Source organism: Roseobacter sp. (assembly GCF_039970775.1).
Taxonomy (GTDB): Bacteria; Pseudomonadota; Alphaproteobacteria; order Rhodobacterales; family Rhodobacteraceae; genus Roseobacter.
In genome coordinates this window covers 1-112,080 of sequence record NZ_JBDVLG010000027.1, presented here as the reverse complement: position 1 = coordinate 112,080, position 112,080 = coordinate 1, and the positions used below count along the sequence as shown (strand labels likewise).

Genomic DNA, 112,080 nt, shown 5'->3' with positions numbered 1-112,080 from the left:
GGCAGACAGCATCTGATCCACCACACCGCGCAACAATTGTGTGCGCCCACGGCTGGCATAAAAACTGCCCGGCAGCTGGCTGGTTTGCAGCAAAAACTGCCGAAAATCACGGTAGGCGTCGTGGTCGGGGCGCGCGGGGTTGGCAAAGAACGCAGCCAGCGGTTGGTCCGAAATCAGGCCGGGTTTATTATAAATGGCGGTGCCAAATGGCCTGAGCGGAATTCCGCGCCACAGAGCTTGTTGGCCTGCGGTGGAATTCACCGTGGTGGCGCTTCGGGCCTCGGCCAGAATGCCTGCCAATTTGCCGCCGCGCAAATAATGGACGCGATCGGCGGTGCCTGCTGCGCGCGCCAGCCGCCGGATGTCGCGCCGCACCGGAGTGCGCCCGTCTTCCAACGGGTGCGCTTTGAACACCAGATGGTGGTGGGCCGGGGCACCTTTGGCAAACTGGGTGATCACCAGATCCAGAAATGCGGTTTGGGTGTCAAAGGGGCTGTGGGCCTGAAAGGCGCTATCGTGATCCAGTTGCAACAGCGCCAGATGATAGGGGAACCCGCCCCGTTTGATTCGGTAGGTGGCAGCCCGGCGTTCTGCGGCCTGCAACGGCATGAAAACGAGCCGTCGCAAATAAAGCCGGAATTCCTGCGCCACGCCGAGGGCACGATGAGGTTGAAATTGCCGATACCGTTGGTTCAGCAGCATCACAAAGCCATGATACAGCGCGCCGTAAAACACATGGTGTCGCATGTCGCCCCAATGGCACGGTGGAATGGCGGCGTCGGTGGTGGCATCGGCTTGTGCGGCGCGGATTGTGGTCAGCGGCATGTCCATCAGGGGCGAATGTCCGTTGGAGCCATCGCGTTCGTAGGTCACCCAGTAGGGACGCAGATAGCCTTCCTCAAAGACATGTATGCGGATGTTGCGTGCCCGCGCCTGCATGATGGCCGCCGCATGCATCCAGCGTGTGTCGCCGTAAAGGACGATATCGGTGATGGATTTTTCATCAAGAACCGCTGTTAGTGTCGCTTCCCAGCTGTCTTGCGGGGCACGGTACGCGATATAGGTGCGCCGGTTGGGCCAAAATATACGGTCGCCCATGTTGAACCCGATGCGCCAGACCGCAGCGCCGGTGTTTTGCAGCTTTTGCCCCAATTGGTAGAAAAACGGCCCGTGCGGTCCTTGTAAAAACAAAAAGGTGCGGTCGGAGCCCTGGGCACGGTTTTTGGTCAAGTTTGTTTTCCGTTTTGTCCTGCCACCCACGGAAACTATGTCAGCTTCTATAAGGTCGGGCAAGCGCTGGGGCTTGTCAGCCCTGTGCAGGGCGGCTACCTCGGGTGAGACACAAGACAGATGGGGGCTTTTATGTTCACGGGCATCATCACGGATATCGGCACGATCACTGCGCTGACCCAAGAGGGCGATTTGCGGGTGCGTATCCAAACCACATATGACACGGGCCGCATCGACATGGGGGCGTCTATTGCATCAGACGGGGTATGTCTGACGGTGGTTGATCTGGGCACCGATTGGTACGAGGTGCAGGTCAGCGCTGAGACCGTCAGCAAGACCAGCCTTGGCCGCTGGGCCGTCGGCAAGCGCGTCAATCTCGAACGCGCCTTGCGTGTGGGCGACGAATTGGGCGGGCATATTGTGTCGGGCCATGTGGACGGCGTGGCGCAGGTGGTATCGGTGACGCAGGAGGGCGACAGCACCCGCGTATTGCTGAACGCGCCGGCTGATTTGGCGCGGTTCATTGCGCCCAAAGGGTCTGTGGCGCTGAATGGCACGTCTTTGACGGTCAATGAGGTCGATGGCACCCATTTTGGGATCAACTTTATCCCCCACACCAAAGACGTCACCACATGGGGCGATGTTGCCGTGGGCGACGACGTTAACCTCGAGATTGATACCTTGGCCCGTTACGTCGCGCGTTTGGCGGAAATGCAGGGCAGCTGACCGCCCCATACGGCTGGTCAAGGCCGCGGCGCTGCGATATGAGCCAGCCAGACCGCAATGGAAGGCACGCGCGCCATGACTTTTGAAACCCCCGGACCGATTGAAACGGATCTGCATGGTAAGATCGCCCCGATTGAGGCGATCATCGACGATGCCCGTGCGGGCCGTATGTTTATACTCGTGGATCATGAAGACCGCGAAAACGAAGGTGATCTGGTGATCCCGGCGCAGTTTGCCGATGCAGATGCGGTGAATTTCATGGCCACCCACGGGCGCGGCCTGATTTGCATGCCTCTGACGGCCGAACGTGTGGATGCCCTGGCGTTGCCGATGATGGCGGTGAACAATTCATCCCGGCACGAAACCGCGTTTACCGTGTCAATCGAGGCCCGCGAGGGCGTCAGTACCGGGATTTCGGCCGCCGACCGCGCCTTGACGGTGGCCGTGGCCATTGATGAGACCAAAGGGCAGGCGGATATCGCCACCCCCGGTCACGTGTTCCCACTGCGGGCGCGGCGCGGTGGTGTGTTGGTGCGCGCAGGCCATACCGAAGCCGCCGTGGATATCAGCCGTTTGGCTGGGCTGCATCCGTCGGGGGTGATCTGCGAGATCATGAAGCCCGATGGCGAAATGGCGCGGTTGCCGGACCTGATTAGTTTTGCCGCCGAACACGACCTGAAGATCGGCACGATCAGCGACCTGATCGCCTACCGCCTGAAACACGACAACCTGTTGCGGTTGCGCGATGAGCGCACGGTCACATCGGCCTATGGCGGCGATTGGGTGATGCGTGTGTTCGCCGACGAGATCACCGGTACAGACCACGTGATGCTTAGCAAGGGCGATCTGACGACCGACGCGCCGGTTTTGGTGCGTACCCATGCCCTGAACGCGTTAGAAGACGTGCTGGGTCTGGGCCCCAGCCCCGCCGACGAACTGCCCCGCGCGATGCAGATCATCGCCGAAGAGGGGCGCGGCGCGGTGCTGTTGTTCCGTGAACCACACCCCAAACTGCGGCTGGATGGGGATGATGACGATGGCCCGCGCACGATCAAACGCACAGGCGTCGGTGCCCAGATCATGTCGGCCTTGGGGCTCAGCGAGCTGATCTTGCTGACCGACAGCCCGCAAACGAAATACTTAGGACTTGATGCCTATAACCTGAAGATCGTGGGCACTCGCCCGATCACCAAGGAGTAACCGATGGCTGCCAACGAAAACCATTACGTCCTGCCGCGCCCGGATTTCGATAAACCGGTGAAGGTGCTGATTGTCGTGGCCCCTTACTACAAGGACATCGCCGATAATCTGGTGGCCGGCGCCAAGGCCGAAATCGAAGCCGCAGGCGGTACGTGGGATCTGGTCGAGATGCCCGGCGCGTTAGAGGTGCCCACAGCCATCAGCATCGCAGACCGGCGCAGCAATTTTGACGGCTACGTGGCGTTGGGATGTGTGATCCGGGGCGAGACCACGCATTATGACACGGTCTGCAATGACAGCAGCCGGGCGTTGCAATTGCTGGGGTTGCAGGGCTTGTGCATCGGCAATGGTATACTAACGGTTGAAAACCGCGCCCAAGCCGAGGCGCGTGCCGATGTGGGTGGGCAAAACAAGGGTGGCGGTGCTGCTGCGGCGGCCTTGCATCTGGTGGCGATGGCCCGTAAGTGGGCGACCCAATCCAAGGGCATCGGGTTCAAGCCAGCAGGGCAGGATATCCAGATCGCCGGTTCCAACGACGGGTCCCATACCGCATGACATCGCTGCACAGCAACCGATCTGGCAATCAACGCCGGAAAATGAAATCCGCCGCCCGGCTTTATGCCGTACAGGCGTTGTTTCAGATGGAACATTCGTCGCAGACCGTTGAGGTCGTGCGCGCTGAGTTCTTAGATCATAGATTTGGTGCGATCTATGATGGCGAAGAGATGCAAGAGGGCGATATCGAACTTTTTGCCGCCGTGTTGGATGGCGTGGTGACGCTTCAAGCGCCTATCGACCAAATGACCGACCGTGGTTTGGTCGCCAAATGGCCATTGGGCCGTATTGACCCAACGTTGCGCGCATTGTTTCGTGCCGCTGGGGCGGAGTTGCACGCCAAGAACGCGCCTCCCAAAGTTGTGATCACCGAATATGTCGATGTGGCCCGCGCGTTTTTCCCTGATGGGAAAGAACCCAAGTTCGTGAATGCGGTGCTGGATCACATGGCGCGCGAGGCTCAGCCCGAAGCGTTTTAACCACCCTCAGGGGGATGCAAAGCAGGTCGTGATGCCACGCGTTGTCAGGTTATACATCAAAAGCGCCATGATCGGTTTTGCCGTGGCTGCCGTGTTTGTCGCATTAATTCTGTGGCTTAACGTGGCGAACTTGGGGCATTTGGTGTCGACGTCTGACGTGGCCGTTCTGGCCGTCACGGTGTTTTGGGTGCTAAATGGGATCGTCTTTTCGGGTGTTCAATTTGCCTGGGCCATCACGGCAGTCGCTGTCAAAAATGACGCAAATCCGGGGTCAGGCGACGGCCCATGCCAAGGTGTTCCCGCGAGGGTTGCGACAAACGATCACAACCGCGCCTGTTAACGCTAATAACCCGGATTTACCTCTGGACATCTGAACTCCAAGTGCCATCTTTGGTACAAAGGAGTTTGATAATGTTTGACAATATCCTGCGTATGATCCGCGCCCTGTTTGCACAGCCTCAGCGTGAAGAGCTGCTCATCCCGGTACGTGTCGAGACCAAACGCGCGCTTTACAAGCGCCGCTGATTTTTCCAAAAACTGCTGATCTGCTGCATGTGGGTGACGGGCCCGCTGCAGCCGTTTGGTTTTATATTCCCGAGGACCTGTATGTACAGGTGGGCGCCAGATAAAAAGGCCAGGGCCAAGACAGAGCCAGCTCCCTCGGATTTGCTTAAGGCCACTGGAATGTAACCAGTCACGAGAAGAGCAGAACCCGTCCCCACACCACTTAGTCCCCGCACCGCTCTACGACAAGGGCATTGCACGCGCCGTGGCAAGTTTATTCTTGAACCGCGTTCTCGATATGTTCATGTTTGGGGCATGGCACATGACAACTTGCAAAATTTCCAACCGGGTCAGATGTTGGCACGCGGGGCTGCGCGACTTTTGACAAGCCATGGATTTGTGAGTGTCGAAGAGTTGGTGCCAACCCGTGGCTTGCGGGTTGATCTGATGGCGTTGGGCCCGAAAGGTGAGATTTGGATCGTGGAATGCAAATCTGGCCGGGCTGATTTTCAATCAGATCACAAATGGGAAGGCTATCTGGATTGGTGCGACCGGTTCTTTTGGGCGGTCGACGCGGATTTCCCAACCGAACTGTTACCGGATGACACGGGGTTGATCATCGCAGATGCCTATAGCGCAGAGATTATTCGCGCAGGGCCTGAACACAAATTGGCTGCCGCGCGGCGCAAAACGATGACCCATAAATTGGCCACCACCGCCGCACGCCGTCTGCAGGCGCTTCGCGACCCTGAAATGACTGCTAGCGGTTGGTCATAGTGCGGGCACGTTTGGCGGCGGCCATGATTTCTTCGGCGATTTCATCAGCATCATCGGGCGAAAAATCCATAGGGATTTCGACGCTGCCTGATTCGATGTAAATGCGCACCATACCGGCGTCGGTGGGGCCGATCTGAAGGTTCGCTTCGATCTCGCGTTCGGTGTCGATGCCCATTGCTCGTCTCCTGCTTGAAGTGCGGGCATCGCTAGCCCGGCAGGGCTTGAAAAGCAAGTCGCCATGCGGTTTCGTGGGGAAATGCAAGAAAATACTGTGATCAGGCCGTTCACCCCGGCAGACCGTGATTGGTTGGCCCACCAACATGATGCGGTCTACGCCCAAGCCGAGGGGTTTGACGCGTCGTTTGGGCTGCTGGTGAGTGAAATTCTTGATGCGTTCATTGCAGGGCATGATGACACCGCCGAACGCGGATGGATCGCAGAGGAAAACGGCCAACGTTTGGGGTCGATTTTCTGCGTGCGGCTTGATGATACCACGGCCAAGCTGCGGCTGTTCTTGCTGGTGCCCGGCGCGCGTGGTCGGGGGCTGGGCAAACGTTTGTTGGCGACCTGCATGGGGTTTGCGCAGGCGCGTGGGTATCAGGGCATGCAACTTTGGACCCACGAGAGCCATAAGGCCGCCTGCGCGCTTTACAAAGCGACTGGGTGGCAGTTGGTCAGTTCAAAGCCTGTACACAGTTTTGGGCAAAATTTGATTGAGCAGAGCTGGATCTTCCGTTTTTAACCCCCTTGCAATCTTCAAACCGGGCAGATAAATCGAATGCAGTGCCGCCTTAGCTCAGTAGGTTAGAGCGCCTGATTGTGGATCAGGAGGTCCCCCGTTCAAGCCGGGGAGGTGGTACCACCAACACCCCTAATTTGTAAGATCGTGTATAGGCATGCGTAGATGATGCCGCTATTTTGTGCAGTTGGGGTCGCAGGGCAATTCAATTCTAGGGCGAATTGACATCAGCTGTGATTGGTTAACCGTTCATTTACCAATCAGTCCCCAATGTCTGGGGATGAAATATGTTTGGGCAATAATGGTGCGCAGCGCACTGGATGACACACACGCACGCCGAGGTTATGCGTTGGCGGGAAGCATGCGGGAGGCGTTGGAAATGGCCAATGATCCCAATGCGGTGGCGGTTCCGCAAACCCATAAAATATGGCCGGGCAACCCAGGTGAGACGTTTTTCTGGCGGTGACGGCTATGTGGCGTGCGAAGGCACTGCGCGAGGCTTCATGCCGGGTGTTCCCCCGTCGCGCGTGTCATAAAACCGCGCTCAGCAACAATGGCAGCGTCAGCACCGACAGCAACGTCGACACCACCACCAAACCGGCGACGGCCTGTGCATCGGTGCCGTATTTCTCTGCGATCATGTAGCTGGTGACGGCTGCGGGTGCTGCGAGCTGTAGCACCAAGATGCCAAACGCCACGTTTGACAGGTCAAACCACACCCCCAACGACCATGCGATGCTGACGCATAGCACAGTTTTCACCACCGCCAGCCACAGCGACCGTCCGATGTTTTGCGGTGTCAGCCGCGCAACGGCCACGCCCAGCGTGATCAACATCAACGGGATCGCCATTTGACCCAACAGCGACAACGTGTTTGTCACAATCAACGGCGGCATCCAGCCTTGCCATAAAAACAACGCGCCTAGTAACGTGGCGCCCACCATCGGTTCTTTGAACATGGTCAGCGGTGAATTGCTGCGCGTGACGATCCAAACCCCCACCGTAAACGCATAAACAGCCGATACCGCAAAGACCACGACGGCATAGCCCAAGCCTTCATCACCGTAGGCAAACACCGCCAGCGGCAGGCCGATGTTGCCGGTGTTGCCCATGAACACAGGGGTCACATATGTGCGCGTATCCAGCTTGGACAGGCGGATAAATACCCATGACGCGATCGACGCCAAAACATAGCCAGACAGGGCTGCAAGGCTGATCTGCGACAGCGATTGCGCGGGAATTTCGGTCTGGACCAACGCCACAAAGATCAGTGCAGGTACGGCCAAGGTCATGCTGAGGCGGGTGGCAAATTGGATGCTGTAGTCCAACCCCATTTTGACCCAGATAAACCCGATAGACGCCATCAAAAACACGGGCATGGTGATTTCGATGACTTTTAGCGCAATATCCACGGGCAGGCCTTTTGGTTGGGGCAAGACGCGCATGAAATGACTGCGCGGTAATGGGTTGGGGGGGTTATTCGACGGTGATGGTTTGGCGCAGTTGGCCTGTCACACGGTCATAGATCACGATGGTGCCGGCGTCGGTGACGACCGCGTACCAATCGGGCCCTTGGGTGAAACTGATGGCCCGCGCACCGCCCGGCAGGACAATTGTATCAGGTAAATCGGGGGGGGGCGCATTGAAACGCATGACAATCAGCACGATGATCAATATGACACCACCAATCATCGTGGCGGTTAGCACCGTCACCAATCGACGTAAAAACCGCAGGTTGGCTGGCTCTTGTGCTGGACCTTCCGGGTGAATTTCAGGGTTTTCCATGCCGCTCCGCCAAATCTGCTTTACCATCGACGACACACCGCCGCCCCGCCTTGATAAGGCGCTTGCGCGCGATGTGCCAGTGGAGGCGGCGTTGTCGCGCACACGCTTGTCCCGGCTTATCACGGCGGGGGCTGTCACGGTGGACGGCGTGGTGCAACACGATCCTAAGGCGCGCATCGCTGCGGGGGCCGCCGTGATCATCGAGATCGAAGAGGCCCAAGAAAGCCACATTTTGCCCGAAGACATCCCGCTGGACGTGGTGTTTGAAGACGCCGACCTGATTGTGGTGAATAAACCCGCGGGCATGGTGGTGCATCCCGCTCCGGGGTCGCCATCGGGCACGTTGGTCAATGCGCTGCTGGCGCATTGCGGCGATGATCTGTCAGGGGTTGGTGGGATGAAGCGCCCCGGCATTGTGCATCGGATCGACAAAGACACGTCGGGGTTGCTGGTTGTGGCAAAATCGGACGCGGCGCATCACGGTTTGGCGGCGCAATTTGAGGCCCACACCGCCGAACGTTATTATCAGGCGCTGGTTTACGGTGTGCCAGATGGCAATGACCCACGGTTGCGCGGTGTCAAAGGTGCCAGTTTTGAGGCCGGGAATATCCTAAAGCTGACGACCCAACTGGCGCGCCACAAAACCGACAGACAACGCCAAGCGGTGCTGTTTCACGGCGGGCGGCATGCGGTGACACGTGCCCGGACGATTGAGCGGTTTGGCCAGCCGGAGGTGTTGGCGCTGATGGAATGTTGGCTGGAAACTGGGCGCACGCATCAGATCCGGGTGCATTTGGCGCATGCGGGCCACGGTTTGGTGGGCGATCCGACCTATGGCGGGAAACGCAAATTGCCGGTGAAAGCGTTGAATGCATCGGCGGCTGAAGCGATAAAAGCGTTCCCTCGGCAGGCTTTACATGCGGCGGTTTTGGGGTTTGAGCACCCAATTTCGGGTGTGGCCATGCGGTTTGAAGCGCCGCTTCCGCAGGATATCGTAGACCTTTTGGCGATTGCGCGGCTGCCTTTGTCATAAACAGCACCTTAGCGTGACTGCACCGTCATGTGAGGTATTAACGATGGCGCTTTGTGTCAGGGTTTCGTTAATCGAGGGGCGATATAGATGGCGTTAACAATTTCGGGGCGTCCGACTTGAACCGATCAGTTTAGCACCTACATATATGTTAAGCCCGTAAACATTGGGAGGCTACAATGGCGAATTACGCAAATCTGCCGGCACCAACGCCGGAAGGCGGTCTGAACCGCTACATGCAGGAAATCCGGAAATTCCCACTGCTGGAACCGGAAGAAGAATACATGTTGGCAAAGGCTTGGGTCGAAAAAGAAGACACAGCCGCAGCCCACCGGATGGTCACATCGCACCTGCGTTTGGCCGCTAAAATCGCCATGGGGTACCGGGGCTACGGATTGCCGCAAGCGGAGGTTATTTCCGAAGCCAACGTAGGTTTGATGCAGGCGGTCAAACGGTTTGACCCCGAGAAGGGCTTTCGCCTTGCGACCTACGCCATGTGGTGGATCCGGGCGTCTATTCAGGAATACATCTTGCGTAGTTGGTCCTTGGTCAAGCTGGGCACGACATCGGGCCAAAAGAAACTGTTTTTCAACCTGCGCAAAGCCAAAAACCGCATCGGCGCCCTGGAAGAAGGCGATTTGCGCCCTGAAAACGTCGCACGCATCGCGACGGATCTTGGGGTCACCGAAGCGGAGGTGGTTTCGATGAACCGCCGTATGTCAGGGGGCGATGCGTCTTTGAATGCGACCGTTGGGTCAGACACCGAAGGGGCCATGCAGTGGCAAGATTGGCTGGAAGACGAGGACGCGGATCAGGCCAGCGATTATGAGGCCCGCAACGAGCTTGAGGCGCGCCGCGAATTGTTGAGCGAAGCGATGAGCGTCCTAAATGACCGTGAAAAAGATATTCTGACGCAGCGCCGGTTGTCGGATAAAACCATCACGCTTGAAGATCTGAGCACCGCATATGACGTCAGCCGCGAACGCATTCGTCAGATCGAAGTGCGCGCGTTTGAAAAGCTGCAAAAGAAAATGCGCGATTTGGCCAAAGAAAAAGGCATGATGTCGACCGCTTGATTAGGTCATCATGATCACTATCGCCCCGCCCGATCGTATCTGGCGGGGTTTTTTGTTTTATGCGGCGTGTAGCAGCCCGTGTAGATCGAAAGCGGGAATTGGTGTAAACTGTTGCTGGTTGGGATGGCATGCACGTTTAGGTGTGTCGGCGCCCGCGTGGAATTAGCCACGTAAAATGGTCGCCTGATGGTTGTTATCCTGCGTGGGTATTTTACGCCCTGTCGCGTGCTGGTTTGATGGCCGCGGTTTTGCAAGACATTGATTTAGGAGATTAAAATGAAATACAGTCCATTTTTTGCTATCCTTATGGTCGCCGGGGTTGCCGCCTATGGTGCGGCTATTGGTTTTGGTAGCATGCCATTTCAGACCGGTTTGGCCGAACGCGTCGGGACGCAGCTTATGGCGTTGACGTTCTTTGCCTTGCTGATCGAACGTGCGGTCGAAGTCATTGTGAATAACAAATTTCTGAGCCGGGAATTGGAGGTTGCGGCGCCCGTGGTCAAACGCAAGAGACAGTTCAAGATGCTGCAATCGGCGTTGGAACTCGAGCTGCAGCAGCCTGTCCCTGCGATGGTGGATCAAGACGCTTTGGCCACGGCGAGCGCGGCCAAGAATGACACAATCAAGGACCTGAGGCAGCAAATCAGCATGGCTAAGAAAAGCAAGATCACGGCTGATCAAGCTGCAATGCCTCTGCGGGAAACGCTGGGGAGCGAAAAGGCGGCGTTTGCAGCCACAACTGCCACCATACTTGGGGGTATGGTGGCGTTGACCGGTACGACCGTTCTGTCAGAGTTCGTCGTGATGCCTCAAACAGTGTCCAGCGGTAAATTCTTTGGGGTGTTCGACCAACTGCAACTTTTTGCAGCGGTCGATATTTTGTTTACGGCCCTCATTTTAGCGGGCGGTTCCGATGGAATACACCAGATCGTTAAGGGATTTCTTTCTGCCAAATCAGATTTGGCATTGAGCTAACGCACCTGGTCTAGTCTTCCATCGCTTCCAGTTCATCGATGAACCCTGAGATCATGCTAAGACCTTTGTCCCAAAACGCAGGGTCCGAGGCATCCAGACCGAAGGGGGCCAAAAGTTCTTTGTGATGTTTGGAGCCACCAGCCTTGAGCATGTCGAAGTATTTCTCTTCGAACCCGTCGTCGCCCTCGGCGTAAACCGCATAGAGCGCGTTCACCAACCCATCGCCAAAGGCGTAGGCGTAGACATAAAACGGCGAATGCACAAAGTGCGGAATATAGGCCCAGAAGGTCTCGTAGCCGTCCATGAATTCAAACGCAGGCCCTAGGCTTTCGGCCTGTACGGACATCCAAAGGTCGTTGATGTCTTCGGGGGTTAATTCGCCGCTGCGCCGGGCCGCATGCAGTTTGCATTCAAAATCGTAAAACGCGATTTGCCGCACGACGGTGTTGATCATGTCTTCGACCTTGCCGGCCAACATCACCTTGCGCTGCGCTTTGTCTTTGGCCCCGTCGAGCATCTTGCGGAAGGTCAACATTTCGCCAAACACGCTGGCCGTTTCGGCGAGCGTCAGCGGCGTGGATGACAACATCTCGCCCTGTTCGGCGGCCAGAACCTGATGCACACCGTGACCCAATTCGTGCGCCAAGGTCATGACATCACGGGGTTTTCCCAGATAGTTCAGCATCACATAAGGGTGCACGTTGGTGACGGTTGGGTGGGCAAACGCCCCCGGTGCTTTGCCCGGTTTCACGCCTGCATCTATCCAACCCTTGCTGAAAAACGGCGCGGCGATCTCGCCCATGCGCGGGTCAAATGCGGTATAGGCATCCATCACGGTTTTTTCGGCGTCGGCCCAGTTGACGACGCGGGTGTCTTCCATCGGCAGGGGGGCGTTGCGGTCCCAGACCTGCATTTTATCAAGGCCCAACCATTTGCGTTTAAGCTCGTAATACCGGTGGCTGAGTTTCGGGTAGGCCTTGACCACCGCGTTGCGCAGGGCCTCGACGACCTCGGGTTCGACCTGATTGCTCAGGTGGCGCCCTAGTTGTGCGGTCTCCATGCCGCGCCAGCGATCAACGATCTCCTTTTCCTTGGCCTGCGTGTTGTGCACGCGCGCAAAGGTCTTGATGTTGTCGCCAAACACATCGGCCAATTCGCGGGCACCGGCCTCGCGTTTGGCACGGTCCGGATCTGTCAGTAGGTTTAGCGTGCCTTCAATGTTCAGCGGCTCGCCGTCGACCTCAAATTCGAGACCTGCGATGGTTTCGTCAAACAGCCGTTCCCACGCGTCACCCACAACACCCAGATCATGCAGGAATTTTTCCAACTCATCGCTAAGCTGGTACGGTTTCATCGCGCGAATACGGTCGAAGACGGGTTTATACCGTGCCAGATCACCATTCTGCGCATAAAGCCCATCCAGATGGTCATCAGCCAACCGGTTGATTTCGAGTGTGAAAAACACCAAAGGCGTAGTGAAATTGGTGATCTTTTCCTGCAGGTCGGCCATGAACTTGGCCCTGCCCGCATCGGTCGTTTGTTGATAATACCGTAGCCCCGCAAAGGACATGATGCGCCCTGCGACTTGGTTGATCTTTTCGTTGCGCAGCACGCAGTCCAGAAATCCCGGCGCGTCGAGCCCGGCCAAATTACCGTCGTAATCGGTGGCAAAGCTGGCGCAGGCTTGTTCCAACCAATCCAGATCGCGCTTGAGCTCCATGGCATCTTCACCGGTGTAAAGATCGCTTAGATCCCATTCGGGCAGATTGCCAAGCGGGGCGGCGCTGCCGGTTGCATTTGCATCGCGAACGGGAAAGGGAAGCTGGAACATCAAGGGACCTCATCTGTGTTTCATTACACTTAGGGTGTGGCGGGCCGGTGAACAAGCGCGCGCGTGTGTGTCAGGCTTTGACGACCCGTAAAAGCTGTGCCACCCCCGCGCCGGGTTAGCCATAAATCCTCAGCATATCGTTTAAATCAGCCAACGTATTGGCCTCTTGCAGGGGTTTGTCCTGCCGCCAACGGGACATGCGCGGAAACCGCAGCGCCACGCCCGATTTGTGGCGGGGGCTGGCCTGAATGCCCTCAAACGCGATCTCAAACACATGATGCGGCGTGACCTGCCGCACGGGGCCAAACCGTTGCAGGGTATTCTTGCGCACCCATTTGGTGATTTCGCCAAATTCGGCGTCCGTCAGGCCGGAATAGGCCTTGGTGAAGGGCACCAGATCATTGCCATTCCAGACCGCAAAGGTGAAATCAGTGAACAGATTGGCACGCCGCCCGTGCCCTGATTGCGCGTAAATCATCACCGCGTCGATGGTCAGCGGGTCTAGTTTCCACTTCCACCAATCGCCCTTTTTGCGGCCGATCCGGTAGGGGCTGTCGGCGCGTTTTATCATGACACCTTCGGCGTTTTCATCACGGGAACCCCTGCGCAATTCGGCCAGCTCTTCCCAGCCGTCGATGTCCAGTTGCGGCGACAGACGTACGGGGGCGTCGGGGGGCAACTGAGCGCAAGCTTGCTCGAGCAACGCGCGCCGCTGCACAAAGGGGCGGTCGCGGATATCGGTGCCGCCCCATTCCAGCAGATCATAGGCATGCAGCACCACGGGGGCCTCGGTGCGCAGTTTTTTGGGCACGGTCTTGCGTCCAATCCGTTTTTGCAACGCATTAAAGTTATCCGGTTTCTGGCTGTTGGCCTGCCACACCAGCAGTTCCCCATCCAATACCGTGCCGGGGGGCAACATATCTACGGTACGGGCCAATTCGGGAAACCGGTCGGTCATCAATTCTTCGCCCCGTGACCAGACAAAATACTGCCCATCGCGCAAAATAAGTTGGCCGCGAATGCCGTCCCATTTCCATTCTGCGCGCCATTCACTTGGAGGGCCAAGCAAGTGCGGGCCGTCGTCCAACGCATGCGCCAGATAAAACGGATAGGGCCGCGATGCATCGGTGGATACGTCTTCTGCTTCGATCAAATCGGCCCATTCAGTGGTATCGGGGTGCCAATTCCCCATCAACCGGTGGGCCAGTTCTGTTTCGGGTTTGCCCGTAGACTTGGCCAATGCGCGGGTCATGAGCTTTTGGCTCACACCCATGCGAAACCCGCCTGTGATCAACTTGTTGAACACAAACCGCTCGGTGCCGCCTAGGTGGGACCATGCGGCTAAAACCGCCGTTTTTCGGGCGGTTTCGTCTAGGTCGGTCAGGCCGCGCAGGTGATCTATCCAGTGGCTGAGGGTGCCGTCGGTCTGGGTGCTGACGGGTGGCAAAACCAATGCGATGGTTTCGGCCAGATCCCCGACAATTGAATAGCTTTCCTCAAAAAGCCACAGTGGAATGCCCGCCTGTTCTGCCGCCCATTCGCGCAGTTTGGTGGTTGTGACCGCGCGTTTGGGCCTGCGCCCTGAAAACAACGCGATGGTCCACATGCGGTCTGCGTCAGTGGCCGCGCCAAAATAATCCGCCAGCGCGGTGACCTTGACGGTCGTTTTTGTGCTTTGGTCGATGGTGTTGAACAGCTGTGCGAACTGCTTCATGCGGGCGTCTTCGCATCAAGGGTTTCGCCTTCGAATTCGGTGGGTACGGGCTGTGCGTTCCATCCGTTTTCTGATAAATAGCGTGCGAAAACATCGGTATAACCATGGGTGACATAGATATTTTCGGCGCCTGTCGCTTTGACGGCGTCGAGCAACCCGTCCCAATCGGCGTGGTCCGATATGACAAACCCGCGGTCACCTGCGCGCCGCCTGCGCACCCCGCGCAACTGCATCCATCCGCTGGCAAATGCGGTGTCCTGCGCGCCGAATTTCTTGGCCCAAGCACTGCCCAAAGCCGAGGGCGGTGTCAGCACCAACGCACCTTTATGCGCCTTTGGGTCCAGATCAGCGGTGGCGCGCAGCGTGTCGGGCAGGGCGATGCCTTGTGCGCGCAAGACGGTATTGGTGGCCTCAACGGCGCTGTGGGTCAAAATCGGGCCGATCTGTGGATCCAACAGGCTCAGCAACCGTTGTGCTTTGCCCAATGCATAGGCCCCCAAAAACGCGGTTTTGCCCGCCGCCGCACACTCTGCCCACCAAGCGTTGATGCCATGTGCGACACTTGCCTGGGGTTGCCAGCGAAAGACCGGCAAGCCAAAGGTCGATTCGGTGATGAAATGGTGACAACGCTGCGGTTCAAAAGGTTCTGACAGGCCGTCGGGTTCGGTTTTGTAGTCGCCCGAGGCAACCCAAACCTCGCCTGCGACCTCAACTCTGATCTGCGCCGATCCCGGCACATGCCCCGCCGGATGAAACGACACCGTCGCGCCGCCAATGGTCAGCGGAGCGTTAAAATCAACGCCCTGCGCGGTGATATTGCCCAAGCGGTGGCGCATAACCGGCAGTGCGGCATGGGTGGCCAGATACGTGCCATGGCCCGCGCGCGCGTGGTCGGCGTGACCATGCGTGATCAACGCGCGGGGCACTGGGCGCCACGGATCGATATAAAAATCGCCCGCTGCGCAATAAATGCCGCGCTCGGTGAATGTCAGGACAGAGCTCATACCGTCCTATCTAGGCGTGCTGCGCGGTTTGCCCAGACCTTAGCCGTGCCCGCCGCTCAGAAATAAAGTGGCCATCTGGTCAAACAAGGGGTCCGCAACCGCGGGGCTTTCCATCAGGACCTCGTGTTCGCCACCTTCAACCATTTCCAAGGTGCTGCGTTTCCAACTGTCCATACGGGTGTGGATCGCGGGCACATCGACGATACGTTCGTTGGTGCCCAAAAACGTGATGCATGGCAGGTTGGGGGATGGGCGGCTGGCCAGATGCCGGGTTTCCAAAAGTCCCTCGCGCAGCCAGACGTAGCTGGGCCCGCCCAACAATAGATCTGGGTGCGTTTCCAACTGCTTGCGCATCATATCAAACTGGGCCGGGTCGCGGGTCAGCAGGTTGTCATCGAACCCATTGGTCAGCACGTGGTGGCCAATGTTGGTGCCCGGCGGCAACTGGTGGCCTTGGCCGATTTGCGGCATCACGTGGCTCAGGGCCCAGGCGAGGGGGCGCAGATGCGGCGCCAGGCGAATGCCCCACATGGGCGCGCTAAATACGGTGGCCTGAACGGTTAACCCTTCCATCGCGGCACGCAGGCCAATTGCACCGCCCATCGAATGAGCCAGCAAAAAGAACGGGCGCGGCATATCAAGGGTCCGCGCGGCACGGACCAACGCGTCTACGTCTTTTTGGAAATCGGGGAAATGATCCACATGCCCGACACGCGGATCGTCTAGCATGCGGTCCGATAGGCCCTGACCACGCCAGTCAATCGCCATGCTGGCGAATCCCCTCTGCGCCAAGGCGGCGGCGCAGAGGTCGTATTTTTCGATGAACTCGGTGCGGCCCGGAAAAATCAGCACGGTGCCTTTGGCGGCGGGCGTGTTCCACACACCCAACCGTACGCGTAGGCCATCAGAGGTGTGCACCCAATGGGCGGCCCCGTTGGTGTTGCCGAATGCGACGTCGGTGTGAAATGGCGCGGGCGTCAGGTTCATCAGGACAGAGCGGCCGCCAGTTGCATCGCCATCCCCATATCTCCGTCTACGCTGAGTTTGCCTGTCATAAAGGCGCTGGTGGGGTTGGTGTCGCCTTCCAGAATGGACCGGAACGTGTCTGCATCTGCCGATAGCGTGACATCTGCGGTCTCGTCAGCGGCGCGCGCGCCATCGCTATCCATCATGATGCATCCCTCATCCGCGATGTCGAATTTCGCGGTGCCGCCAAAATCGGCCCCTGCCAGTTTTTCGTTCAACGCGGTCACAGCCTGGGTCACAATATCACTCATCTTCACGCCCTTTTGGGTTCATGGCACCATTGGGGTCTGGAAATGCCCGGGCTGCCTGTTACATTCATATACGTTATGTCTATGAAACTCTATTATCTCAAACATATCGTTACGGCATTTTTCGGTGTTGTGATGCTATCGGGGAACGCAAGCGCGCAGCAGGTCGAAGAGACGTTGCTGCAACAGTTGCGTGATGCCCCCGCACAAGAGGCCGCACGGCTGGACCGCGAACTGGCCCTGATCTGGGACAATTCGGGCTCTGCGGCGATGGATCTGTTGTTGGAACGGGGGCGCGATGCCCTCGAGGACGATGAGATGGGCAAAGCCATCGATCATCTGACCGCGCTGACGGATCACGCCCCACAGTTCGCAGAAGGGTGGCACGCCCGCGCCACGGCGTTTTACCGGGTGGGGATGTATGGCCCCGCATTGGATGACCTTGAGCGGGCGCTGGCGTTAAACCCCAACAACTACAATGCAATTTTTGGTCTGGGCGTGATGTTGCAAGAATTCGGCGACCTTGCGCGCGCCGCAGATGCCTTTGACCGGGTTCTGACCTTGCATCCCAATCACGAGAACGCGAAAACCGCGCAAGAGCAGCTCAAGCAGCGCGGCATTGGTCGCACGCTCTGATCCGGGTAGACAAAGGAAAATGCCGTGACAGGTGACAGGCGTGTCGTGGCCGTTCTGGGCCCGACCAATACAGGCAAAACCACCTACGCAATCGAACGCATGTTGGGGCACCGGACGGGGGTTATCGGGCTGCCGCTGCGGTTGCTTGCCCGCGAGGTCTACGACCGGGTTGTGGCCGCGCGGGGTCCGTCGGTGGTGGCGCTGGTGACGGGCGAAGAGCGTATCGTGCCGCCGCGTGCGCAATATTGGATCTGCACGGTCGAGGCGATGCCCGACGGTATGGGCTGTGATTTTCTGGCGGTGGATGAGATCCAGCTATGTGCAGACCCCGAACGCGGGCATGTGTTCACCGACCGTTTGATGCGCGCACGCGGATTGCAGGAAACGTTGTTTCTGGGGGCTGATACCATGCGCGGGGCCATTCGGGCGTTGGTGCCGGATGCGCAATTCGTACAACGGGATAGAATGTCCGAATTGACCTACATAGGTCCGAAAAAGATAAGCCGCATGAAGCCGCGCAGTGCAATAGTCGGGTTTTCGGTTGAGAATGTATATGCAATCGCGGAGCTTATTCGCCGCCAAAAGGGCGGTGCGGCGGTGGTGATGGGGGCGCTTAGCCCGCGCACCCGCAACGCCCAAGTCGACATGTATCAAAACGGCGAGGTAGATTATCTGGTCGCCACTGACGCCATTGGCATGGGGTTGAACCTCGATGTCGATCACGTTGCGTTTTCAGCGCTCAGCAAATTTGACGGGCGGCGCATGCGCCCCTTGGCCCCCAACGAGCTGGCGCAGATTGCCGGGCGCGCCGGGCGAGGCATGAAAAACGGCACCTTCGGTGTGACAGGCGAGGCACCATCGCTGGATGATGGTGTGGCCGACGCGATCACATCGCATCGGTTTACGCCGCTCAAGAAACTCAATTGGCGCAACCACGCGCTGCAATTTGGATCCATCGACCGGCTGATTTCGACGCTTGAGGTCGCGCCCAACGATGAGGTTTTGGTCAAGGCGCGCGAGGCCGACGATCTGGGTGCGCTAAAGGCCCTGTCGCAAGACGCTGAAATCACCGCGCGGTGCAGCGATGGGCCTTCGGTGCGTCTGTTGTGGGATGTTTGCCGAATCCCTGATTTTCGGGGTATCAGTCATGCAGAACACGCCAGTCTGCTGGAAGCGATCTTCACCCACTTGCATCAACGCGGTGGCATCCCCGATAGTTGGCTGGCGCAACGCATAAAACGAATTGACCGAACCGATGGTGATATTGATGCGTTGTCTAAGAGATTGGCGTTTATCCGCACATGGACCTATGTCGCGCAACGCAAAGGCTGGACCAGTGACGAAAGTCATTGGCGAGACGAGGCCCGTTCTGTAGAAGACCGATTGTCAGATGCGCTGCACGAGCGTTTGACCCAGAGATTTGTAGACCGGCGCACATCCGTGCTTTTGCGCCGGCTCGGCCAGAAGGAAGCCATGGTGGCAGATGTATCGAATACCGGTGACGTGACCGTCGAAGGTGAATTTGTAGGGCGGCTGGAAGGGTTCCGGTTTAGCCAAGACAAGGGTGCCAGTGGCGCCGAGGCAAAGACAATCAAGGCGGCGTCGTTACAGGCGCTTGGCCCGCAGTTTCACCTGCGCGCAGACCGTTTTTACAACGCGCCCGACACTGAGATCGATTTCACCGAACAGGGTGGTTTGATCTGGGGCAAGGACGCCGTGGGCAAATTGGTGGCGGGGGCGGATGCGCTCAAGCCGCAGGTTGAGGTGTTCGTCGATGACGTTGCCGGGCCCGATGTGGCGCAAAAAGTCCAACGACGCTTGCAACATTTCATTGATCGCAAGGTTGCGGCCCTGTTTGAGCCGCTGCTGATGCTGAGCCGTGACGAGACCCTGACGGGGTTGGCCCGCGGGTTCGCGTTTCAGATGGTTGAAGGGTTGGGCGTGTTGCCACGTGCGGCTGTGGCGGATGACGTCAAAGCGCTGGATCAAGACGCGCGGGGCGCGCTGCGCAAGCACGGCATCCGGTTTGGACAGTTCACGATCTTCATGCCGCTGGTGCTGAAACCTGCGCCGACGCGGTTGCGGTTGGTGTTGTGGTCCTTGGTGAAAGGCATTGATGTCTTTCCCGAAGCCCCGCCCCCCGGATTGGTGACGATCCCCGCAGATACTGGTGCGCCTGAGGGTGCTGATACGATGTCAGGCTACCGCATCGCGGGCGACCGGGCGATTCGCATCGATATGTTGGAACGTTTGGCGGATATGCTGCGTGGCGAAAATTCACGCGCTGGGTTTGAGGCCACAGCTGACATGTTGTCGATCACCGGGATGACGTTGGATCAATTCGCGGATCTGATGCAGGGCTTGGGTTACACTGCCGAAAAAGCCGAACGGGCAAAGGTTAAACCCGCAGAGGCAGCGCCTGCTGAGACGCCCGCGCCAGATGCCGAAGCGGCAGCAGTCGAAGTGGCAGCAGCCGAGCCGACGTCTGCCGAAACAACAACGGCCGAATCAGCGCCTACGGACGCAGCACCGGTCAGTGACGCAGTTGCTGAGGCCCCGTCGACGCCCCAACAGGATGCGCCAGAAGCGGAGATGGAGGTGTTTTATACCTTCAAGTGGGGGCGGCCTGCACGTCCACCACGCCCCCAAGGCGGCGACCGGCCCAAAGGCAAGGGCAAACCAGCCGGCAAAGGCAAACGGGGTGGCCCGCGTGGCGACAAAGACAAGGGCGCACAGCGATTCTCGGCCCGTCCGCCCAAACCCGAGAAGAAGATCGACCCCGATAACCCGTTTGCCGCGGCACTTATGGGGCTGAAGGACAACAAGTGATTGGCTGATAAACTCCGCCTCGACAAATGGCTCTGGCATGCGCGGTTTTTCAAAACCCGCACACTGGCGGCTGCGCGTGTCGGGGCGGGGGATGTGCGGTTCAATGGTGCGCGGACCGAAAAGCGCAGCCAAATGGTGGGCCCGGATGACGTTTTGACCTTTGCGCAGGGTGATCAGATTCGGGTGATCCGTATTGATGCCATCGGCCAACGGCGTGGTCCGGCATCTGAGGCGCAGGAATTGTATACCGATTTGTCCCCACCAGAGCCGAAAACCCGAAAATCTGCTCCGGAAAACCCGGCATTTGAGGGAAAAGGTCGCCCGACAAAGCGCGATAGGCGTATGCTTGATCTTTCTAAGGCGCGCTCTCTTGAATGATCGGACCCTGTGAATTAGCTACGGCGGAGTGAAATTGGGAAGCGTGCCACTATGACCTACGTCGTGACTGACAATTGCATCGGCTGTAAATTTACCGACTGCGTAGAAGTCTGTCCTGTTGATTGTTTTTATGAAGGGGAGAACACGCTTGTGATCCACCCGGATGAATGCATCGATTGTGGCGTTTGCGAACCTGAATGCCCCGCCGATGCCATCCGTCCGGACACAGAGCCGGACATGGAAAAGTGGGTTGAGTTCAATCGCAAATATTCCGAAACATGGCCGGTGATCATCACCAAGAAAGACCCGCTTCCTGATGCAGAAGCGCGTGATGGTGAGACTGGGAAGCTCGAAAAATACTTCTCTGAGGCCCCCGGCGAGGGCGGATAAGCGACAATATCGGCCCGATTCGGCGGTGATTTCGTAGATTTGCGCAAGCTAAGCGGTTCGTACCATGAGATTATTTACCAATTGACGTAGGGTCCGCTTTTTTGTGGGCCCTTTTTGTGTTATGGTGCCGTTACAAATGGATGACGGGACCACTCATAGCCGTACGCCTGTCTAGGGCGGCGGCGCCTGAAAAATCGGATTGATACACTTGGATGCGCGGCTGAAACGCCAACGCTCTGGGTGGTTTTGACTGTCGAATACCAGAGCGTGAGTGCCTGGTTTGCAAGGAATACTGAATGACCAAATCGAAGAAACTGGATTTTCGCCCGAACGAATTCGTTGTTTATCCAGCGCATGGCGTGGGGCAGATCCTCTCTGTCGAAGAGCAAGAGGTGGCGGGTATTTCGCTGGAATTATTCGTGATTTCGTTCGAAAAAGACAAAATGACGCTGCGGGTTCCGACCCATAAGGCCACCGAAATCGGCATGCGGGCGCTGAGCTCACCTGATGTGATCGGCCACGCGATGAAGACGCTCAAGGGCAAGGCCAAGGTCAAGCGGGCGATGTGGTCCCGCCGGGCGCAGGAATACGAGCAAAAGATCAACTCCGGTGATCTGATCGCCATTGCCGAGGTGGTGCGCGATTTGCACCGCACGGATGATCAACGCGAACAAAGCTATTCGGAACGCCAGCTGTATGAGGCAGCACTTGAACGGCTAACGCGCGAAGTGGCCGCAGTGGATGGCGGAGACGAGCTGGCAGCCGCCAAGCAAGTCGGAGACGTTCTGGAAAGCCGCGTCGCCGCCTGATCGCGTTTGAATGCCTATATAAACCGCGCCCATAATAGGCGCGGTTTTTTCATGCCATATGTGATATAAGCACTGCCAGAACAGTAAGTTCGCACAGTTGTTGTGTCGCACCCAACACGTCGCCAGTTTGCCCGGTGATCTTGCGTACCGCAAGCGCCCCCATAAGCGCAGAGACCACGACGACAGCCACCACTGCCGGCAATGCCACGCCCCCCACACAAAGCCCCGCAAGGCTAGCGGCCAGGGCAAACCCAATAGCGACGGGCACAGCACCCGGCCGCCCGACGCTATGCGACAGCCCATCGGTGCGCGCATGTGGCAGGCCCGCCATCAGACAGGGCATACCGGCGCGCGACAGGGCTGCGGCTGCGATCACCGGCACCACACCTGACGGCAGCAACGCGGCATAGGCCATCCACCGCAGCCCTGACACAACCAGCAAGGCCAAGACGCCATAGGTGCCGATGTGGCTGTCTTTCATGATCTCTAACCGGCGCTGCACTGTGAAGCCGCCCCAAAACCCATCCGCGGTGTCCGCCAGCCCGTCTTCGTGCATGGCGCCTGTGATGACCATCCCAGCGCCGAGCATCACCCCCGCCGCGAAGCCGGACGGCACCCCCAGCCCCATGGCCGCCGCCCCAATGGCCGCGACGATGCACCCGATGATCGCCCCCGCGATAGGGTACGCCCAAACCGCGCGGCTGCCATTCTCAAAGGCCGCGGTCGGTAAATGTGGCATCGGCAACCGGCTGAGCAATGTCAGGGCAAGCAGGATGTCGAGACACCAGTGGGGGGCGCTGTTGATTTTCATGGGATTTGGTCGTTCGTGGCTTGTGGGTGTGTGCTCATTGGGTAATCAGGTGGGAGGGATGTTACAACCGAGGGGTTCCAATGACAGCAGCTTTTTCAGACATGGGTGGCGTTCGGGTGCTTTTGGCGTCCCAGCCTGCGCAGGATGCAGTGGCGGTGTCGGCGGCCAAGGCGCGCAATGAGCAATTGACCAAACCGCCGGGAGCCTTGGGGCGTTTGGAAGATCTGGCCATTTGGTATGCGGGGTGGCGTGGCACCGATAGGCCCGCGATTTGCGCCCCCCAAGTGATTGTTTTTGCCGGAAACCATGGTGTGGCAGCGCAGGGCGTTTCGGCCTTTCCACCAGAGGTAACCGAACAGATGGTGCTGAATTTTCAGCAGGGTGGCGCCGCGATCAACCAATTGGCGCGCACGTTTGGTGCAAAACTTGACGTGCATGCGTTGTCGTTGGACCGCCCCACCGCTGATTTCACGCAAAGCCCCGCGATGTCCGAGGCCGACTTTATCGAAGCCCTGCACGCAGGTTGGGCCGCCGTGGATGACAGCACAGACGTGTTGATTACGGGCGAAATGGGCATCGGCAACACGACATCGGCCGCGGCACTGGCCTGTGCGCTTTTGGGCGGGGAGGCCGCAGATTGGACTGGGCGCGGCACCGGGGTGGATGACGCGGGCCTCGCGACCAAGACGCGGGTTGTGGCGCAGGGCGTCGCGATGCATGGCGGGCAGGGCGATGGGCTGGATATGTTGCGCCGCCTTGGCGGGCGCGAAATGGCCGCGATGGCGGGTGCGATGATCCGCGCGCGGCAGTTGCGTATCCCGGTGATGTTGGATGGGTTCATCTGCACGGCGGCTGCGCTGGCGTTGGCCAAGACCCAACCGGGCGCGCTGGATCATTGTATGGCGGGGCATCTTAGCGCCGAAGGAGCGCATGGCCGGGTGCTGGAGGCAATCGACAAGGCGCCTTTGGTGTCGCTGGGGTTGCGACTGGGCGAAGCGTCGGGTGCGGCGCTGTCTTTGGGCGTGCTGCAGGGGGCGGTGGCCTGCCTAAGCGGTATGGCAACCTTTGCCGAGGCAGGCGTGTCGGGCAGCTAAGTGCTGTGCCGTCACGGGGTGTCGCGGCTCAGGAACGCGGTTTCCAGCTCTTTTTGCAGCTCTTTGGCGCGCGCCACGTAGGGTTCGTTCTGGCTGGTGGGGATCGCCGGATCCCATAATTGGGCCAGCTCGCGTACGGATTGTCTGTCGTGGTTGTAAAACAGCCGCTCTGCTTCTGAGGCCTCGTATTCGCTCAACCCCATGTTTTCCAAAACGTAACGCCCGGCCCGCAACGAGCTGTCGAACATCTCGCGGACGATGTCATTCGCCCCGGCTTGGTACAGGCGGTAGACTTGGGTGCGATCCCGCGCGCGGGCCACAATATGCAAATTGGGGCGCAATTTGCGCGCATAGGTCACCAGCTTGACGGCGGCGTCTGGGTCATCCAGCGCCACCACCAGAACGCGGGCGTCGGCCAGACCAGCAGCGCGCAAAATATCAGGCCGGGTTGGGTCCCCTAAAAACCCCTTGAACCCAAAGCGCCGCATCACGGCGATGGTTTCCATGTTGTGATCCAGAACAACGGCGTTAAACCCATTGGCCTGCACCAACCGGTTTACGATCTGCCCAAACCGCCCGATACCGGCGATGATCACGGGGGCTTCGATGTCGATTTCGTCATCGGGGTGGTGTTCGCGGGTGTCAGGCGCGCGTTTGGACAAAATATCGTAAATGATGAACAGCAACGGCGTGATCAACATCGAGATCGAGATCACCAGCAGCAGCGTTTCGGCGACCTCGCGGGGGATGACCCCTTGCACGACGGAAAAGGACACCAGCACAAAACCAAACTCGCCCGCCTGTGCCAGCGCCAGCGTAAAGAGCCAATGGTCACGGCCCTTGAGCTTGAACGCCCGCCCAAGTGTATAAAGCACCGCCCCCTTGAGCAGGATCACCAACAGCGCCATGGCGGTGATGTTGAGCGCATTGTCAAACAGCAACGTAAAGTTGATGCCCGCGCCGACGGTGATAAAGAACAGCCCCAGCAGCAGGCCTTTGAACGGTTCGAGGTCGGTTTCCAGTTCGTGCCGGAATTCGGAACTGGCCAGAACCACGCCCGCTAAAAACGCCCCCAGCGCCGGGGACAGGCCCACCAAGGTCATCAGGGACGAGATCCCCACCACAATCAAAAGTGCCAACGCGGTGTACATTTCGCGCAAGCGGGCCGAATGGATATAGCGAAACAGCGGCCGCGTCAGAAATATGCCCGCGAAGATCACCGCGCCGATGGCCGCGACAGTCACCAAGGTGACACCCCAGGCCGGCAGCCCTTCGACCAACGATAGGGAATGATGTGCGGTATCGCTGGCGTCTTCGCCGCTGCGCAAAATAGAGCCATCACCGGCCAATTGCGCGGGCATGGTAACGACCAGCAGTGGCAAAAACGCCAAGATCGGAATGACAGCAATGTCCTGCGTCAACAGCACCGAAAACACCGACCGCCCGCCACCGGTTTGCATCAGGCCCTTTTCAGACAGCGTTTGCAGTACAATCGCGGTGGAGCTCAGCGACAGTGCCAGCCCGATGGCAAATGCCACGCCCCACGGCTGGTGGTAGGCCATCGCAACGCCCATAATCGCCAGTGTGCTAAGGACGATTTGCAACCCGCCCAAGCCGATCAACCTGTGCCGCATGTCCCATAACGCGTGGGGTTCGAGTTCTAGGCCGATCAGAAACAGCATCATGACAACGCCGAATTCCGCAAAATGTTGCAGGTCTTCGGTTTCGGACCCGACCAACCCCAACAGCGGACCAATGATAATGCCCGCCGCCAGATACCCCAGCACAGACCCAAGCCCCAAGCGCGATGCGAAGGGCACCGCGATCACCGCAGCGGCCAGATAAATGGAGGCCTGAAACAGGAAGCTTTCCATAGGGGGGTGGTCTCCTTGGGGCGGTCAGGTGGGCAGGGGCCCGTCGGTTTTAAGTTGGTCCATCACAATCTGGCTGTGCACGCGCGACACCGCAGGGTGGGGCAGCAGAACGTCGTGGATCAGTGTATTCAGGGCGGGCAGGTCACTGCAGTAAACCCTTAGTAGATAGTCCGCATCGCCGGTCATTGTCCATGCGCCGGTGATCTCTGGGCGGGTATCAACGAGGCGCGCAAAACTGGCGGAATGGTCGGGCCCGTGGATGCCCAGATGGACCTGCACGAACGCCTGCACATGCAACCCAAGCCGCCGGGGATCCAGCCGCGCGACGTAGGCTTGGATGTGGCCGTCTGCCTCTAGGCGCTGACGGCGACGCCCGGCCTGACTGGGTGACAGGTTGAGCAGGTCTCCCAATTGTTGGGCGGTCAGATGTGCATCGCGTTGCAAGGCCCGCAACAGGCGTAGGTCGATATCATCCAGCATGGCGCGTCTTTTTTAATGTTTGCGATATATATGTGCGGAATATCTGCATGAAATGCGAGGCAATTCCACATAATTGCGCAACTTTGACGCATGGCATGCTGTAGGGTTTATCATAGGGTCGCGACGCGTGGCCGTTCTAACCGATCGGAGATCACCATGGGTCCTTTCCCGCATGACGCCCCAAAATCCACCATCACGCCCGACAATCCCGCAGGCACCGATGGGTTTGAGTTTGTTGAATTTGCGCACCCTGACCCGCAGGCGCTGCGCGATCTGTTTGGCCGGATGGGCTATGTGCATGTGGCCAACCACAAAAGCAAACAGGTCGAACTGTGGCAGCAGGGGGACATCACCTATATTTTGAACGCAGAGCCAAACAGCTTTGGCGCGCGGTTTGTCGGCACCCACGGGCCATGCGCGCCGTCCATGGGGTGGCGGGTTGTCGATGCGCAGGTTGCGTTTGACCATGCGGTGTCATGCGGGGCCGAACCCTATGAGGGCGCAGATAAGGTGTTGGATGTGCCCGCGATCATGGGGATCGGCGGGTCATTGTTGTATTTCGTCGATCAATATTACGACATCAGCCCCTACAACGCAGAATATGATTGGATTGCGCAGTCCAAGCCCGAAGGCGTGGGGTTTTATTACCTCGATCACCTGACCCACAATGTGCACAAGGGGAATATGGACCTGTGGTTTCGGTTCTATGGGGATCTGTTCAATTTCCGCGAAATCCGGTTTTTTGATATCGCGGGCAAACATTCGGGGTTGTTGAGCCGCGCGTTGACGTCCCCGTGCGGGCGCATCCGCATCCCGATCAACGAAGACCGTGGCGAAACCGGGCAGATCGTGTCGTATCTGAAGAAATATAACGGCGAAGGGATCCAGCATATCGCCGTGGGATCCAATGATATCTACGATACAACCGACGAAATCGCCGCGCGCGGTCTGACCTTTATGCCCGGCCCGCCCGAAACCTATTACGCGCTGAGCCATGGCCGAGTTGTCGGGCATTCTGAACCTATCGACCGGATGAAAACCCACGGTATCCTGATCGACGGCGAGGGCGTTGTGGACGGCGGGGAAACGAAAATCCTGTTGCAGATTTTCTCAAAAACAGTGATTGGGCCGATTTTCTTTGAGTTCATTCAACGCAAAGGCGATGACGGTTTTGGCGAGGGAAACTTCAAGGCGCTCTTTGAGAGTATCGAACAAGAGCAGATCAACACCGGCGAGCTACGTATTGAATAACGCGGCTGCGCGTGTGGTTAGCCGCGGGGCATTTTCAGCACGATGTTCCGGCCGCGTCTTTGATAGCGCAGTTCTGCCTCGCCGATAGCTGAAACGCGGCCGCCGTCGATGCGGTCTCCGACTTGCACCTTTTTGTACCGACCGTTCGTGAGGCGCACCAATGCGCGGCGGGCCGATGAACTGCCATAAACGCCGATCAGGTTCACTTGGCGCAGGTTGATGGCATTGCGCAATGTGGCTTCGCGGGTCACAGAGGCGTTTGTCGGTATGTTTGGGGCGACTGCGACAGGTGCGGGGGCGACGGCTGCAGCGCCAATCGCTGCGGCCGAGGCGGCAGTTTTCTGCGCACGGGCAACGATTTGCCCAAAGTTACTGGGGCGCGCATCCGGACGCATGGACGCGGCCAACGCGAGCTTGGTGTTGCTTGTTGTGATCGACTGCGCGGCAGGGCTTACCAGTGGCGCAAGGCCCCCATTGGCGGCGCTGGCTGCTTGGGCAGCTTGCGCGGGCCGGACAGGGGGGCGTTGCTCTGTCTGCTCATCATCAGTCAATTCCTCTGACGGAGCAGGCGTTGCATCCGCAATCAGCGTCAAGGGTCGGGGTTTTGGGCGAAAATCAGCATAATCTGTCTGAATGGGGTTCAGTTTTTCTTCGACACCAACGCGGTCGGGAAACGCGGCGGGGCGGACCGGCGGCGCGCCTGTAAAGATCTTTACTCCATCGGGGTTAAGTGTGCCCTGCGCTGTCGGTATCACCAAGCCGCGGTGGTCCAGTGTGAATTTCTTATCCGTCGATATTTGCGCGCCCGGAAGACCATACGCGACGTCGCGCGGCAGGGCGGCAAAATCGGGTAAGGCCACGGCGTCAAATTCTGGTTCGATCGGGTCGACACTGGTGACGTAAATATCTTCGATATCGACCAACGGCGGTGGGTTGGGCACGTCGGGCGCCTGGGGCCAGATGCCCGTGACGGCATAGTTTGCACGTAAACCGTTCAACACCGCCGCAGATTTCGTTTCGTCCGACAGTGGAGTGCGCAGCGCATCCAAAACGGCGGCGTCTTCGTCGCTCAGGTTGGCCTGCTGCGAGGCGCCATTCAGCAAAGTCGCGGGCTTTTCGAGCGGCGGTGACACATCAATCGCGATGATGTCAGCGGGGTGCGATGGCGCGCGCCCGGTCCATGCGCTGACGGTGTCTTGTATCCGCCCAAACGACAATGTCCCGATGCCTGCGAGCACCACAACCAGCACCCCGGTCAAAGCGATGGGCGCGCGGGGCTGTTGCGCCTGCGCGGCGTTTCGGGCGCGTGCGCCAAAGACGGTCATGCGGTCGGCTTCTATTTGGCGGGCGCGTTTGCCGCCTGCCGATACCTGCGGTTGTCTGTGCTCGAATGGCTCGGCGTCTTCGGCGAACCCGCCTAATGCCGGGACAGGCTGTGCGTCGATCTCATAGGTGACGTCGGGCCGGGCGCGGCGGCTGGAAAACGCACCGGGCGGCGGGGTGACTTCACGGCGAGGCAGATCAGGGTCCGTGACGCCAACGTGGGACGGATCTGCCGGCTGGATACGCGCCAAAGCATCAGCCACCGCCTCGCGTGATGTCTGGCGCTGGGCGCGCGCAGATCTGAAGTTGAGCGCAGAAGGCGCCTGAGCCGTTGGGGGGGTATCCACCGGCGGGGCGCTGGCTGCTGGAGCGGGCCGCTGGGGCCGGGCAACGGGGCGGTCGACCACAATCCCGACGGTGTCAGGTTCAATCGTCTGGCCCGCATTCAGCAAGGCGCGAGTGCTGCGCGCAGGGCCAAAATAGGGCTCGCCGAAATGTGCGGCAATCTCTGGGGTGGCGACAAAACTGACCGGGTGGAACCCGTGTTCTGTGGCAAAAGTTTCGGCCTCTTCCAGCGTTTCCAGCGCCACGGCAGCAACGATGGTTTCATCGCCATGCGCGGTCACATCAAACGCAAGATCTTCGACCTCGTATGGCGTCGCACCAACCAACGCTTCGCGTCCGGCATCGCGCCTGTCGGCAAGGCTCATCCCCGGTGTATCCACGCGAATATAACGGATCTGCGCATTGGGGATCACGACTTTGCTGCGCATCCCTTCGGGGGCCATCGTCATGCCGGCCTTTCGCAAGGCGACCAATTGGGCGGTTAAATCCAGTGCATCAGGCGAAACATCGCCCACGATACGCCAGCCCTGCGTCACGCGGTGCAGCAGGCGAATACGCTCCGATGAGAGTGACAGCGCGAAGTTTGGTTTCATGTCGCGGGTTTCCCAGTCATGATAAGTCTCGCACGATTGGTTCCTTTGGTATGGTATCATACATCAGGTCTTTGCCGAGGAAAAGTGAAGGCTCAGTTAACCATGTGCTGGAAATGGTCTTGGCGCGCAGATGGCCGATAAATCAGGAGAAAACTGTTGCATAAAATACTGAAACTTGCGCTTGCGCTGACGATGATCGCGGGCTTGGCTGTGGCGCAAGACACGCGCGGCATCACCACCACGGGGGTTGGCAGTGTCGATTCTCTCCCTGATATGGCGACGATCCGTCTGGGGGTGACCCACCAAGCCGCAGATGCCGCGCGCGCGATGGCGGCGACCTCTGAGGGGGTGCGCGCCGTGCTGGACCGGTTGCAGGCCGCAGGGGTTGCACCGCGTGACATGCAAACCGACCAACTGGCGCTGCAACCCGTGTGGTCAAATTCTAATACCGTGCCCCGGCAGATCACCGGATTTCAGGCGCGCAATACCTTGACCGTGCGCGTGCGCGACATGAATGCGTTGGGCGGGGTCTTGGATCTGGTGGTGCAAGGCGGGGCGAATACGTTTAGCGGGCTGTCGTTTGGGTTGCAGGACCCCAAACCCGCGCAGGATGCCGCGCGCGCTGCCGCTGTGGAGGATGCAATAGACCGCGCCCGCCAATTGGCCGATGCTGCGGGGGTATCGTTGGGGCCGGTTCAATCAATCAGCGAACACGGCGGTGGTGCGCGCCCGCAAATGATGGAAATGACCGCCCGATCCGTGAGCGACATCCCCGTGGCGGCAGGGGAATTGACGGTTTCTGCGCAGGTTACCATCGTGTTTGCTATCGTAGAATAAACCAGAGTACTGGCAAGATCCGGGCGCACCCCATAGATGCGCCCGGATTTGACGTTAGTTGCAGGCCTTGGCCAAGGCTTGGTCCAGATCGGCGATCAGATCATCGGCGTTTTCGGTCCCGATGGAAATGCGCACGACGTTCGGGCCCGCCCCTGCGGCCTCTTGTTGTTCGGCGGTTAACTGCCGGTGCGTGGTCGAGGCCGAGTGGATCACCAAGCTGCGGGTGTCGCCCAAATTGGCCACATGGCTAAAGATCTCTAGCGCGTTCACCAGTTTCACGCACGAATCGTACCCGCCTTTGATCGCAAAGGTGAACAAGCCGCCCGCGCCCTTGGGGCAGATTTTGGCGACCCGGCCGTGGTAGGGCGATGATTTCAGCCCCGCGTAGGTCACGTAGTCCACGCGCGGGTCCTTTTCCAACCAACCCGCCACGGTTTCGGCGTTTTCGACATGCCGTTCCATGCGTAGGCTAAGCGTTTCGGTGCCCATCAACGTGTAATGCGCCGCTTGCGGGTTCATCGTCATGCCCAGATCGCGTAGGCCGATGGCGATGGAATGAAAGGTGAAGGCCAGCGGGCCAAAGGTCTCGTGGAATTTTAGCCCGTGGTAGGCGGGTTCTGGTGCGCTGAGCGAGGGGAATTTGTCATTCGCGGACCAGTCGAATTTGCCCGAATCGACCACACAGCCGCCAGTGACGGTGCCGTTGCCTGTCAGGTATTTGGTCGTGGAATGCACCACCAGCGTAGCGCCATGTTCGATGGGGCGACAAAGGTACGGCGTGGCCGAGGTGTTATCCACGATCAGCGGAATGCCGGCCGTATCGGAAATGGCCGAGATCGCATCAAGGTCGGTGATATAGCCGCCCGGATTGGCGATCGCCTCGCAGAAGACCGCGCGCGTGTCATCGTTGATGGCGGCCTTGACCGCATCCAGATCGTCGAAATCAACAAAGGTGCATTCCCAGCCGAACCGCTTGATCGTGTGGGAAAACTGCGTGACGGTGCCACCATAAAGCCGGGTGGAGGCGACGATATTTTTGCCCGGTCCCATCAAGGGAAACAGCGCCATGATCTGTGCCGCATGCCCAGACGAACAGCACGCCGCCCCCACGCCGCCCTCAAGTGTCGCAATGCGTTCTTGTAGCACGGCAATGGTGGGGTTGGTCAGGCGCGAATAGATGTAGCCGACCTCTTGCAGATTAAACAACGCCGCGGCGTGATCTGCATCGCGAAACACATATGCCGTGGTTTGGTAAATCGGCGTTTGTCGCGCGCCTGTGGCGGGGTCGGGCCGGGCGCCTGCGTGGATTTGCAGGGTGTCGAAACCATAATCGGGGCCGTCTGTCATGGGTGTCCTCCTCCGTTTGTTTTATGGAGGCTATGGTTAGGCCAAGGTCCATAGTCACACAAGTGTGAGGCGCTAGCGCATCCAAAACCCGTTGGCTTTGATCTGATTGCGGATGGCTTGTTCGCGGGGGGGCAAATGCGCCTGATCAAACAAGGCGCGCACCTTGGCACCGCGCCCCTGATACACCATGCGTTTGATCGGGTTGTGCGCCTTGAGTATTTTTTTCAGTTTGTTGGGGGCTGCGACCTCTTCCAGCACCGCGATCACACGGTCGCTTTCGCGGGCATATAGCAGCGGGAAATGGCGGTAATGACAGCTGATATCACCATCCAGCAATCCGGGGGGCAGGGTGTCGCGCCCGCCGCCCAAATCATGGATCACCAAGGGCAGTGCGATTTGGTCCAACCACGGGTCCAACGATTGGGTGCACAGGGCTTGGGGCGGCTTGTCCCGGATCGCTAGCGCATAGTCGAGAAACAGCGCGCCAAAGTGACGCGGGCAGGCGTGAAAGAAGTACCCTGCATTGAAATAGAGGTAGCGTTTCCAGTATTCGTCGGGTTGGTTCAGGTCGAGCGAGCTTTCGAAATCGAGGCCGAATTTATCGTATAGCGACCGCCAGATACCGGTGTAGCCGGGACCGTAAAGTGCAGGTTTGGGCCAGCTGCCTTCGCGCCGCAGTGACGCCGAGGGGCGTTCAAAATCAAAGGGAACTGTGTTCAGGTCTCCGGTGATCAATGTGTCAGTGTCAAAAAACACAAACGGTTTGCCGCGCGGCAGAGCCATCAGCATTTCGATTTTGTTGCCATAGGGGTAATCCGCCCCGAAATATTTGCTTTCAAAGGGAATGACGCGCGCGCCGAGCGTTTCCAACATGTCGCGCGCCGCCTCATCTGAAATGCGCGGATTACGGGGCCACAGTGGGCCGGGTTGGGGTTCGGCGATCAACAGCTCACCCATAAAATCGGGGCTATTGGCACGTAAGGACGCGGCAAACAGCAGTGCTTCATAGGTCAACCGGCCGTGCTGCGCGACGATCACGACGTTAAAGTCAGGAGGGGCAATGGGCGCCGTTTGGGTCATGTGCATCCGTTTGTGCAGGCTGTTTGCACCACCTTAAGGCGAAGCAGTGTAGGACAAAAGAGGGTTCGCGATGCAAAGTCGCGCATGGCAGGGCGCGCAAACTTTTACGGTACCCTGCCCTCAAGGTTTTTCTGTCTGCGCGGCAAGTTTGTTGGGCTTGGAAACATCACGTGCCAAGCGCCTAAATTTCATGACCTTCCGCGTCATAAAAATAAACGAAACTAAATTGTTGGATATAATGGTGGGTGATCCTGGAATCGATGACTTCTCGAATTCAAGGGCCATTATTTTATAAATATTACAATTCCTTAGTTGGTATTCGCGGGTGTCTCCTTTTACTTTTTTGTCGAATATTCAGCGTAAAAGACTGACAAAACTACGAACAGAATGAGCGATTATGCAGAACTAGTTCGACAACAATAGGCTCCAATGGAATAGTCAAGCTACACCTCACACCAGCTTAGTAAGCCATTCAGATAAACACGACTTCGAATGAACGCTTGGGATCATAAGGGAAGAGAACTTCCCGTTTATGTTCAAACTTAACTAGATCACGATTTTCTGTTGCCTGGGTACTTACAACAGCAGGTGGTCCTTCAAGTTGCCGACGCCTGCGTCAACTACAGGTGTTGAAATCCTCAATACAGCGAGGGGCTTGCTTGCTGTTGGATGACGTTAACGATGGCCGCATCGGTGACGCTATCTGGGAAGCAACACAGGCATTGGAAGCAAACTTCGACGACCTGTTCTGTGATCATGTGCTGGAGGACTCGTTTTTGCATAATGCAGACATCGAGAGTGCGCTTTTCTTGGAGGTCATTGGAAGTTTAGCCCTCTTCGGACACGATCTCCAAGATCAACCTGATCACAAATACGGAGGTGAACTTCTGTCACAGGTGGGCGCGTCTGTGAGTACCAGCTGCGATACTGAAGCATTCGCCGAATTGAGATAGTCTGATAGAACGTGCCGAACATGTCCGCATTTCTGACCTCGGTCGAGTTGAAAGCAGGGAGAATTTTATAGAAGTACCTCCCAGCGCACTGGCATCAACTTCTAGGGGGCCGGGAATAATCTTCTCGTTTCAAGGTGATCTTGCTCGCCACAAGGTTTCAATCAAGGAAGGAAAATTACAGCTAACTAGGCTCGACTCGAAAGTTGCAGAGGTAAGCGAGAAACAGCAGGAACTGTTCTAGGCACGTCGGTGGAGGGGCAATCTTCCAAGTCTGAGGAGCTAGGTTTTAGGGGGCGATGATAGGCCCTCTGATCGTGATTCACCTTCGACAAGGTGACGTGCATCCAATCCGCGCAAGATTGGTCAATGGGATGGTTCCAAGGCAGGGGCAGCAATGAAATGCTCCCTTCATGGTCGCGCTGAAAGCGTCTCACTGAAGGTGTCTCCATGACATGGTGGTGATCGAACGGCTAAAGGTTCTTCTGGCTCTGAAATGGGTTCAATACCCTGAAAGAGCCAACAGCCGGAGGGATGCAACGGGAACGCGCAGCGGGTTATGGCCGATTATTCTGACGTTTGTCGAATTCGGTTTTGGCTCGCACCCTTTGCAACTCGCCTGTGGACAACTCACAAAAGACCTTGAACCGGACGGCCAAACGGATTCCGATAGGGAAAGGGCAAAATTGCTGGTCAAAATGATAAAGATGGGGGTGCCCCGGATCAGAGCTGACTGATCTCCAAGGCCCCAGAAAGGTAGCGCACATGCAAACAAAACAACACCTAGTGCCCGATAAGGGCTGCTCGGCGCTGATTTATTGCCGGGTGTCAGACCGGAAGCAAAAAACGGACGGACATGACCTAGAGAGTCAGGAGCATCGCTGCCGTCAATATGCCGAAGAGCGCGGTTATAGCGTTGAGATGGTCTTCACTGATGATGTTACGGGCGGGGGCGATTTCATGAAGCGCCCGGCCATGCGTGCGCTGCTTGCCTATCTGGCCGCCGAGGCCGATCAGAACTATGTCGTGATCTTTGATGATCTGAAACGTCTTGCGCGTGACACCAAGTTCCACTGGACCTTGCGAAAAAAACTGGATGCTTTTGACGCCATTGTGGAGTCTCCGAACTTCAAGTTCGATGATACGCCAGAAGGCCGTTTTGTTGAGACCATGTTTGCCGCGCAAGGCCAGTTGGAGCGCGAGCAGAACAGCCGTCAGGTTGTCCAGAAAATGACCGCCCGTTTGGAGAAAGGCTACTATGTCTTCCATCCGCCGATTGGTTATTGCTACGAGAAAGACAAGGCTCACGGTAAGCTTCTGGTGCGTGATGAGCCTGTGGCGTCCATTATTGCCGAGGCCCTGGAGGGTATGCCAGCGGCAGGTTTGGCTCTCAAGTCGAGGTGAAACGCTTTCTGGAATCCAAACCTGAGTTCCCCAAGAGCGGCACCAGCGGCTATGTGCATCCTAGCAAGGTCAAGGACATGCTGTTGAAGCCGATTTATGCGGGGCATGTCGAAGCGCCTGCGTGGAACGTGTCGTCGCGCAAAGGACACCATGAGCCTTTGATCAGTTTTGCTGCGCATCAGCGTATTCAGGAAATCCTGAGCGGTGCGGTGTATGCGCCTGCGCGCAAGGATATCAACGAAGACTTCCCGCTGCGTGGCTTTGTGCTGTGCGATGATTGCGAGCAGCCGATGACCTCGTGCTGGTCGAAAGGACGCAACAAGCACTATCCATACTATCTCTGCGACACCCCGGACTGCGCATCAAAGCGCAAGTCCATTCGGCGTGCTGACATTGAAGATGGCGCTGAGGTGATCTTGCGCAACCTACAACCCGCCAAGCATCTTCTTGGTCTGGCCAAAGCCATGTTCGCAAGAGCATGGGACATGCGCTTGTCTGAGGCTCATCGCTCCAAGGATGCGCTGCATGCGCAAATCAGCAGTATTGATAGCCAGATTGAAAAGCTTCTGGACCGGGTCGTTGATTCTGGCGGCGCTACAGTCGTCAAAGCCTGTGAAACGCGGATAGATAAGCTTGAGCGTCAGAAGTTTGTATTGGTTGAACAGGCGGAACAAACCCTGCCTCCGAAGGGGCACCATAACGAATTTATCGAACCGGTGTTTGAATGTCTGGCAAGCCCTTGTTATATAAACGAAAAAAGATCCATTGCGCTCAAGCGAACAGTGCTGAAACTGGTGTTTGCTGAGCCTTTGAGGTATAACCAAAAAGAAGGCTATCGAACCGCGAAAAACACCTTTCCGTTCATGGTGTTAGGAGATATTTCAACCCCAAAGTGCGAGATGGTGGGCGACCCTGGAATCGAACCAGGCGTGCGTCTCCGCGAGGGAGTTACAGTCCCCTGCCACACCTTGCGGCCTGTCGCCCACTTCGCTTGTGCATTGCACCCGCGATGAAGGCGTGATTACAAGCGGTGCCCAGAGCCGTCAAGGCACAATCAGCACCTTTTCGATGTGCGAACCACAGGACCGGATTCCATGAAAAAACCTAAATGGGTCGTGCAGAAAGAGCAGGACAAGAAAATGCAAGGCCGCGAGACCGTTTGGCTATTTGGTTTGCACGCTGTGCGCGATGCGTTGATGAACCCGCACCGCGAGAAATTGCGGCTAATTGTAACACTGAACGCGCAAAACAAGCTCGCAGATGCGATAGAGGCCAGCGAGGTGAAACCTGAGGTTGTAGAGCCGCGCAAATTTGCCGCTCCGCTTGATCCGGGGTCTGTTCATCAGGGGGCGGTGTTGGAGGTCAAACCGCTAGAATGGGGGCGGCTAGAAGACGTCTGCATCGGACCCGCCGCGCCGCGTGTGGTTTTATTGGACCGGGTCACCGACCCGCACAACGTTGGTGCGATTCTGCGGTCTGCCGAGGTTTTAGGCGCGTCCGCTGTGGTGGGCACGCGCCACCATTCCGCACCCGAAACCGGTGCGTTGGCCAAAACCGCCAGCGGCGCCTTGGAACGCCAGCCCTATATTCGGGTGCGCAATTTATCGGATGCGATCATTGAATTGCAAAAGATGGGGTATTTGGTGCTGGGGCTGGATGGGGACGCGACGCAAACCATTGAACAGGCGGTCGACGGCAAACGGGACCGTGCGGTGGCGTTGGTTTTGGGCGCCGAAGGTCCGGGGCTGCGTGCTAAGACAAAAGACACCGTAGATGCGCTGGTTCGAATCGACGCAGCGGGCGGGTTTGGGTCGCTCAACGTCTCGAATGCGGCCGCAATCGCATTATATGCAAGTAAAGCACCAACATAACGGCACGGGAGACGCGGCGTGGGCCTGACAACCAAAATTGCGACATGCTGCTATTGTGGCGCGCGGGCGGCGCTGGTGCTGGGACGTGACCGGCACGAGCTGGTCTGTTCGAGCTGCGGTGCGCCCCTGCACGAGCTAAAACGCCTGCCGCAGGAGCATCCGGGCAAAACCGAACTGGTGCGCCCGTCGGCAGTGCGCAAAACCCGCAAACAGGCGCGTCCGCACAGGCCTTCAAAATCGCAAAAACGGCGCAAACCACCGAAAAAGCGCAAAGGTCTGATGCGGCATCTGTTTGAGGAAGCCTTTGATGTCATCGAAGACATTTTTGATTAGCCGTTCGCATGTTTTCAACACGAAAATTAACGCTTCGTTCACAGATTTGAGAGACCTTATGGATACGCACTTTCGAGTGCCTATCTTATGTCATGTTGAAGGGCTCGGAACGCCTTTCGATTTCATGACTGTCCCTCGTTCCGTACCTTTTTGCGCCCTTTGCTTTATGCATAGGGCGCTTTTTTTATCGCATAGGTCAGGATAGGGTTGGAGCATGACATATTCGGACCCTTTCGTGAAAGATATTCTATCTCGCACACGGCGCATTGCGGTTGTGGGCGTGTCGATGAACCCAGTGCGACCCAGCTATTTTGTCGCGCGGTATCTATCATTGCGGGGGTATCAGGTGGTTCCGGTGAACCCCGGCCATGCAGGGCAGATGTTGTTTGGCCAAACTGTGCAGGCGTCACTGCGAGATATAGATCAAGACGTTGATATGGTGGATATTTTTCGCCGGTCTGATGCCGTACCGGCTATCGTGGATGAGGCGTTGGACTGTTTCCCCGACCTTCAGACGATCTGGATGCAAATCGGTGTGACCCATGCCAAGGCAGCCGCAAAAGCACAGGCCCGTGGCGTGACCGTGGTGCAAGATCGGTGCCCCAAGATCGAATACCAGCGTCTGTTTGGAGAACTGCGCATGGGCGGCTTTGCCACCGGTGTCATCTCCTCCAAATTGTAGGGGTTTGGCAGGCGGGATCGAAACGGGGTTCGGGTGTGTAAAAGGTGGGGGCAACGACCCCATGCGCGTCGCGTGGACGTTGCCCTGCGCGGGGCAGGGCCAAAAGCTGCCCGCGCGCAGGCGTACGCCACAAAATTCACCCAAGGATGTTAATATTTACCCGTTCGAGCGAGAGATGTTCTTAACCTTAGGGACGGGCGGCTTTTTCGGCGATCCCTGATTGCCCTTGGCGGCGCGTTAGTTCGCCCAAGACATCGTCCAATGTGACATCAGATGCGGCCAGCATCACCAACAAATGAAACATCACATCGGCGGCTTCGGATGTCAGCCGCGCCTTGTCGCCTTTGACGGCCTCTATGATGGCCTCAATGGCTTCTTCACCGAATTTTTCGGCGCATTTTTCGGGGCCTTTCGCCAGTAGCTTTGCGGTCCAACTGCTGGTGGGGTCTGCGGATTTTCGGGCCTCTATGGTGTCGAACAGGTCTTGTAAGGTCATGCGAGCCTCATGGGAATGCCAGCTGCGGCCATATGTGCCTTGGCCTGCGCGATGGTGTAATCGCCAAAGTGAAAGATCGATGCGGCCAGCACAGCAGACGCACCGCCTTCTGTCACACCGTCAACCAGATGGTCCAACGTACCAACCCCCCCCGATGCGATCACAGGGACTGCAACCGCGTCAGAAATGGCGCGGGTCAGCGGCAGGTTGAACCCCGCGCGCGTGCCATCGCGGTCCATCGATGTCAGGAGGATTTCGCCCGCGCCTTTGGCGACCACCGTGCGGGCAAATTCGACCGCATCAATGCCGGTGGGTTTGCGCCCGCCGTGGGTGAAGATCTCCCATTTGCCAGGACTGACGGTTTTGGCGTCGATGGCGACAACAATGCACTGGCTGCCAAATTGGTCGGCGGCGTCGGCGACGACGTCTGGGTTGGCCACTGCCGCCGAGTTGAACGAGACCTTATCCGCGCCCGCCAACAACAGCGCCCGCACGTCAGCGCTCGTGCGTACGCCACCGCCGACGGTCAGGGGGATATAGCAATGTTCGGCGGTGCGGGTGACCACATCAAACATGGTCGCGCGGTTCTCGTGGGTGGCCGTGATATCGAGAAAGCACAGCTCGTCTGCGCCGGCGGCATCATAGGCGATGGCGGCATCTACCGGGTCGCCTGCATCGCGCAGGTCAACGAAGTTTACGCCTTTGACAACGCGGCCGTCGGCCACATCAAGACACGGAATAATACGGGTTTTCAACATGGGTCAGGTCACTAGTGGCTTGGGTGTTTGTGTCTGGGCAACGCGGGCCAAGGCGTTGCGGACAATAAGGATATGAAACGGCAAGATCGCGCGCAGATACGCCCGCCCGCCTAGATTATGGGGGTGCACCCATGTGGCCAGACGGACCTTGTTTGCATCGTGGCGCACGCAGATGCGGAAATTCAGGTGTCGGTCATCAAACCCAGCGATGATTTCGTGGCCCGTGCGATGTTCGACCGGGAAAAACCCGATTGTATCGGCGCTTTTGGGGCCTTCTTCGCGTAGGCCAAACGGGGCGGTGATCAGGTTGCGCAGGGTCACAAGGCGTTGCGCCCAGCCGGGAAAGGCCGCGATAATCTGTGCGGCCTCTGATGCGGGCAGGGGGCTGTCGGTTTCGTAGCAATCCAGAAAATCACCCCTGCGCATGTAGGTGTGCAACCGGCTTTCAGGCGGCAGGGTGGTTTTGGTGACGGCGGCCCACATGACGGTTACGTCTTGAGGGCGACAAGCGCCTCTTTGAGGTCGATCGCCCCATCATAAAGCGCGCGGCCCGAAATTGCGCCGTTCAGCTCTGCGCCGCAGTCCCGCAGGGCGATCAGGTCGTCCAACGACGACACGCCGCCCGATGCGATCACCGGTATAGACACGGCCTGCGCCAACTCTGCGGTGGCCTCAATGTTGGGGCCGCCCATGGCGCCATCGCGTAGGATGTCGGTGTAAATGATCGCTGAAACGCCCGCGTCTTCGAAGGATTTGGCGAGGTCGGTGACCTGAATGTCGGTCTCTTCGGCCCAGCCCTTGGTGGCCACGTATCCGTTGCGCGCGTCGATCCCCACGGCAACGTGACCGGGGAAGGTGCGCGCGGCCTCGCGGACCAAATCGGGGTTTTCCACGGCGACGGTGCCCAGAATCACACGGTGCAAGCCCTTTTCCAGCCAGGTTTCGATGGTCGCCATATCGCGAATGCCGCCGCCCAGTTGGACCGGCACAGAACATTCCTTCAAGATCGCCTCAACGGGGGCGGCGTTCACGGGTGCGCCAGCAAATGCACCGTTGAGATCCACCAGATGCAACCATGAACAGCCCGCTGCAACAAAATCACGGGCCTGTGCGGCGGGGTCATCACTGAATACGGTGGCGCGGTCCATGTCGCCGTGCAGCAGGCGGACGGCCTGTCCGTCCTTGAGGTCGATGGCAGGATAAAGGATCATGGTGACAGCTACCTTTCAGATGTGTCCGGGCTACAGATCCGTCTTGCACGTTTTGGCGGTGTTTTGCAACGCAGGCGCGCAACCAGATCAACGGGTGGCGCAGGGCAATTTGTGGTGTGCGCTGCGCAGGTCTACCAGATCAAGATGCAACGGTTCCTTAACGGCTGGTGATGTATGCATAGAAAGGTGAGCGGCGCGCGCTCTTCGGTATTTGACATTAGGCCAGCATATGACCCATCGACGCAAACCAGCATCGGAAATTACACCCGATTACGAAGATGCAGGCCTGTTCAAGAACAAGGTCGGGCAGCTTCAGGTTGAACTTGTTCCGCAAATGACGCGCAACAGTCGCAAGGACCTTGTCGTTCGTGGTTTTGTGAACCGCACAATCGAGATTGAGGTGGCTTTTGCAGGCCGGCGCGTCAAAGAGGTTGGCCCGCTCGAAACACGTTTGCGTACCCTTCGATCACAAGCAGCAAGAGAGGCCGGTGCGCCGGACGGGCCCGGACTTGACGTTGATCTCGCCCGGTTGCCTGTCCTGATCGAAGGCGCATGGCGGCCGCGGTTCAAACGCGATCAGACCGGTTGGGAAACCCGCAGCTATTACCTATTCGCGGCCCGCTGGTCGATCTTGGACGCACAGGGCAACTCGCTGTCGTTTGGCGTACCGCCCATGATCTTGGCTCAGCAGAACGCCTGACAAAGCTCTGATTTGCACCCGTCAGGGGCGCCAGTGCAAGAAGTTCGCGATCATACGCAACCCGGCCGCTTGGCTTTTTTCGGGGTGAAACTGCAACCCGATCATCGTACCCGTGCCAATCACAGCCGTGACATCACCGCCATAGTCCACATGGGCGAGGCGTTGATCCGGGTTCGTGACATCCATGTGATAGCTGTGCACAAAATACGCGTGATCGCCGGTTTTGACCCCATCAAAGACAGGGTGCGCCCCATCGATAACCAGATCGTTCCACCCCATATGGGGGACCTTTAGCGCCGGATCAGAAGGCGCGATTTGGCGCACCTCTCCGGCGACCCAATCAAGCCCCTTGGTGTCGGTGTATTCCCGGCCCCAACTGGCCATCAGCTGCATGCCCACACATATGCCCATGAACGGGCGGCCCTTGCCCTCTACCGCCTCGACCAGTGCGGCATAAAGGCCCGAATGTCCGGTTAATTCGGCCATGCAGGCCGGAAACGCACCGTCGCCCGGTAACACAATCCGGTCGGCACGCGCGACAACGTCGGCGTCCCCCGTGACGACAATGTCGCCGCCGTTGGTTTCGGTGGCCATACGCTCAAACGCTTTTTGCGCCGAATGCAGATTGCCGCTTTCGTAATCAATGATTGCCGTCAACACGTTACAGCGCACCTTTGGTTGATGGGATGGCGTCTGCCTTGCGCGGATCGACCTCGACGGCATCGCGCAAGGCGCGGGCCACAGATTTGAACGCGGCTTCGGCAATGTGGTGGCTGTTGAGACCGTGCAGCATATCGACGTGCAGGGTGATGCCGCCGTGGGTGCTAAGGGCTTGAAAGAATTCGCGCACCAATTCGGTGTCGAAAGTGCCTATCTTTGCCGTGGGCAAATCGACGTTCCATATCAAAAATGGCCGTGCCGACAGGTCGAGCGCTGTGCGCACCAACGCGTCATCCATCGGCAACAAACAGGCCCCATACCGCCGGATCCCACGTTTGTCGCCAAGGGCTGCGGCCAATGCTTGGCCTAACGCGATGCCGGTGTCTTCGACGGTGTGGTGGTCATCTATGTGCAGATCGCCCTGCGCGCGCACCGTCATATCGATCAGCGAATGGCGCGCCAATTGATCCAGCATGTGGTCAAAAAAACCAACGCCGGTTTGGTTGTCGTATGCCCCCGTGCCATCAAGGTCGACGGTCACGGTGATCTGGGTTTCCGCGGTGACGCGGGTGAGCGTGTGGCTGCGCATGGTCATTCCCTAGGGTGGTCGGTTGCGCGCCCTTATAACAGGCTGCCCCGGCGCGCCAAGCCGTGACATTCGGGATTGCGGCCCCCGTGCCGTATATGTCAGCGTGGGGCAGGGGGCGTGGTGCCCCAAAAGGAACCTACATGGCCACATGTGTCTTTATCCAAATCCGCTGTACGCCGGGCACGACCTACAGCGTGGCAGAGGAAATCGCCCTGCGCGAGATCCATTCTGAGCTATATTCGACCAGTGGTGATTTTGATCTGATGATGAAGTTATACATCCCTTCTGACGCGGATGTGGGTAAGTTTATCAATGAAAATCTGTTGGATATCAAAGGGATTGAGAGATCTCTGACAACAATGACGTTCAAAGTCTTTTGACGCGACATGGTGGGGCCTGCTTGTGTGCGATGCTGGTATTTGCATCGCCCTTGGCCGCGGACCAAAAGACCTACGCGGGCGAGGAAGCCGCGGCCTTGCGGTGTGCCAACACGCTGGCTTTCACAGCGATTGCGTTGGAACAATCGGGCGGTATTGGCCCGTTGGAAAGAGACGTCATGCTGGACATCACCGTGGGCATTTTGGCCGGGCATGTCACCGGAACCTGGCGGCAGAAAAAAGCAGCCCTGCGGGTGGTGCGGGATAGGCGCGATCCGCTTGAAACCGTTGAGGATTTTCAGCGGTTCGCCTACCAGTGCTTGGTGCAGTTCCCGGTCAACTAAGGCGCCTTGCGGGATATTGATATCGTGCATCCATCGCGGGGGCCCATAAACGACGAAAGGCCACCCAAAGGTGACCTCTATCGTAACTAACTGGGTTTGTTAGTTAATTGGAGCGGGCGAGGCGATTCGAACGCCCGACCCTAACCTTGGCAAGGTTATGCTCTACCCCTGAGCTACGCCCGCTTCCTTGTGACAGGCGAATACTCATTGCAGCCGTGCGCCGCAAGAGAGAAAATGCACCAAATGCAGTTTTTTATTTTTGGCGCCGATTTCAGCCGGTGGTCGCAGGCGTTGCGACCTGCGACCAAAGCTGCTGCAACGTGTCTCGTGCGCCTTTGACATCGCTGGCAACGCCATCAAGACCCAAGGCCTTAATCACATTCGAACCCTCATGGGTAATTTGGCCGCTGAGGAAAATACGCAGGTCGGGGCGGCTGATACGCAGGGCGATCACCAGCTGAGCCAGTGCGGGCGCCGAATGCAAGCCGCCCGCCGACAACCCAACGATACGGCACGGGCTGGCTGTGATCTCTGCAAGCAGCGCATCATGGGGGCGCCCCGTCTTTACATCCACGCGCCAGCCTTCTTTGCGAAACAGGTCCGCGGCCATCAGAACGCCCAACGTGTGAATTTCGCCCGGCACGGCCGCGAACACCGCCGATTTCACTTCGACAGGGCGGTGGGGGACGAAAAGATGGCTGTATTCGCGGATGATCGCGTAAATGCGGCTGCTTGCGATGGTGACTTCGTGGAATGTCACATGGTCTGTGGTCCACCATGTGCCAAGCAAGGTCGCGGCCTCGGCGAGGTAATTCAGGTATATGGCGTCCAGGTCTGCGCCATCGTCGCGGATGTTGTGGATAAATGCCGCCCCCTCGGTGGGGTCATCGGAAATGAGCGCATAACAGAGCGCTTTGACCTTGCGGTCGCTGGGGTGATTGATGGGCGCGGGGGGCGTGCCGTGTTCGGCGATGACCCGTTGCAACACCTCGTGCACGATGTCGGTGATCGTTTCGGGCGGCAAACGTTCTTTGAGGTGCAACACCTCTGATTGCATCTGTTTGTATCGCGTGGCCCTGTCGTGTTGGCGCAATCGGTCGGAGTAGCGCATAGTTCCCCCCCCGGGTTGGCTTGTTCCGTCATGTCGGTGCTAAGCCGCAACACCAAGCGTAGACCACACGCTTCACGTGTGTCAACGAAACTTGACAGTGCCCTGTTCCCGGAGGGGGTGGGAACAGGGGCGAGGCGCGAATTATTCCAGTTCGATCAGCAGATCCTTGGCGTCGATCTGGCCGCCAGGAGTGACATGCACGGCCTTGATTGTTGCATCGCGGTCGGCGTGAATACCCGTTTCCATTTTCATGGCTTCGATGGTCAACAGCAGATCGCCCTCTTTGACCGGTTTGCCCACCTGTGCGGCCACCGATGCGACAACGCCCGGCATTGGCGCGCCGATATGTGCGGGGTTGCCTGCTTCGGCTTTGGGCCGCTGGGCGGTGCTGGATTTCACCAACCGGTCGGGCACGCGGATCACGCGCGGCTGGCCGTTTAGCTCAAAGAACACGCGCACTTCGCCGTCTTCGGTGGTCTCGCCGACGGCCTGCAGCCGGATCTCGAGCGTCTTGCCGGGGTCAATCTCGGCGCTGATTTCTTCGCCCGGCTCCATGCCATAGAAGAATGTTTTGGTCGGCAAACAACGCACCGGGCCGTAGGTACGGTGGCGGCCCATGTAATCCAGAAACACCTTAGGATACATCAGATACCCACTGAGGTCTTCGTCATCGACCTCGCGGCCTTCCATTGCGTCAGACACCTCTGTGCGCAAGGCCTCCAGATCTGCGGGGGGCAGATGTTTGCCGGGGCGTTCGGTGTTGGGGCTTTCATCCTTGAGCACCTTGGTCAGGATGCCACCGGGGAACCCCCCCGGAGGTTGGCCCAAGTTGCCGCGCATCATGTCGACCACAGAATCGGGGAAGGCCACGTCGGTTTTGGGGTCTTCGACATCGGCGCGGGTCAGGCCTTGGCTGACCATCATCAACGCCATGTCGCCCACTACCTTGGATGACGGTGTCACCTTGACGATATCGCCGAACATCTGGTTCACATCCGCATAGGTCTGCGCCACCTCGTGCCAGCGTTCTTCAAGCCCCAATGACGCGGCCTGCGCCTTGAGATTGGTGAACTGCCCGCCGGGCATTTCGTGCAGATAGACCTCTGACGAAGGCGCCTGCATGCCGGTTTCAAAGGCGGCGTAGTGGTTGCGCACCTCTTCCCAATAATCGGAAATTTCGCGCACGGCTTTCATATCAAGCCCGGTGTCGCGGTCGGTGTGTTTCAACGCCTCAACGACCGACCCAAGCGTCGCTTGCGACGTGTTGCCCGACAGCGCATCCATGGCGCAATCGACAGCATCGACGCCAGCCTCGGACGCGGCGAGGATCGTGGCGCAGGCCACACCGGCGGTGTCGTGGGTGTGGAAGTGGATGGGCAGCCCCACCTCAGATTTCAGCGTGCGCACCAGCTGGCGGGCGGCGGCGGGTTTCAGCAACCCGGCCATGTCTTTCAGACCCAGAACATGCGCCCCGGCGGCCTTTAGGTCTTTGCCCATCTCAACGTAGTATTTCAGGTTGTATTTGGCGCGGTCGGGGTCGTTGATGTCGCCGGTATAGCAGATGGTACCTTCGCATACTTTGTCGGCCTCAATCACCGCATCCATGGCCACGCGCATGTTTTCGACCCAGTTCAGGCTGTCAAACACCCGGAACACATCAACGCCGGTATTGGCCGCGACACGCACGAATTCTTGCACCACATTGTCGGGGTAGTTGGTGTAGCCGACACCGTTTGACGCGCGCAGCAACATCTGTGTCATCACGTTGGGCATGGCCGCGCGCAGGTCGCGCAGGCGCTGCCACGGGCATTCCTGCAAGAACCGGTAGGCCACGTCAAATGTGGCGCCGCCCCAACATTCCATACTGAACAGTTGCGGCAGATTGGCGGCATAGGTGGGCGCCACGCGGATCATATCGATCGACCGCATCCGCGTCGCCAGCAGTGACTGGTGGCCGTCGCGCATGGTGGTGTCGGTGATCAACAACTGGCGTTGCTGCCCCATCCAATCGGCCACGGCCTGCGGGCCTTTTTGCTCCAACAGGTTGCGTGTGCCCATCATCGGCTCGGCGCGCAACAAAGGCGCACGCGGGTCGCGCACTTGGGCGCCGGGGCGGGGGTGATCCTTGGTTTCAGGGTGCCCGTTCACGGTCACATCCGCGATATAGGTCAACACCTTGGTGCCGCGGTCACGGCGCCGGCGGAACTGGAACAGGTCAGGCGTCTCGTCGATGAATTTGGTGTGATAGGTGTTGTCTAGAAAGGTCGGATGCTTGAGCAGGTTTTCGACAAAGGCGATGTTGGTGCTGACCCCGCGAATACGGAATTCGCGCAACGCACGGTCCATCCGGGCAATCGCCGCGTCTGGTGTTTGCGCCTTGGCCGTGACCTTGACCAACAAGCTGTCGTAGAAGCGCGTGATCACCCCGCCTGAATAGGCAGTGCCGCCGTCGAGACGGATGCCCATGCCGGTGGCTTCGCGAAAGGCGGTGATGCGGCCATAATCCGGGATAAAGTTGTTCTGCGGGTCTTCGGTGGTGATCCGGGTTTGCAACGCATGGCCGGTCAGCTGCACGTCGTCTTGGGACGGTTTGCCCGTGGCCTCGGCGATGGTTTTGCCCTCGGCGATCAGGATCTGCGACTGTACGATGTCAATGCCGGTCACCTCTTCGGTGACGGTGTGTTCGACCTGAACGCGCGGATTGACCTCGATGAAATAGAATTTGTCGGTGTCCATATCCATCAGGAATTCGACGGTACCGGCGCATTCGTAATTGACATGTTTGCAAATTTTATAGCCGAGTTTGCAAACTTCTGCGCGCTGTGCGTCCGTTAAATATGGGGCGGGTGCGCGTTCCACGACCTTTTGGTTGCGGCGTTGCACCGAACAATCGCGTTCAAACAGGTGGTACATCTCGCCGTGGGTGTCGCCAAGGATCTGCACCTCGACGTGGCGGGCGCGTAGAATCATCTTTTCCAGATAACCTTCGCCGTTGCCAAATGCGGCTTCGGCCTCGCGCCGGCCTTCCAGCACCTTTTCTTCTAATTCGCTTTCGGCTTGGATCGGGCGCATACCACGCCCGCCGCCGCCCCAAGACGCCTTGAGCATCAAAGGATAGCCAACCGCCTTGGCCTCGGCTTTGATCGCCTTCATGTCATCGCCCAAGACTTCGGTCGCAGGGATGACCGGCACGCCTGCCTCCATCGCCACCCTGCGGGCGCTGGCCTTGTCGCCAAGGGCGCGCATGGTTTCGGCCTTGGGGCCGATGAACGTAATGCCGTTTTGCGCACATGCATCTACGAAATCAGGGTTTTCTGACAGCAACCCATATCCGGGGTGGATGGCATCCGCACCGGATGCTTTTGCCACGCGGATCATCTCGTCTATCGCCAAATAGGCTGCGACTGGCCCAAGGCCCTCGCCGATACGGTAGGCTTCGTCCGCCTTGAACCGGTGCAGACCAAGCTTGTCTTCTTCGGCATAAACGGCGACTGTTTTCTTGCCCATTTCATTGGCCGCACGCATGATACGGATAGCAATTTCACCCCGGTTTGCGATTAGGATTTTGCGGAATTCGGTCATCATGTGGCCTCTTTCAAGTTGGGCAGGTGCGTTTCTTTAAGAAGATTTAACGGATCCGTAAACGCATAGAACTGGGTCGAAATGGGTTAGATTTGCCGCAACGCAGCATTTTGAACCCGAAATGTAAAGGTCTCGAGTGTGTTAACGCAATGTTATTGGGGGGGGCAAATCGGCCAGTTTACGTGCACCTACCTGCCCCATGTTGGCGGCCAAGTCCTTGTCGAGTAAGTCAATTAGGTGGTCTGGCCCGGCGGCCCCCAACGCCGCAAGCGCATAATGAAATGCACGACCCAACATGACGTAATCGGCCCCTGACGCCAGCGCGCGCAGGATATCGAGCCCCCCTTCAACACCGGAATCAAAGATAACCGGCAGGGTCGTGGCCGCCCGAACATCCTTCAACGCATCGATGGCGGCGGGCGCGCCGTCAAACTGACGTCCTGCGTGGTTTGACACCCACAGCCCATCGACGCCAATGGTTTCCAAACGCGGCGCGTCTTGGCCGCGCAACACCCCCTTGACGACAAACGGGCCATCCCAGGCATCGCGCAACCACGCGACATAGTCCCAATCTGGCGAGGTGCGCAGCAGGTACCCCACATGCGCGGTTGACGACAGCGCGGTGTCTGTCGTGGCCGCGTATTTGTCGAGCGTGCGCATATGCGGAAGACCGCGCCGTGCCATCCCCAATGCCCATGCGGGCCGCATAGCCACCTGCGCCATCAGCCGGGGGGTCAGGCGGGGCGGCATCGTCAACCCCGACCGGGTTTGACGTTCACGGCGCGAGGCCACAGGCACATCAACCGTAAGGACAAGTGTCGAAAACCCGGCGTCTTTTGCGCGGGCCAACATGTCGGTGCGAATGGACGTGTCGCGTGGCGGGTACATCTGAAACCACGCGTCCGAGCCCAGATGTGGCGCGAGATCTTCGGGCGATTGGGTTGCAACCGTCGATAGGCCGTAGGGTATGCCCGCGCGCGCCGCGCTGCGCGCTAGGATGCCTTCGGCGTCGGGCCACATCAGCCCCGACATGCCCACGGGCGCAATGCCATAGGGACGCGGCACCGGTTTGCCAAACAGCGTCGTCCCCAGATCAGGGGTGAATTCGCCGTGCAAAATCGACGGGAGGAACCCGATTTCATCAAGGCGGGTTCTGTTGCGCGCCTGCGTGCTTTCGGTGCCGGTGGCGCTGTCGAGGTAGTCCCAGACAAACTTCGGCAGCCGCTGTTTTGCTTTGTGGCGTAGGTCAGTGAGGGCGGGATAACGGGTGTGCAGGGTCATATTTGCGTTGTTGGCGCAGATCGGTTGGGTTGTCCATGCGCACCCGATGAGGCGATAGGGCATTTGACAGGATGCTTGTCGTTGATCTTTGGTTCAATTGGGTTCGAAAACCTAAGAAAACAGACGATTTACGTTGCGCAATTCTGTCCCAGACCAAAGAATATGCGTATTTAGGCGTCTTTTGGGTGTGTGGTTGGGCGCCGGATCAGACGTATCAGCCCGGTCTTGTGCGCTTTGCATCGTCGCGATCAATCTCTAACATCGATGAACATATCGGATCCGCCGCGACACAACAGACCAATAGATGTTTTTCACCAGTAGACGCCCCAACCGAACCCTCGATAGGCGCGCACAAGCTGTCTGAAATGTGCCCGGCCGCCTTAGACGATACCGCCACCTGCGCCGTTGACGGCGGGCCGTTGTTCACTGACTTTAGCGCGGTAGCCTGATGCACGGTAGGCCGCGACGGGGTCGATCGCACCCCCGGTTTCGAACCGCGCCATGGCAAGGACCGGTTCGACATCTGTGCGGAACCCGTGCTTTAGGGTGGTCGTCGCCATCAGCGCGTCGTTGGCGTCTTGGAACCCGGCCAATGCGGTGCGATCCACCAATAAAGCCTGTGCATAGGCGCGCTGCACTTCGGTCGCCGACACCATCAGGCTTTCAATAGGGTCGGTTACGTTATGGCTTTGGTCAAGCATATGCATTGGTTTGAAATCGGGGTGCGCTTCGGCCTCGACCAATTCGTTGAACACAAGAAATAGCCGGTAGGGATCGATGCTGCCGGTGTCCAAATCGTCGTCACCGTATTTACTATCATTGAAATGGAACCCGCCAAGTTTGCCGAATTGCGTCAGCCGCGCGACGATCATTTCGATGTTCACATTGGGGGCGTGATGGCCAAGATCCACAAGGCATTTGGCCTTGTCGCCCATCTGTTGCGCGATCAACAGGTTGGTGCCCCAGTCTTGAACGACCGTAGAATAGAAAGCGGGTTCATACATCTTGTGTTCGGTCAGCAGCGTCCAATCGTCTGGCAACGCGCCGTAGACCTGTTTGGCCGCGTCCAAGTAACGTTCAAACTGGCGGGTGAAATGGGTCTGACCGGGGAAGTTCGACCCGTCACCGACCCAGATGGTGAGCGCTTTGGACCCGATTTGCGCGCCCAGTTCGATGCAGGCAATGTTGTGGTCCACGGCCTGCTGTCGCGTCGCGGCGTCAACATGCGCCAGTGATCCAAACTTATAGCTGTGCGCCTGATCGGGTTGATCTTGGAACGTATTGGAGTTCATCGCATCGAAAGCCAGCCCAACTTCCTCGGCTTTGCTATTCAAATCGGCAGCAGGCTGCGCGTCCCACGGGATGTGCAACGACACGGATGGCGTGGCACGGGTGAGCTGATGGATCAAACCGCAGTCGTCCAGTTTGTCAAAGATATCGCGCGGCTCGCCCGCTCCGGGGAAACGCGCAAACCGTGTGCCACCAGTGCCAACGCCCCAGCTGGGCACGGCCACGCCGTATTTCACCACCTTCTCCTTGATCGCAGCAATGTCGATGCCGCGGCGGTTCAGGTGCTCGCCAAGCGCGTCGTAGTCGGCCTGCAATTTGGTCACGACTGCTGCGTTTGACTTTGATATGATATCTGATTGGATCATGTGCCCGCCCCTTACCGTGTGAACGCTTGAACGTTGCCTGCGTCCACGTTGATAATGTTTCCGGTGGATTTCGCCGACAGGTCGGATGCAAAGAAATAGGCGGCCTCGGCGATGTCTTCGGGCAAGACGGATCGCTTCAGCATTGAGCGGTCGCGATACATCGCTTCAAGCCCATCCTTGTCGGTGCCATAGGTGTCCGCACGCTGGTCGAGCCATTCGCCCTGCCAGATTTTGCTCCCTTTGAGGACGGCGTCAGGGTTCACCACGTTGACCCGCACGCCCATTGGCGCGCCCTCCAACGCCAGGCAACGGGCAAGGTGGATTTCGGAAGCTTTCGCCGTGCAATAGGCCGATGCATTGGGGGATGCCGCCAACCCGTTCTTGGAGGCCACAAAGACAACCGTGCCGCCCATGTCCTGCACCTTGAACAGTTTGAACGCTTCTCGGCTGACAAGGAAATACCCCGTCGACAAGATCGCCATGTTCTTGTTCCACAAATCCAGTGTCGTGTCCTCTATTGGGGCAGAACTCGCGATCCCCGCGTTGGACACCAAAACATCGACGCCGCCAAATTCCGCTGCGATATCGCTGTATGCAGACGCCACCGCGTCCTCACTGGTGACGTTCATGTTGACCGTGCGCACGACGTCCGCGGAATAGCGCGCACCCAGCTCGGCTGATGTTTCGGCCAACGCCGCCGCGTCGATATCGGCCAGCATCACGCAAGCACCTTCACGCAGGTACCGGTCTGCGGTGGCCGCCCCAATGCCGCCCGCTCCACCGGTGACAAGGGCCACGCGGCCCGCCATTGACTTGGGCGCAGGCATGCGTTGCAGCTTGGCCTCTTCGAGAAGCCAATATTCGATGTCGAAGGCTTCTTGTTCCGGCAGGCCCTGATATTCGGACACCGCATCGGCCCCGCGCATCACATTGATCGCGTTGACGTAGAATTCGCCGGATATCCGCGCGGTGGCTTTGTCTTTGGCAAAGGTGATCATGCCAACGCCGGGGATCAGATAGACGACTGCATTTAGGTCCCGGATGGCCGGGCTATCGTCGCGTTTGCAACGGTCGTAATAGGCTTGGTACCCCGCGCGATACTGCGCCACTGCATCCGCCAACCCCGCAAGGGTCGCATCGACATCAGGTTTGGCAGGGTCGAAATCAACCACAAGCGGGCAGATCTTTGTGCGCAGGAAATGGTCAGGGCAAGACGTGCCAAGCGCGGCGAGCCGTTCCATATCTTTGGCGTTTACAAATTCCAAAACGGCATGGCTGTCGGTGAAATGGCCGACCATATGTTGCTGGCCCGATACCATGCCGCGAATGGCGGGCATCAGGCGGGCGGCCGTCGCACGCCGCGCAGCAGTCTCAAGGCTTTTGTGAACCGGGCCACCAAATGCGGGCTGTCCGTCGGTCTTTTTGGCGAACCAATCCATCGCTTTTTGAATGACCTCAAGCGTCAGATCATAGCAGTCTTGCGCGTCATCCGCCCAGGTGAATAACCCGTGACTTTCCAACACAACCCCTTTGGCATCAGGGTTTTTCGCGCAGAAATCTGACAGCCAAAGCCCCAGTTCGTACCCCGGCTTCTTCCACGGAAGCCACCCGATGTTGTCGCCAAAAATCTCTTGCGTTAGCGCTTTGCTGTCTTTGGCTGCTGCAATCGCGATGATCGCGTCAGGGTGCATATGATCGACGTGTTTGGCAGGCACATAGGCGTGTAATGGCGTGTCGATGGAGGCTGCGCGCGGGTTCAGGTTGAATGTGCAATGGGGCAAATAGGCGACCATCTCGTCTTCGAAATCAACGCCGCGATATTTGCCCCGCAACGCATTTAACTTGTCCATATAGAGCGTCGAAAACCCGTCCATCTTGATCGAGCCCACATCCCCCCCGGACCCTTTTACCCACAAGACCTCAACTGTGTCGCCACTCAACGGGTCAACTTCCATCACCTTTGCAGATGTATTGCCGCCCCCGTAGTTCGTGATTCTTTTGTCTGACCCCAACAGGTTCGAGCGATATAGTAACTTTTCCGACTCGCTCATCTTTGCGGAAAGATTGGTATCCCATTTATTTTCAAGATGTTGCGAGCTTTTGGAAAGGGTCATCTGTGTCTCCGTAGACGGCGGGTTATGTCTTTTCATTCCAGACCAAGGTGACGGGCTGCTATGTACAAGTCAATCAAATTCAATCACAAACAATCATGCTGCGATGCAGAATGATTGATATTGATAAAAAATGATTGACAGTGAACAGCGACTCAATCCAACCTGAGCCAATCGAAAGGAAGCCAATGCACGAGAAAGACAGACATCGCGTTATCCTATCCGCCGTCCAAGACCGCGCGTTGGTCACGGTTGCGGACCTATGCGCGTTGACCGGCGCGTCCGAGGCGACGCTACGACGCGACATCAACACATTGGATGGCCAAAAACGTCTACGCCGCGTGCGCGGTGGGGCCGAAGCGCTCTCTGCAACGCCATTTGTGGGACTGTCGGGGCGCCCGTTCTCGGTGAACGAGACCATGAATATCGCCGAGAAACAGGCGATTGCCGCCGCTGCGGTGGACCTGTGCCAAGACGGCGAACCGATCATTATCAATGGTGGTACCACGACGTTCCAGATGGTGCATCCGTTGGCGTCGCACCGGATGCAGGTTTTCACCAACTCGTTCCCCATTGCGGAACATCTGCTTAAAAACACGACCAATACGGTCATGCTGTCTGGCGGCATTATCTACCGCGAACAGAACATAATCCTGTCGCCTTTTGACAATGACGTGACGCGTAATTTTTACGCCAAGCGGATGTTCATGGGGGCTGCTGGCATCGGCCCGCTGGGCTTGATGGAGCAAGACCCACTGTTGGTTCAGGCAGAACAAAAGCTCATTGGTCAGGCGGAGGAATTGATCGTTCTGGTGGACAGCTCCAAATTTGCCAACCGTGCTAGTCTGGTGCTTTGCCCGCTTGCCCGGATCGACACAATCATCACCGACGACAGGCTCGATGATCGCACAGCGGCCATGTTGGAGGCGGCAGATGTGACATTAATCGTGGTGCCTTCGGGCGCTGCGCACAAAGAGGGGGTGGCGACGTTGCCAGCCTGAACGAAACCACTCCAGGGAGGAAACCATGAGTGCATTTAAGAAACTAGCAACATCTGTTGCATTGGCGGGCGCTGTGCTGAGCACACCCGCTTTTGCAGACGACGTGCGCATCGCCGTTGTCGTTAAAGCGCTGGGCATCGGCTTCTTTGAAGCAGCCGCAGAGGGTGCTGAAGAAGCCGCAGCTGAGCTTGGCGACGTTGAGATCATCTATACAGGTCCGACCGATACCACCGCCGAGGGGCAGATCGAGGTGATCAATGCGCTGATCGCCCAACAGGTGGATGCCATTGCGATTTCTGCCAATGACACCGACGCTTTGGTTCCTGCTTTGCAGCGCGCCATGCAGCGGGGCATCACTGTCATCAGCTGGGATTCCGGCGTCGCCCCTGAGGGGCGCCAGATGCACCTCAACCCGTCGTCCAACCCGTTGATCGGGAATATGATCATCAAACTGGCCGCAGACCACCTGCCAGAGGGGGGCGAAGTGGCCTTGTTGTCGGCGACGACCACATCAACAAACCAGAACATCTGGATTGATGAGATGATGGCCGTCACGGGGGCGTATCCCGGCATTGAAGTCGTTGCGACTGTCTATGGTGACGATCTGGCGGACAAATCCTACCGCGAGGCCACGGGCCTGATGCAGACCTATCCCGATCTGGATGCGATCATTGCCCCGACATCCGTCGGGATCGTGGCCGCAGCGCAAGCTGTTGTTGATGCAGGAAAAGTCGGTGAGGTGAATGTGACGGGCCTTGGCCTGCCGTCCGAGATGGCCGGTGCTATCGAATCCGGTGCGTCCCAGTCCTTTGCGATCTGGAACCCGATTGATCTGGGGTATTCGGCGACAATGCTGGCCTATGAGTTGAGCCAAAACGGCATCGAAGCCGCCCCCGGTGCGGACATCCCGATGGGTCGTATGGGCAGCCTGACGCTGGACGAAAACAACGAAGGCGCGATGGCCGATCCGTTTGTTTATGATGCCAGCAACATCGACCAGTTCAAGTCGGTCTTCTAAACACAATTCCCTGACTGGCTCGGCGCGCTGCGGTGCGTCGGGCCGGACACCCCCGTTCCAAATGAGGCTCCGAATGACGAGGCACAGCGCGCCCAATTCTCCGCTCATGTCTCCGGTTGTTTCCATGGATATGATCACCAAGACCTTCCCCGGAGTGAAGGCATTGGATGCGGTGAAGCTCGACCTCTACCCCGGACAGGTCACCGCGCTTGTGGGTGAGAACGGTGCGGGAAAATCCACCACCGTCAAGATCCTTACCGGGATCTACTTTCCCGATGGCGGCACGATCCGCATCGACAGCGCCCCCGTAACATTTTCCAACCCCAACGATGCTGCAGCCGAAGGCATTACGGCGATCCATCAGGAAACCGTTCTGTTTGATGAACTATCGGTTGCTGAAAACATCTATATCGGTCACGCGCCGCGCACGCGGTTTGGCCTGATCGACAGGGCTGAGATGCACCGCAACGCGTCCACCCTTTTGAACGAAATCGGCGCGCCGTTCGGCTCTCACACCCAATTGCGCGAACTTGGCATCGCCAACAAACACCTTGTCGCCATCGCGCGTGCTTTGTCCGTTGATGCCCGCGTGGTGATCATGGACGAACCAACCGCGGCTCTGTCTCATAAAGAAATCGAAGAGCTGTACGACCTGGTCGAGACTTTGAAATCCCAAGGCAAGGCGATCTTGTTCATCAGCCACAAGTTTGACGAGATATTCCGTATTGCCGACCGCTACACCGTCTTTCGTGACGGTGCGTTTGTGGGGGATGGTCTGATCGCCGATATTGACGAAGATGCGTTGGTCAAATTGATGGTCGGGCGTTCGGTCGATCAGATTTTCCCGCCGCGCGCCCACGACGTTGGTGAAGACGTGCTCCAGGTCGTCGGCTACGACCACCCCACCGAATTTGCCGAAATCGGCTTCACCCTCAAACGCGGCGAAATCTTGGGCTTTTACGGGCTCGTGGGTGCTGGACGTTCCGAATTCATGCAAGCGCTCTTTGGCATCACCAAACCGAGCAAAGGCGTCACTAAAATCAACGGTGATATCCGCATCATCCGTTCGCCCGCTGATGCCGTGAACAACGGTATCGTCTATGTGCCCGAAGACCGTGGCAAACAAGGTGCGATCATCGGGTTGCCGATCTTTCAAAATATCACCCTGCCGTCGATAGGCCGCACGTCCCGGCGCGGTTTTCTGAGGCTGGCCGAAGAATTCAAACTGGCCCGCGAATACGCCGAGCGGTTGGATTTGCGCGCTGCGTCCTTGGATCAAGACGTGGGCAGTCTGTCGGGAGGGAACCAGCAAAAGGTCGTTATCGCCAAATGGCTGGCTACACAGCCGCAGGTGATTATCCTTGATGAGCCCACCAAAGGTATCGACATCGGGTCGAAGGCCGCGGTGCATGAATTCATGGCAGAGCTCGCGGCGCAGGGCCTGGCTGTGATCATGGTGAGCTCGGAAATCCCTGAAATCATCGGAATGTCGGATCGTGTGATCGTCATGCGGGACGGGCGGATCGCCGCAGAACTGACGGGCGATGACCTCTCCCCCGAAACGCTTGTTCGGCACGCCGCAGGCATCACCACAACGCCCGAGAGTGCCCTCGTATGACCCGTCTTGTTCCTGTCCGTGAAACCATCCTTGCCGCCGCCATTCTGGTGTTGGTCATTCTAATCTCTTCCCGGTTTGCGGGCTTTGTCGCGCCTTCAAATCTGGCCAATGTGTTCAACGACACAGCGCCCCTGATTATCCTCGCTTTGGGTCAGATGGTTGTGATCCTGACGCGCTGTATTGATCTGTCGGTGGCGGCCAATCTGGCGCTGACGGGTATGGTCTTGGCAATGTTGAACGTCGCAATGCCCGGCTTGCCGATCCCTGTGATCCTTGTCATCGCCATTACGATGGGTGCGGTCATGGGCGCGGTCAACGGCATTCTGGTTTGGAAACTGGCAATCCCGCCGATTGTGGTTACCCTTGGCACAATGACCATTTTCCGCGGTGTTATCTTTTTGATTTCAGACGGTAAATGGGTGAACTCGCATGAAATGTCGCCTGCCTTTACGGGCTTCCCACGCACCGCAATATTGGGCCTGCCGGTTCTGTCATGGATGGCTGTCGCCTGTGTTGTAGGCTTTGCGATCATGATGTCGCGCACGCCTTTGGGGAGGGCGATTTTTGCGGTGGGCGGCAACCCACACGCCGCAGTTTACACAGGTATCAATGTCGGAAAAACGCAGTTTCTGGCCTTTGTGATTTCCGGCGCATTGGCAGGGTTAACCGGCTATCTGTGGGTGTCGCGTTTTGCTGTGGCCTATGTCGATATCGCCGGCGGGTTCGAGCTTGAGGTGGTCGCCGCCTGCGTCATCGGTGGCATTTCGATTGCTGGGGGTGTCGGGTCGGTTGGCGGCGCTGTGTTGGGCGCGATCTTCCTCGGTGTGGTGAAAAACGCATTGCCCGTCGTGAATATCTCGCCGTTCTGGCAACTGGCCATTTCGGGCAGCGCGATCCTGATGGCCGTCGCCTTCAACGCGCGCGCAGGGCGTACCAAGGGCCGGATCATCCTCAAGCCAGCGGCAACCCGATTGGGTGGCACATCATGACCGACACCAGCCCCCAAACCCGTCATGTGCCGGATCGTCTCAATAGCCGCGCCTATCGCACGTTCCGCAGCTGGGAAGCACTGTTGCTTGCTGTGGCCGTCGCGATCTTCATCATCAACTGCTTTGCCTCGCCCTATTTCCTGAGCGCCTGGAACCTAAGCGACGCAACCTTCAATTTCACCGAAAAAGCGATGATCGCATTCGCCATGGCGTTGCTCATTATCTCGGGTGAGATTGACCTTTCTGTGGCGTCGATTATCGCGCTTGCCAGCACTGCGATGGGTCTTGCACTACAATACGGCGCAGGCACACCAGAACTGGTGGTGATCGGGCTAACGGTTGGCTTGCTGTGCGGTGCCTTCAACGCGGTCTTTGTGACGATCCTTGGCCTGCCATCCATCGTGGTCACCATCGGCACCATGAGCCTGTTTCGCGGTATCAGCTTTATCATCCTTGGCGATGACGCCTTTCGCGGTTATCCGGCCAGTTTTTCGTGGTTTGGCCAAGGCTACATCTACTGGGTGTTCACGGTCGAAATGCTGCTGTTCGTGATCATCGCGATCATCTACGGCGTCCTGTTGCACAAAACCAACTTTGGTCGTGCCGTCTATGCGATTGGTAACAATCCAACGGGTGCGCTGTTCAGCGGCATCCGGGTGCGGCGGGTGAGGTTCATTCTGTTTTTGCTCACAGGTCTGATGTCGGGGGTCGCGGCAATTTGCCTGACCTCACGCCTTGGATCAACCCGCCCCAGCATCGCCACAGGGATGGAACTTGAGGTGGTCACGATGGTCGTGCTTGGCGGCGCCAATATTCTTGGCGGTTCCGGGTCGATCCCTGGTGTGGTGATCGCGGCGTTCGTCATGGGGCTTGTCACTTTCGGGCTTGGCCTGCTGAACGTGCCCGGTATTGTTATGTCGATCTTCATCGGCTTGCTGTTGATCGGGGTCATCGCTCTGCCGCGTCTGTGGGCCATGTTCGCCGCGCGGAGAGCGAAATGACCGAACGCTACGTTTTTCGCATGCGTCTGAACCCCGGCATGAAGGCCGAATATACCCGTCGCCATGATGCGATTTGGCCCGAGCTGGTTGAACTGCTGCACGCGGCAGGTATCCGTGATTATTCCATTCATTTCGACCCCGAAACCAACCTTTTGATCGGCGTGCTAACGCGGCCTGCTGATCACAAGATGGATGACCTGCCCAATCATCCTGTCATGCAGAAATGGTGGGCCCACATGGCTGACATCATGGAAACGGGGCCAGACAATGCGCCTGTGGTGGTGCCGCTGACCCGCGTGTTTCACCTGCCATGAGCAGGCCGCGTCACATCGCCGTCATTGATATTGGCAAAACCAACGTCAAACTGGCGCTTGTCGATTTGCCAAACCGCGCTGAAATTGCTGTTTTGACCCGCCCGAACATCGTGCAAACGGACGGCCCATGGCCGCACTTTGATGTCGACGGCCACTGGGCGTTCCTTCTTGACGCACTCCGCCAGTTTCACAAAGAGCAAGGCGTTGATGCAATTTCTGTCACCACACACGGGGCTTGTGCGGCATTGCTGACCCGCGATGGGCAGCTCGCTGCGCCCATCCTCGATTACGAACACACATATGCCGCACAGATGGTCGAGGACTACGCGGCCCTCAAACCCGATTTCGCAGCGACGGGTTCACCTACTTTGCCGGGGGGGCTGAACGTCGGCGCGCAACTGCATTGGCAGTTCGCTCAAGACCCGACCCTGCGCGCGCGCACCGCGCAGATCGTGACCTATCCGCAATACTGGGGCCATCGCCTGACCGGTGTGGCCGCGATAGATGTGACCTCAATCGGGTGCCATACGGATTTGTGGGTGCCGCGTGACGGGCGGTTTTCTGGTTTGCCTGCGCAACTTGGTATCGCCGGTAAATTCGCGCCGGTCCGCAAACCGACCGACATTTTGGGAACGATATTACCCGATATTGCCCGCCGCACCGGTCTACGAGCGGATACGCAGGTCAGTGTTGGCATCCACGATTCCAATGCGTCTTTATATCCCCATCTGCTCATGCAGGATGGGGCGTTCTCGGTGGTTTCAACGGGCACATGGGTCGTCGCCATGTCAGTGGGCGGGGCAGACGTCGTGCTTGATCCGCAACGCGACACTTTGATGAATGTCGATGCGCGCGGCGCCCCCGTTCCCAGCGCGCGCTTTATGGGGGGGCGCGAATATGAGATCATTCAGCAAGGCCAAACGACACCCCCAACTGGGGATAATGTCGCAAACGTTCTGGATGCTGCCACCCTCCTTTTGCCCGCCGTCGCGCCGCAAACAGGCCCGTTCGCCGGACAGAACATGCGTTGGGCACCGACAGAACCCGCGGTTGGCAGTGGCGCGAGGTCTGCGGCATTGTCGTTCTATCTCGCCTTGATGACGGATACCTGCCTTAGGCTTACTGGCGCGCAAGGGCCGACGATTGTTGAGGGACCATTTGCGCGCAACATCGAATTTACCGCGATGCTTGCAGCATCAACGGGACGAGAGGTCCTGACCAGTGCAGCCGCAACAGGCACCAGCATCGGCGCTGCCTTGCTTTTCGAGGGGCAGGCGAACCTAACGCGCCCCGTCCCCGCGACATCCGTCTACGAACGGACAAAACTGCGCCGATATGCGGATCTTTGGCGCGCTGAGACGACCGTTTGATTGACTGTATACACACCGACTGGCGCCTTACGATTGCCGTGATACGTATCTTAGAGATGCGGGGGGGTCAGTTTGGTTTCAGATCCCCGCTCCGAGCGGCATCATTTGGCCCAATAGCATTGCCGTGCCCCATCCCCGTTCGGGACACAACAGATCGACGGGAACAGGCGCCTGTTGCATCTGACCTGTAAATCAGCCCTAGTTTTGGGGATAAAGCGCCAGATCGACGGCGTGCGCCGCACCACCAAAGTGGGGAATTGGGTCCGTTGTGGTCGTAGTCGCCAAATTCGCCTGAGGTTCAATACGCGCGGAACATTGTGCGAACCTGTCTTTATCTTGCGCGGCGACAGGTGTAGAGTGTCCGTATGAGCAGCTTTGATGAAATGGACGCCTTTGAGGGGGCCTCACTGTCGGCGCGGGCGATGGCCGCGCGGCCGCAACCCTATCTGGACGGGTTGAACCCGGCGCAACGTGCCGCCGTCGAACAGATGGACGGCCCGGTGTTGATGTTGGCCGGGGCAGGTACTGGCAAAACGCGGGCGCTGACGGCGCGCATCGTGCATTTGCTGAATACTGGGCGCGCGCGACCTAACGAGGTTTTGGCGGTGACTTTCACCAACAAAGCGGCCCGAGAAATGAAAAACCGCGTTGGGTCGTTGTTGGGCCAGCAGATCGAAGGCATGCCATGGTTGGGCACGTTTCATGCGATCTGTGTGAAATTGTTGCGCCGCCACGCGGAATTGGTCGGGCTAAAGTCAAATTTCACGATTTTGGACACAGACGACCAACTGCGGTTGCTCAAACAACTTGTTTCGGCCGAAGGTATCGATGACAAGCGTTGGCCCGCGCGGCAACTTGCCGGCATTATCGACGGTTGGAAAAACCGCGCGCTGACCCCTGATAAACTGCCCGCGGCGGATGCGGGCGCGTATAACGGCCGCGGTCCGGCGCTTTATGCGCAGTATCAGACCCGTTTGCGAGAGCTGAACGCGGCTGATTTTGGCGATTTGTTGCTGCATGTGGTCAGCATTTTCCAAACACACCCGGATGTGTTGGCGCAATATCAACGGTGGTTTCGCTATATTCTGGTCGACGAATATCAAGATACCAACGTGGCGCAGTATTTGTGGCTGCGGCTTTTGGCGAGCGGGCACAAAAACATCTGCTGCGTGGGGGATGACGACCAGTCGATCTATGGGTGGCGCGGGGCCGAAGTGGGCAATATCTTGCGGTTCGAAAAGGATTTTCCGGGCGCGCATGTGGTGCGGTTGGAGCAAAACTACCGGTCCACCCCGCATATCCTCGCGGCGGCCTCTAAGGTGATTGAAGGCAACGAAGGACGGTTGGGCAAGACTCTGTTCACCGACCTGACCGAGGGTGAAAAGGTCCGGTTGATCGGTCATTGGGACGGCGAAGAAGAGGCCCGGTGGATCGGTGAAGAGGTTGAGGCTGCACAACGTGGGACGCGTGGCTTGGCGCCCTATAATCTTGATAAAATGGCGATTTTGGTGCGCGCATCGCATCAAATGCGGGCGTTCGAAGACCGGTTTCTGACCATCGGTTTGCCCTACCGCGTGATCGGCGGCCCGCGATTTTATGAACGGTTAGAGATCCGCGATGCCATGGCGTATTTTCGCGTTGTGATCAGCCCCGACGATGATCTGGCGTTTGAGCGGATCGTGAATACGCCCAAGCGTGGTTTGGGGAATAAGGCCCAACAGACCATTCAAGTCACTGCGCGGGCCAATGGTGTGTCGCTTGTGGAAGGTGCGCGGCTTGCGGTGGGTCAGGGGTTGATCAAGGGCAAGGGCGGCAATGAGCTGCGCCGGTTGGTCGACAACATCACCCGTTGGCAAGGCAATCTACGCGGCCCCCGCATTCATGCGGCGGCGCGCGATGACGTGATTGATGACGAGCAAACCTTGTTGCAACCCGAATACGGGCCCCCGCCGATTAGTCACATCGAATTGGCCGAGGTCATTCTTGACGAAAGCGGCTACACCACCCACTGGCAGAACGAAAAAACACCCGAGGCTCCGGGGCGGTTGGAGAACCTCAAAGAGCTTGTTAAGGCGTTGGAAAATTTTGAGAACCTTCAAGGTTTCCTCGAGCATGTCAGCCTGATTATGGACAATGAAACCGATGATGGGGGCGAAAAGGTCTCTATTATGACGCTGCATGCGGCCAAGGGTCTGGAGTTCCCGATGGTGTTTTTGCCGGGCTGGGAAGACGGGTTATTTCCCTCGCAGCGGTCGATGGACGAAAGCGGGATGAAGGGGCTCGAAGAGGAACGCAGGCTGGCCTATGTGGGGATCACCCGCGCCGAGGAAATTTGCACCATTTCATTTGCGGCCAACCGGCGGGTGTTTGGGCAATGGCAGTCGTCGATGCCATCGCGGTTTATCGACGAGCTGCCTGCCGAGCATGTGGATGTGTTAACGCCGCCCGGCCTTTATGGCGGTGGATATGGGGCGGCGGCGCCAAGTTCGGGCCTGCATGATGCCGCGGCAGAGGCAAATGTGTACAATTCGCCGGGCTGGCGGCGGCTGCAAGACCGCAGTCAGAAACGCCCTGTGAGCCAACCACGAGAGAACAAGCCCACCGTGATCGACATGAATGCGGTGTCTAGTTTCACGGTCGGCGAGCGGGTGTTCCACCAGAAATTCGGATATGGTGCTATTGCGGGCGTTGAGGGCGATAAGCTAGAGATCGATTTCGAAAAGGCGGGTACCAAAAAGGTGGTCGGGAAATTCGTGACGGGGGCGGATGCGTCTTCGGATGATGTCCCTTTTTAATGGACGGTTGGGCAGCGTAGCGACATGCCCCGACGTTTATAGGTGGCGGCAACCTAAAGCGGTAAAAGTGCGCGCGCCTCGTATCCTTTGACAAACGGGCGTGCTGCGCGGGCAGAATTGCTTTGAGCCAGTTCTGGGAAAAGGGCGGTGAGCTCTGCGTGGATGTCCTGATCGGCGTCTAGAATATGATCGCCAGTGTAAAAGCTCTCGAGCAGGGCGCCATGGGCAAATACCACCTCATGCTGATCGAACATGACGTGGTAATATGTGACTTCGGTGCAGGGTTCGGTGAAAATCTGATCGCCGTCACACAGGTGCTTTGCGGCACATAGGACTTCGGGTGTCTCAAATATCAGTTCGCATTTCCAGCCGCTAAGCAGGACGCGATGTTGTGGTGACAAGCGCAGTTTTGCGTCGTTGCCAATGCTGCCGGGCAGAAACACGATTGGTGCGAGCGCCCCCCGACCGGGGACCGTGCGTTTGCCGATCCAACGGATTGGGCAGGCACCATGATCAGCGGTTAGTATCAAGTCGCCCACATTTAGCATATCGACCGCGACATCGCCGTGGGGTGTGCGCAGGGGGGTGCCGGCGGTAAAGCACGCGACGGTCACTGTTTCAATGTTCAGGTAGGTGAACCTGTTTCCGTTTGGCAGAATGACGTTACCACCTGTGGGGGAAAACGGCTCCACGACAGAACCTTCAGGCACGGTTAGGCTGTCCGTGCCGGTGCCGCCCTGAACAAATCCGGTGTTCAGCCCGGCGACGATCACGTCATCCCCCGAGCCGCCTTCGAGGTTACCGCCGCCGTCCTCAGCAAAAAGTGTGTCGTCGCCGTCACCGCCAAGCAAGATGTTGTTGCTGCCGCCGCCACCCCTTAGGACGTCATCGCCTTGCCCGCCAAAGATATTGTTGTTTCCCGTGCCGCCCTGCAGCACATCATCGCCGCCTTCGCCATCGATGCGCCCGCCCAGGTTGCCGTCATCGGTCAGAGTGTCGTCGCCGTCGCCACCGTTGTAACCTTGCGCATTCAGGCCCACTGTTCCGCTGACGTTGCTATTGCCGTCGTTGCCGTAAAACTGGACGAATTCGCTGAACGACCCGCCGGCAAGGTCACTGTCTGTATAGCTGGTGGTCGTTCCGGTGCTGGTGTCGGTAAAGGTGATGCCGTTGGACGTCATCGTGATCTGAAAGTCATCACTGATGTTGCTGGCGTCAATTGTGCTGTCTTGGTCGACTGTCAAGCCAGCCCAAAACGATGCATCTGTGACGTTTGCGTCCGTTAGTTCTATGAAAACAGGCATCTTATACTCACCGGGTGTGGGGCGTCTTTATGAACACGTCTAGATAGCGCAACACTATCATATCTCTTGTTACTTTAGGCGCGCCTAACAAAAAATTTCCAGACCACGGCTGTCTAAATCAAATTTTACGCGGATTTAGGCATTTTTGCGCTGCCTTGGCGCAGATCATCGGGGAAAATCGATGTGTGGCAGATGCAAAAAAGGCGACGCCCGGGAGGAGGTGAGCGCCGCCTTCTTTTACCGTATCAGAGGTCAGGGAGGAGGAAGGCCCCTGATACGCATCAAAACCAGCCATACTGGTCTGGGTATTACGGACAGCGACATCCGGGAGGAGGATGAACGTCACTGCCTTGTTACAGACGCCCCAGGGAGGAGGAAGGCGCGCCTGATCTTGGTTCCCTGACGGAAGGCGGGTGCCCTGGGCCAGGTGCGCACATGTGGTGCGCTGGAATATCGGCGACGGCATCCGGGAGGAGGATGAATGCCGTCGCTTGGGTCACAGGTGTCTTCAGGGAGGAGATAGACACCTGTTTCGGACGCGAGCTTATTTGCTCACGAATTTCTGGGCTGCTTCCAGGGCCAGACCGCGGATGACTGACCGGCTTAGGCCGAGGTCACACAATTCACGGTCGCTCAGGGATGCGAGCTCGTCGTATGTTTCGCGGTATACGCGGTGTTGAGCATAGCGTTGTGCAGCTACGTTCAGAATTTCTGCAGTGCCAGCCAGCGCCCGTTCGATAAGGCTTCTGGATGTGCTTTGGGTCTGTGTGTAATAGGCCATTGTAAGTGCCTCATCATTGTTACGTCATACTGTCTTGAGGTCTTTATGTATGAAAATGCTGCGGGTGCACAATAGACGCTGTAACAATGCTGCTATGCGGCAAATGCATAGGCGACCTAGCGTTAATTTACGTTTGTTGCTAAATAGTTAAGCACGAATGGGGCCCAAGTAATGTTAGCGGAAACAGTCGCTTAGGAAAGCGGCGGATTTGAGGAGAATTTAAGCATGACTGTAACGAAAGCCGATGTTGAGGCCACGTTGCGCCGTGTCGCCTTGCCGGACGGAAGGAGCCTTATTGAACATGATTTGATTCGTGCTTTGGTGATTCAGGGCGGCACGGTGCGGTTCGTGATCGAAGCGCCCAGCCCAGAGGTTGCGCGCCAGATGGGCCCGTTGCGCGATGCGGCTGAAAAGATCGTGGCCGAGATGCCGGGGGTTGATAATGTGTCGGTCGCGCTGACTGCCCATGGCCCCGCCGAAAAGAAACCAGCCCCTCCAAGTCTGAAAATCGGCGGCCACCCCAAACCGCAAGACGGGCCGACCAAACCCACCGGCGTTCAGCGCATTCTGGCGATCGGGTCGGGCAAGGGCGGCGTTGGTAAATCGACGGTCTCTTCTAACTTGGCGGTGGCGCTGGCCAAGGCGGGCCGCAAGGTTGGGCTGTTGGACGCTGATATATATGGTCCGTCACAGCCGCGCATGATGGGGGTCAATAAACGCCCTGCGTCGCCTGACGGCAAAACGATCATCCCGTTGCAGGCCCATGGGGTCACGGTGATGTCTATCGGGTTCATGCTGGAAGAGGGCAAGGCGGTCGTCTGGCGCGGGCCGATGTTGATGGGCGCATTGCAGCAGATGTTGGGGCAGGTGGAATGGGGCGAGTTGGACGTGCTGTTGGTCGATTTGCCGCCGGGCACGGGCGACGTGCAACTGACGCTGTGCACCAAATCGGAGCTGACCGGCGCGATTGTGGTGTCCACGCCGCAGGACGTGGCCCTTATAGATGCACGCAAGGCCCTCGATATGTTCGACACGCTAAAAACGCCGGTGCTGGGCCTGATCGAAAACATGTCGATGTTTGTATGCCCTGATTGCGGGGCCGAACATCAGATCTTTGGGCAGGGCGGGGTTGCTGCCGAAGCGGATAGGTTGGGCGTGCCCTTGTTGGGCGCATTGCCCATTGACCTAGATACCCGGTTGGCGGGCGATGGCGGCACGCCCATCGCGGCGCAAGGCGGCCCCATGGCAGAGGCCTACGCGCGCATCGCAGATGGGCTGATCAAAGGCGGTATGGCTTAGGTCAGGGACCGGCCCTGTATAAGGTGACCATATAATGTGCTGAGGACGCTGACGTAGATCAGCGCCTGAACGATAAGTTGCGCTGCCTGAAGGCCAATCGCGTAGGTGGGCAGCGCGACAGCGAGCCCGCCCAATATCTGGGTGAAAACGACGTTTAAAACACCCAGCAAGACCGCGGTCCAAAATATTTCGCGGCTGATGGGCCGGGTGGCGTGCCAGCTTTCAAACTGGGCCATCCGGTGGCCCATTGCGGCGGCGGGCAGGATGAGGCTGCTTCTGAGTATCGCCCAGGATAGCGCGATTGACACCACCGCCATGAGGGCCGTCGCTGCGATGAGCCCCAGGGTTGGGCCCAGGGCGGTCAGCAGGACCAGGCTGGCGATACTGGCGACGATCCCGATGCAGAACGCCAGAAAAATCATAATCAGCCCGATCACCACTGTGGATTTGAGGTACAAGCCGAAAATGCCGCTGGTCGGTCGCATAACCTGTGTGCGTTGGTCTGCCTGCAGCAGGGCATGGCGGTGCCATAAGATCGCAAAGCTCATCCAGCCCAGTATGGCAAGGGTAATGCCAAGCAAGAGCAGTGGCGTATTGCGAATGGCCAGCTGCCCCGCGGTGACATCAAGGCTGGCGTAACAGAGAAAAGCCGCAAGACAATAGAGCAGCAGGCCCGGTGTGATGACTGTCAGAGTGCGACCGGGTTCGGCAAAGATCAACCGGAATGATCGGGTTAATATAGTGATGGGGATATTCATGCCTGTGTCTTTCGCTGGTTGTCTTTGGGGTAGTTAACACCAGTTGCGCCGTGGTTCCCATAGGGACGGCCTATTTGTATGGAGCGTTTAAACGGGAATTTATGGGACGAGTGGGATTTATAGTGAAATCACTTGAAAGCACGGCGTTCCACGGCCAAGGACGAATCGAGGTGTGCTCGTTTTTGCTGCGCATATGGGCTTGTTTGGGTGGTACAAAGGCGGAACTTCAAGTTTCTGTGCAACAGGCTTGAAAATTGTGGCGGGAAACCGCGGGAATTTTGAAAGTAGATCGCCATCTATATGTGGTGTTCTGAGGTTGTAATTTTACCACTGGTTCCGATTTTAACGCCAGATCGCCGCAAAATTCGATTTTGTATTAACGGGAAATAGGCGAGTTAGCACTTTGGTAACCAAAAATCTGTTGCTCTCCCATGAATTCCCAAGCTATACCTTTTTACATCAGATGAGATCGAGACTCGGGGCACCAAACGACCCCACGCATACAAAAACTCTAGCAGGTTCATACAGGCACCTCGCTTTCATCAGACCAAGAGATCCGGCGCGCGAGCGAGCAGACATCCCCCCAGATGGCGCGCGTGACTGGACTTACCCGCAAAGACGGGACGAGGGCGGCGGGTTGATCAGTGGCAGCAGATCAATCCGCCGTTTCCATTTCAAACAGGGGGATACGCGTCAATATTAATGTGACGCATTAAGTTGGGAAGAGGCAGTGGCCCGCAGGTTCAGAGGCGAAAGCCATCACAAGGTCGATACGAAGGGGCGGGTGTCTATCCCAGCCTCTTTTCGCCGTGTGATTGAGGCCGCCGATGCCAACTGGACTTCTGGCGAAGCCCCTGAGTTGGTCATTGTCTACGGCGACCACCGGCGCAATTACCTCGAATGTTACACGATGGAAGCCATCAACGAGGTGGACGCCAAGATCGACGATTTGGCGCGTGGATCTATCGAACGCAGGATGCTGCAACGTTTGTTCCACGGGCAGTCCTTTCCCACCTGCGTCGATGAAACGGGCCGGTTGGTTTTGCCTGCCAAACTGCGCCAGAAAATTGACCTCGACAAAGAGGCGTTTTTCATCGCTGCGGGGGATACATTCCAGATCTGGAAGCCCGAAACATACCAGACTGAAGAGGCCGGCAAAACCGAAGCCTGGCTGGACGATTTGCCAGACGACGTCGACCCTATGGTTTATTTGGATTCCAAAAAGGAGGCGTAACTCATGGCCACACATGCCTCCTCTGACACGTCTGCCCCGCATATTCCGGTTTTGTTGCCCCCCATTTTGCGTGCCGTTGCGCCGGTAGGTGGCGTTTGGCTGGATGGAACCTTTGGCGCGGGCGGCTACACCCGTGGGTTTCTGGAGGCGGGTGCCGATAAGGTCATCGCGGTGGATCGCGACCCCCTTGCGTTTGAGATGGCCGCAGATTGGGTTGCCGACTATGGCGACAGGTTGGTGCAACAGCCGGGCGTGTTTTCAAAACTGGACGCATACGCGCAAGATCTGGACGGCGTTGTGTTGGATCTAGGTGTGTCGTCGATGCAGCTTGATCAGGCCGAACGCGGGTTTTCGTTCATGCGCGACGGCCCCTTGGATATGCGGATGAGCCAACAAGGCCCGTCTGCCGCCGATATCGTCAACGGTGCCACCGATGAAACGCTGGCCAACATCCTGTTTCAATACGGCGAAGAACGCGCCAGCCGCCGTATCGCCAAGGCGATCCTGCGCGAACGCGAGGCGGACCCTATCACCACGACCCTGCGTCTTGCGGGGATCATCGAAGGTTGCCTGCCGCGCGCAAAACCCGGCCAATCCCATCCGGCCACACGCAGTTTTCAGGCGCTCCGGATCGCGGTAAACGACGAATATGGCGAGCTATTTCAGGGCCTTATGGCCGCTGAGCGGGCGTTAAAACCGGGCGGCCAGTTGGCTGTGGTCACGTTTCATTCGGTCGAAGACCGGATGGTCAAACGGTTCTTGACCGCGCGCGCAGGCGCGGGTGGCAACGCAAACCGCTATGCCCCGCAGATCGAAACCGCACCACCTGCGTTTACGCTGCGCTCGCGCAAGGCCATCGCGGCGGATGCAGATGAGATCGCCGCGAACCCGCGCGCCCGGTCGGCAAAGCTGCGCGTGGCCACCCGCACCGACGCCCCCGCAGGCGAGATAGACGCGAAATCTCTTAGCATGCCCGTGATAAAGGACCCTCTATAATGCGCACCGTTCTTTACGTTCTCACAACGCTTAGCGTGATCGCATTGGCATTTTGGGCCTACCGCGAGAATTACGCGACCCAGGCCGCGCTGACAGAAACCCGGCAGTTGCGGGCCGAAATCCGCGATGCGCATGAACGGTTGGCCGTGTTGCGCGCCGAATGGGCGTATCTGAACCGCCCGGATCGGTTGCGCGATTTGGCCGAGATTAACTTTGACCGGCTGGGGTTGCTGAACCTGCAATCGCAGCAATTTGGTCTGGTGGGGCAGGTGGCCTTCCCGCCTGATCCATTGTTGCCAATCACCAACCCCGTTGATGTCTCCAGCCTTGGGGCGACGGCACCACGCGGCGCGCGGCCATGATCCGCACGCCTCTGCGCCCGCTTGCCCGGATACTTGAGGCCCGCGCCAAGGGCGAAAACCCTGATGTGATCGAACGCGAAAACATCCGTATCCGCCATGAGCAGATGCGCGATTATGCCCGCCAGCGTGCCGAAGGGCGGTTGTTGGTGCTGGGGTTGTTCTTTGTGATCGCGTTTAGTGTTGTTGGGCTGCGCATGGGGCTTTTGGCGACATCGGAACCCACAGAACCGCGCGCAGAGGCCCCCGGAGCCGCCATTCATGCGGGGCGTGCCGATATCGTGGACAGGCAGGGGCGGCTGCTGGCCACCAATTTCGAGACCCATGCGCTTTATGCTCAACCGCCCCAGATGGTGGACCCGGCACAGGCGGCGCGTGGGTTGGCGCTGATTTTCCCGGATCTGAACGAAGAAAAACTGGTCAAGGACTTCACCGGGAAACGCAAATTTATCTGGATCAAGCGCAAGATCAGCCCCGAACAGATGCAAGCGGTGCACGACATCGGCGATCCGGGGTTGTTGTTTGGCACGCGCGACATGCGGCTTTATCCCAACGGGCGGCTGGCCGCGCATGTGTTGGGTGGGGCCAGCTATGGCCGCGAGGGCGTGCATGCGGCTGAAGTCATTGGCGTGGCGGGGGTCGAGAAATATTTTGACGACCACCTGCGTGACCCGGCCAGTGGCACGCAGCCCCTTGAATTATCGCTGGACTTAACCGTACAGGCCGCAGCCGAACGGGTGTTGGCGGGCGGCATGGCGTTGATGAACGCCAAAGGTGCGACATCGGTTTTGATGGATGCCCACACCGGCGAGGTCATCAGCGTGGCGTCATTGCCTAGTTTTGACCCCAACAACCGGCCACGCCCCGCTACAACGGGCGACCAATCTGACAGCCCGCTGTTCAACAGGTCGGTGCAGGGGGTTTATGAGCTTGGCTCGACCTTCAAGATTTTCACTGCGGCACAGGCGATGGAATTGGGGCTGGTGACCCCGGACACGGTGATCGACACCAAAGGCCCGCTGCGGTGGGGCAAGCACCGCATCCGCGATTTTCGCAACTACGGCGACGAGATGACGGTGACCAAGATCATCGAGAAAAGCTCTAATATCGGGACGGCGCGGTTGGCCCAACAGATCGGCGTGCCGCGTCACCGGGCGTTTTTGGACAGCCTTGGCATGCTGGATGCCACGGGGTTTGAACTGGTAGAGGCCGCAACAGGCAAACCGTTGCTGCCCAAAAACTGGTCTGAAATCAGCACGATGACCATTTCGTATGGCCACGGGTTGTCGACATCGCCGATGCATTTGGCGGCCGGATATGCGGCGATCGCAAACGGGGGCATCACGGTGCAACCGACCATCCTGAAACAAGACGGCCCGCGCAGTGGCACCCGTGTGATGTCGGAAGATACCGCCAAAGCCGCGCGCAGGATGCTGCGCCGGGTTGTTACCGATGGCACCGCCAGTTTCGGCGATGTGGCGGGCTATGCGGTGGGCGGCAAGACCGGTACGGCAGATAAACCACGCCGGCAGGGCGGGTACTACGACGATAAGGTCATTGCGACGTTTGCCGCGATTTTCCCCGCGCATGACCCCAAATACGTGTTGATCGTGACCTTGGATGAACCTGTCGATACCATTGGCGACAAACCGCGCCGCACTGCGGGCTGGACGGCCGTGCCGGTCGCTGCCGAGATGATCAAACGGGTCGCCCCGCTGTTGGGGCTCAGACCGACTGTTGAACCAATTGAGCTGACCGATGTAAAGCTGACCCGGAACTAAGCTGGCAAAGGGCACCGCATGGACATAGATGTAAAATCGCTTTCCGCGTTGGGCCTGATGGCGCAGGCCGGGCGCAACCCGCAGATCACTGGGCTGGCCGTTGACAGCCGCGAGGTGCGCGCAGGGTTTTTGTTTGCCGCGATGCCGGGCACCAAAGTGCATGGTGGCGAGTTCATTCAATACGCCCTGCGCATGGGGGCCGCCGCGATCCTGACCGACAGTGAAGGCGCGCGCATTGCTGCACAGGTGCTGGCCGACAGCGACGCGGCGCTGATTGTCACGACCGCCCCGCGTGAGGCATTGGCCCGTGCGGCGTCGCTATGGTTTGAACGCCAGCCACCGGTGATGGTGGCCGTGACGGGCACCAATGGCAAAACATCGGTTGCGACGTTTGTGCGGCAAATCTGGACGTTGCTGGGGCATAATGCCATCAATCTGGGCACCACGGGCGTCGAAGGGGCATGGACAGCCCCTCTGATGCACACCACGCCCGAACCCATCACCCTGCACCGCGCGTTGTCTTTGGCCGCCGAACATGAGGTCACCCATGCCGCGATGGAGGCGTCGAGCCATGGGTTGGATCAACGGCGTTTGGATGGGGTGACGCTCAAGGCGGCGGGGTTCACAAATTTCACCCAAGACCATCTGGATTACCACACCAGCTTTCAAGATTACTTTGACGCCAAGGCGGGGCTTTTTGCGCGGGTGCTGCCCGAAGATGCCAAGGCGGTGATCAACATCGAGGCTGACCGCGGCGTGGATATGGCCGCCATCGCCAATGCGCGCAATTGCCCGGTGGTGTCTGTGGGCCGCGAGATCGGTGATTTTCATTTGGGGAATATTCAGGTCGATGCCACAGGACAGACGGTCAAGTTTTTCCATCTGGGCAAGCCTTATGTGCGCCGGTTGAACCTGATTGGCGGCTTTCAGGCCGAAAACGTGCTGTTGGCGGCGGCGTTGGTAATTGCTTGTGGCGAAAAACCCAACGTGGTGTTTGACACATTCGAGGATCTGACGACCGTGCGGGGCCGTATGCAATTGGCCGCAACGCGCGACAATGGTGCGACGGCGTTTGTTGATTACGCCCATACGCCCGATGCGGTGGCCACGGCGCTGGCGGCGTTGCGGCCGCATGTTTTGGGGCGGTTGATCGCGATTGTCGGCGCTGGCGGTGACCGGGATGCCACCAAACGGCCCTTGATGGGGCAGGCGGCGGCGGACAACGCAGATGTGGTGATCGTGACCGATGACAACCCGCGCAGCGAAGACCCAGCCAGCATCCGCGCGTCGGTTCTGTTGGGCGCACCTGATGCGCAAGAGGTCGGCGACCGGGCCGAAGCGATCCTGCGCGGGGTTGATGCATTGGGCCCGGGCGACGCGTTGCTGATCGCTGGTAAAGGCCATGAAACCGGCCAGACCGTGGGCGACGATGTGCTGCCCTTTGATGACGTAGAACAGGCCAGCGTCGCGATTGCCGCGCTGGATGGGAGACTGGCATGACCCTTTGGACCGCCGCAGACGCCGTTGCCGCAACCGGGGGCGAGGCCACCGCCGATTGGGCCGCCACGGGCGTTTCCATCGATACACGCACGATTGCAGCAGGGGATCTGTTCGTCGCGCTTCAGGCGGAACGCGACGGGCATGATTTTGTGGCACAAGCCTTGGCGCAGGGGGCTGCGGCGGCTTTGGTGACGCACCGCCCCGCCGATGTGGCCGCCGATGCGCCGTTGCTGATTGTGCCGGATGTGTTGGTGGGTCTTGAGGCTTTGGGCCGGGCCGCGCGCGCGCGCATGCACGGCAAGGTGGTCGCCGTGACGGGCAGCGTTGGCAAAACGTCGACCAAGGAAATGTTACTAGAGATGTTGCAGGTGCAGGGCCGCACGCATGCATCGGTGGCCAGCTATAACAACCATTGGGGCGTGCCATTGACCTTGGCGCGCATGCCTGCCGATACCGACTTTGCCGTGATCGAGATTGGCATGAGCCACCCCGGTGAAATCGCCCCGTTGGCCAAAATGGCGCAGGCGCATGTGGCGTTGGTCACCACCGTTGCCGCCGCCCACCTAGAGGCATTCGACGACATAACGGGTATCGCCGTGGAAAAGGCCGCGATCTTTGAGGGCGTCGTGCCGGGGGGCATTGCTGTGCTGAACGCCGATGTTGAGACCTCGGCGATTTTGATGGCCAAAGCCCAAGATTGCAAACTGCGCGATATCAGCTTTGGCGCGCATGGGTATGATTTTAAATTACTCGGCGTCAATTTGCAGGGCGATACCACCGTGGTGCAGGCCGAAATGGGGGCCGAACCGCTGATCTATAAAATCACCTCGCCGGGGCGGCATTTTGCGATGAACGCTTTGGGCGGGTTGGCCGTGGTCGCCGCGTTGCGCGCCGATGTGGCGCTGGCGGTGGGGGCCTTGGGGCGCTGGCGGCCCTATAAAGGGCGTGGACAACGCGAACGTATCCAGCTTGATCCCGTTGAGACACATCTGTCGCTTGATCTGATCGACGACAGCTATAATGCGAACCCTACGTCGATGGCCGCTGCGCTAGAGGTGCTGGCCAGTGTGCCGGTGACAAACGACATTGGCCGCGTGTCCAAAGGGCGGCGCATCGCGTTTTTGGGCGACATGAAAGAACTGGGGCCTGACGATATTGCGCTGCATGCGGGGTTGGCGCATTTGCCCAGCCTGCAAACATTGGATGTGGTGCATTGCATCGGCCCGTTGATGCGGTCGCTTTACGATATTTTGCCGCCCACCCAACGTGGCGTTTGGTTTGAAACCTCGCAAGAGGCGCTGGTTCAGCTCAGAACCCGGCTCGACAGTGGGGATGTGGTGCTGGCGAAAGGGTCGCTGAGCATGAAGCTGGGCCTGATCGTTGACGCCATCCGCAAAATGGGACATGCCCCGGCGGGCGAAAAAGAAGGATAACAGATGCTGTATTGGCTCACGCTGCTGTCGGATGGGGGGGATGCCTACAACCTCTTTCGGTATATTACGTTCCGGGCAGGCGGCGCCTTTTTGACCGCGCTGATCTTTGGGTTTTTGTTCGGTAAACCGCTGATCGCGGTGCTGCGCAAACGCCAAGGCAAGGGCCAACCCATCCGTGAAGACGGCCCCGAAGGCCATTTTGCCAAGGCAGGCACCCCGACCATGGGCGGGCTGCTGATCGTGGGGGCGTTGGTGACGTCGACGATGCTTTGGGCGCGGCTGGACAACCCGTTTGTGTGGATCGTGCTGGGCGTCACACTTAGCTTTGCAGCCATCGGGTTTGCTGATGACTACGCCAAAGTCTCCAAGGGCAACCACAAAGGCGTGCCGGGGCGCGTCCGACTGGCGTTTGGCTTTACCATCGCAGGTGTTGCCACGGTTTTGGCCATGCAGGTGCACGCCACCAATGATATCGAACTGGCCGCGCGGTTGGTCGAATATGAACCCCTGGCCGGGCGGTTGGCCCTGCCGGTGTTCAAGGACGTGTTGCTCAATCTGGGGCTATTTTTCGTGCCATTTGGCATGATTGTCATCGTCGGATCCGCCAATGCGGTCAACCTGACCGACGGTTTGGATGGTCTTGCGATCATGCCGGTGATGATCGCGGCGGGCACTTTGGGTGTGATCGCCTATGCGGTGGGCCGCGTTGATTTCACTGAATATCTTGATGTGCATTACGTGCCGGGCACGGGCGAGATCTTGGTCTTTTGCGCCGGGTTGTTCGGCGGGGGCCTGGGGTTCTTGTGGTACAACGCCCCACCCGCGGCCGTGTTTATGGGCGACACCGGGTCACTGGCCTTGGGCGGCGCGCTTGGCGCCATCGCGGTCAGCACCAAGCACGAGATCGTGCTGGCGATTGTCGGTGGGTTGTTCGTGGTCGAGGCCCTGTCGGTGATCATCCAGGTCCTCTATTTTAAACGCACCGGCAAACGCGTGTTTCTGATGGCGCCCATCCACCACCACTACGAGAAAAAGGGTTGGGCCGAGAGCACCATCGTCATCCGGTTCTGGATCATCTCCCTGATCCTCGCGATGATTGGTCTTGCAACGCTGAAGGTCAGATAGAATTGACCTTCAACGGTTTTTGAAATGGCAAATGTGGAAATCGATGGAACCAATGAGGCTCAGGGCAGCTACTTGGTTATTACAATCGTGGGCGACGAGACTCGCCATTGGATTGGTCCAGTCGGCTTTTCCCTTGCGCAGTCACCTAGTGCGAATCGGCCCTTTCAAAGAGTGCCCTTCCGAGATGAGTTAGAGGTATTGACCGATGCCGAACGCTCCGAAGTACGGCGAACTTACGATACTAGTAAAATAAGTGCTGTTCTTGATGTATTAATCTCCGAATGCTGCAATCTCGCCGGAACCATTCGGGCAAATCGCTATCAACGCTAGTTGCATTTTCTTGGCCACAATGAGCCGTCTAGTAGTGCTTCGAAAATGATGGATGTCCTAAGCTGCTTCCGAAAGTAGTCGTCCCACTGCGAGGCTTCACAGCTTTGCACGTCGGATTTGCTCAATAGGAAGGGCGGTTCCAAGTAAAACCGACCGCACGGGATTGGCTGTCGCTTTGAGCTACTGCAGAGGACACCGCAGACAGCCTGTTTCCCAGCTACTCTCAAAAATTTAAGTAGACACCTGCAGTTCGCGGAGTGTGCCCTCAGGTAAAGAGGAACTGTTCCGTTAAGTCCGCAGCTAAAGACCTACAAAGCAACAGTGTCGACTGAAATCCATCGTCTTCAACAAGGACTACATCAGAAAACCTGTCGGTCTCGCGTTTTATTTTGCTCGACCAGGCTTTATTGTTGTTCGCGACAAAAATTCTCCGAAATCCGGCTTCATTGAGTTGCTTCAATTGGAGGCGCAGCAATGGAACCTCATCAACGTCGATGAGCGATTTTGGCATACCCAAGTTGAAGCGAGTTCCGTAGCCCCTCGCTGCAACTAAACAGTCATATTCACCCACCTATACCACCTGAGATAAAAGCTAGCTGCGATTCCCCAGGTAAGCTGGAGACCTTCGTTAATTACATAAAAATACTCGGCAAATGCAGCCGTATCCATTTCCTAGATCAGTTAGGGGGCTCGAGGCCAGAGGTGCGCATTGCGTCAATATTATGAAGCAGCTTTCATCGTAAGCGCTGCCTTGACTCCACCTTGGCTCGAAACCCTTCCAGAGAACTTGCAGGATGAGACAATGCTACGGTGGAGTGCCTCGGATACCGAGCTACTTTCTCACGGCACCACAACGTTGCATTTGGATTGCTCTGCCTCAGGGTGTCCGCGCAGATGACCGGCTTGGCGCTTTTGCTCCGCGCCGCGCGGTCGGATCAAACCAGATTGATCGCGGAAATCAGCCTTGCGCTTGTTGGCAAAGACACAGAGCGCCTGCGCCGTCTGGCCCAGGGCGTTCTCGTTTTATGGCGCATTGCGATGCCGCTTGGGACAGGAGCCAGCTACCCTGTCAGCTTTCCGCCCTGGGTAGCCGAATCCACGATCGGCTAGCCACACCAATCCGGGCGGCTTCTGGAAATGGACAAGGAAGCCAGTTCTGTCAGCAGAAGGCCCCGAAAGTCATCAAAAACGGTGGAAGTTTCGTTCGTACCCTACAAAATTATAAGTCTCTCCGGACAAGTTGCGATTCAGGCCGGATAGCACAAGATTAGAGAGTTGGCTGGGATGGTAGGATTCGAACCTACGATCTACTGTACCAAAAACAGTTGCCCTACCGCTAGGCCACATCCCAACTCTGTTCGCTAATTAATCCGCTCGTAGAGGACACGCAAGACCTGATTTTTATAAAATCGAGTATATTTCTATTCTGCCGCAAAGGAGCCCTGAGTGACATCGGCTTTCGGCCTTGGGAAACCGCGGACCGGTCTTAAACTGAGGCGGGCGTGTGGTTTATGCCTGAACGTCGATCAAGATTGCGCCGGTCCGTCCGCCTGCCTCCACGGCTTGGTGGGCCAACGCGGTGTCTGACAGCGGATAAATCCTGTGAATGGGGCACTCCAATGCACCGGCTTCAAGCGCGCCATGCAGCTGTGCTATTGCGGCGTCGCGTTGCGCCTTTGGCAGCAGGTAAATCAGAACGATATCGACAGTCACGGCTTTGAATAACAAAGGGTAAAACGGCAGGGTAGGGGTCATCTCAAGGGCCGAACCATAGGCCGCAATTGTGCCGTTTGGGGCAATCACGGCGGTGTCTGTCGCTATGTTATGGCCAAATTCGACATCTACGATTCGCGGTATCAGGCGGCCCGCGTTTGCATCCAAAATCTGCTGTGCCAGATCGGGGGCTGTGTAATCCAGCACGACATCCGCTCCTGCGGCCGTGCAACGTGCGATGCCATCGCCCCGTGCGGTGGCGATGACGCGCGCACCGCCCCATTTGGCCAGCTGAACCGCAAGATGCCCCACCGTGCCCGCCCCACCATGGATCAGCAATGTTTGGCCTGTGATCTCGCCACCACCAAACACGATATGGGCGGCAGTGAGCCCGGGAATGCCAAGCACCGCGCCGGTTTCCAGACCCACACCCGCAGGCAGGGGCACGGCCTGTTCGGCGGGCAGGGTGATGTGGGTGGCGGCGGTACCATAGGCGCGCTGCCACTGGCCGTTCCATATCCAAACCCGTTGGCCAAGGCGTGCGGGGTCGACGCCGTCGCCCACGGCTACAATGGTTCCGGCGCCGTCGTTGTGTGGGATGATGGTGTCGAATGGCGGTTTGGTGACGCCGGGGCGGCCGCCCGCGCGGGCTTTGACATCCGACGGGTTCACGCCCGAAAAGGCCAGCGCAACACAGACGTCACCGGGCCCGGCTGCGGGTGGCTCTTGCGTGATGTGGTCCAAAACATCCGTCGCGGCCCCGAAAGACTGATAGGCTATTGCGTGCATGTTAACCCCCGGTGATCATTCACGTATTTCGTCGGGGGTCACGCCCCATATCCGTGCCTTAGGGGCCCATCCGCGATACCCGTTTGAACGCAATTGGCACCATTCTGGCCCGCATTTTCCCAACCGTGCGATCACGCCACCTTCTAGTTTGGCGGTGACGGGGGTTTCGGGGTCGGGGCGCATGTACAAGTCTAGCATATCGTCTTCGACCAGCACCGTACGCACGCCGGACAATAGCGAATAATGAACCCATCCGCCTTGGCCTTCGCGGTCTTGCACCCGGCGCCAATGGCCGTGTTCGGCGATGATCTGGAGTGGCATGTTCTTGCGCTGAAACACCCAATCGATGCGGTGGGTTAACGATGGCCCGCGCCGGACATTCCCGGTGGATGCCTTCATCGACACAAAGCGCGGCAGCGGCAGGTTTGTGATGGCGCCGGTCTCGCGCGCGGCGAGCGGGGTGCTGATCAACAGTGCCAAGATTGCCCCGGTAAGGGGGGCAAGAATGAATTTGGTCATGACGGTGCCCGTTATGCGTAATTTGCCCGAATGAAGGTCCGAGGTTCTTGTGCCCCGTCGCCATCTCGGCCACCATGCCATGAAATGGCCCGCTGCGCCAAGTCCGGGGAGGATCAAAATGCCCAAGCAAAAGCTGAGTGTTGTTGTCACGCGACGGTTGCCCGAAACTGTCGAGACGCGCCTGTCGGAACTGTTTGATGTCACGCTGCGCGACGATGACGCGCCGATGAGCCGTGCCGCGCTGGCCGAAGCATTGAAATCGGCTGATGTTTTGGTGCCCACGGTCACCGATGAAATCGACGCGGCGCTGATTGCGCGGGCTGGTGACCGGTTGAAATTGATCGCCAACTACGGGGCCGGGGTAGATCACATTGATGTGGCCACGGCACGGCAACGCGGTATTTTAGTGTCAAATACGCCCGGCGTTTTGACCGATGACACCGCCGATATGACCATGGCGCTGTTGCTGGCGGTGTTGCGGCGAATCCCCGAAGGGCTCAGCGTGATGCAGGCCGATGAATGGGACGGCTGGGCGCCCACGGCGTTTTTGGGCGGGCGTGTCGCCGGGCGGCGGTTGGGCATCTTGGGGATGGGGCGCATTGGGCAGGCGGTGGCACGCCGTGCGGCGGCCTTTGGCATGCAGGTACATTATCACAATCGCCGCCGGTTGCGCCCCGAAATCGAAGACACCCTAGAGGCCACCTATTGGGAAAGTCTCGACCAGATGGTGGCGCGTATGGATGTGGTGTCGATCAACTGCCCCGCGACGCCATCGACGTTTCATTTGATGAACGCACGGCGCTTGAAACTGATGAAACCCGAGGCGATCATCGTGAACACCTCGCGCGGCGAAGTCATCGACGAGGCCGCGTTGACCCGGATGTTGCGTGCCGACGAAATCGCGGGCGCGGGGCTGGATGTTTATGAACGTGGCACCCAGATCAACCCGCGGCTGCGGCAGTTGGGCAATGTGGTGTTGTTGCCGCATATGGGGTCCGCCACGCGCGAGGGCCGTATCGAAATGGGCGAAAAAGTTATCATCAATATCAAGACTTTTGACGATGGGCACCGACCACCCGATCAGGTTGTGCCTGCCATGTTGTAACGCGGGTGAAACCCGTATTTTGAACCAAGAATTGGAGACACCATGCGATTTCTATTGACCGGATGTGCGCTATGCGCGGCAACGCTGGCCACCTTGGGCCATGCGCAACAAGCCGCAGATGCCGTCGCCCCCGAGGCCGCGACACAAGGCGCCTTTGAGGCGCTATCGCCCGAGGTTGCCGCCGCGCTAGAGGCGAAATTCGCAGGGACCCCGGTCACTGCGCAAGACTGGATGGTGGCGGCTGCGAACCCATGGGCCGTCAAGGCGGGCGCGGATGTTTTGGCGCAAGGCGGCACGGCGGCTGATGCATTGGTGGCGGTGCAGGCGATGTTGGGTCTGGTCGAGCCGCAATCCTCGGGGCTCGGCGGGGGTGCGTTTTTGGTGTATTACGATGCGGCGTCTGACACGCTGACCACGCTGGACGGCCGCGAAACGGCCCCGTTGGCAGCCACGCCGCGCCTGTTTCAGGATGACACCGGCGCACCGCTGCAATTCTTTGATGCGGTTGTTGGGGGGCTGTCGGTTGGCACGCCGGGCACACCTGCCTTGATGGAAGCCGCCCATCAACGGTGGGGCACATTGGCGTGGTCCGATCTGCTGGCCCCTTCGATCGAGCGCGCCGAGGCGGGTTTTAAAGTATCCCCCCGGCTGTCGGGCCTGATCGCGGGCGACATGGAGCGGTTGGGCCGGTTCGCCACCACCGCTGATTATTTCATGCCCGGTGGCACTCCCCTTGCAGCGGGGGACACGTTGCAAAACCCTGACTATGCCGCCACCCTGCGCGCCATGGCCCAAGGCGGGACCGCTGCGTTTTACACCGGTGAGATCGCGCAGGATATCGTGGCAACGGTACAGCAGGCTGCGGGCAACCCCGGCGTTTTGTCCACGGTTGATCTGAGCATCTATCAGGTCAAGGAGCGCGCGCCCGTTTGCGTGACCTACCGCGTGCATGACGTCTGCGGTATGGGGCCGCCCTCGTCTGGGGCGCTGACGGTTGGGCAAATCCTTGGGCTGCTTGAGGGCTACGACCTGTCGGCAGGGCCCAAAGACCCGACCGTCCGCCGGTTGATCGGCGATGCATCGCGGTTGGCCTTTGCGGACCGGGGCCGGTACATGGCCGACAGTGATTTTGTCCCCGTGCCGACCGATGGCTTGGCGGATCCTGCGTATCTGGCGCAACGCGGCGCCTTGCTGGCGGGGGACACGGCCCTTGAGGATGTAGCCCCCGGCACGCCCGCCTTTGATCACGCGTTGAACCTGGCGGATGACATCTCGATTGAGCTGCCCTCGACGTCGCATTTCGTGATTGTGGATGCCGCAGGCAATGTGGCCTCGATGACCACCACAATCGAAAACGGTTTCGGCAGCCGCTTGATGGTGCGTGGGTTTTTGCTCAACAACGAACTGACGGATTTCTCATTTCGGTCGCACACCGATGGCGTGCCCATCGCCAACCGTATTGAGCCGGGCAAACGCCCGCGGTCCTCTATGGCACCGACCATTGTGATGAAAGACGGCGCGCCCGTTTTGGCCATTGGCAGCCCCGGTGGCAGCCGCATCATTGGCTATGTCGCAGAGAGCATCATCGCGCATCTGGATTGGGGCATGGACGTGCAACAGGCTGTGTCGGTGCCGCATGCGGTCAACCGGTTTGGGACATACGACGTAGAAGAGGGCACCTCGGCCGAGGCGCTGACCGGTCCGTTGACGGATATGGGGTTTGAGGTGGGCAGCCGGGCGTTGACGTCGGGATTGCATGCCATTTCCATCGGTGACGGGCTGCAAGGCGGGGCCGATCCACGGCGCGAAGGCATCGCGTTGGGGCAGTAACGCCCGCGCACAAACAGAAAGAAGACCATGGTCAAACACGCAAACCTGCCGCGCAATGAAACCGGTATTGAAACCGCTTTGGGCGTGCTGAAACAGCAGTTCGGAGAGCGGTTTCAGACCGGTCAATCGATCCGTGAACAACACGGGCACACCACCACCTGGATCGAAAACCAGCCCCCCGATGCGGTTGTGTTTGCCACCTCGACCCAAGATGTCGCCGACATCGTGCGTGTTTGTGCGCAACATCAGGTGCCGGTTATTCCCTACGGCACGGGCACCTCGCTTGAGGGGCACGTGAACGCCCCTGCCGGCGGGGTCAGCGTAGATCTGAGCCAAATGGACCGGGTCGTCGAGGTCAACACCGGCGATCTGGATTGCCGCGTGCAGCCCGGCGTCACCCGCGAGGCGCTCAATACCCATCTGCGCGATCAGGGGCTATTTTTCCCGATAGATCCCGGCGCCAATGCGTCGCTGGGCGGGATGGCCGCGACCAATGCGTCGGGCACCAATGCGGTGCGCTACGGCACCATGAAAGACAACGTGCTGGCGGTTGAGGCCGTGCTGGCGGACGGCCGGATCATTCGCACCGGCACGCGGGCGCGCAAGTCATCCGCGGGCTACGATTTGACGCGGCTTTTGGTGGGCTCCGAAGGGACGCTGTGCCTGATCACCGAAATTACACTGACGTTGCAGGGCATCCCCGAGGCGATCAGTTCTGCCAGTTGTTCGTTCCCGAGTGTCGATGCCGCCTGCCAAACCGTGATGTCGGTGATCCAATACGGGTTGCCTGTGGCGCGGATTGAACTGCTCGATGATGTGATGGTCAAGGCACTGAACGCCTATTCCAAGCTGGACCTGCCCGAAACGCCGCTGTTGCTGTTGGAATTCCACGGCACGCAGGCCGGTGTGGTCGAACAGGCCGAAATATTCGGCGATCTGGCGGGGGACCACGGCGGTGTGGGTTATGCCGCCACCACAACAACCGAAGAGCGCAACAAGCTGTGGCAAGCCCGCCACGACGCCTATTGGGCGATGCTGCAATACCGCCCCGGCGCCCAGGGGATCGCCACAGATGTCTGCGTGCCGATCTCGCGTTTGGCCGATTGCGTGGGGGCGGCACAGGCGCGCGTGGCCGAATTGGGGCTGATTGCGCCGGTTGTCGGGCACGCCGGTGATGGGAATTTCCATGTGTCGTTGCTGGTCGATATGGCCGATGCAGAAGAGCTGGAAAAGGCCGCAGGGTTTGTCAGCTGGCTGAATGAACTGGCGATTTCGATGGATGGCACCTGCACTGGAGAACACGGGATCGGGCAGGGCAAACGCCCCTATTTGGTCAAAGAACTGGGCGAGGCGACATCGGTGATGCGCATGATCAAAGAGGCGCTCGATCCGCAGGGTATTCTGAACCCCGGCAAGGTGCTGTAGCCGGGGCAGCAGGGGGGCTTTTGGGTCACCTTTGGGTGGATGTCGCTTTCCTGCGCAAACCGGTCGGGGGCGGTTAACCCGTTTGTGTGGCACACGCTAATGGTATCGCTAAACCCGCGTCACGGAGTGCAGCCATGAAAACCCAAGTCAAAGCCCTTGTTGTCGGCGGTGGTGCCGTGGGCACATCAATCGCGTATCACCTTGCACGTGCGGGGTGGGATGATGTGATGTTGCTGGAACGCGACGAGCTGACCTCGGGATCAACGTGGCATGCGGCGGGGTTGCTGCCGTATTTCAACATGTCTTACGCCACGACCCACATCCACGATTATTCCATCCGGTACTATAAAACGCTGGAACAAGAGACCGGCCTGAACGCGGGCTTTGCGGTGGTGGGCAACTTGCGTATGGCGCAAACCCAAGAACGGATGGAGGAGTTTATGCTTTATGCCTCCACCGCCGAAACCTGTGGCGTACCCTATCAATGGATGACCCCTGACGACATCAAGGCCAAGTGGCCGTTGATCGAAACCTCTGACCTCAAAGGCGCGCTGTATCACCACACGGACGGCTACATAAACCCCGCCGATGTCACCATGGCGATGGCCAAAGGCGCGCGTCAACGCGGCGTGATGATAGAACGCAAGTGGCAGGCAGATGCGTTTCATTGGACGGGCACCCACTGGGAAGTCACAGCCACGAAAATGATCGAAAAGGGTGGCAATCTGGTGGCGTCGGACGAACAGATCGTGATCACGGCTGAACATGTGGTCACGGCCTCTGGCAACCACGCGCAGCGCACGGCCCAGATGTTGGGCATCAAGATACCCGCGATCCCGGTGGAACATCAGTTTATCGTCATGGATCAAGACCCCGATCTGGTGAAATTCCGCACTGAGGGCCATGCAGAACACCCGGTGATCCGCGACGCCGATGCGCAATCTTATGTCCGCGAAGAACGGGGCGGTTGGATTCTTGGGGTGTATGAAAAACACGCCCCTGCGTGTTTCGAATACGGGGTGCCCGATAGTTTTCGTGCCGATCTGTTTCAGCTCGATCTGGACCGGATCGAGGCGCAATATCTGGCGATGATCCACCGCATTCCGTCGTGCGAAGACAGCGGCCTTAAGGATGATTTCAACGGGCCTATTTGCTATACGCCCGATGGCAACCCGCTGGTGGGGCCTGCGCCGGGGCTGCACAATATGTGGCTGGCCGAAGGGTTTTCCTTTGGGATCACGGCGGCGGGCGGCACGGGCTATTATCTGGCGCAGATGATGGTCGAGGGCGAGGCCGAGATCGACATGGCGTCGCTCGACCCCAAGCGGTTTGGCCACTGGATGACCACAGAATACGCCGCGCGCAAAAACGAAGAGGCGTATGAGCACGTCTATATCACGCACCACCCCGACGAAGAGCGCCCGGCCTGCCGCCCGCTGCGCACCTCGCCCGCCTATGACAGGCAGGCGGCACGGGGCGCGCAATTTGGCCAGGTGAACGGCTGGGAGCGCCCGAATTATTATGCGCCCGAGGGGTTTAACGACCATGATGCCCGGTCGTTCCGGCGCGGTGGCTGGTGGCAATATGCCGTCGAAGAGGCCCGCGCGATCCGCGAAGGCGTGGGGCTGGTCGACGCGACCGCCTTTACCAAACACCACATCAGCGGGCCGGGCGCCACGGCGTTTCTAGAGTGGTTCACCACCAACAAACTGCCCAAAGTGGGCCGGATCAACCTGACCTATGCGCTGACAGATCACGGCACCACGCGTACAGAATACACGATCGTACGGTTGACTGAAGACGCATATTATCTCGTGTCTGCAGGGGCTTGGCACGCCTATGACCAAGATTACCTATACAAAGCCATCGCCCGGATGGAACCGCAATTTGGCCGGATCAACGCACAGGATGTGACGACACAGTGGGGCGTCTTTGCCATCGCCGGGCCAAAATCGCGCGATTTGCTGAACGATTTGGTCAAAGACGCCGACCCCGCGACCGTTCTGTCAAACAAACGGTTCCCATGGTTGACCTGCCGCGACATCGAGCTGGGCATGTGCCCGGTGCGTGCGATCCGCGTGGCCTATACCGGCGAATTGGGCTGGGAATTGCACCACCCGATCGAGATGCAGAACTACCTGTTTGATCAGATCGAAAAGGCGGGTGAAAAACACGGGCTGAAACTGGTGGGTGCGCGGGCGCAAAACTGGCTGCGGCAGGAAAAATCCTACCGGGCGTTCGGGACAGAATTGGGCCGGGATGCGACCCCGCTTGAGGCCGATTTGCCGCGGTTTGTGGACCTGTCCAAGGAATTTCACGGCAAGGCTGCGATGCAAAACATCGGTGTGCGGTCGCACTGTGTGACGCTGTTGATCGACGGCCCTGAAGATGCCGACCCATGGGGTCGCGAGGTGCTGTACCATGGCGACACACGCGTTGGGCGGTTGACGTCGGGCGGGTATTCTGTGGCGTTTGGCAAAAGCATTGGCATGGGGTACGTGACGCCGGATTTAGCGGTGGCGGGCACGCGGCTGAAGGTCAAGATGTTCGATCAGCTGTGGGAGGCCGAGGTGGTGCAAGACAGCCCCTATGACCCCAAAAACGAACGCATCCGGGTGGATGGCTGACGGTCGTCTCTGGCGGTTATGCGAACCGCGCGGGGCTGAGGGCGCGAACCATGTCTGCGGCGATGTCCGGGGTGCGCCCTTGCATCAGATCCGCTAACATTTGCGACGCGGCGGGCGATGTTTGGATGCCGTACCCGCCCTGACCCGCACACCAGACAAACGTGGGTTGCGCCGGGTCGCGGCCCAACACCAACGTCCGGTCAGGGGCGAAACTGCGCAGCCCCGCCCAGCTTGATTGCAGCCGTGTCACCGGTTCGGTCACGACCTCTTGGTAAAGCGCCAGCCCCTGCGCCAACGTCAGGTCTTCGGCCCAGGCATCGTGGGGGGCGACGGGGTCTTCATCGGCGGGCGACACCAGCAAACAGCCCGCGTCGGGTTTGGCGTACCAACTTTCGTTGACGCCGAAAAACATCGGCCAATCGCGCAGGTTATGCCCACCGGGCGCGGGAATGCGCGCCATAGACCGCCGGTGTGGCACGACCCCTAGGGGCGTCACACCCGCCATGTCCGCAACGTGATCGGCCCAGGCACCTGCGGCATTCACCACGGTTGGCGCGCTAAAATCACGCGCGCCGCAGGCCACTCGCCAGTGCCCGTGATCAAACCGGATGTGGTCAGCGCGGCAGCCTGTTTCGATGGTGCCGCCATTTTTACGCAACACCCGTGCGAAATCCTGCAGCAGACGGTCTGTATCGATATCTTGGGCGTCGCTGTGGTAGGCGGCAAACCCCAAAGCATCGCGGTTGAGGATCGGCACCATGTTGACGGCTTCGTTTAGGGTGATCGGATCGGTGCCCAAACTGGCAATATCACGTTCGAAATCGGCGCGTTGGTGGGGTTGGGCCACGATCATCAAACCCCGTGGGGTCAGGTACCCGCCGTCCGACAAAAACCCAACGCTGGCGCGGTTCAAGACCTGCACGCTGGGCGCGCCATAGTTGGGTTCGATCAGCGCGGCAGACCGCCCTGACGCGTGATACCCCAACGCGTCTTCGGCCTCTAGCACGGTGACGGTGGCATCTGTTGACAGACGCGCGGCGAGGCTTAGGCCCGCGATGCCGCCGCCGATCACGATGATGTCTGTCATGTCTGTTCTTCGATCCGGTCGGTCGCGGGGGGCGGTGTGGGGCTGAGTGCGGCGAGCCGCGCATAGAGGTCTGCGCCCAGATCATAGGACAACGCCGCCAGCGATGGGCCCAGTTGAGCGGCAGAGCGCCCGGAAATGATCGGCGTGGGGCCCATTGGGTGGGCTGCGGCCCACGCCACGGCCAAGGTGGCGGGGTCAACGCCCACGTCTGCCGCGACCTCGCCCAACCCGACGGCGGCTTGGTGCATCCAGTTGGGCCCGTAGCGCGCTGCATAAGCGGCGTCTTCGGTGAGACGCCCTGCCTCGCTGCGGCTGTATTTACCGGTTAGCAACCCCCCGCCCAGCGGCGAATAGGGCGCACAGGCCACGTCTTGGTCGGCGCACATGGGCAGTATTTCCACCTCGGCCTGACGTTTGACCAGATTGTACATGGGTTGCAGAATATCGATGGTGATATCGAATTTGGCCGCGATCCCAATGGCTTTGACAACCTGCCATGCGGCGAAATTCGACACGCCGATATACCGGATCACACCTTGGGCCTTCAACTCGGCCAAGGCCTCCATGCTTTCGTGCAGATCGGTGTTGGGGTCAAACCGGTGCATGTACAAAATATCCACCACATCCAGACCCAGCCGTTTGCGCGAAATTTCAAACGATGCGTGGATGTTGTGTTTCGTCCCACCGCCCGTGTAGGCGGCTTTCGTCGCGATAATCAGCTGGTCGCGCTGGTCGCCTAGCATGGCCCCCAGCAGCGTCTCGGACGCGCCATCATTGTAAAGATGCGCAGTGTCGAAATGGGTGATCCCGGCCGCGCGCGCGGCTTCAAACATCGCACGCGAGGCTGCGGCATCGGCGCGCCCGCCAAATTGCATTGCGCCAAAGGCAAGGCGGCTGGCGGGGGTGCCATCGGGGCTGGTGAGACGTGTTTTCATGCCAACAAAACTGGCATGGCATCTCGGCCCGTGCAACACTGAAAACACCACGCCCAACAACAGGAGCCCTCGATGATTATCGCCCAGAAAACGCAGCTGCAAGGCACGCCCCGTGACACGTCAGGGCCGGGGTGGCAGAGCCTGCGGTTGCTTGTGCACGCCGACGGCATGGGGTTTTCGATGACCGAAACTAAGGTCTTGCCGGGGGCGACCCTGACGTTGCAGTACAAACACCACATCGAGGCCTGCTATTGCATCAAAGGGCATGGCCGGGTCACCGAATTAGACAGCGGTGTGTCGCATGATATCACGCCGGGTGTGCTATATGCGCCCAATGCTCATGAACGCCACGAGGTCCGTGTGGACGGGCCGGACCCGTTGCATCTGATCTGTGTTTTTTCGCCGGCCTTGCAGGGGGACGAAATGCATGGGCCTGACGGCAGTTATGCGGCCCCGTGACCGGGATGCACCTGTAGGTCGGCTACAAATTCCATGACCTTTCGGTGGCTCATTTCGCATGGAAACAGGCGGGCCCCGCTGCGCAATCGATAGAGGTTGAGGCTGATGTAATCTGCCCCGCCAAGCTCGTGCGCGACCAGTTTGATCGATTTGCCACCTGCAAATCGGGACTTGGACACCACATACCGCCGCATCTGTGAGGTGCCGTAAAAGACCCCGCTGGGCAACGCGTCCAGCTGGGCCAGAAACGCCGATATATCCGTGAAATCAGGCTTTTGCGCCAATTTTCGGCTCGGACCCGGCGCGGATGCGGGCGATATTGGCGCGGTGCCGCCAGAAAATGATCAAGGTCAGGATCATCCCCAGAACGAACGCCTCTGGATGCCCTGTTAGGACCATCACCGGGGTCGATGCCGCAGCCGCCACCAGCGCGCCCATCGATGACATCCGCGAGGTCAGCGCCCCGACCAGCCATGCGGCGCAGCAGCCCACACCCACGGGCCATGCCAGCGCCAGAACAATGCCCAGAAACGTCGCGACACCCTTGCCGCCTTTGAACTGCAACCAAACTGGGTAGCAATGGCCAATCATCGCCATCAGCCCGGCGATTTGCGCCGTGTCTTCGCCGCCAAAGGCCCGCGCGAGCAGCACCGCAAGCACGCCCTTGCCACCGTCCAACAACAAGGTCAGCACGGCGGCGGTTTTATTGCCTGTGCGCAACACATTTGTGGCCCCGATGTTGCCCGACCCGATGGCACGCAGATTGCCCAACCCCATGACCCGCGCCAGAACCATGCCAAAGGGAATAGACCCCAGCAGGTACCCCACCAGCCCCCACAGAAAAATCGTCGTTGTGGCGTGTTCAAAAACGGGCATCAGGGTCTTTCATAAACGCAAGTTCCAGCGACATAGGTTGATAGGACTTTACCCTGCATCCGCGCGCCGTCAAACGGTGTGTTGCGCGACTTGGAGCGTAATGTCGTGCGGTCCATCAAAAACGGTGCGTCTGGGTCGAACAGCACCAGATCGGCAGGCGCGCCCACCCGCAAGCAGCCGCTTTCAAGCCCCAACCTTTGCGCCGGGTTAAACGACATCGCGCGCCACAGCACCGGCAGATCAATCAGCCCCGCATGATACAGTCGCATCGCCGCAGGCAGCAGCGTTTCAAGGGCCACGGCCCCCGATGCGGCTTCTTCAAAGGGCAGACGTTTGCTTTCTTCGTCTTGCGGGGTGTGCATCGACGAAATGATATCGATCAGCCCGGTTTTGACGGCGTCGGCCACGGCCAGCCTGTCTTGTTCGTCGCGCAGCGGGGGCTTGAGTTTAAAAAACGTGCGGTAATCCGCGATGTCCAGCGCGTTCAGCGTCAGGTGGTGGATCGACGTACCGGCCGTAATATCAAGACCGGCGTCCTTGGCGCGTTGCAGGGCGGGCAGGGCGCGCGCGCAGGTGATCTGGTCGGCGTGATAGCGCGCGCCTGTCATCTCGATCAGGGCGATGTCACGGTCCAGCCCCATGCGTTCGGCCATGGGCGACACCGCCGGCAAGCCGCGCAACGATGCCAGTTTGCCAGACGTCGCCGCCGCGCCTTTGCTGAGGCAGGGGTCTTGGGGGTGGGCCACAACCAGCGCGCCCAAACTGCGCGCATAGGTCAACGCACGCGAAAACACCTTGGTGTCGGTGATCACCCTGTCGCAATCGGTAAAGGCGGCGGCACCGGCATCCATCATGAAGCCGATCTCGGTCATTTCGCGACCCTCGCGGCCCTTGGTCAGGGCGGCCATGGGCAACACGTTCACGGGGGCCGCTTCGTTGGCGCGCCGGGTCACAAATTCGAGCGTCTCTGGCGTGTCGGTGGCTGGTTGGGTGTCGGGGCGCGTGACGATCGTGGTCACACCCCCGGCAGCAGCGGCCAACCCGCCCGACCGGTAGCTTTCTTTGTGCCGTTCACCGGGTTCGCAGATTTTCACACCCAGATCGACAATCCCCGGCGCCAGATACTTGAGGTTGCAGTCGATCACCCGCCCCGATGTCAGTTTGGGCGCGTCTTTGGGCAAATGCCGCGTGATGCGCCCGTCTTCGACGACCAGCCCCCCAATGGTGATCTCGTCTTTTTCGGGGTCCACCAACCGCGCATTCAGAAATGTTATTTTGCTCATGATCCCACCCAAAACATCAGTCCGACAACGCCAAAGGCCACCAATAGGGCGATCATTGCGATGCGCCCGGACATTTTTGGATCTTTTGGTTCATTCATGGGGTACGTGCCTTTGTTGTCATGTCAGCAGCCACCACAGCCCCAACCCCAGCAACACGACCAGCGCGAACGCCACGGTTGTGCTGCGCGCAGGGGGGCGAGGGGCAGGGGCGGTGCGCGCGTTTTGCGTGCCACTGTAGGGTTTGGCGCTTTTGGCGGTGATGCTGGGCCCGGTGGTGGCGGGGGTGATCTCGCGGTAGGTCCCAATCAGGGTCACTGTGGCGCCGGGGGCAAGCGTCATTTCCACCCCGGCGAAACTGTCTGAGAACACCAACAACACATAGCCTTCGAGCGCATCCAATTTCTGCCGGTCAGGCGTCAGTTGCGCCGGATCAACCGCATAGCCCTCGCTGAGATATGCGCTAAGCCCAAGACCTGATAGGTCCTCGACGGGGAAGATCTCGGCGCTGGCGGTGTTGAGATGCGGCGCGTTCAACAGCTGCCGCGCGAGGTCGGGTTTGGGGGTGGTTTTCAGCGTCTGCGCAATGTCATCGGGCGGCGCGTTGATCGCAAACACGCGGATCGCACTGCGATCGCCTTTTGATATCGTGATGGGGGGGCTCATGCGGTCACGGGACGGGTCAGTTTGAGGTTCTGCGCCAGCAGGTCCATGACGGCCATACGCACGGCGACACCCATTTCAACTTGGTCCTGAATGACACTGCGGTTGATGTCATCGGCCAATGTGCCGTCAATTTCCACGCCCCGGTTCATTGGGCCGGGGTGCATCACAATCGCATCCGCCTTGGCATGGGATAACTTGGCCGCATCCAAGCCAAAACGGTGGTAATACTCGCGTTCGCTGGGGATAAACCCGCCGTCCATGCGCTCTTTTTGCAAGCGCAACATCATCACGACATCCACGTCCTTGAGCCCTTCGGCCATGTCGTCAAAGACCTCAACGCCCAGTTCGGCGATCCCTGCGGGCAACAACGTGGGCGGGCCGATCAACCGAATGCGGTTTTCCATTTTACCCAGCAACATGATGTTGGACCGTGCGACGCGCGAATGTGCAATGTCACCGCAGATGGCAATCGACAGCCGGTGCAACCGCCCTTTGGCGCGCCGGATCGTCAGCGCATCAAGCAACGCTTGCGTGGGGTGTTCGTGCCGCCCATCGCCAGCATTGAGCACCGCGCAATTGACCTTTTGCGCCAATAAATCCACCGCACCTGAATGCGGGTGGCGCACCACCAACAGATCGGGGTGCATGGCGTTGAGCGTGAGCGCCGTATCAATCAGCGTTTCGCCCTTTTTGACCGAACTGGCCTGCATCGCCATGTTCATGACATCGGCCCCAAGACGTTTGCCCGCGATCTCAAAGCTCGCTTGTGTGCGGGTCGAGTTTTCAAAGAACATATTGATCTGGGTCAGCCCGCTCAGGGCATCGGTGTGTTTGTCGGGCTGGCGGTTCAGAGTGGCATATCGGTCTGCCAAATCCAAAACGGTGGTGATCTCGTCGGGGCGCAGAGCCTCGATGCCCAGAAGATGGCGATGCGGGAAGGTCATATGCGGCAGCCTATCGTGATTTGGGACCTTATAGGCAGCGCAGGTCGGCGGAGCAAGGCAGGCTGATTGCGGTTCAGTTCGCCTGCAAGGCAGCGTAGGGTGTTGGTATGGAATCAACGCAGTTTCATACAGCACTGGCGCTTTTGGAGTGGCAGGCGGAATTGGGCGCAACCGAAGCGATCGGGGATGCGCCGGTTAACTGCTATGAATTGCCCGGAACGATCGCCAAACCCAAGGCCGCGGACCAAAAGATAGCCGGTGGCCCCGCGGCCGTCGCCCCTGCGGTTGATCCCGTCGCAGCGGCGCAGCAGGCTGCAGGGGCCGCACAAGATTTGCCAGCCTTGCGGGCGGCGTTGGATGGGTTTGAGCATTGCGACCTAAGGCGTGGGGCGCGCAATTTGGTGTTTTCTGATGGCATCGCGGGGGCCCCTGTGATGATCGTGGGCGAGGCACCGGGCCGCGAAGAAGACCGCGCAGGGCGTCCGTTTGTCGGGGCGGCGGGGCAGTTGCTGGATCGGATGTTGGCGGCCATCGATATGGGCCGCACAGATGATGCAACGCCCGTCTATATCACCAACGTGCTGCCTTGGCGCCCACCGCAAAATCGCGACCCCCGGCCCGAAGAAATTGCAATGATGCGCCCCTTTCTGGAACGCCACATCGCATTGGCGCAACCCAAAGCCTTGGTGATTATGGGAAATATCAGCGCGCAGGCCTTGTTGGGTAAACGGGGCATCACGCGGTTGCGCGGCACCTGGACAGACTGTTGCGGGCTGCCCGCATTGCCGATGTTTCACCCCGCATATCTGTTGCGCCAACCCGCCGCAAAACGTGAGGCATGGGCAGATCTGCTGAGCTTGAAGGCGCACCTCACCGATGGTTGACCCGGTTGTTTTGTTTGCATTTATCCCCGCCGCGCTTGCGCTGAACCTGACACCGGGGGCGGATATGATGTTTTGTCTGGGGCTTGGCGCGCGGTCGGGGCCGCGTGCGGCGTGGCTGGCCAGTGCGGGCATCGCGACGGGCGGTATGATCCACGTGGTGCTAGCTGGGTTGGGCCTGAGCGCGGTGGTGGCCTCGGTGCCGCTGGCGTTTGATGTGGTCCGTTGGATCGGTGTGGCGTATCTGCTGTGGCTGGCATGGCGCACGGTGCGGACGCGGACCGACACAGCACCCGCCACCGCCCGCCCGGTGGGGGCGCCCTTTCGCACGGGCCTGTTGGTGAATTTGACCAACCCCAAGGTGATTTTGTTCGTGCTGGCCTTTGTGCCGCAATTTGTGGCACCTCAGTCCGGTTCGGTCTTGCTGCAATTTGCCATATTCGGGGCTATCATCGGCGTGGGCGGTTTTGTAATCAATGGGTTGGCTGGTATGTTTGCCGGTGTGCTGGGCCGCCGTATCACGCAAAACAGCCGGACGCTGGATTTGTTGACCGCTGGTATTTTCACCGCCCTCGCCGGGCGTTTGGCCCTAATGGAAAGAACATGACATGAGCCGCATTGATGACACCACAGATTTCATACCCGTTCGGATCGCAGTGCTGACCGTCTCTGATACGCGCGGCTTGGAGGATGACAAATCGGGCGACGTGCTGGTGCAACGGTTGACTTACGCCGGGCATGACTTAGTGGATCGCCGCATTGTGATAGACGACCGCGCGCAAATCGCAGCGCAATTGCAGGCGTGGTGCGTGGATAGCGGCGTGGATGTGGTGATATCGACAGGCGGCACCGGGTTGACGGGGCGCGATGTCACAGTCGAGGCGCACCGCGACGTCTACGAAAAGGAAATCGATGCTTTTGGCACGGTGTTCACTATCGTTTCGATGCAGAAAATCGGCACCAGCGCTGTGCAAAGCCGCGCCACGGGCGGTGTCGCCAAGGGGACCTATATGTTTGCGTTGCCGGGCAGTCCGGGGGCGTGCAAAGACGCGTGGGATGAAATCTTGGTCAAGCAGCTCGACTACCGGCACCGGCCTTGCAATTTCGTCGAAATCCTACCGCGCCTTGATGAACATCACCGCCGGAAATAACGATTATGTGCGCCGCCACGCGCGGGGTTGGTATATTTTCGCGGTGCTCTAAACTATGGGTGGTACATACTGCCATAGGGGGCGCGGAGAAATGCGGTTTTTACGCCAGAGCATGATCGGCTTGTTCCTTGCTGCGGCAAGTTTGGGGTTGCTTGTGTACGCGGGTTACGTGGTGCAACAGGCCATACAAGACCGGCTGAATGCGCAGGATGATGTGCCCCCGGCGCGCGAACGCGTCTTTGCGGTGAACCTGCAACGTGCCGAAGGGCGCACGATTATTCCTGTTTTGGAAACCTTCGGCGAGGTCTCTTCGCGGCGCAGGCTGGAATTGCGCGCAGCCGTTGCCGGGCGGGTTGTGTTTTTGCATGACAGCTTTGAAGAGGCGGGCGATGTGGCCAAAGGCGATGTGCTGTTGCGCATCGATCCGGCAGATATGCAGTCGGCGGTGGGGCGTTTGACGGCGGATCTTGCCGACGCACAGGCCGAAGCACGCGACGGCGCGCGGGGTCTTGAGCTGGCACAGGCCGCACAAGATGCCGCGGCCGATCAGCTAACGTTGCGGCGCAGGGCCTATGACCGGCAGGTTGACTTGGCCGAACGCGGTGTGGGCACGGCCGCGGCGATTGAAATCGCCGAGCTTGAAGCCGCGGTTGCAGGGTCAACGTTGCTGGTGCGCCGCCAAGAGGTGGCCCAAGCCGAGGCGCGGATAGACAAGGCCGCAACCCAACTGTCGCGCGCAGAAATTGCCCTAGCCGAAGCGCGGCGCAGGCTGTCGGACACGGCGCTTGCGGCCCCGTTTGACGGCACGCTTAGCGAAACAAGCGTGGTTGAGGGGCGGTTGGTGTCGGTAAACGAACGTCTCGCCGAACTGATTGACCCCCACGACCTAGAGCTGTCGTTTCGGGTCTCTACCGCAGAATACGCGCGCTTGCTGACGCCGGGCGGCGCGCTGATTAACACGCGGGTGCTGGCGAGTTTGGATGCGGCGGGGGGCGACTTGCAGGCGACAGGCGTGTTGTCGCGGGTCAGCGCTGGGCCCGGCGAGGGCCAAACCGGGCGGCGCGTTTTTGCCCGGTTGACCCACGCGCCGGGGGTGCGGCCGGGGGATTTCGTGACCGTGCAAATCGAAGAAACACCGTTGGAAAATGTTGTCAGCCTGCCGGCGCGGGCGTTGGGGGCGGATGGCGCTGTGTTGGTGGCCACAGATGATGACCGGCTGGTGGCGCTACCGGTCACTGTGCTGCGCCGTCAGGGCGACGTGATATTGGTGCGCGGCGATGGCCTTGAAGGGCGCGACGTGGTTACCGCACGCACGCCTCTTTTGGGGCCGGGGGTGGCGATCCGGCGGGTGCGCCATGATGCGTCACTGCGCGGCGGTACTGCGCAGAACCGGGCCCAACCGCACCCCGCCTTGCCTTTGCAACACCGTCTCAAGGGGTAGCCGATGGCGCGTCTGATCCCACCAACAGCGGGTGGTTTGCTGTCGTATTTCACCCGTCACCGGACCTTGGCACATTTGATGTTTGTCGCCATGATCGCGGCGGGGGCCTATGCATTGCCCAACATGCGCGCACAGTTCTTTCCTGAATCGCCACGCAATGTGATAAACGTCTCTGCGCGCTGGGACAAAGCCAGCGCCGACGATGTCGACAGCGCGGTTGTGCAGGTCATGGAGCCCGCGTTGGTGCGGGTCGAAGGAGTATCGCGCAGTTTTGCACGGGCGCGGCCGGGGCGTGCGACCATCCGGCTAAGGTTCGAAGCAGGCTGGGACATGTCGCGCGCCTTGCGCGATGTGCAAGATGCGGTCGGCACCGTCACCGGCTTACCGGACGACATGGATGACCCGCGGGTGGCGCGGTCAGCCCGCCGTGACCGGGTCACGGATGTGATCGTGGCGGGGCCTGTCACGCCTCGGCAGCTTGGGCTTTATGGCGATGAATTCGTTGCGCGTCTGTTTGCCGCTGGGGTGACACGATCCACGTTTCGGGGGTACGCGGCCCCGCAAATCACCATTGAAGTGCCCTCAATGAAATTGGTCGCTAATGACGTCAGTCTCGCCGAAATTTCGGCGACTGTTGCGGCCGAAGTCGATACAGACCCTGCGGGCAGTGTGGGGGGCGGCACGGCGCGGGTGCGCACGGGCACCGCAAAACGACAACCCGAGGACATCGCCCAGATTGTGCTGCGGTCCAACCCTGATGGTTCCAAACTGCGGGTCGGCGATGTGGCCACGCTGGCGGTCGAACCCCCTGACCGCAATCGCGCCTATTTCGTGGGCGACAGACCTGCGATCTCTATCCGGGTTGATCGGTCGGATGGAGGCGATTCCATTGAGACCCAGCGCACCGTTGAGGACGTCGCAGCACGGATGAGAGGCACGCTCCCGGCGGGGGTGACCATTGACCTGATCCGCACCCGTGCCGAAGCGATCACCGCGCGGCTGGATACATTGGTCAAGAATGGCCTCGCGGGGCTGGCGCTGGTTGTTGGCCTGCTGTTTTTGTTTCTCAACGCGCGCACGGCGATCTGGGTTGCGGCGGGTATTCCGGCGGCGATGATGGCGGCGATCGCGCTAATGTACGCGGGCGGGATGACGCTGAACATGATCTCGCTGTTTGGTCTGATCATCACCCTTGGCATCGTGGTGGATGACGCGATTGTCGTGGCCGAACATGCGGACCACCGCGCGCGCTATCTGGGCGAGCAACCCTTTGTCGCCGCCGAACGCGCCGCCGCCCGCATGGCGCTGCCTGTATTCGCGGCGACCCTCACGACGATCATCGCGTTTATGGGGTTGTTGGTGATCGGCGGGTGGTTTGGCACCGTCGTGCAAGACATCCCCTATACGGTGATTTTCGTGCTGGTGGCGTCGTTGGTGGAATGTTTCTTGGTGCTGCCCAATCATATGGCGCACGCGCTTGTCGCCCGGACCAAAGAGCGGTGGTACGATTGGCCCAGTCGGCAGGTCAATCGCGGGTTCGTTTGGGCGCGCACGCATCTGTTTAAACCGCTGATGGGGGGGGTGGTTGCGGGGCGGTATGTGGTGCTGGCGGGGTTGGTTGCTATTTTGGCGGTGCAGGCGTCACATTTCATCAATGGCGATGCGCGGTGGCGGTTTTTCAATGCGCCCGAACGCAGCACAGTTACCGGAAATTTCGCCATGGTCGAGGGGGCGGACCGCCAAGATACCCTTGATATGATGGGCGAATTACAGCGCGCAACCCGTGCGTTGGCGCGCGAATATGAACAACAATACGGGGTCAACCCGGTCACCTATGTTATCGCCGAAACCGGCGGCACGGCGGGGCGTGGGTTGGCGGCGGCGGCTGACAAGGACGCAGATCTTTTGGGCGCGATATCGATCATGTTGGTCGACCCTGATGTCCGCCCTTACACCAGTTTCGCCTTTGCCGCAGAGCTACAGTCCCGCGTGGCAGAGCACCCGCTAACAGAGGTGCTATCGTTCCGGGGGCGGCGCAGTGGGCAGGGGGGCGATGCGCTTAGCGTCGAATTTTCGGGGCAGGGGACGGATACGCTCAAGGCCGCGAGCCTTGATCTGCAAGCCGCGTTGCTGCGGTTCCCCGAGGTGCTGTCGGTGGAGGATGACCTTGCCTACGACAAAGAAGAGTTGATCCTGGATCTGACGGCGCGGGGGCGGGCGCTTGGCTTTACCATTGACGGGTTGGGCCAAGTGTTGCGGGACCGCGTGGGCGGCATTGAGGCCGCGACCTTCCCAGACGGACCCCGCAGCGCCGCGATCCGTGTGCAGTTGCCACACGCAGAACTGACCGCAGACTTCCTTGACCGCACCCAGATGCGCACACCCGGTGGGACATATGTTCCGCTCGCGGATATCGTGACGGTGCAAAACCGGCTGGGCTTTCGCACGATCAACCGGGTGGATGGGGTGCGCGTGATCTCTGTCACCGGGGATATCTCCCAAGATGACCCCGCCCGCGCCGCCGATATCGAAAAGGCGCTGACCCAAGATATCCTGCCGCAGATCGCCAGCACGCATCAGTTGAGCTGGGACCTGTCGGGGTTGGCCGAAGATGAAAACCGGTTCCTGAACGAGGCGCTCAACGGTTTGATCTTGTGCCTGCTGGGTATCTATCTTGTGCTGGCGTGGGTGTTTGGCAGTTGGACGCGCCCGCTGTTGGTGCTGTCTATCGTGCCGTTTGGGTTGGTCGGGGCGATCTATGGCCACATGGTGTGGGATATGCCGTTGAACATTTTCTCGGTGGTGGGGCTGTTGGGGATGACAGGAATTATCATTAATGATTCCATCGTGTTGATCACCACAATCGACGAACATGCACAGGATCGCGGGTTGATCCCATCCATCATCGACGGCGCCGCAGACCGTCTGCGCCCGGTCATGTTGACAACGATGACGACGGTGTTGGGGATGATGCCGATGCTCCATGAAACCAGCCGTCAGGCGCAGTTTTTGAAACCCACGGTGATCACGCTGGTGTATGGGTTGGGCTTTGGCATGGTCATTGTCTTGTTGTTGGTGCCTGCGTTGATCGCGGTGGAACACGACATGTCGCGGCAGATCAAAGCGATGCGGCGCGGGGTGTCCGCCCCGGTTGCCGTGGTGCGCGCCGGTTTTGTCGGGCTTTGGGGCGTGATCTTGGGGTGGGGCGCTGCCACTTTGGGGTGGGCGATCGTCTGGGGCGCGCTGCCCGCTGCTATGACTGGCGTGTTCCCGGCGCTGGCCGGGTGGCCCCCCGTTGCAACGGGTTTTGGCCTGTTTGTGCTGGGGGCCGCAGGGGTGACGGCGGTCGCCTACGTGGGGGCTGCGTTGGTTTTGGTGTCCGGGCGCCAGCGCAGATCAGCCCTTTAGCCGGCTTTGCAACCTCTGACATCAACGGCATGTTGGCTGCCCAAAACAGTCAGACGTATCGCCGACCGGTTCAACGCAATGGGTCCGCCGTTGATGTGTATCATCTCTGATACCGCAACCAGATCCCCGCCGCTGCGATGGGTTTTGGGCTCGCTTACCCAGACCTCGTCTAGGCCGGTTTCGATCACCATGACCTCGGTGCCGCCTGCGGGGGGCACTGACACGCGGGCTTCGATACGCAAGCCGTCGGCGGTGGGTTCGACGCGGCACTGCGCCGACGTTACGCCAGCCTCGCGTGCGGAATAGGGGCCTTGGGCCAAGGCGGCGGCAATGGCAGGTGTGGGGCGGGTTTGAACATCGTCGAGGACTTCGTCAAATTCCAACCGGTGCGGCACGCAGATATCCGAACACACGCCAATATCCATGGTGAGCTGCACATGTACAGGCGCACCAGCATACATCGGTGTCACTGCAACGGGGATCACAAGCGAATTTTTGTACCCGATAGACCGCATGCCGTTGTCTTCAAAGATAATCGGTTGGGGCCATGATATTGCAACGGCCTGCAGGTTATCCGACCCCGACCAGTCGAATTGAGGGGGGATGCCCGCATCACCCGGCGCGCGCCAGTATGTCTTCCAGCCGGGTGCCAGATCTAGGTGCACACCGGCCATGCGGGTGCCATCCGCCCGCACCCATCCAGACAGAACGCGCGCCGTGACGGGCACGTCAAAGGCATCCTGTGCGGCGGCGGGAAGGGCTGCGAGGCCAGCGAGGGCGAGGGCAAATGTGGTGCGTATCATGCCTTTCATATGGGCGAGCGGCTTTGAAATGCCAAGTCACGATCAGGTCAGCCATGTTTCGCCTTTCTGGTGGCTATAGGTCTTGCACCCGGTTCGGGGGCGGGCCATGCTGCGGGTATGGGCGCAGATGTTGACAAGACCGATACGCTTGATCTGACCGGGACGCTTTTGGTTGCGATGCCGTCCATGGGGGATGCGCGCTTTGAATGTGCGGTGATCTTGATATGCGCTTATTCTGAAAAAGGCGCGATGGGGCTGATTTTGAACAAGCCCAGCGGCGATCTGCGCATGAGTGATGTTCTCGACCAGCTCGAGATCCCGCCGTCGTCGGGGGCGGCGGCTATGCCGGTGCATTTTGGCGGGCCAGTCGAAACAGGGCGCGGGTTTGTGCTGCATTCGGATGACTACGAATCGAGCCTGCATACGCTCAATGTGCCGGGTGGTTTTGGCATGACGGCTACGTTGGATATTCTCGAAGAAATCGCGCGTGACGGTGGCCCAAAGCATGCATCGATGATGCTGGGCTATGCGGGCTGGGGCCCCGGCCAGTTGGAAAGCGAGATCGCGCGCAACGGCTGGTTGACGGCAGATGCGACACCGGCCTTGGTGTTCGAGGTGGCCGCCGACCGCAAATGGTCGCAGACGTTGATCAGCCTGGGCGTGGACCCCTTGGGGTTGTCTGCAACGGCGGGGCGGGCCTAAGCAGGCGGTGTTTTTAGCTGCGGGGGGCGGCGGCGCGGGCCAGCCGGTCATTGATGGCGCGCCCCAACCCGTGCACCGGAATAGGCGCCACCGCAATGGGCTGCCCGGTGGCATCCAGACGGTGTAGCATCTCAAATAGGTTCGCGGCGGCGGCGTGCAGGTCGCCGGTGGGCGATAGGTTCAACGCCCCGTCCGTGGGGCCAAAGCCCAACATAACCTCGCCCGGCTCGATCTGTGTGGCATTCATGCGTAAGGGCGCCGTGGGCGCGTAATGCGACGCCAATTGCCCCGGTGCTGTCACGGCCACGGGCGTAGTTGCCGTGGCAAGGGGTGCGCCAAGCGCCGCCTGCACGGTTTCTATTGGCAGCCCACCGGCGCGCAGCAACGTGGGCGCGCCGTCGCAGCCGATGATGGTGCTTTCCAAGCCGACGGCGCAGGGTCCATCGTCCAGTATTGCGGCGACCTTGCCGCCCAAACCCGCGTGCACATGGGCGGCGGTTGTGGGGCTGATCCGGCCTGACGGGTTGGCAGAGGGGGCGGCCACCGGCCCGCCAAATGCCCGCAGCAAGGCCTGCGCGGACGGTTGCGCAGGGACCCTCAACGCGACCGTCGGCAACCCTGCGGTGACCAACCCCGACAGCCCGTGCCCGTCGCGCAACCGCATCACCAACGTCAGCGGCCCCGGCCAGAACGCTTGGGCCAACCGGTCGGCGGCGTCGGTCCAATGCACATAGGGGCGTGCGGCCTGCACCGATGGCAGATGCACGATCAGCGGGTTAAAGCTGGGCCGTCCTTTGGCCGCATAAATCGCAGCCACCGCCGCGCCATTGCGCGCATCTGCCCCCAAACCATACACTGTTTCGGTTGGAAATGCGACCAATGTACCAGCATTCAACAGGCCCGCCGCATGGTCGAGACCATCCGAATCGGGCACTAGCATCAAAGGGGAAACGACAGCCATCATGCTCCGTGACGCCGCGTTCTGGTTGCCGGGGTCGGCTGTGCGGCTCATGTTAAACTATGAACCTTATTATAGGGACACATGCCCGTTGCCAAGACGGGCCAAACCCGTGCAAGACCGGAGACCACACCATGCCATACCATGCACCCGCCAGTGATTTTGCCTTTTTGTTTGATCATGTTGTGGATTTTTCGGCCGTTCAGGCGACGGAGCGGTTTGCCGACGCCAGTGCCGATGTCACGCAGGCCATTCTGACCGAAGCGGCCAAGCTGTGCGATGATGTGATTGCCCCGCTGCAACGCCCCGGCGATCTGCACCCTGCGCGGTTGGACAATGGCGTGGTGCGCACTTCACCGGGGTATGCCGACGGCTGGACGGCCATCGCGGACGGCGGCTGGATCGGGATGTCTGCCAACCCCGAACATGGCGGGATGGGGTTGCCCATGACGCTGACCTCAGCCGTGAACGAAATGATGGCGGGGGCGTGTTTGTCGCTGCAACTGGCCCCTTTGATGAGCCAAGGCCAGATTGAGGCGTTGGAACACCACGCCAGCGATGCGATCAAGGCACTGTATTTACCCAAGCTGATATCGGGCGAATGGTCCGGCACGATGAACCTGACAGAACCGCAGGCGGGGTCTGATGTGGGCGCGTTAAGCACCCGTGCCACCCCCAACGGCGATGGTACATATGCGGTCACCGGGCAAAAGATTTATATCAGCTGGGCCGATCATGATTTCGGCGGCAATGTCTGTCATTTGGTGTTGGCACGGCTGCCGGATGCGCCTGCGGGCACCAAAGGGATCAGCCTGTTTCTGGTGCCAAAATTCATCCCCGATGAAACGGGCGCATTGGGTCCGCGCAATGGCGTCAGTGTTGTCAGCTTGGAACATAAAGTCGGGCTGCACGGATCGCCCACCGCTGTGATGCAATACGATAACGCCACCGGTTGGTTGGTGGGCCCCGAACAGGGCGGTATGGCGGCGATGTTCACGATGATGAATAATGCGCGTTTGGGTGTGGGCGGCCAAGGGATTGGTGCGGCCGAAGGGGCCTATCAACACGCGCTGGCCTACGCCCAAGACCGCAAACAGGGGCACACCCCGCCGCAGGGTGGCACCGGTACCATCGTGGACCATGCGGATGTGCGGCGCATGTTGATGACCATGCGGGCGGATATTTTCGCGGCCCGTGCCATTGCGCTCAGTTGTGCGCAGGCCACTGATATGGCGCGCGCCACAGGGGATGCGGACTGGGCCGCGCGGGCGGCGTTTTTGACGCCCATCGCCAAGGCCTTTGGCACCGATACCGGCATCGCGGTTGCGCAAATGGGCGTGCAGGTGCACGGCGGCATGGGCGTCATCGAAGAAACCGGCGCTGCGCAATTTAGCCGCGACGTGCGGGTGACCGCGATATACGAAGGCACCAACGGTATTCAGGCGATGGACCTTGTGGGGCGCAAGATGATGGATGGGGGCGAGGCCGCGGTACGTCTGCTGGACGAAATCGAAGCCTGCGCCGAAGCGGCGCGCAGCATTCTACCCGACTTGGCCGAACCCCTGTGGCAGGCGACAGAAACCCTGCGCGAGACAACCGAATGGGTCGCCGCCGAAGACGACATGAACACCCGCTTTGCCGGGGCAGTGCCGTATTTGCATGGCATCGCGCGGGTTTTGGGCGGGTATATGCACCTTAGGGCGGCGCTGGCCGATGTAGGAGGCCCGCGCGAGGCGTTGGCGCGGTTTTATATCAAACGGCTGTTGCCCGAACATCAGGGCGCGCTGGCCCATGCGCAGGGTGGTGCCGATGATCTGTACGGGCCGCTTGCCGATGCGCTGGTTGCGCCATGAAAGACCAACCGCCCGAAGGCCTGCGCTATCCGTGGGACGCCCCCCCAGCCGAAGGCGCGGCGATAGAGGTCGCACCGGGCGTGTTGTGGATGCGGTTGCCGCTGCCGATGAAATTGGACCACGTGAACGTCTACGCGCTGGATGATGGCGACAGCTGGACGGTCGTGGATACGGGGTTTGCCTCAAACCGGGGCCGGGCGATTTGGGCGGCGTTGATGGCGGGGCCGCTGGCGGGCAAACCGATCACCCGCGTGGTGGTCACGCACCACCACCCCGATCACATCGGGCTGGCGGGGTGGTTGCAATCGGACCACGGCGCAGAATTGATCACCACCCGCACCGCATGGTTGTCGGCGCGCATGCTGACGTTGGATGAACAGCCCGTGCCCACCGCAGAAGCACTTGCATTTTATCGCAACGCAGGCATGGCGCCCGATATCTATGCCCAACGTAAGGCCGACAGGCCGTTTAACTTTGCCGATGTGGTGGCCCCGATGCCGCTGGGCTACACGCGCATCCAACAGGGGGATCAGCTGACCATGGGCGGGCGCACCTGGGACGTGCATATCGGTAATGGCCACGCCCCCGAACACGCCACATTTTGGAGCAGGGACGACAATCTGGTGCTGGCGGGCGATCAAATACTATCGTCGATCAGCCCTAATATCGGCGTTTATGCAACAGAACCGATGGCCGACCCCATCGCCGAATGGTTAGAGGCCTGCGAACGTTTGGCCCTGCTGGCGCGGCCGGATCATCTGGTGCTGGGGGGGCACAAGTTGCCGTTTACCGGACTGCCCACCCGCATGCGCCAACTGATCGAAAACCACCACAGCGCTTTGGAGCGGTTGTTGTCGTATCTGGATACGCCCAAAACCGCGACGGATTGTTTTTCTGTTTTGTTCAAACGTCGGATCGGGCCTGCGGAATATGGGTTAGCATTGGTCGAGGCGGTGGCGCATTTGAGCCACCTGCATCAGGCGGGGCTTGCCACGCGCCACACGCGCGCCGATGATGCGTGGGTGTATCAACGAAAGGCATAAGCATGGGCGACAATATCCAAACATCAGCCGAGGCCGCCGAAGCCGCAGCCCTGCCGCGCCAACATCAAGTGCACTGCGACCCCGATACCCCCGCGCCCGAAACGTCTCCAGTGCCACGCGCCATCGCAGACACCGCAACGGCCCAGAAATCGGCTGCGCAATGGGCGTATGAACGTATTATTCTTTATCTGAAAAACTTCGAAGAACAGCTTGATGCCGAACATGAGGTCGCGATGGGGTTCACGGGCGGCGATGCCGGTGTGCTGCGCATCGAGGGCATGGGGTATTTCGACCCCGATATCGTCACGTTTTATGGCACAGATGGGGCCGGTGGACGCACGCAATTGGTCCAGCATGTCAGCCAGTTGAACGTGATGTTGCGCGCCTTGCCCAAGCCCACAGAAAAGGCCCAAGCACGCCGGATCGGGTTTCGATTGGTCGAAGATATCGAAAACGAGGCCTAATTGCTGGCAGCCGCGCAATTCAGTGCCCTACGGGTGGGTGACATGGCGCGCCGAATCCAGTAGGGCTGGCGTCACCGAAAAACAGAAGGACTGCGGCAATGGCAGATCACAAACACGGCGAGATGCAAATCGATACCCAAGAAAAGACCTTTGACGGGTTTATGCGGTTCACCGGGCGGGCCGTTTTGGTCATCATCGCGATCATCGTTCTGATGGCGATTTTCATCACCTGATCGTTGGCGAGGCGGGTCTTTCATGCGCATCTTTGTTGTTTTAGCGGTTTTGGCCGCGCTGGCTGGGTGTGCGGCACCGTCGGCCTTTGACGCCACGCCCCAAGAGATCGCCGCGAAGGCCTATGTGCCGGGTGGCGCGCCCAAACTGACGCTGTTCACGGTTGTGAACAACCGGACGGGCAGCGGCGGGCATACGGCCCTAATGGTCTCTGGGTCCCAACAGGTGATCTTTGACCCTGCGGGGTCCTTCCAACATGCGCAAATCGCCGAGCGGGGCGACGTGCTTTATGGGGTATCCCCGGCGTGGGTGCAGGCCTACAAAAGCGCGCATGCACGCAGCACGTACCACGTGGTATCCCAAGAAATCACCGTGACCTCGGCTCAGGCCGAACGTGCGTTGCAGTTGGTGCAACAAAACGGCGCGGTTTCCAGTGCGTTTTGCGCCAAATCAACGTCGGCCATTCTGCGGCAGATTCCGGGCTTTGAGGACGTGAAAAGCACGTTTTACCCAGTGAAACTGATGGAACAGCTAGCAGAACGCCCCGATGTCACAACCGACCGATATTATGAAAACGATGCAGGCGACGTGCGCGACGGGATCAAAGCCGCCCAAAGCTAGGGCCGCGTTATAGCGCCGTCAGCCACAGCATTCCAAACAGGGTCGCGGCGCCACAGATGATCGCGGCCAGCACGTTTTTCGTCATCAAGCCCACTACCATTGTGACCGCTGCAGCACTGATCCGGGGCAGATCAGCGACGCCGTCGGTGGCGGCAGGCCACACGACCTGCGGCGCGACCAGCGCGGGCATGATCGCAACCGCGGTATAACGCAGGTGCCGCAACAGCCAGGCGGGCATCGGGCGGTTTCCGACGATACCCAGAAAGGCAAACCGCAACCCGTAGCTACCAATGCCAAGCCCGATGATCACGCTCCATAATGTGGTTTTATCAATCACGACGCCCCCCGCCGGTTTTCAAACCATAGCTCGGCCTGCGCGCCTGCGACCATGCCCAAACTGCCCGCGATGATCAGGCCCAGTGAATATGGCACGGCAACTGCGAGCAGGCTGATGACGATGGCCACCAGCGCCGCGATCACGTGGGCGGCTGTGCGCAGCATCGGGGCGACCATGGCCAGAAAGGTAATGGGCAGGGCAAAATCCAGCGCCCATGCATCGGGGATTTGGGTGCCGACCATCGCGCCAAGGCAGGCGCCGATGTACCACAAGGGCACAATTGGTGTCAGAACGCCCGAAAAATAGGCCATCCGTTGCGGCACCGTCATATGCGGGTCTTTTTCAAATTGCGCGACAGAACAGGCGTAAGACTGATCGACGGTGAAATACGCCGCAAGCGCGCGTTGCCAAAAGGGGGCGGCGCCCAACCACGGGGTCAATGACGCCGAATACATCGCCACACGCAGGTTCACCGCCAGCGCTGATGCCAGCACAATCGCGGTGGGGGCTTGTTCTTGCATCAGTTGCAGGGCGGTGAATTGCGCCGCACCCGCAAAAACCACTGCCGAAAACGTGAGCGTTTCAAAGACGTTAAGCCCCGCTTCGGTGGCCAAAACACCAAACAACGTAGCAAAGGGGACCACCACCAAAACAAATGGGGTGCCGTCAGCGACGCCTTTCCAGAAGGCCGCGCTGGTGGTGCGTATTTTCGGAGTGGTGGAGGACATGATATGCTTCTAGTGTGACGCCCAAGCCGTAGCGGAGCCAGAGGGAGGATGCAATTGGCCAAATTGCACGACACGAGCACATATCTGATTGCACCTGATCCCGGGCGCGCGGGGCTGACGCGGGCCATTTCTGGCACAGATCATACGGGCGCGCCTGTCACGGCATGTGTCGTCGAAGAACGCCCGTTGACGATATTCCTTAACAGTCAGGAAATCGTGACCGCGATGACTATCGGGGACTATCCTGATTACCTCGCGCTGGGGTTTTTGCGCAATCAGGGGATGTTGCGTCTTGAGGACGAGATCACCGGTGTGGATTACGACGAAGAGCTGGAAACCGTCGTGGTGCGGACCGCCCGCAAGACCGATTACGAAGAAAAGATGCGCAAGAAAACCCGCACCAGCGGCTGTGCCGTGGGGACAGTGTTTGGCGATATGATGGCGGGGCTTGATGGGGTGACGCTGCCCCAAACGCAGGTGCGCACGTCGTGGTTGTATGCCTTGAGCGCGCAGATTAATCGCACGCCGTCGCTGTATCTAGAGGCCGGTGCAATCCATGGGACAGTCTTGTGCCACGAAGATAAGCCGTTGGTTTATATGGAAGATGTGGGGCGCCATAACGCGGTCGATAAGATCGCCGGTTGGATGTTGGCCGAAGGGGTCAACGCGGCGGATAAGGTGCTTTATACCACCGGGCGGCTGACTTCGGAGATGGTGATTAAGACGGCGATGATGGGCATTCCGGTGCTGGTGTCGCGGTCAGGGTTCACCGCGTGGGGTGTGGAAATCGCCCAGCAGGTGGGGCTGACGTTGATCGGCCGGATGAAGGGGCAGCGGTTTGTTTGTCTGTCGGGCGAACCGCGCCTGATCCGCGATGCAGACCCCGCTGCAATACCACAAGAGCCCCGTCGTGCGGGCCGAAAGGCGGCAGAATGAAACAACCACTGGGCGTGATTTTAGCGGGGGGGCAGGCCACCCGTATGGGCGGCGGCGACAAGGGGTTGCTGACGCTTGGGGGGCAATCGTTGCTGTCGCGGGTGATCGACCGGTTGGAGCCGCAAGTGGCTGGCATCGCGTTAAATGCAAACGGCGATCCCAGCCGGTTTGCGCGATTTGGGGTGCCGGTTTTGCCCGATAGTATCGACGGGTTTGCGGGACCGTTGGCGGGGGTTCTTGCGGGGCTCGATTGGGCGGCCACACAGGGGGCCGATGCCATCGTCACTGCCGCCGCTGATACGCCGTTTTTTCCGGGTGATCTGGTGCCGCACCTGTTGTTGGCCAGCGAAAACATGACGCATCCACTGGCATTGGCCGCGACGCCGCACCCCGAACGGGGGCCTTTGCGCCACCCGACGTTCGGCCTGTGGCCAGTTGCGTTGCGCGATGATCTACGGGCGGCTTTGCACGATGGGTTGCGCAAGGTTGTCCTCTGGACAGACCGCCACGCCGCGTGTCAGGCGGTCTTTCCTGTCACGACGTTTGACCCGTTTTTCAACGTGAACACGCCGGACGATTTGGCGCGCGCAGAGGCATATCTATGAGGCTATACGGGGTTGTTGGCTGGAAAAATGCCGGGAAAACAGGGTTGATGGAACGCCTCGTGACCGAGATTGTTGGGCGTGGGTTCACGGTGTCGACGGTGAAGCACGCGCATCACGTTTTTGACGTCGATAAACCGGGCAAAGACAGCCACCGTCACCGCCAAGCGGGTGCGACCGAGGTGCTACTGGCATCGGGCAAACGGTTTGCCTTGATGCACGAGCTGCGCGGGGCCGAAGAACCCACGCTGGACCTGCTGCTGGCCAAGCTGGCGCCGGTTGATTTGGTCCTGATCGAAGGCTACAAACGGGACACGCATCCCAAGATCGAAGCCCACCGTGCCGTCACGGGGAACGGGCTGATCGCGCCAGAAGATCCGACCATTCGCGCCGTGGCTAGCGACAGCGCGTTGACCCTTGACCGGCCGGTGTTTGACTTGGATGACACCCACGCCATCGCTGATTTCATCCTGTCTGAGGTCGGCTTGTGACGCCATTTGACACCGTCGTTGTGGTCGATTGGTCGGGGGGCAATGATACGGGTGCGGCGCCCTGTGCCGATGCGATTTGGGCGTGTGTTGCGCAGCAGGGCCGCGCGCAAGAGCCCAAATACCTGCGCAACAGAACCGCCGCCGAAGACTGGTTGGCGGATCTGTTTGCCAGTGAACGCGCTGCGGGGCGGCGGGTTCTGGCGGGCTTCGATTTCCCGTTCGGTTACCCCAAAGGATTTTCCCATGCGTTGACGGGTACGGATGACCCGCTTGCGGTATGGTCGTGGTTTGCCGCGCATGTTGAAGATACGCCCAAAGCCAACAATAGATTTGATCTGGCGGCGCAAATAAATCAGCAGTTCGGGGGGCAAGGACCGTTTTGGTTCAATGGCTTGAAGCGCGATATTGATGGGTTGCCCCGCACCAAAGAGGCGTATCAGTCACCGTTTCCGCCCAAACGACAGGCCGAAACCCACGCAAGCGGTGCGTTCTCGTGTTGGCAGTTGGGGGGCGTTGGTGCGGTTGGGTCGCAGATCATCATGGGGTTGCCGGTACTAGAGCGGTTGCGCAAAGGGTTTGATGCGGCGGTCTGGCCCTTTGAAGCGGTGGATAAAGGCATAGTCTTTGTTGAGGTTTGGCCATCGTTAACACTTGGGGCAGGGCCGACCGATCAGATTAAGGACGCATGGCAAACTGTTGAGCTTGCGCGTAGCATTTCTGCGCTAACAGCGCAGGAATTGGGTGTGATCTTGGATGTGGATAGATCCACCGAAGGTTGGATTTTTGGCATCGGGCATCAAGACACGCTGCGCGATGCGGCGACCCGCCCACCGCGGCTGTCCAATAGCTGTTTTGCGCTGCCGCCCGGTGTCGAATGGACCCCGGTTGACACCGCTCTAGGTATTTTACAGCAGCGGCTTTCGCCGGTGACTGCGATCAACACATGCCCCGTAGATCAGGCGACGGGGGCGGTTTTGGCGGCAGATGTTGTTGCGATCCGGTCAAACCCGCCGTTGCCGAATACCGCCGTTGATGGCTATGGGTTTGTGGGCGGCAAGGATATAGGGTTGTACCGGCTGCCGCTACTGGCGGGTCGCGCGGCCGCAGGTGATGCCCCCGGCCACGTGCCCAAAGGGTCTGCTGTGCGCATATTAACGGGGGCCGCGTTGCCTGCTGGGGTCGACACCGTCGTGCTGCAAGAAGACGTTACCGTGGCGGACGGTCATGTGGCTTTTCGCGGGCCGGTGAAACGCGGGGCCAACACCCGGATGGCCGGCGAAGACGTGGCGCAGGGCGATATTGCGGTGCACCAAGGCACCCGCATTGGCCCCGCAGAGGCGGCGGTTTTGGCGGCAGTTGGCACCCGCGACGTTCAGGTGCATGCGCCCTTGCGCGTTGCGGTGTTGTCGACGGGCGCAGAATTGGTCGAGGCAGGGCACCCTGCCGCCCCGGGCCAGATATTCGATGCCAACCGACCGATGTTATTGGATATTATCCGTCGCCTCGGGCATGTGCCCGTCGACATGGGGCAGGTGCCCGATGACCGCGCGGCCCTCGCGGACCGGTTGGATCAGGCAATTGCTCAGGCGGATGTGATCATTACCAGCGGCGGCGCGTCTGCAGGCGACGAAGACCATGTCTCGGCGCTGTTGACACAGGCCGGTGCGATGACCCTTTGGCGCATTGCTGTCAAACCTGGGCGCCCTTTGGCGTTGGGGATGTGGTCGGGCGTGCCGGTCTTTGGCTTGCCGGGCAATCCGGTCGCGGCGATGACCTGCGCTTTGGTATTTGCGGGCCCTGCTATGGCGCGTATGGCGGGGCAGGATTGGCCGGAACCGCAAGGGTTTGAGGTGCCTGCGGGCTTTACCAAAGTCAAAAAACCGGGACGGACCGAGTTTCTGCGCGCGCGCATCCGCGATGGTCAGGCGCAGGTGTTTGCATCGGAAGGGTCGGGCCGTATTTCGGGGCTAAGCTGGGCGGAAGGGTTCGTGCGCTTGCCGCATGACGGCATGCAGATCAACCCCGGCACGCCAGTTGTCTATATCCCGTTCGGCAGTTTTGGGGTGTAAATTACCCTTTTCCACACGCTCGCCCGTGCTAGGTTCCTTAAAACCTAACCACAGGAGCGCAGACCATGTACGTCAAAGCAGCAATCGCCGGAGCCACATTCCTACTGGCCGCACAAGCACATGCCGAATGTTCGCAGGCCTTGACCGTGCGATTTGTCGAGAGCGCACCGCGCGACCGGTTTGAGATCATTCACACCGCGACAGGCGTGTTTGTGACGGGCATGATGATCGACCTGCGCGGCTCTTCGGGAGGGCTGATTTTTGACACCCAAGACGGCGGCGCGGGTGTTGAGGTGTTCCAACCGTTTGCGCCTGATGCGGGCATTGACGCGGCCCAAATCGCCGATGGTGCAGACCAGTTGAGCCTGCGATTGCACAACCTGTCTGAGGGGCAACGCACGGGGTTTAGCATTGATGTGGATGACCGGCAGGCGCAGTCTGATCTGGGGCAAATTCGTGTGACAGGTGGCGAAGTTGCAGGCGCGCGTGTGGTCTTTGACCTTGCGGATGGCGCGCAGTTAGAGGCTCAGTTTGACGCCGATAATCGCGCCAAAGCCTGCACCTGACGTCTTAGTCGAAGGTGCCCGCGACGCGACCCAGCAACATAAATGCACGCGCTGTGCGGGTTTCGGCCAGCGCCGATATTTCGGCGTCTGATGCGGTGGTTTCAAACTCTGCAAAGATCTTGTCAAAACGGCGCAGGAAATGATGCGCGGCGTCGCGAAAGATCGGGTCTTGTTTCATGCGCCCGGCCGTGAGGGCCAACGATGATCTGTCGCGCACCCCGCCCAACGCGGCCACAGGACGGCCCCGCGCGCCCTGCCCAAACTGGCGCCAAACCTCGGGGCGGGCCCGGTCGGGGCGCAGGTCATCCATGTAAATCCCGTCTTGGCTCAGCAAGGTCAACACGTCCTGTGCTGCCTGAATAAGCTGCGCTGAGGTGCGGTCTTTCAAGGCCCTGCGCAATGCGGCAAACCCGACCTCATCCTCGGCGGTTTCGGGGAAATTC

The 112,080-nt window shown here is 59.2% G+C and carries 109 protein-coding genes, 4 tRNA genes and 1 pseudogene (1 of these 114 only partly in view); 66 read left to right on the top strand and 48 right to left on the bottom strand.

Features of this window, described 5'->3' with window-relative positions; all coding sequences use genetic code 11:
• Positions 1-1,230: the 5' portion of a capsular biosynthesis protein gene (locus tag ABJH13_RS06660; RefSeq protein WP_348405438.1), read on the bottom strand. 69 nt of this gene lie to the left of the window's left edge; only the first 1,230 of its 1,299 coding nucleotides appear in the window; its start codon is at positions 1,228-1,230; its stop codon lies off the left edge, out of view.
• Between the two features lie 132 nt (positions 1,231-1,362).
• On the opposite strand from ABJH13_RS06660, the gene ABJH13_RS06655 reads away from it, so the two are divergent.
• The 6 genes from ABJH13_RS06655 to ABJH13_RS06630 all read left to right on the top strand — a co-directional run bounded on the left by ABJH13_RS06655 (position 1,363) and on the right by ABJH13_RS06630 (position 5,471).
• Positions 1,363-1,956 (top strand): riboflavin synthase, encoded by a 594-nt coding sequence (locus ABJH13_RS06655; RefSeq protein WP_348405437.1) that lies wholly within the window; start codon positions 1,363-1,365, stop codon positions 1,954-1,956.
• Positions 1,957-2,031: 75 nt separating this feature from the next.
• Positions 2,032-3,156: a 3,4-dihydroxy-2-butanone-4-phosphate synthase gene (ribB, locus tag ABJH13_RS06650; RefSeq protein ID WP_348405436.1), complete on the top strand. Its 1,125-nt coding sequence runs from the start codon at positions 2,032-2,034 to the stop codon at positions 3,154-3,156.
• Between the two features lie 3 nt (positions 3,157-3,159).
• Positions 3,160-3,711 carry a 6,7-dimethyl-8-ribityllumazine synthase gene (locus ABJH13_RS06645; protein WP_348405435.1) on the top strand — a complete coding sequence of 184 codons (552 nt, stop codon included), beginning with the start codon at positions 3,160-3,162 and terminating at the stop codon, positions 3,709-3,711.
• Complete coding sequence (gene nusB / locus ABJH13_RS06640) at positions 3,708-4,190, top strand: transcription antitermination factor NusB (protein ID WP_348405434.1); 483 nt, start codon at positions 3,708-3,710, stop codon at positions 4,188-4,190. Before ABJH13_RS06645 ends, nusB begins: the two co-directional genes overlap by 4 nt.
• A gap of 31 nt (positions 4,191-4,221) precedes the next feature.
• Positions 4,222-4,530: a hypothetical protein gene (locus ABJH13_RS06635; RefSeq protein WP_348405433.1), complete on the top strand. Its 309-nt coding sequence runs from the start codon at positions 4,222-4,224 to the stop codon at positions 4,528-4,530.
• 479 nt (positions 4,531-5,009) lie between these two features.
• Complete coding sequence (locus ABJH13_RS06630) at positions 5,010-5,471, top strand: MmcB family DNA repair protein (RefSeq protein WP_348405432.1); 462 nt, start codon at positions 5,010-5,012, stop codon at positions 5,469-5,471.
• Here the strand turns inward: ABJH13_RS06630 and ABJH13_RS06625 are convergent.
• The gene (locus ABJH13_RS06625; protein WP_348405431.1) at positions 5,455-5,646 is read right to left on the bottom strand and encodes a DUF6324 family protein; all 192 of its coding nucleotides are present in this window, start codon (positions 5,644-5,646) and stop codon (positions 5,455-5,457) included. The genes ABJH13_RS06630 and ABJH13_RS06625 overlap by 17 nt on opposite strands.
• A gap of 63 nt (positions 5,647-5,709) precedes the next feature.
• Here ABJH13_RS06625 and ABJH13_RS06620 point away from each other — a divergent pair, with 63 nt between their 5' ends.
• Together ABJH13_RS06620 and ABJH13_RS06615 are read left to right on the top strand one after the other, a co-directional pair.
• Positions 5,710-6,213, top strand: coding sequence for a GNAT family N-acetyltransferase (locus ABJH13_RS06620; RefSeq protein ID WP_348405430.1), 504 nt, complete (start codon positions 5,710-5,712; stop codon positions 6,211-6,213).
• Between the two features lie 43 nt (positions 6,214-6,256).
• Positions 6,257-6,333: transfer RNA gene (locus ABJH13_RS06615), tRNA-His, on the top strand.
• Between the two features lie 407 nt (positions 6,334-6,740).
• On the opposite strand, the gene ABJH13_RS06610 is transcribed toward ABJH13_RS06615, so the two are convergent.
• Positions 6,741-7,622 carry an AEC family transporter gene (locus ABJH13_RS06610; RefSeq protein ID WP_348405429.1) on the bottom strand — a complete coding sequence of 294 codons (882 nt, stop codon included), beginning with the start codon at positions 7,620-7,622 and terminating at the stop codon, positions 6,741-6,743.
• Between the two features lie 64 nt (positions 7,623-7,686).
• Entirely contained in the window at positions 7,687-7,995 is a 309-nt protein-coding gene (locus tag ABJH13_RS06605) for a DUF6476 family protein (RefSeq protein WP_348405428.1), read from the bottom strand.
• Here ABJH13_RS06605 and ABJH13_RS06600 point away from each other — a divergent pair.
• From ABJH13_RS06600 to ABJH13_RS06590, 3 genes are all read left to right on the top strand, one after another.
• Positions 7,994-9,028, top strand: coding sequence for an RluA family pseudouridine synthase (locus ABJH13_RS06600; RefSeq protein ID WP_348405427.1), 1,035 nt, complete (start codon positions 7,994-7,996; stop codon positions 9,026-9,028). The two genes, ABJH13_RS06605 and ABJH13_RS06600, sit on opposite strands and share 2 nt — an antisense overlap.
• A 176-nt stretch (positions 9,029-9,204) precedes the next feature.
• Positions 9,205-10,101, top strand: a complete 897-nt coding sequence (gene rpoH / locus ABJH13_RS06595) for an RNA polymerase sigma factor RpoH (RefSeq protein WP_348405426.1) — start codon at positions 9,205-9,207, stop codon at positions 10,099-10,101.
• A 399-nt stretch (positions 10,102-10,500) separates the two neighbouring features.
• Positions 10,501-11,076, top strand: coding sequence for a hypothetical protein (locus ABJH13_RS06590; RefSeq protein ID WP_348405425.1), 576 nt, complete (start codon positions 10,501-10,503; stop codon positions 11,074-11,076).
• A 10-nt stretch (positions 11,077-11,086) separates the two neighbouring features.
• On the opposite strand, the gene ABJH13_RS06585 is transcribed toward ABJH13_RS06590, so the two are convergent.
• The 5 genes from ABJH13_RS06585 to ABJH13_RS06565 form a co-directional block, all read right to left on the bottom strand.
• Entirely contained in the window at positions 11,087-12,907 is a 1,821-nt protein-coding gene (locus tag ABJH13_RS06585; RefSeq protein ID WP_348405424.1) for a M3 family oligoendopeptidase, read from the bottom strand.
• A 115-nt stretch (positions 12,908-13,022) separates the two neighbouring features.
• Positions 13,023-14,621 (bottom strand): ATP-dependent DNA ligase, encoded by a 1,599-nt coding sequence (locus ABJH13_RS06580; protein ID WP_348405423.1) that lies wholly within the window; start codon positions 14,619-14,621, stop codon positions 13,023-13,025.
• Positions 14,618-15,625 (bottom strand): ligase-associated DNA damage response exonuclease, encoded by a 1,008-nt coding sequence (locus tag ABJH13_RS06575; protein ID WP_348405422.1) that lies wholly within the window; start codon positions 15,623-15,625, stop codon positions 14,618-14,620. The genes ABJH13_RS06580 and ABJH13_RS06575 overlap by 4 nt, the downstream gene beginning before the upstream one ends.
• 39 nt (positions 15,626-15,664) lie before the next feature.
• The gene (locus tag ABJH13_RS06570) at positions 15,665-16,612 is read right to left on the bottom strand and encodes an alpha/beta hydrolase (RefSeq protein ID WP_348405421.1); all 948 of its coding nucleotides are present in this window, start codon (positions 16,610-16,612) and stop codon (positions 15,665-15,667) included.
• On the bottom strand, positions 16,612-16,902 hold the full coding sequence (locus ABJH13_RS06565; RefSeq protein WP_348405420.1) for an SCP2 sterol-binding domain-containing protein: 291 nt from the start codon (positions 16,900-16,902) through the stop codon (positions 16,612-16,614). The genes ABJH13_RS06570 and ABJH13_RS06565 overlap by 1 nt, the downstream gene beginning before the upstream one ends.
• An 81-nt stretch (positions 16,903-16,983) precedes the next feature.
• On the opposite strand from ABJH13_RS06565, the gene ABJH13_RS06560 reads away from it, so the two are divergent.
• The 5 genes from ABJH13_RS06560 to ABJH13_RS06540 all read left to right on the top strand — a co-directional run bounded on the left by ABJH13_RS06560 (position 16,984) and on the right by ABJH13_RS06540 (position 21,941).
• A complete protein-coding gene (locus ABJH13_RS06560; RefSeq protein ID WP_348405419.1) occupies positions 16,984-17,535 on the top strand; it encodes a tetratricopeptide repeat protein in 552 nt (183 codons plus the stop codon).
• A 24-nt stretch (positions 17,536-17,559) separates the two neighbouring features.
• A complete protein-coding gene (locus ABJH13_RS06555; protein WP_348405418.1) occupies positions 17,560-20,364 on the top strand; it encodes a helicase-related protein in 2,805 nt (934 codons plus the stop codon).
• Complete coding sequence (locus tag ABJH13_RS06550) at positions 20,365-20,742, top strand: RNA-binding S4 domain-containing protein (RefSeq protein ID WP_348405417.1); 378 nt, start codon at positions 20,365-20,367, stop codon at positions 20,740-20,742. It begins immediately after the preceding gene.
• 51 nt (positions 20,743-20,793) lie between these two features.
• A complete protein-coding gene (gene fdxA / locus ABJH13_RS06545) occupies positions 20,794-21,132 on the top strand; it encodes a ferredoxin FdxA (RefSeq protein WP_348405416.1) in 339 nt (112 codons plus the stop codon).
• Positions 21,133-21,428: 296 nt separating this feature from the next.
• Complete coding sequence (locus tag ABJH13_RS06540) at positions 21,429-21,941, top strand: CarD family transcriptional regulator (RefSeq protein WP_348405415.1); 513 nt, start codon at positions 21,429-21,431, stop codon at positions 21,939-21,941.
• 49 nt (positions 21,942-21,990) lie between these two features.
• On the opposite strand, the gene cobS is transcribed toward ABJH13_RS06540, so the two are convergent.
• Complete coding sequence (gene cobS / locus ABJH13_RS06535; protein ID WP_348405414.1) at positions 21,991-22,752, bottom strand: adenosylcobinamide-GDP ribazoletransferase; 762 nt, start codon at positions 22,750-22,752, stop codon at positions 21,991-21,993.
• An 80-nt stretch (positions 22,753-22,832) separates the two neighbouring features.
• Between cobS and cobT the strand changes: the two genes are divergently transcribed.
• Entirely contained in the window at positions 22,833-23,846 is a 1,014-nt protein-coding gene (gene cobT / locus ABJH13_RS06530) for a nicotinate-nucleotide--dimethylbenzimidazole phosphoribosyltransferase (RefSeq protein ID WP_348405413.1), read from the top strand.
• A gap of 11 nt (positions 23,847-23,857) precedes the next feature.
• On the opposite strand, the gene ABJH13_RS06525 is transcribed toward cobT, so the two are convergent.
• Together ABJH13_RS06525 and ABJH13_RS06520 are read right to left on the bottom strand one after the other, a co-directional pair.
• A complete protein-coding gene (locus ABJH13_RS06525) occupies positions 23,858-25,720 on the bottom strand; it encodes a monovalent cation:proton antiporter-2 (CPA2) family protein (RefSeq protein WP_348405412.1) in 1,863 nt (620 codons plus the stop codon).
• Between the two features lie 24 nt (positions 25,721-25,744).
• Entirely contained in the window at positions 25,745-26,200 is a 456-nt protein-coding gene (locus ABJH13_RS06520) for an Lrp/AsnC family transcriptional regulator (RefSeq protein ID WP_348405411.1), read from the bottom strand.
• A gap of 156 nt (positions 26,201-26,356) precedes the next feature.
• Between ABJH13_RS06520 and hppD the strand changes: the two genes are divergently transcribed.
• Positions 26,357-27,451 carry a 4-hydroxyphenylpyruvate dioxygenase gene (gene hppD, locus ABJH13_RS06515; RefSeq protein ID WP_348405410.1) on the top strand — a complete coding sequence of 365 codons (1,095 nt, stop codon included), beginning with the start codon at positions 26,357-26,359 and terminating at the stop codon, positions 27,449-27,451.
• Between the two features lie 17 nt (positions 27,452-27,468).
• Here the strand turns inward: hppD and ABJH13_RS06510 are convergent, their stop codons facing one another.
• Positions 27,469-29,712, bottom strand: coding sequence for a hypothetical protein (locus ABJH13_RS06510; protein ID WP_348405409.1), 2,244 nt, complete (start codon positions 29,710-29,712; stop codon positions 27,469-27,471).
• Positions 29,713-29,868: 156 nt separating this feature from the next.
• Between ABJH13_RS06510 and ABJH13_RS06505 the strand changes: the two genes are divergently transcribed.
• A complete protein-coding gene (locus tag ABJH13_RS06505; protein ID WP_348405408.1) occupies positions 29,869-30,549 on the top strand; it encodes an SIMPL domain-containing protein in 681 nt (226 codons plus the stop codon).
• A gap of 54 nt (positions 30,550-30,603) precedes the next feature.
• Here ABJH13_RS06505 and ABJH13_RS06500 read toward each other — a convergent pair whose 3' ends face one another.
• The gene (locus ABJH13_RS06500; protein WP_348405407.1) at positions 30,604-31,896 is read right to left on the bottom strand and encodes an O-acetylhomoserine aminocarboxypropyltransferase/cysteine synthase family protein; all 1,293 of its coding nucleotides are present in this window, start codon (positions 31,894-31,896) and stop codon (positions 30,604-30,606) included.
• Between the two features lie 72 nt (positions 31,897-31,968).
• On the bottom strand, positions 31,969-32,976 hold the full coding sequence (locus ABJH13_RS06495; protein WP_348405406.1) for a hypothetical protein: 1,008 nt from the start codon (positions 32,974-32,976) through the stop codon (positions 31,969-31,971).
• Between the two features lie 659 nt (positions 32,977-33,635).
• On the opposite strand from ABJH13_RS06495, the gene ABJH13_RS06490 reads away from it, so the two are divergent.
• The 3 genes from ABJH13_RS06490 to ABJH13_RS06480 all read left to right on the top strand — a co-directional run bounded on the left by ABJH13_RS06490 (position 33,636) and on the right by ABJH13_RS06480 (position 35,330).
• Positions 33,636-33,929 carry a hypothetical protein gene (locus ABJH13_RS06490; RefSeq protein ID WP_348405405.1) on the top strand — a complete coding sequence of 98 codons (294 nt, stop codon included), beginning with the start codon at positions 33,636-33,638 and terminating at the stop codon, positions 33,927-33,929.
• Between the two features lie 452 nt (positions 33,930-34,381).
• On the top strand, positions 34,382-34,663 hold the full coding sequence (locus ABJH13_RS06485) for a hypothetical protein (RefSeq protein ID WP_348405404.1): 282 nt from the start codon (positions 34,382-34,384) through the stop codon (positions 34,661-34,663).
• Between the two features lie 28 nt (positions 34,664-34,691).
• Entirely contained in the window at positions 34,692-35,330 is a 639-nt protein-coding gene (locus ABJH13_RS06480) for a recombinase family protein (RefSeq protein ID WP_348405403.1), read from the top strand.
• A 425-nt stretch (positions 35,331-35,755) separates the two neighbouring features.
• Here ABJH13_RS06480 and ABJH13_RS06475 read toward each other — a convergent pair whose 3' ends face one another.
• On the bottom strand, positions 35,756-36,004 hold the full coding sequence (locus ABJH13_RS06475) for a hypothetical protein (protein WP_348405402.1): 249 nt from the start codon (positions 36,002-36,004) through the stop codon (positions 35,756-35,758).
• A gap of 226 nt (positions 36,005-36,230) precedes the next feature.
• A tRNA-Tyr gene (locus ABJH13_RS06470) sits at positions 36,231-36,314 on the bottom strand.
• 110 nt (positions 36,315-36,424) lie between these two features.
• On the opposite strand from ABJH13_RS06470, the gene rlmB reads away from it, so the two are divergent.
• The 3 genes from rlmB to ABJH13_RS06455 all read left to right on the top strand — a co-directional run bounded on the left by rlmB (position 36,425) and on the right by ABJH13_RS06455 (position 38,216).
• Positions 36,425-37,201 carry a 23S rRNA (guanosine(2251)-2'-O)-methyltransferase RlmB gene (gene rlmB, locus ABJH13_RS06465; protein ID WP_348405401.1) on the top strand — a complete coding sequence of 259 codons (777 nt, stop codon included), beginning with the start codon at positions 36,425-36,427 and terminating at the stop codon, positions 37,199-37,201.
• An 18-nt stretch (positions 37,202-37,219) separates the two neighbouring features.
• Complete coding sequence (locus ABJH13_RS06460) at positions 37,220-37,534, top strand: hypothetical protein (protein WP_348405400.1); 315 nt, start codon at positions 37,220-37,222, stop codon at positions 37,532-37,534.
• Positions 37,535-37,748: 214 nt separating this feature from the next.
• Positions 37,749-38,216: a CoA-binding protein gene (locus ABJH13_RS06455; protein ID WP_348405399.1), complete on the top strand. Its 468-nt coding sequence runs from the start codon at positions 37,749-37,751 to the stop codon at positions 38,214-38,216.
• A gap of 187 nt (positions 38,217-38,403) precedes the next feature.
• Here the strand turns inward: ABJH13_RS06455 and ABJH13_RS06450 are convergent, their stop codons facing one another.
• Genes ABJH13_RS06450 through hisA form a run of 4 tightly spaced genes read right to left on the bottom strand, consistent with a single transcriptional unit; the run spans position 38,404 to position 40,681 of the window.
• A complete protein-coding gene (locus ABJH13_RS06450) occupies positions 38,404-38,712 on the bottom strand; it encodes a phosphoribosyl-ATP diphosphatase (protein ID WP_348405398.1) in 309 nt (102 codons plus the stop codon).
• Positions 38,709-39,470 carry an imidazole glycerol phosphate synthase subunit HisF gene (gene hisF, locus ABJH13_RS06445; RefSeq protein WP_348405397.1) on the bottom strand — a complete coding sequence of 254 codons (762 nt, stop codon included), beginning with the start codon at positions 39,468-39,470 and terminating at the stop codon, positions 38,709-38,711. Before hisF ends, ABJH13_RS06450 begins: the two co-directional genes overlap by 4 nt.
• A 3-nt stretch (positions 39,471-39,473) precedes the next feature.
• Positions 39,474-39,953, bottom strand: a complete 480-nt coding sequence (locus ABJH13_RS06440; protein ID WP_348405396.1) for a DUF2867 domain-containing protein — start codon at positions 39,951-39,953, stop codon at positions 39,474-39,476.
• A 5-nt stretch (positions 39,954-39,958) separates the two neighbouring features.
• Entirely contained in the window at positions 39,959-40,681 is a 723-nt protein-coding gene (gene hisA, locus ABJH13_RS06435) for a 1-(5-phosphoribosyl)-5-[(5-phosphoribosylamino)methylideneamino]imidazole-4-carboxamide isomerase (RefSeq protein WP_348405395.1), read from the bottom strand.
• Between the two features lie 229 nt (positions 40,682-40,910).
• Here hisA and ABJH13_RS06430 point away from each other — a divergent pair, with 229 nt between their 5' ends.
• Positions 40,911-41,381: a hypothetical protein gene (locus ABJH13_RS06430; RefSeq protein ID WP_348405394.1), complete on the top strand. Its 471-nt coding sequence runs from the start codon at positions 40,911-40,913 to the stop codon at positions 41,379-41,381.
• Positions 41,382-41,402: 21 nt separating this feature from the next.
• Here the strand turns inward: ABJH13_RS06430 and hisH are convergent, their stop codons facing one another.
• A complete protein-coding gene (gene hisH, locus ABJH13_RS06425; RefSeq protein ID WP_348405393.1) occupies positions 41,403-42,041 on the bottom strand; it encodes an imidazole glycerol phosphate synthase subunit HisH in 639 nt (212 codons plus the stop codon).
• Between the two features lies 1 nt (position 42,042).
• Positions 42,043-42,630: an imidazoleglycerol-phosphate dehydratase HisB gene (gene hisB, locus ABJH13_RS06420; protein ID WP_348405392.1), complete on the bottom strand. Its 588-nt coding sequence runs from the start codon at positions 42,628-42,630 to the stop codon at positions 42,043-42,045.
• A gap of 140 nt (positions 42,631-42,770) precedes the next feature.
• Between hisB and ABJH13_RS06415 the strand changes: the two genes are divergently transcribed.
• Together ABJH13_RS06415 and ABJH13_RS06410 are read left to right on the top strand one after the other, a co-directional pair.
• Entirely contained in the window at positions 42,771-43,010 is a 240-nt protein-coding gene (locus ABJH13_RS06415) for an Lrp/AsnC ligand binding domain-containing protein (RefSeq protein WP_348405391.1), read from the top strand.
• 29 nt (positions 43,011-43,039) lie between these two features.
• Positions 43,040-43,351 carry a hypothetical protein gene (locus ABJH13_RS06410; RefSeq protein WP_348405390.1) on the top strand — a complete coding sequence of 104 codons (312 nt, stop codon included), beginning with the start codon at positions 43,040-43,042 and terminating at the stop codon, positions 43,349-43,351.
• 108 nt (positions 43,352-43,459) lie between these two features.
• Here ABJH13_RS06410 and ABJH13_RS06405 read toward each other — a convergent pair.
• From ABJH13_RS06405 to ABJH13_RS06380, 6 genes are all read right to left on the bottom strand, one after another.
• Positions 43,460-43,534: transfer RNA gene (locus ABJH13_RS06405), tRNA-Gly, on the bottom strand.
• Between the two features lie 88 nt (positions 43,535-43,622).
• The gene (locus ABJH13_RS06400; RefSeq protein ID WP_348405389.1) at positions 43,623-44,462 is read right to left on the bottom strand and encodes a cobalamin B12-binding domain-containing protein; all 840 of its coding nucleotides are present in this window, start codon (positions 44,460-44,462) and stop codon (positions 43,623-43,625) included.
• A gap of 141 nt (positions 44,463-44,603) precedes the next feature.
• Positions 44,604-48,044, bottom strand: coding sequence for a pyruvate carboxylase (locus ABJH13_RS06395; protein ID WP_348405467.1), 3,441 nt, complete (start codon positions 48,042-48,044; stop codon positions 44,604-44,606).
• A gap of 141 nt (positions 48,045-48,185) precedes the next feature.
• A complete protein-coding gene (locus ABJH13_RS06390) occupies positions 48,186-49,325 on the bottom strand; it encodes an alpha-hydroxy acid oxidase (RefSeq protein ID WP_348405466.1) in 1,140 nt (379 codons plus the stop codon).
• Positions 49,326-49,705: 380 nt separating this feature from the next.
• Positions 49,706-50,980 (bottom strand): L-rhamnose catabolism isomerase, encoded by a 1,275-nt coding sequence (gene rhaI, locus ABJH13_RS06385; RefSeq protein ID WP_348405388.1) that lies wholly within the window; start codon positions 50,978-50,980, stop codon positions 49,706-49,708.
• A gap of 11 nt (positions 50,981-50,991) precedes the next feature.
• A complete protein-coding gene (locus ABJH13_RS06380) occupies positions 50,992-53,094 on the bottom strand; it encodes a bifunctional rhamnulose-1-phosphate aldolase/short-chain dehydrogenase (RefSeq protein ID WP_348405387.1) in 2,103 nt (700 codons plus the stop codon).
• A gap of 185 nt (positions 53,095-53,279) precedes the next feature.
• On the opposite strand from ABJH13_RS06380, the gene ABJH13_RS06375 reads away from it, so the two are divergent.
• The 8 genes from ABJH13_RS06375 (at position 53,280) to ABJH13_RS06340 (ending at position 63,197) form a co-directional block, all read left to right on the top strand.
• The gene (locus tag ABJH13_RS06375) at positions 53,280-54,092 is read left to right on the top strand and encodes a DeoR/GlpR family DNA-binding transcription regulator (protein WP_348405386.1); all 813 of its coding nucleotides are present in this window, start codon (positions 53,280-53,282) and stop codon (positions 54,090-54,092) included.
• 25 nt (positions 54,093-54,117) lie between these two features.
• Entirely contained in the window at positions 54,118-55,110 is a 993-nt protein-coding gene (rhaS, locus tag ABJH13_RS06370) for a rhamnose ABC transporter substrate-binding protein (protein ID WP_348405385.1), read from the top strand.
• Positions 55,111-55,183: 73 nt separating this feature from the next.
• A complete protein-coding gene (locus ABJH13_RS06365; RefSeq protein ID WP_348405384.1) occupies positions 55,184-56,728 on the top strand; it encodes a sugar ABC transporter ATP-binding protein in 1,545 nt (514 codons plus the stop codon).
• Positions 56,725-57,717, top strand: a complete 993-nt coding sequence (locus ABJH13_RS06360) for an ABC transporter permease (protein ID WP_348405383.1) — start codon at positions 56,725-56,727, stop codon at positions 57,715-57,717. Before ABJH13_RS06365 ends, ABJH13_RS06360 begins: the two co-directional genes overlap by 4 nt.
• Positions 57,714-58,718, top strand: coding sequence for an ABC transporter permease (locus tag ABJH13_RS06355; protein ID WP_348405382.1), 1,005 nt, complete (start codon positions 57,714-57,716; stop codon positions 58,716-58,718). The genes ABJH13_RS06360 and ABJH13_RS06355 overlap by 4 nt, the downstream gene beginning before the upstream one ends.
• Entirely contained in the window at positions 58,715-59,032 is a 318-nt protein-coding gene (gene rhaM, locus ABJH13_RS06350; protein WP_348405381.1) for an L-rhamnose mutarotase, read from the top strand. The genes ABJH13_RS06355 and rhaM overlap by 4 nt, the downstream gene beginning before the upstream one ends.
• The gene (locus tag ABJH13_RS06345; protein WP_348405380.1) at positions 59,029-60,402 is read left to right on the top strand and encodes an FGGY-family carbohydrate kinase; all 1,374 of its coding nucleotides are present in this window, start codon (positions 59,029-59,031) and stop codon (positions 60,400-60,402) included. The genes rhaM and ABJH13_RS06345 overlap by 4 nt, the downstream gene beginning before the upstream one ends.
• Positions 60,403-60,767: 365 nt before the next feature.
• Positions 60,768-63,197 carry a UvrD-helicase domain-containing protein gene (locus ABJH13_RS06340; protein WP_348405379.1) on the top strand — a complete coding sequence of 810 codons (2,430 nt, stop codon included), beginning with the start codon at positions 60,768-60,770 and terminating at the stop codon, positions 63,195-63,197.
• A gap of 53 nt (positions 63,198-63,250) precedes the next feature.
• Here the strand turns inward: ABJH13_RS06340 and ABJH13_RS06335 are convergent, their stop codons facing one another.
• A complete protein-coding gene (locus ABJH13_RS06335; protein ID WP_348405378.1) occupies positions 63,251-64,501 on the bottom strand; it encodes a Hint domain-containing protein in 1,251 nt (416 codons plus the stop codon).
• Positions 64,502-65,045: 544 nt separating this feature from the next.
• Entirely contained in the window at positions 65,046-65,282 is a 237-nt protein-coding gene (locus ABJH13_RS06330) for a DUF1127 domain-containing protein (protein WP_348405377.1), read from the bottom strand.
• Positions 65,283-65,507: 225 nt separating this feature from the next.
• On the opposite strand from ABJH13_RS06330, the gene ABJH13_RS06325 reads away from it, so the two are divergent.
• Complete coding sequence (locus ABJH13_RS06325; protein ID WP_348405376.1) at positions 65,508-66,581, top strand: Mrp/NBP35 family ATP-binding protein; 1,074 nt, start codon at positions 65,508-65,510, stop codon at positions 66,579-66,581.
• On the opposite strand, the gene ABJH13_RS06320 is transcribed toward ABJH13_RS06325, so the two are convergent.
• Positions 66,578-67,339: a hypothetical protein gene (locus tag ABJH13_RS06320; protein ID WP_348405375.1), complete on the bottom strand. Its 762-nt coding sequence runs from the start codon at positions 67,337-67,339 to the stop codon at positions 66,578-66,580. The two genes, ABJH13_RS06325 and ABJH13_RS06320, sit on opposite strands and share 4 nt — an antisense overlap.
• 730 nt (positions 67,340-68,069) lie before the next feature.
• Here ABJH13_RS06320 and mraZ point away from each other — a divergent pair.
• Genes mraZ through mraY form a run of 7 tightly spaced genes read left to right on the top strand, consistent with a single transcriptional unit; the run spans position 68,070 to position 75,767 of the window.
• On the top strand, positions 68,070-68,573 hold the full coding sequence (gene mraZ, locus ABJH13_RS06315; protein ID WP_348405374.1) for a division/cell wall cluster transcriptional repressor MraZ: 504 nt from the start codon (positions 68,070-68,072) through the stop codon (positions 68,571-68,573).
• Positions 68,574-68,576: 3 nt separating this feature from the next.
• Complete coding sequence (gene rsmH / locus ABJH13_RS06310) at positions 68,577-69,569, top strand: 16S rRNA (cytosine(1402)-N(4))-methyltransferase RsmH (protein WP_348405373.1); 993 nt, start codon at positions 68,577-68,579, stop codon at positions 69,567-69,569.
• The gene (locus ABJH13_RS06305; RefSeq protein WP_348405372.1) at positions 69,569-69,931 is read left to right on the top strand and encodes a cell division protein FtsL; all 363 of its coding nucleotides are present in this window, start codon (positions 69,569-69,571) and stop codon (positions 69,929-69,931) included. The genes rsmH and ABJH13_RS06305 overlap by 1 nt, the downstream gene beginning before the upstream one ends.
• Complete coding sequence (locus tag ABJH13_RS06300; RefSeq protein ID WP_348405371.1) at positions 69,928-71,709, top strand: penicillin-binding protein 2; 1,782 nt, start codon at positions 69,928-69,930, stop codon at positions 71,707-71,709. Before ABJH13_RS06305 ends, ABJH13_RS06300 begins: the two co-directional genes overlap by 4 nt.
• A gap of 18 nt (positions 71,710-71,727) precedes the next feature.
• On the top strand, positions 71,728-73,209 hold the full coding sequence (locus ABJH13_RS06295) for a UDP-N-acetylmuramoyl-L-alanyl-D-glutamate--2,6-diaminopimelate ligase (protein WP_348405370.1): 1,482 nt from the start codon (positions 71,728-71,730) through the stop codon (positions 73,207-73,209).
• Positions 73,206-74,642: a UDP-N-acetylmuramoyl-tripeptide--D-alanyl-D-alanine ligase gene (gene murF, locus ABJH13_RS06290; RefSeq protein WP_348405369.1), complete on the top strand. Its 1,437-nt coding sequence runs from the start codon at positions 73,206-73,208 to the stop codon at positions 74,640-74,642. The genes ABJH13_RS06295 and murF overlap by 4 nt, the downstream gene beginning before the upstream one ends.
• Before the next feature lie 3 nt (positions 74,643-74,645).
• The gene (gene mraY / locus ABJH13_RS06285) at positions 74,646-75,767 is read left to right on the top strand and encodes a phospho-N-acetylmuramoyl-pentapeptide-transferase (RefSeq protein ID WP_348405368.1); all 1,122 of its coding nucleotides are present in this window, start codon (positions 74,646-74,648) and stop codon (positions 75,765-75,767) included.
• A 595-nt stretch (positions 75,768-76,362) separates the two neighbouring features.
• Here the strand turns inward: mraY and ABJH13_RS06280 are convergent.
• Entirely contained in the window at positions 76,363-76,668 is a 306-nt protein-coding gene (locus tag ABJH13_RS06280; protein WP_348405367.1) for an NTP transferase domain-containing protein, read from the bottom strand.
• Between the two features lie 323 nt (positions 76,669-76,991).
• Here ABJH13_RS06280 and ABJH13_RS06275 point away from each other — a divergent pair, with 323 nt between their 5' ends.
• Positions 76,992-77,207, top strand: coding sequence for a hypothetical protein (locus ABJH13_RS06275; protein ID WP_348405366.1), 216 nt, complete (start codon positions 76,992-76,994; stop codon positions 77,205-77,207).
• A gap of 166 nt (positions 77,208-77,373) precedes the next feature.
• Here the strand turns inward: ABJH13_RS06275 and ABJH13_RS06270 are convergent.
• The 3 genes from ABJH13_RS06270 to ABJH13_RS06260 all read right to left on the bottom strand — a co-directional run bounded on the left by ABJH13_RS06270 (position 77,374) and on the right by ABJH13_RS06260 (position 79,118).
• A tRNA-Gln gene (locus ABJH13_RS06270) sits at positions 77,374-77,448 on the bottom strand.
• A gap of 158 nt (positions 77,449-77,606) precedes the next feature.
• Positions 77,607-78,599, bottom strand: coding sequence for an NADPH:quinone reductase (locus ABJH13_RS06265; RefSeq protein WP_348405365.1), 993 nt, complete (start codon positions 78,597-78,599; stop codon positions 77,607-77,609).
• A 15-nt stretch (positions 78,600-78,614) separates the two neighbouring features.
• On the bottom strand, positions 78,615-79,118 hold the full coding sequence (locus ABJH13_RS06260) for an SH3 domain-containing protein (protein ID WP_348405364.1): 504 nt from the start codon (positions 79,116-79,118) through the stop codon (positions 78,615-78,617).
• A 118-nt stretch (positions 79,119-79,236) separates the two neighbouring features.
• Here ABJH13_RS06260 and ABJH13_RS06255 point away from each other — a divergent pair, with 118 nt between their 5' ends.
• From ABJH13_RS06255 to ABJH13_RS06240, 4 genes are all read left to right on the top strand, one after another.
• Entirely contained in the window at positions 79,237-80,223 is a 987-nt protein-coding gene (locus tag ABJH13_RS06255) for a D-glycerate dehydrogenase (protein WP_348405363.1), read from the top strand.
• Between the two features lie 42 nt (positions 80,224-80,265).
• Positions 80,266-82,053 (top strand): gamma-glutamyltransferase, encoded by a 1,788-nt coding sequence (ggt, locus tag ABJH13_RS06250; RefSeq protein ID WP_348405362.1) that lies wholly within the window; start codon positions 80,266-80,268, stop codon positions 82,051-82,053.
• A gap of 27 nt (positions 82,054-82,080) precedes the next feature.
• Entirely contained in the window at positions 82,081-83,478 is a 1,398-nt protein-coding gene (locus tag ABJH13_RS06245) for an FAD-linked oxidase C-terminal domain-containing protein (protein ID WP_348405361.1), read from the top strand.
• 134 nt (positions 83,479-83,612) lie between these two features.
• Positions 83,613-86,105 (top strand): FAD-dependent oxidoreductase, encoded by a 2,493-nt coding sequence (locus tag ABJH13_RS06240; protein ID WP_348405360.1) that lies wholly within the window; start codon positions 83,613-83,615, stop codon positions 86,103-86,105.
• 16 nt (positions 86,106-86,121) lie between these two features.
• On the opposite strand, the gene ABJH13_RS06235 is transcribed toward ABJH13_RS06240, so the two are convergent.
• A complete protein-coding gene (locus tag ABJH13_RS06235; RefSeq protein WP_348405359.1) occupies positions 86,122-87,192 on the bottom strand; it encodes an FAD-binding oxidoreductase in 1,071 nt (356 codons plus the stop codon).
• Positions 87,189-88,127: an aldo/keto reductase gene (locus ABJH13_RS06230; protein ID WP_348405358.1), complete on the bottom strand. Its 939-nt coding sequence runs from the start codon at positions 88,125-88,127 to the stop codon at positions 87,189-87,191. The genes ABJH13_RS06235 and ABJH13_RS06230 overlap by 4 nt, the downstream gene beginning before the upstream one ends.
• 72 nt (positions 88,128-88,199) lie before the next feature.
• On the opposite strand from ABJH13_RS06230, the gene ABJH13_RS06225 reads away from it, so the two are divergent.
• On the top strand, positions 88,200-88,586 hold the full coding sequence (locus ABJH13_RS06225; protein WP_348405357.1) for an ectoine synthase: 387 nt from the start codon (positions 88,200-88,202) through the stop codon (positions 88,584-88,586).
• On the opposite strand, the gene ABJH13_RS06220 is transcribed toward ABJH13_RS06225, so the two are convergent.
• From ABJH13_RS06220 to ABJH13_RS06200, 5 genes are all read right to left on the bottom strand, one after another.
• The gene (locus ABJH13_RS06220) at positions 88,571-88,780 is read right to left on the bottom strand and encodes a hypothetical protein (RefSeq protein WP_348405465.1); all 210 of its coding nucleotides are present in this window, start codon (positions 88,778-88,780) and stop codon (positions 88,571-88,573) included. The two genes, ABJH13_RS06225 and ABJH13_RS06220, sit on opposite strands and share 16 nt — an antisense overlap.
• A 73-nt stretch (positions 88,781-88,853) precedes the next feature.
• Positions 88,854-89,462 carry a glycerol-3-phosphate 1-O-acyltransferase PlsY gene (gene plsY, locus ABJH13_RS06215; protein WP_348405356.1) on the bottom strand — a complete coding sequence of 203 codons (609 nt, stop codon included), beginning with the start codon at positions 89,460-89,462 and terminating at the stop codon, positions 88,854-88,856.
• The gene (pyrC, locus tag ABJH13_RS06210; RefSeq protein ID WP_348405355.1) at positions 89,462-90,745 is read right to left on the bottom strand and encodes a dihydroorotase; all 1,284 of its coding nucleotides are present in this window, start codon (positions 90,743-90,745) and stop codon (positions 89,462-89,464) included. The genes plsY and pyrC overlap by 1 nt, the downstream gene beginning before the upstream one ends.
• Positions 90,746-90,862: 117 nt before the next feature.
• Entirely contained in the window at positions 90,863-91,408 is a 546-nt protein-coding gene (locus tag ABJH13_RS06205; RefSeq protein WP_348405354.1) for a hypothetical protein, read from the bottom strand.
• The gene (locus tag ABJH13_RS06200) at positions 91,405-92,352 is read right to left on the bottom strand and encodes an aspartate carbamoyltransferase catalytic subunit (protein ID WP_348405353.1); all 948 of its coding nucleotides are present in this window, start codon (positions 92,350-92,352) and stop codon (positions 91,405-91,407) included. The genes ABJH13_RS06205 and ABJH13_RS06200 overlap by 4 nt, the downstream gene beginning before the upstream one ends.
• 107 nt (positions 92,353-92,459) lie before the next feature.
• Between ABJH13_RS06200 and ABJH13_RS06195 the strand changes: the two genes are divergently transcribed.
• The 5 genes from ABJH13_RS06195 (at position 92,460) to ABJH13_RS06175 (ending at position 99,233) form a co-directional block, all read left to right on the top strand.
• Positions 92,460-93,236, top strand: a complete 777-nt coding sequence (locus ABJH13_RS06195; protein WP_348405352.1) for a uracil-DNA glycosylase — start codon at positions 92,460-92,462, stop codon at positions 93,234-93,236.
• Positions 93,229-93,840, top strand: a complete 612-nt coding sequence (locus tag ABJH13_RS06190; protein WP_348405351.1) for a LysE family translocator — start codon at positions 93,229-93,231, stop codon at positions 93,838-93,840. Before ABJH13_RS06195 ends, ABJH13_RS06190 begins: the two co-directional genes overlap by 8 nt.
• Before the next feature lies 1 nt (position 93,841).
• Complete coding sequence (gene moaB, locus ABJH13_RS06185) at positions 93,842-94,384, top strand: molybdenum cofactor biosynthesis protein B (RefSeq protein ID WP_348405350.1); 543 nt, start codon at positions 93,842-93,844, stop codon at positions 94,382-94,384.
• Positions 94,385-94,475: 91 nt separating this feature from the next.
• Positions 94,476-95,825, top strand: coding sequence for an efflux RND transporter periplasmic adaptor subunit (locus tag ABJH13_RS06180; RefSeq protein ID WP_348405349.1), 1,350 nt, complete (start codon positions 94,476-94,478; stop codon positions 95,823-95,825).
• A gap of 3 nt (positions 95,826-95,828) precedes the next feature.
• On the top strand, positions 95,829-99,233 hold the full coding sequence (locus ABJH13_RS06175) for an efflux RND transporter permease subunit (protein ID WP_348405348.1): 3,405 nt from the start codon (positions 95,829-95,831) through the stop codon (positions 99,231-99,233).
• Here ABJH13_RS06175 and ABJH13_RS06170 read toward each other — a convergent pair.
• Positions 99,230-100,036, bottom strand: a complete 807-nt coding sequence (locus ABJH13_RS06170; protein WP_348405347.1) for a protein-disulfide reductase DsbD domain-containing protein — start codon at positions 100,034-100,036, stop codon at positions 99,230-99,232. The genes ABJH13_RS06175 and ABJH13_RS06170 overlap by 4 nt on opposite strands.
• A 117-nt stretch (positions 100,037-100,153) precedes the next feature.
• Here ABJH13_RS06170 and ABJH13_RS06165 point away from each other — a divergent pair, with 117 nt between their 5' ends.
• On the top strand, positions 100,154-100,738 hold the full coding sequence (locus ABJH13_RS06165) for a YqgE/AlgH family protein (protein ID WP_348405346.1): 585 nt from the start codon (positions 100,154-100,156) through the stop codon (positions 100,736-100,738).
• Positions 100,739-100,751: 13 nt separating this feature from the next.
• Here ABJH13_RS06165 and ABJH13_RS06160 read toward each other — a convergent pair whose 3' ends face one another.
• The gene (locus ABJH13_RS06160) at positions 100,752-101,699 is read right to left on the bottom strand and encodes an L-threonylcarbamoyladenylate synthase (protein WP_348405464.1); all 948 of its coding nucleotides are present in this window, start codon (positions 101,697-101,699) and stop codon (positions 100,752-100,754) included.
• Between the two features lie 131 nt (positions 101,700-101,830).
• Here ABJH13_RS06160 and ABJH13_RS06155 point away from each other — a divergent pair, with 131 nt between their 5' ends.
• The 5 genes from ABJH13_RS06155 (at position 101,831) to ABJH13_RS06135 (ending at position 105,908) form a co-directional block, all read left to right on the top strand.
• Positions 101,831-103,549 carry an acyl-CoA dehydrogenase gene (locus ABJH13_RS06155; protein WP_348405345.1) on the top strand — a complete coding sequence of 573 codons (1,719 nt, stop codon included), beginning with the start codon at positions 101,831-101,833 and terminating at the stop codon, positions 103,547-103,549.
• Positions 103,546-104,592, top strand: coding sequence for an MBL fold metallo-hydrolase (locus tag ABJH13_RS06150; protein WP_348405344.1), 1,047 nt, complete (start codon positions 103,546-103,548; stop codon positions 104,590-104,592). Before ABJH13_RS06155 ends, ABJH13_RS06150 begins: the two co-directional genes overlap by 4 nt.
• A gap of 2 nt (positions 104,593-104,594) precedes the next feature.
• Positions 104,595-105,056, top strand: a complete 462-nt coding sequence (locus ABJH13_RS06145; protein WP_348405343.1) for a DUF6173 family protein — start codon at positions 104,595-104,597, stop codon at positions 105,054-105,056.
• Positions 105,057-105,154: 98 nt separating this feature from the next.
• Complete coding sequence (locus ABJH13_RS06140; RefSeq protein ID WP_348405342.1) at positions 105,155-105,289, top strand: aa3-type cytochrome c oxidase subunit IV; 135 nt, start codon at positions 105,155-105,157, stop codon at positions 105,287-105,289.
• A gap of 22 nt (positions 105,290-105,311) precedes the next feature.
• Positions 105,312-105,908 (top strand): hypothetical protein, encoded by a 597-nt coding sequence (locus ABJH13_RS06135; protein WP_348405341.1) that lies wholly within the window; start codon positions 105,312-105,314, stop codon positions 105,906-105,908.
• A gap of 7 nt (positions 105,909-105,915) precedes the next feature.
• On the opposite strand, the gene ABJH13_RS06130 is transcribed toward ABJH13_RS06135, so the two are convergent.
• Positions 105,916-106,245, bottom strand: a complete 330-nt coding sequence (locus ABJH13_RS06130) for an AzlD domain-containing protein (protein ID WP_348405340.1) — start codon at positions 106,243-106,245, stop codon at positions 105,916-105,918.
• A complete protein-coding gene (locus ABJH13_RS06125) occupies positions 106,242-106,973 on the bottom strand; it encodes an AzlC family ABC transporter permease (protein WP_348405339.1) in 732 nt (243 codons plus the stop codon). The genes ABJH13_RS06130 and ABJH13_RS06125 overlap by 4 nt, the downstream gene beginning before the upstream one ends.
• Positions 106,974-107,021: 48 nt before the next feature.
• Between ABJH13_RS06125 and fdhD the strand changes: the two genes are divergently transcribed.
• From fdhD to ABJH13_RS06100, 5 genes are all read left to right on the top strand, one after another.
• Positions 107,022-107,909, top strand: coding sequence for a formate dehydrogenase accessory sulfurtransferase FdhD (gene fdhD / locus ABJH13_RS06120; protein WP_348405338.1), 888 nt, complete (start codon positions 107,022-107,024; stop codon positions 107,907-107,909).
• On the top strand, positions 107,906-108,514 hold the full coding sequence (mobA, locus tag ABJH13_RS06115; protein WP_348405337.1) for a molybdenum cofactor guanylyltransferase MobA: 609 nt from the start codon (positions 107,906-107,908) through the stop codon (positions 108,512-108,514). Before fdhD ends, mobA begins: the two co-directional genes overlap by 4 nt.
• Positions 108,511-109,002, top strand: a complete 492-nt coding sequence (gene mobB, locus ABJH13_RS06110; RefSeq protein WP_348405336.1) for a molybdopterin-guanine dinucleotide biosynthesis protein B — start codon at positions 108,511-108,513, stop codon at positions 109,000-109,002. The genes mobA and mobB overlap by 4 nt, the downstream gene beginning before the upstream one ends.
• Positions 108,999-111,071, top strand: a complete 2,073-nt coding sequence (gene glp, locus ABJH13_RS06105; protein WP_348405335.1) for a gephyrin-like molybdotransferase Glp — start codon at positions 108,999-109,001, stop codon at positions 111,069-111,071. The genes mobB and glp overlap by 4 nt, the downstream gene beginning before the upstream one ends.
• Positions 111,072-111,136: 65 nt before the next feature.
• Complete coding sequence (locus ABJH13_RS06100; protein WP_348405334.1) at positions 111,137-111,637, top strand: aggregation factor core; 501 nt, start codon at positions 111,137-111,139, stop codon at positions 111,635-111,637.
• Positions 111,638-111,641: 4 nt separating this feature from the next.
• Here ABJH13_RS06100 and ABJH13_RS06095 read toward each other — a convergent pair.
• Positions 111,642-112,080: pseudogene (locus tag ABJH13_RS06095) on the bottom strand (hypothetical protein); the annotation flags it as partial.

Excerpts from the sequence above, each read along its gene's own strand:
- ABJH13_RS06175 (WP_348405348.1), top strand. The coding sequence starts at position 95,829 with ATGGCGCGTCTGATCCCACCAACAGCGGGTGGTTTGCTGTCGTATTTC.
- cobS (WP_348405414.1), bottom strand. The coding sequence starts at position 22,752 with ATGAAAATCAACAGCGCCCCCCACTGGTGTCTCGACATCCTGCTTGCC.
- ABJH13_RS06295 (WP_348405370.1), top strand. The coding sequence starts at position 71,728 with ATGGACATAGATGTAAAATCGCTTTCCGCGTTGGGCCTGATGGCGCAG.
- ABJH13_RS06455 (WP_348405399.1), top strand. The coding sequence starts at position 37,749 with ATGACATATTCGGACCCTTTCGTGAAAGATATTCTATCTCGCACACGG.
- rhaS (WP_348405385.1), top strand. The coding sequence starts at position 54,118 with ATGAGTGCATTTAAGAAACTAGCAACATCTGTTGCATTGGCGGGCGCT.
- ABJH13_RS06390 (WP_348405466.1), bottom strand. The coding sequence starts at position 49,325 with ATGACCCTGCACACCCGTTATCCCGCCCTCACTGACCTACGCCACAAA.
- ABJH13_RS06145 (WP_348405343.1), top strand. The coding sequence starts at position 104,595 with ATGGGCGACAATATCCAAACATCAGCCGAGGCCGCCGAAGCCGCAGCC.
- ABJH13_RS06365 (WP_348405384.1), top strand. The coding sequence starts at position 55,184 with ATGACGAGGCACAGCGCGCCCAATTCTCCGCTCATGTCTCCGGTTGTT.
- ABJH13_RS06325 (WP_348405376.1), top strand. The coding sequence starts at position 65,508 with ATGACTGTAACGAAAGCCGATGTTGAGGCCACGTTGCGCCGTGTCGCC.
- ABJH13_RS06245 (WP_348405361.1), top strand. The coding sequence starts at position 82,081 with ATGGTCAAACACGCAAACCTGCCGCGCAATGAAACCGGTATTGAAACC.
- rhaM (WP_348405381.1), top strand. The coding sequence starts at position 58,715 with ATGACCGAACGCTACGTTTTTCGCATGCGTCTGAACCCCGGCATGAAG.
- ABJH13_RS06625 (WP_348405431.1), bottom strand. The coding sequence starts at position 5,646 with ATGGGCATCGACACCGAACGCGAGATCGAAGCGAACCTTCAGATCGGC.
- ABJH13_RS06275 (WP_348405366.1), top strand. The coding sequence starts at position 76,992 with ATGACCGGCTTGGCGCTTTTGCTCCGCGCCGCGCGGTCGGATCAAACC.
- pyrC (WP_348405355.1), bottom strand. The coding sequence starts at position 90,745 with ATGAGCAAAATAACATTTCTGAATGCGCGGTTGGTGGACCCCGAAAAA.
- ABJH13_RS06620 (WP_348405430.1), top strand. The coding sequence starts at position 5,710 with ATGCGGTTTCGTGGGGAAATGCAAGAAAATACTGTGATCAGGCCGTTC.
- cobT (WP_348405413.1), top strand. The coding sequence starts at position 22,833 with ATGACAGCAGCTTTTTCAGACATGGGTGGCGTTCGGGTGCTTTTGGCG.
- ABJH13_RS06240 (WP_348405360.1), top strand. The coding sequence starts at position 83,613 with ATGAAAACCCAAGTCAAAGCCCTTGTTGTCGGCGGTGGTGCCGTGGGC.
- ABJH13_RS06205 (WP_348405354.1), bottom strand. The coding sequence starts at position 91,408 with ATGAGCCCCCCCATCACGATATCAAAAGGCGATCGCAGTGCGATCCGC.
- ABJH13_RS06200 (WP_348405353.1), bottom strand. The coding sequence starts at position 92,352 with ATGACCTTCCCGCATCGCCATCTTCTGGGCATCGAGGCTCTGCGCCCC.
- ABJH13_RS06495 (WP_348405406.1), bottom strand. The coding sequence starts at position 32,976 with ATGACCCAAACGGCGCCCATTGCCCCTCCTGACTTTAACGTCGTGATC.
- ABJH13_RS06135 (WP_348405341.1), top strand. The coding sequence starts at position 105,312 with ATGCGCATCTTTGTTGTTTTAGCGGTTTTGGCCGCGCTGGCTGGGTGT.
- rhaI (WP_348405388.1), bottom strand. The coding sequence starts at position 50,980 with ATGATCCAATCAGATATCATATCAAAGTCAAACGCAGCAGTCGTGACC.
- ABJH13_RS06330 (WP_348405377.1), bottom strand. The coding sequence starts at position 65,282 with ATGGCCTATTACACACAGACCCAAAGCACATCCAGAAGCCTTATCGAA.
- ABJH13_RS06525 (WP_348405412.1), bottom strand. The coding sequence starts at position 25,720 with ATGGAAAGCTTCCTGTTTCAGGCCTCCATTTATCTGGCCGCTGCGGTG.
- hisA (WP_348405395.1), bottom strand. The coding sequence starts at position 40,681 with ATGATCCTTTATCCTGCCATCGACCTCAAGGACGGACAGGCCGTCCGC.
- hppD (WP_348405410.1), top strand. The coding sequence starts at position 26,357 with ATGGGTCCTTTCCCGCATGACGCCCCAAAATCCACCATCACGCCCGAC.
- ribB (WP_348405436.1), top strand. The coding sequence starts at position 2,032 with ATGACTTTTGAAACCCCCGGACCGATTGAAACGGATCTGCATGGTAAG.
- ABJH13_RS06335 (WP_348405378.1), bottom strand. The coding sequence starts at position 64,501 with ATGCCTGTTTTCATAGAACTAACGGACGCAAACGTCACAGATGCATCG.
- ABJH13_RS06395 (WP_348405467.1), bottom strand. The coding sequence starts at position 48,044 with ATGACCGAATTCCGCAAAATCCTAATCGCAAACCGGGGTGAAATTGCT.
- moaB (WP_348405350.1), top strand. The coding sequence starts at position 93,842 with ATGAGCCGCATTGATGACACCACAGATTTCATACCCGTTCGGATCGCA.
- hisB (WP_348405392.1), bottom strand. The coding sequence starts at position 42,630 with ATGCGCAGCCACACGCTCACCCGCGTCACCGCGGAAACCCAGATCACC.
- ABJH13_RS06155 (WP_348405345.1), top strand. The coding sequence starts at position 101,831 with ATGCCATACCATGCACCCGCCAGTGATTTTGCCTTTTTGTTTGATCAT.
- ABJH13_RS06345 (WP_348405380.1), top strand. The coding sequence starts at position 59,029 with ATGAGCAGGCCGCGTCACATCGCCGTCATTGATATTGGCAAAACCAAC.
- ABJH13_RS06125 (WP_348405339.1), bottom strand. The coding sequence starts at position 106,973 with ATGTCCTCCACCACTCCGAAAATACGCACCACCAGCGCGGCCTTCTGG.
- ABJH13_RS06410 (WP_348405390.1), top strand. The coding sequence starts at position 43,040 with ATGCTGGTATTTGCATCGCCCTTGGCCGCGGACCAAAAGACCTACGCG.
- ABJH13_RS06645 (WP_348405435.1), top strand. The coding sequence starts at position 3,160 with ATGGCTGCCAACGAAAACCATTACGTCCTGCCGCGCCCGGATTTCGAT.
- ABJH13_RS06260 (WP_348405364.1), bottom strand. The coding sequence starts at position 79,118 with ATGACCAAATTCATTCTTGCCCCCCTTACCGGGGCAATCTTGGCACTG.
- ABJH13_RS06580 (WP_348405423.1), bottom strand. The coding sequence starts at position 14,621 with ATGAAGCAGTTCGCACAGCTGTTCAACACCATCGACCAAAGCACAAAA.
- ABJH13_RS06500 (WP_348405407.1), bottom strand. The coding sequence starts at position 31,896 with ATGACAGACGGCCCCGATTATGGTTTCGACACCCTGCAAATCCACGCA.
- mobA (WP_348405337.1), top strand. The coding sequence starts at position 107,906 with ATGAAACAACCACTGGGCGTGATTTTAGCGGGGGGGCAGGCCACCCGT.
- ABJH13_RS06230 (WP_348405358.1), bottom strand. The coding sequence starts at position 88,127 with ATGAAAACACGTCTCACCAGCCCCGATGGCACCCCCGCCAGCCGCCTT.
- mraY (WP_348405368.1), top strand. The coding sequence starts at position 74,646 with ATGCTGTATTGGCTCACGCTGCTGTCGGATGGGGGGGATGCCTACAAC.
- ABJH13_RS06560 (WP_348405419.1), top strand. The coding sequence starts at position 16,984 with ATGAAACTCTATTATCTCAAACATATCGTTACGGCATTTTTCGGTGTT.
- ABJH13_RS06510 (WP_348405409.1), bottom strand. The coding sequence starts at position 29,712 with ATGAAACCAAACTTCGCGCTGTCACTCTCATCGGAGCGTATTCGCCTG.
- ABJH13_RS06440 (WP_348405396.1), bottom strand. The coding sequence starts at position 39,953 with ATGTGGGCCGCCGTCACCAAAACCACCCTGCCGCCTGAAAGCCGGTTG.
- ABJH13_RS06255 (WP_348405363.1), top strand. The coding sequence starts at position 79,237 with ATGCCCAAGCAAAAGCTGAGTGTTGTTGTCACGCGACGGTTGCCCGAA.
- hisF (WP_348405397.1), bottom strand. The coding sequence starts at position 39,470 with ATGTTGAAAACCCGTATTATTCCGTGTCTTGATGTGGCCGACGGCCGC.
- ABJH13_RS06355 (WP_348405382.1), top strand. The coding sequence starts at position 57,714 with ATGACCGACACCAGCCCCCAAACCCGTCATGTGCCGGATCGTCTCAAT.
- rpoH (WP_348405426.1), top strand. The coding sequence starts at position 9,205 with ATGGCGAATTACGCAAATCTGCCGGCACCAACGCCGGAAGGCGGTCTG.
- ABJH13_RS06415 (WP_348405391.1), top strand. The coding sequence starts at position 42,771 with ATGGCCACATGTGTCTTTATCCAAATCCGCTGTACGCCGGGCACGACC.
- ABJH13_RS06520 (WP_348405411.1), bottom strand. The coding sequence starts at position 26,200 with ATGCTGGATGATATCGACCTACGCCTGTTGCGGGCCTTGCAACGCGAT.
- ABJH13_RS06100 (WP_348405334.1), top strand. The coding sequence starts at position 111,137 with ATGTACGTCAAAGCAGCAATCGCCGGAGCCACATTCCTACTGGCCGCA.
- ABJH13_RS06320 (WP_348405375.1), bottom strand. The coding sequence starts at position 67,339 with ATGAATATCCCCATCACTATATTAACCCGATCATTCCGGTTGATCTTT.
- ABJH13_RS06570 (WP_348405421.1), bottom strand. The coding sequence starts at position 16,612 with ATGAACCTGACGCCCGCGCCATTTCACACCGACGTCGCATTCGGCAAC.
- ABJH13_RS06300 (WP_348405371.1), top strand. The coding sequence starts at position 69,928 with ATGATCCGCACGCCTCTGCGCCCGCTTGCCCGGATACTTGAGGCCCGC.
- ABJH13_RS06605 (WP_348405428.1), bottom strand. The coding sequence starts at position 7,995 with ATGGAAAACCCTGAAATTCACCCGGAAGGTCCAGCACAAGAGCCAGCC.
- ABJH13_RS06160 (WP_348405464.1), bottom strand. The coding sequence starts at position 101,699 with ATGGCTGTCGTTTCCCCTTTGATGCTAGTGCCCGATTCGGATGGTCTC.
- ABJH13_RS06150 (WP_348405344.1), top strand. The coding sequence starts at position 103,546 with ATGAAAGACCAACCGCCCGAAGGCCTGCGCTATCCGTGGGACGCCCCC.
- ABJH13_RS06235 (WP_348405359.1), bottom strand. The coding sequence starts at position 87,192 with ATGACAGACATCATCGTGATCGGCGGCGGCATCGCGGGCCTAAGCCTC.
- ABJH13_RS06540 (WP_348405415.1), top strand. The coding sequence starts at position 21,429 with ATGACCAAATCGAAGAAACTGGATTTTCGCCCGAACGAATTCGTTGTT.
- ABJH13_RS06140 (WP_348405342.1), top strand. The coding sequence starts at position 105,155 with ATGGCAGATCACAAACACGGCGAGATGCAAATCGATACCCAAGAAAAG.
- murF (WP_348405369.1), top strand. The coding sequence starts at position 73,206 with ATGACCCTTTGGACCGCCGCAGACGCCGTTGCCGCAACCGGGGGCGAG.
- ABJH13_RS06380 (WP_348405387.1), bottom strand. The coding sequence starts at position 53,094 with ATGACCCTTTCCAAAAGCTCGCAACATCTTGAAAATAAATGGGATACC.
- ABJH13_RS06485 (WP_348405404.1), top strand. The coding sequence starts at position 34,382 with ATGGTGGTGATCGAACGGCTAAAGGTTCTTCTGGCTCTGAAATGGGTT.
- plsY (WP_348405356.1), bottom strand. The coding sequence starts at position 89,462 with ATGCCCGTTTTTGAACACGCCACAACGACGATTTTTCTGTGGGGGCTG.
- ABJH13_RS06305 (WP_348405372.1), top strand. The coding sequence starts at position 69,569 with ATGCGCACCGTTCTTTACGTTCTCACAACGCTTAGCGTGATCGCATTG.
- ABJH13_RS06375 (WP_348405386.1), top strand. The coding sequence starts at position 53,280 with ATGCACGAGAAAGACAGACATCGCGTTATCCTATCCGCCGTCCAAGAC.
- mobB (WP_348405336.1), top strand. The coding sequence starts at position 108,511 with ATGAGGCTATACGGGGTTGTTGGCTGGAAAAATGCCGGGAAAACAGGG.
- ABJH13_RS06360 (WP_348405383.1), top strand. The coding sequence starts at position 56,725 with ATGACCCGTCTTGTTCCTGTCCGTGAAACCATCCTTGCCGCCGCCATT.
- ABJH13_RS06575 (WP_348405422.1), bottom strand. The coding sequence starts at position 15,625 with ATGAGCTCTGTCCTGACATTCACCGAGCGCGGCATTTATTGCGCAGCG.
- ABJH13_RS06195 (WP_348405352.1), top strand. The coding sequence starts at position 92,460 with ATGGAATCAACGCAGTTTCATACAGCACTGGCGCTTTTGGAGTGGCAG.
- ABJH13_RS06265 (WP_348405365.1), bottom strand. The coding sequence starts at position 78,599 with ATGCACGCAATAGCCTATCAGTCTTTCGGGGCCGCGACGGATGTTTTG.
- ABJH13_RS06480 (WP_348405403.1), top strand. The coding sequence starts at position 34,692 with ATGCAAACAAAACAACACCTAGTGCCCGATAAGGGCTGCTCGGCGCTG.
- ABJH13_RS06225 (WP_348405357.1), top strand. The coding sequence starts at position 88,200 with ATGATTATCGCCCAGAAAACGCAGCTGCAAGGCACGCCCCGTGACACG.
- ABJH13_RS06165 (WP_348405346.1), top strand. The coding sequence starts at position 100,154 with ATGGGCGCAGATGTTGACAAGACCGATACGCTTGATCTGACCGGGACG.
- ABJH13_RS06180 (WP_348405349.1), top strand. The coding sequence starts at position 94,476 with ATGCGGTTTTTACGCCAGAGCATGATCGGCTTGTTCCTTGCTGCGGCA.
- ABJH13_RS06590 (WP_348405425.1), top strand. The coding sequence starts at position 10,501 with ATGGCGTTGACGTTCTTTGCCTTGCTGATCGAACGTGCGGTCGAAGTC.
- ABJH13_RS06565 (WP_348405420.1), bottom strand. The coding sequence starts at position 16,902 with ATGAGTGATATTGTGACCCAGGCTGTGACCGCGTTGAACGAAAAACTG.
- fdhD (WP_348405338.1), top strand. The coding sequence starts at position 107,022 with ATGCAATTGGCCAAATTGCACGACACGAGCACATATCTGATTGCACCT.
- ABJH13_RS06630 (WP_348405432.1), top strand. The coding sequence starts at position 5,010 with ATGGCACATGACAACTTGCAAAATTTCCAACCGGGTCAGATGTTGGCA.
- ABJH13_RS06450 (WP_348405398.1), bottom strand. The coding sequence starts at position 38,712 with ATGACCTTACAAGACCTGTTCGACACCATAGAGGCCCGAAAATCCGCA.
- rsmH (WP_348405373.1), top strand. The coding sequence starts at position 68,577 with ATGGCCACACATGCCTCCTCTGACACGTCTGCCCCGCATATTCCGGTT.
- ABJH13_RS06655 (WP_348405437.1), top strand. The coding sequence starts at position 1,363 with ATGTTCACGGGCATCATCACGGATATCGGCACGATCACTGCGCTGACC.
- ABJH13_RS06600 (WP_348405427.1), top strand. The coding sequence starts at position 7,994 with ATGCCGCTCCGCCAAATCTGCTTTACCATCGACGACACACCGCCGCCC.
- ABJH13_RS06400 (WP_348405389.1), bottom strand. The coding sequence starts at position 44,462 with ATGCGCTACTCCGACCGATTGCGCCAACACGACAGGGCCACGCGATAC.
- ABJH13_RS06190 (WP_348405351.1), top strand. The coding sequence starts at position 93,229 with ATGGTTGACCCGGTTGTTTTGTTTGCATTTATCCCCGCCGCGCTTGCG.
- ABJH13_RS06220 (WP_348405465.1), bottom strand. The coding sequence starts at position 88,780 with ATGCGGCGGTATGTGGTGTCCAAGTCCCGATTTGCAGGTGGCAAATCG.
- fdxA (WP_348405416.1), top strand. The coding sequence starts at position 20,794 with ATGACCTACGTCGTGACTGACAATTGCATCGGCTGTAAATTTACCGAC.
- ABJH13_RS06170 (WP_348405347.1), bottom strand. The coding sequence starts at position 100,036 with ATGATACGCACCACATTTGCCCTCGCCCTCGCTGGCCTCGCAGCCCTT.
- ABJH13_RS06635 (WP_348405433.1), top strand. The coding sequence starts at position 4,222 with ATGCCACGCGTTGTCAGGTTATACATCAAAAGCGCCATGATCGGTTTT.
- ABJH13_RS06430 (WP_348405394.1), top strand. The coding sequence starts at position 40,911 with ATGACCCATCGACGCAAACCAGCATCGGAAATTACACCCGATTACGAA.
- ABJH13_RS06340 (WP_348405379.1), top strand. The coding sequence starts at position 60,768 with ATGAGCAGCTTTGATGAAATGGACGCCTTTGAGGGGGCCTCACTGTCG.
- ggt (WP_348405362.1), top strand. The coding sequence starts at position 80,266 with ATGCGATTTCTATTGACCGGATGTGCGCTATGCGCGGCAACGCTGGCC.
- rlmB (WP_348405401.1), top strand. The coding sequence starts at position 36,425 with ATGAAAAAACCTAAATGGGTCGTGCAGAAAGAGCAGGACAAGAAAATG.
- nusB (WP_348405434.1), top strand. The coding sequence starts at position 3,708 with ATGACATCGCTGCACAGCAACCGATCTGGCAATCAACGCCGGAAAATG.
- ABJH13_RS06585 (WP_348405424.1), bottom strand. The coding sequence starts at position 12,907 with ATGTTCCAGCTTCCCTTTCCCGTTCGCGATGCAAATGCAACCGGCAGC.